Genomic DNA, 115,343 nt, shown 5'->3' on the forward strand with positions numbered 1-115,343 from the left:
CATGAGCGCCAGCTTGTGTGGAGGCGACGTTGGGATACCACCCTGATCGTATCGGAGTTCTAACCTACTACCGTGAAACCGGTAGAGGGACCGTGTCAGGCGGGCAGTTTGACTGGGGCGRTCGCCTCCTAAAATGTAACGGAGGCGCCCAAAGGTTCCCTCAGAATGGTTGGAAATCATTCGAAGAGTGCAAAGGCATAAGGGAGCTTGACTGCGAGACCTACAAGTCGAGCAGGGACGAAAGTCGGGCTTAGTGATCCGGTGGTACCGAATGGAAGGGCCATCGCTCAACGGATAAAAGCTACCCTGGGGATAACAGGCTTATCTCCCCCAAGAGTCCACATCGACGGGGAGGTTTGGCACCTCGATGTCGGCTCATCGCATCCTGGGGCTGAAGTAGGTCCCAAGGGTTGGGCTGTTCGCCCATTAAAGCGGTACGCGAGCTGGGTTCAGAACGTCGTGAGACAGTTCGGTCCCTATCTGTCGCGGGCGTAGGAAATTTGAGAGGAGCTGTCCTTAGTACGAGAGGACCGGGATGGACGTACCGCTGGTGTACCAGTTGTTCCGCCAGGAGCACCGCTGGGTAGCCAAGTACGGACGGGATAAGCGCTGAAAGCATCTAAGCGTGAAGCCCCCCTCAAGATGAGATTTCCCAGTATGTAAGACCCCTTGAAGACGACGAGGTTGATAGGTTCGGGGTGGAAGTGCAGTAATGTACGGAGCTGACGAATACTAATCGGTCGAGGGCTTATCCTAATACGCTTATATAGGTCATACAACTTGTAAGCAAACAGCTAAAGACATTCAAGCAAGATCTTTCGTATCCAGTTTTCAGGGCGCAAAACGCTTTGAAGCAGATGTTTGCCACGAGCAAATGTCACGTTTGGTGGCGATGGCGAAGGGGAACCACGCGTTCCCATATCGAACACGACCGTTAAGCCCTTCAGCGCCGATGGTACTTGGACCGCAGGGTCCTGGGAGAGTAGGACGTTGCCAAGCACGAATAAACTACCGCATCTAACTGCGGTAGTTTTTTTGTGCGTACAGAAATGTGCATGTTGGCTATGCCAATGCGCATTCCTATGGCAACGTTCTTCTCCCTACTGGGAGAGTATCTAACCCTTTTGATCGAAGTAACTCGGCGTAGCTGACTCGGTTTTTAGCGGAAGGTTTAGATGCCGACCGTGAAGTAGCTCGAGATGCTGGTTCATCCGGTGCGGAATGGCCGTTGCCAAGCACGAATAAACTACCGCATCTAACTGCGGTAGTTTTTTTGTGCGTGCAGAAATGTGCATGTTGGCTATGCCAATGCGCATTCCTACGGCAACGTTCTTCTCCCTACTGGGAGAGTATCTAACCCTTTTGATCGAAGTAACTCGGCATAACTGACCCGGTTTTTAGCGGAAGGTTTAGATGCCGACCGTGATGTAGCTCGAGATGCTAATTCATCCGGTGCGGAATGGACGTTGCCAAGCACGAATAAACTACCGCATCTAACTGCGGTAGTTTTTTGTGCGTACAGAAATGTGCATGTTGGCTATGCCAATGCGCATTCCTATGGCAACGTTCTTCTCCCTACTGGAAGAGTATCTAAACCTTTTAATCGAAGTAACTCGGCGTAGCTGACTCGGTTTTTAGCGGAAGGTTTAGATGCCGACCGTGATGTAGCTCGAGATGCTAATTCATCCGGTGCGGTATGGACGTTGCCAAGCACGAATAAACTACCTACAATTTACTCCATATTCTAATTTCTCATACAAAGTCTTCATTTAAAGCCCTCATTCTAAGCGTATATATACGTCTATTTTCTGCTTAAGGTCGAAATTTACTTCTATTAAGTGTAAAAATACGATTATTATTATGAAATTCCTCATTTTATCACTTTCTAAGCGTAAATATGCGTTTGTTCCGCTTAAATTCGGAACATTTAAGATTAGACTGAAGATTCATCTGGTGCTGAATAGAAGAAGTTATCATGCTCGAAGAACCTATCATACTCGAAAAACCTACCGCAATTGTTTGCGATAGGTTTTTTAATGTGAAGAAAGTGACTCAGATGAGGTCAGAAATGGGTATAAATTTGTTTATTTCGATAACACGACACGTTTCTCACGAAACAGCATTAAGAAAATCATAGACGCACTGACATACAATGCTCCCGTAATGCTGAATGTTATTGCATACCCCCAATAATAACCGTAAGTAGCTATAAGATAGGAATGAACGGGTCCCATCGTAGCCCATCCAAGCATAAAGGCTGTTTGCATACAGGAATTAGCTAAACTCCGTCTTTTGGCAGAAACGCGATCAATTAGTATCGCAGATTGTAATGGATTAGCTGCATTCATTAGTGCTTGTCTGAATAAAAAGCTAATCGAGGCTACGAGTAATAGATTCGTAAATCCTGTTAGTAGTAGGAAAGGAAGCGAGAGTGTTTGGAAAATAACGATTGCTCTCACTTGACCAACCCGATTTGCTAGCGTAGGACCAATCAGCATAGAGATGATCGTCATTACTTGTCCTAATGACAGCAAGAGACTCATAGCACTAAGTGATATAGTAAAACGGTTCGTGAAATATAAATTTAAATATGGAACGACTAGACCAGAACCTATACCAATCATGAGTTGAATAGCTGCAAATTTAGTAATGAAAGAGATATCTCCATTTGATCGATCCCTTTGTCCTGTTGTCGTGTCCTCGTTAACTTCGTTAGACTCTTCAATGGCCTGTTTTTCTGTACGTTTAGCTTCTCTTATCGACTGAATGGGTACAAAAGCTGCTATTGTCGCTAGACTGCCCAGTAGTAACACAATTTTAAAAGAGAGGAGCTTATCTACTCCTGCAGCTTGCAAAATGTCTGCAACAATTCCCCCGCCAAGGCTGCCGGCAACTTGAGAAGCAAGCACAAAGGCAGAATAGATACTGAATATGCGCAGACGGTCTTTTTTGGCTATATTTTCTGCAAGGAACGGAATGGCAAGCACTTGAAAGATAGCGGCGAATATACCGGTTAGAACGGCGAGAATAAGCAAACTGCCTTCTGTCTCGAATAATGAGCGGCCTGCTAATACGATACCACTGCATAAAGCCCCGACGACAAGCAGCCGCTTGCGGCTTGTACGATCTCCGAATATCCCAATAGGAATAAAACATAGCGCTGTTGCGAGTGATTGCATACTAACGATTTTTCCACTCATAGCATCGGCATAACCAAGTTCATGAATGTACAAGTTGTAAAGTACGGAAAACATCCCCGTGCCGATCTGGTAGAGCATATTTGCTAAAAAGAACAGACGAATATTTCGTGACCAGCCCTTCCACTCGGTAGTGGTAGATTGAATAATACTCATGTAGCATCCCCCTGTTGCTTCATCCAATCCACCTACCTTACTACTCGATGAGCAGTAAATCAATAGAGAATTGAGAGGTATAATTCCCTCCATCATCTAATCATGATATGCTTAACATAAGTAACCAATTAGGAGGGTAATAGTAATGCAAACGTTTGTTATTTTAGGTAGTGTTTTGATGGTTTTGGCGGTTGCTATCGGTGCATTCGGTGCACATGCGCTGAAAAGCAGAATAGCACCAGATAAGCTGAAAGTATATGAGGTCGGTGTTCAGTACCATATCGCACATGCTTTAGGTTTAATTTTGATCGGATTGCTTGCAAACGTATTTCCGGATGAAAAACTTATCCTAACAGCAGGCTGGTTTCTGGTAGCGGGGATTGTATTGTTCTCTGGCAGTCTATATGTGTTAAGTGTGGCGAAAGCTAGATTTCTTGGTCCCATTACACCACTAGGCGGACTTTCATTTATGATCGGTTGGGTGCTTGTTGCTGTTGCTGTTATGTAGATGCAATTACTAACATTTATAATGAAAAGAATTAAATGATAATAATTCGTTAACCCAGTTCACATATGAGCTGGGTTTTTCTATGTTTAAAGTAGAAAAAGTAATCTCTAGTGGAAACATTTCAGTCGACATATCCGTCTATATGTAAAATAATGGAGGTGACAATGTGCGATATTCGTATACTTCTCGATTAACGCTCTACATATCTATTGTTATTGTACTTGGGACGGCAAGTTTAATGGCAGCTTGTGCAAAGCAACCTGAGACTATCCAAACGCCGACAGAATCTTTAAATAATGAAGTGATCGAAAATACCGAAAAACCGAATACAAATTTCGGTTCCGGGGAGTTGCTTGCAACGCGACCTGTACGATTTCCTGTAAACTGGAGCTTCCGAAATAGTGGGACGTTGCCATTCACATATTTAGAGGCAGTTACTGAAGACGAACTGATCGTTAGAGGAGATGATGGGCGCTTAAGCGGTATGCATGATAATTCCAGCATATACATACTTGATAGACATACAGGCAAGACGAAATGGCAGATCGATGCGGGTCATGGCTGGGCATTTACTATTTTGGACGAAGCGAAAAAAAGTGTATCTGTGTATACCACTTATGATTCCGATGGCGATACCTATCGTAATGTTGTGAATCATATTCGGTTGTCGGATGGGAAGCTGATGTGGAGCTATCAAGTTCCAATAGAAGTAGAAGGGCATTGGACGATGGCTGGAGCCCGAGATGTCATTATTTTATATAGGGGTGATTTCGAAGAAGACAATCGAATCATTACGCTGGATGCAGAAACAGGAAAGGTTCTGTGGGAGAAGTCCTATAAGGAACAATTCAAAATAGTGAATGATAACGGGGTAGAACCATATATTTTGCTAAAACAGGAACAAACGTTGTTTGCATTACAACCTCAAACAGGTAATTTGCAATGGGAAGTAAGCTCCGATAAGTTCGTCTCTCATGCTCAGGAGGAGTCGTTTCATACAGGCGTGTATATTGAACTTCGCATGAACCCTTTTCAATCCCAGCAGCCTTATGAATGGGTGAGACTCGGCAAAGAACTCGTGTTAATTAACTTGGCATCGGGTAATGTTCAAGCGCGATATGAATTACAGTTGAAAGAAGTAGTTACTATTGTCGATGAGAAGTATTTACTTCTTCAAAGGGCTCTTGACGCGCGTGATTTTCTATATGGTAACACGTTCGAAACTACGCTTTATAATATAGCAGAAGAGAAGCCATTATGGACAATTGCCGGTCGGGGGTCAGGACCCATTATTGATGGTGACCGACTTTATCTTACACTAGATGGCGCACCAACCGCAGTAGATATAATAACAGGACATATGGTGTGGAAAACAGCTACAAAAGAACTTGGATATGTTGATTCACCATCACCGGCAAAAATAATGTCTAGTAAACCATTGTTATTTTGGATCGGCGAAGACTTATTACATATAGACAAAAATAATGGTAGTATCAAGGGCCAGCTTGAAGATGTAAAGCTAGGATTTCCAGAAGCAAGAGATACATACATCAGAAACGGACTAATAAACAGTGACGGTGAAGCTATTTACTTAGGTTCTGCGGATAGTTATTTTTCTAAGTTTGAAGTTGGTGATTTTCTCACCAACTTCAGCTCCTTTACGGCTAGTCCATAACAATCCCATACCGATCTAAAGCTTTAGTAGAAGATTCATGCATTCGATGTATGAGATAGCCGCCTTCGACGACCTTAACTCGTAAGCCAAGAAAACGTATCTTGGATAATAAAAAATCACTTTCGTCAGCAAGATAGGTAACTCGGATATGATAGATTTTCGACTCTTCGTTATAACTTACTGACTTCTCGAAACAAGAGAAAGCATACAATATTCGCGACAACTCAGGGTTATAGGTTGGGACAATTTCAATGACTGCTTGTTTTTTACGTTGTTCCTGCAATCTAGTGATACGTGCTTTGAGATCAGGAATACGCTTGGCGGGTAACAGAATCTCTTCATACGTTACGATACCTTGCAACTTCGTGGACATAAGTGAACGTGTATTCGTGTTGTACCAGAGTAAATACCACTCTCGCTTCACCATGGAATATTCCAGTTTATAAGGGAGACCGGATTGCCTCTCTTTTAACCCACCATTTTTGATATGAAACGAGAGGGTAATTCCTTTGTCCATCATAATCATTCGGCGGAGTGCTCGAAGAAGAGGGTGATAGATTTGTCGCTCGTTACTTTTAGCTTTTTGCGTAATGATGCTATTAATTTCAGTGGTCGCTTCGTCTTGCAACAAATTCTGAAGTTTGTGTAACGTTTCTGGAGCAAAAGCATCTGTCGCAGTCGGATGACCTAACATCGTTTTTACCCAAGATCGTTCTTGAGCGGTTAGTGCAATCGTTTTTGTATCGTCGAGACGTGAGATGATTTGATAGTTAAATATTTTCTCGAACGGGTTCATAGTAGCTATGGAGCTCCTTCCATTCAGCAATGAATTCTTTGCGAAGCCATTGTGGTTCTAACACCTCGCAACTTGATCCGAAGCTGCGTAGCCAAGGTTTGATTTCATAGATGCCATTCACTGTAATCTCATAAAGAAATGTTGAATCAGATTCCTCTACGATAACTCCCCATTGACCTTGTGCTTCGACACGATCTCTAACAAAGTTTGCTCCACCTCCACCAGGATTAAAAAATCGTGCAACGATTTTGGCTGGACGGTGCGTATCTGTAACCCAACTATTTTTAAGTGCTTCATTCGCTTGATCTCTAACTTCAATAAAGTGTTCTTCCGTAACAGATTCGCTTTCTTCGATTTGAGTGAGACCTTCCATACGAAACTTCATCAGCCCTTTACGGGATTGATGCCCGATTAAATACCAACGCCCATACTGATGATCATAAATAACTTGAAGTGGAATAATAGATTCCGTTACCCCATTCGTCTCCCGTTCAAATAGAGGATTCGTATTTTGAGAAGAATAGGTTTTGTCCTTCTTAGGAGAGAGGTATAGAAAGTTCAGCTTCCTTCGTTTTTCAATAGCGCCAAAAATAGTATGTAAATGCGCTTCATCTAAAATTCGCGAATGATAATGATATTTGTAACGATGGGTTTCTTCCACATCCCAATTGAATCCACGTTTGCTTAATGCTTTTTTAAGTGTGTCGCGAAGCAAATAGCCTTGAACAGACGGAACCTGCGTGTTGGACATCACATCAACGAAGTCATATAGATCAATTAGTTCATCATCCGTTAGCTGATCAATTAAATCATTAGCAGCCCTATATTTAAAAGGACGGTTGCCATCCACACGGTGGATAACGCCGATATCGCATAAATATTTAAGGTCGTTACGAATCGTTTTTTCATCGGGGGCTGGATAGTCAGCGGACATTTGTTCACTGCACATATCCATAACGTCTTTTGCGGTAAGCTCCTCAGATTGTAACGCATTTAATAGTAATGCTAAACGAACACTTTCTGATTCCTTTAGCGATTTCGCCCGGAAAAGGAAAAGTAGTAGCGGATCTGCCGACTCGTAATAATTATAATGTAATCCATCCGTTAGCTCGGCAGCTTGATAGGAAGGAAGATTTTGTTTTAGCGTGCTCAACATTTCTTTAAGATTACGTAATGTTTTGTCATAGGTATGTACAGAAATCCCGAGACGGGCGGCAAACTGCCCCCTGTTGTAAGCTCCACCAGCTAGCGTGAGCGTTCGAAGAAACTGAATTTCTTTATCAAAGCTTTCTCTAGCCACAAGGTTACCTCCAACTCGTATAATTAATGATCTAAACTCTATTGTAACGCCAACCATTTGTAAATTACATGGATATTTTTTCTCGTCGCCATACATTTACCATGTTCGGGTAGCCCTAAATAAGCGATGATAGAGGCATCAAGAAACAAACAGCAGAAGTAAGAAATGATTCGTTCAGATACATGGAAGAGTCACTTCCCCTCATAGGAGACGATAATAATGAACGATATAAATGAAACAATCAAACTCCAACTGAAATTAATAGAGGCAGAGGAGCAAGTATATATCCTCTACGCATGCGAATCTGGCAGCAGAGCATGGGGATTCCCTTCTAAGGATAGCGACTACGATGTACGTTTTATTTATATAAGAAAACCAGAATGGTATTTATCCATATTCGATAAGCGGGACGTTATCGAGCGACCGATTAATGACATGCTCGACATAAGTGGTTGGGATTTGAAGAAGACGCTAAATTTGTTCCGCAAATCTAATCCACCATTATTAGAGTGGCTACAATCGCCAATCCAATATGATGAGAAGTTTAGTGTAGCACAGAAAATTCGCGACATTTCACCGCTAACCTTTTCACCAGTATCGTGTATGTATCACTACTTGAATATGGCTCGTGGCAATTATCGGGATTATTTGCAGGGTGACCAAGTCAAGATTAAGAAGTATTTTTATGTGCTTAGGCCAATTCTCGCATGTGAATGGATCGAAAGATATAACGAAATGCCACCTATGGAATTTGATTTACTGGTAGAGAAGCTTTTACCTAATGGAAGTGAGCTTAAAACCTCGATAGGTGAATTATTAGTTAGGAAAAAAGCTGGAGATGAATTAGATTACGAACCGCGCATAAACCCGATTAATGAGTACTTAGACGATAAAATTCAATATTTTGAAAGAATAACAGCATCTTTAAAATCAAAAGCGACGAATAATGATTGGCAACTAGATCATTTGTTCAGATCAGCATTACGAGAAGTATGGGGATATTGAGCGGTTACTCCATTCATAAAATCAGGAGAGGAAGATTAGATTGGCAATTGTACAATTAAACTCAACAAATCCGAAGTTTTCTTTCCTTATTAAGAAAAACCCGGAGACAGGAATGCTGCTTAGAGCCGTTCGTCAAGGAATAGCGTATGGCTGGTATTCAGATGAGGTAACATTTAATGTTTATTTCAAAGATGCAGATAACGATGTTTCCTTTAAGCGGGATCAGAACGAAACTTTTGAATATTTGAACGTATCTCGTTATAACACGCCACTATTTCCGCTTAGTGCGATTAATGAATTTTTTTCTTCGCCATTAAAGGAGCAGGATGAAGAGGGATATAAACATACTTTCTTTATTAATTTGATTCATATCGAACGGGTGCGATATATCACATTTTTTCAAAAACATATGAAGGATTATACGATTACGATCGAACAGCAAGCAAATAAAAGTTATTCATTAACGGTATCGACAGAAAAGAGTCTGTATCATTTGCTGCATACGGTTAGTGTAATGTGTTTGTTCCTATCTGTAATGGGCAACGAATATATCGATATTTCCGAACCAGTGCTCGATAAATACATTCGTAGTATAAATGTGATCGATGCTCCATTTTTTATTAGAAGCCTGTTTGCAAGAAACCTCCTAACGACTCGGGAACGGTTCAAAAAGTATAAGGCATACATCGAACAAACGGCTAGATACGAGATGACGCTTGAATATGGCGGAACAGCGACGCAACGTAGAAGTTATATCTCTAGTGTGCTGGCATTCGACAAGCCGATCTTAGATTTAGGATGCGGTGAAGGGTTTTATGCTATTTCTTATGCAGGTAAAGTAGACGGCATGTATTATGCGGTAGACATTAATGAAGAGTTGCTTGAAGTTGTGAAGCGAAAAGCAGAGTCAAAAGGAATCGAAAACATCGTAACGTACAACTCGCTCGATCACTTTTTAGAATCATATAGTCATGACACGGTTGATGTTATTTTAACGGAAGTGATTGAACATATGAGTGAAGACGAGGCAGGGGCATTTATTCGCAAAATATTTGAGTCCGTAACGTTTGATCGTCTGATCATTACAACGCCAAATGCTGATTTTAACCGTTATTACGAGCTTGATGGATTCCGTCATGATGACCATAAGTGGGAAATGAGCAAACTAGCTTTCGAACAATGGATTATTAGGTTGCTTCAAGATTATCCCTGTCAATATTCCTTTGCAGCTATCGGAGATAGTGTAGAAGATATTCATACGACGCAGGGTATTATTATTTCAAAGAAGGAGGAGTAACACGTGGAAATTCGGACGAAAGTACATACCATATTTATGCTGATTGGTTCGACGGAGTGTGGCAAGACGACATTTGCAAAAGAAGTGCTTATTCCTCAATTGAGGCTCGAAGACGATTCCCGAAATGTGAGAACGAATGTGCAATATTTGTCCTCGGACAGTATTCGTCAAGATCTACTTGGCTACGATTATGATAAGTACGATCGAGTGATGCTGGAAGCAAGCTCGCATACGTTTCAGTTGTTGTTTGAGAGGCTGAAGCTAGTTACTTCATTTCCGATTAATGCTGAATTTGTTGTAGTCGACACGACTGGACTTGCGGAAGATTTCCGCAATAAAGTAAGAGATGTTGCTCGTGAAAGCAATTATAACTTAGAAGTTATTTTGTTCGATTATCGGAAAAGAGACCATTATTATGCATCTGAACGGTCGAAGAAGCTCATTACACAACATTTAACGAGATTGCGCAAAGATGTTCTGCCTGTATTGACAAGGGAAGGGTATGGGAAGGTGCATAAAGTTAGGGCAAAGGACTTTTACCTAGCTGATGAAAACCTGCCTAACCGTGCGTATAAAGTAATGGTTGAAGATTGGGAAACGTATTTGTCAACCGTCCTTCCTCAAGAGAACAACTATATTGTTGTTGGTGATGTACATGAATGTGTGCTTGATTTACAGGAGCTATTAAAAAGCCATGGTTATGTGATTGATGGTGGGAAGCTGATTCCTCGTGAAAAGGTGAAAGACACTAAAATCATTTTAGTTGGAGATTGGATCGATAAAGGAAAGGGAACACGAGACATTATCGAATTCTTATATGAAAATAGAGCGCACTTTCTACTCGTTCTCGGAAACCACGAAAATTTCGTATACAAATATTTGAGTGGCGACATTAAAGGTGTTGATTCCGAGCTGTTACATTCCTATTTTGACTCGACAGAAGTATTACGAGATGATGCAGCTTTACTTGAAAAATTTACTTATCTCGTAGAGATGTCGAAACCGTTTTATCGATTCGCTGGGAAGCAAGGCCCGTCTTATTATGTTACGCATGCGCCATGTCAGAAAAAATATATTGGCAAGCTCGATTCAAATTCGATGCGCCATCAGCGTAATTTCAGACTTGATCGTGAAGCACCAACTGAGGAGCAACTTAGTTTCCTTCGTGAAGAAGCGGTCAGTAATCATCCTTTTCATTTATTTGGTCATGTTGCAGCTAAACAAGCTTTTCGTATCAAAAATAAGCTTCATCTAGATACGGGTAGTGTTCATGGAAATGCGCTTACTTCGGTTCATATGACGTATAAACCGTTTTTTAAAAGCCAAAAAGCTTGCCAAGTTGTGTTAGATGAGCCGTTGCCTACTCTTTTCCAAGAAGATAAAAAGGTATCGCTCAAAGAGCTAGATTATGATGCTGTTCGCAGATTAAAATATTCTGTAAAACACGGAATTAACTTTATTTCTGGAACGATGTCGCCTGCAGATAAGGATGAGGAAACGGGTGAACTGGAGTCGCTGAAGCGAGGACTCGACTATTTCACTAGTCATGGTGTGACTGAGGTCGTATTACAGCCTAAATATATGGGATCAAGATGTAATGTTTACTTGCATCGTGATGTGGCAGATTGTTATGCAGTAAGTCGTAATGGCTATAAGGTGAGCGCTGTAGATATGGTACCAATCTATGAAAATCTTCTTAACAAATTCGGCGATTACATGATGATCAACAATATTGCTGTCCTTATTCTTGATGGGGAGTTACTACCGTGGAAGGCATTAGGTGATGGACTAATTCAAAAACAGTTTAAGCCGATCGAGAGAGCACTTGATACGGAGCTATCCTTTTTGCAAAAGCACGGTTTTGAAGATGCATTTGGTCGCTTAGTGAGTGAGTTTGAGTCGAGTGGCTTTGAGAAGGATCAGCATCATTTGTCAAAGAGTGCATTAAGCGATAAGTATGGATCACATGTCTACCAAACCTATAAGTATGTTCGTGAGATTAGGGAGGCTTATGTTCCACTTGCTGATCATAAAGAGGCTCATGATGTTTATAGACGTCAGTTAGATATATATGGTGCAGATGCGGCTACCCAATATAAGCCGTTTGCTATTTTGAAAGAAGTACTTGAAAATGGTGAGGAACAGTTGCCAGGAGGTCGTACATCGGATATGTACAGCATGTTGTCTGATGATGACTATCTTGTTTTAGATTTGAACGATTCTGATGCGTATGAGAAGGCGGCTTACTTTTTTGCCAAGCTTACTGTAGAGAACCATATGGAAGGTGTAGTCATTAAGCCTGAGTATGATGATTCACGTGTAGTTCCATTCTTAAAAGTGCGGAATCCAGATTATCTATCCATTATTTACGGATATGATTATAAGTTCCCTCACAAATATAAAAAGTTAATTAAAACGAAGAACGTTTCGAAAAAGTTACGAACTTCCGCTAAGGAACATCGTTTAGGTCAACGTTTGCTTTCAATTAAATTAAATGAAATTGCATCGACTAACGAAGCGTACATGGAAATCGCAGCAAATTTATTGTTTGAGGTAGCTAAAGAAAAAGAGATTGATCCAAGATTATAGAATAGTAGAAGTATAGGAGGGGTAACGAAATGGCTTACCAAACGATTAATGGCGTTCGGGTCTGGGGCAATCCAGATCCGGGTGCAATGCAACAAGCAGAAACATGTGCAAAGTATGGGAATGTCGTACAAACATTGCTTATGGCAGATCATCATAAAGGCTACAGTCAGCCGATTGGCGGGGTAGTCGCTTATGATGGGCAAATATCACCTTCGGGGGTAGGCTACGACATTGCATGCGGCAATAAAGCGGTTCGGACTACGATAATGGCTAAGGACATTAAACCTAAAATAGCAAAGGTGATGGATAGGATTGCTCGAAAGGTGTCCTTTGGGGTAGGGCGAGTGAACAAGGATAAAGTTGATCATGACTTGTTTGATGATTCAGATTGGAGCGTCTATGAGGCAATTGGACGTCAGGAGCATGACAAGTTGAAGACGTTAGCCCGCGATCAGCTAGGGACAGTAGGAAGCGGGAACCACTATGTGGATTTGTTCGAAGAGGTGACGACGGGCAGACTGTGGGTCGGGAACCATTTTGGAAGTCGTGGATTTGGTCACAAAACGGCTAGTGGTTTCTTGAATCTGGCAGCTGGGAGAGACTTTCTCGCAAATGCTCCCGGAGAGAGTATGGATCAACCGCCTGTATTGCTTGATTTGGATAGTGAACTAGGCGATATGTATTTCCGGGCGATGAAGATTGCAGGACGTTATGCTTATGCAGGTCGAGATTATGTGATGGATGAAGTGTTGTCTATCCTTGGTGCAGAAGCAGATTTCGAAGTGCATAACCATCATAACTACGCGTGGAAGGAAAAGCATAGCGGCAAAGATGCCATCGTCGTTCGTAAAGGTGCAACGCCGTCGGCTCCAGGTCAGCTGGGTTTCATAGGAGGTAGCATGTGCGACATATCCGTTATTGTGAAGGGTAAGGACTCTATCGAAAATAGGGATTCTTTCTACAGCACAGTACATGGAGCGGGACGCACGATGAGTCGTACACAAGCAGCGGGCAAGATGAACTGGAAAACGCGAAAACGTACGGGTGGACAAATTTCTGCCGAACAAATGATGACGGCTGTTCGCAACTTTGGCATTGAGCTTCGTGGAGCGGGAACAGACGAAAGTCCATTCGTGTATCGAAAGCTTCAAGAAGTATTGGATGCACATGCAGAAACGATAGATGTTCTACACGTTCTGAAACCAATCGGGGTGTGTATGGCGGGTGCAGATGAGTTTGATCCTTATAAGGATTGAGGGACAACCCAAATGCCTGCGTATAATAAACTCGTAAGGGATAAGATTCCTCACATTATCAAATCCAAAGGTAAAAGCTGTCGCACAACGATCCTAAATGAAGTTCAATATAAAGAAGAGCTTAATAAGAAACTAAGTGAAGAGATTAGCGAATATAATAACGCGGCTAACGCAACAGAAGCATTAGAGGAATTAGCTGATGTATTAGAAGTAATACAAGCTTTAGCGAAGGTACATGGTATGACTTGGGAACAGCTTGAATCATTACGTATGGACAAAGCGGAGCAACGAGGTGGGTTCCAGGAACGGGTGTATCTTATTGAAGTTGATGGCGGCTCTTGATGTAGTACTAGTTACCGAAAAAGATATTTAAAGGTTTATTGTTGGAATGAGTAAGCTAATTGCGGAACATGCCGATGAGTAAGTGGAAAGAGGTTAAATAGAGTATTATCGAATTTGAGAATGTATCTTTAGTCTTTAAATAGATCCTCCACAGTATCATGAGCAAGCGAACATATTATGCTAAGGATCGAAAAAGAATAGAAGCGGGGGATTTTCCCCCGCAACCATGAGTAAGTTATTGGTATTGTCTTGACTCTGTAAATTTGAAAAGAAACTCCCAGTAGGAGTCTGTAAATCCACTCTCAGCCCACAACTCACTATAGGCATTGATATGAGCCTGAATAATGTCATCTTTACTCCAGAAAGGTGCTTCCCACCATGGGATTTTTGAAGCCATTTTTTGTGTAATTTGATGGTGGTAGTAATATTTCGGAATGAAAATGGATAGCATTTTGGCTTCAGTTGAACCTAACTTACCCGCAAAGCGTTTTTCGAAAATATGATGTCTTTCCCATCCCAAATTCATATAATTAGCCGGTGCTGTCACATTTTGAAGGCTAGAATAGGAACGTATTCCTTTTGAAAGTGCAGGTTTGAGAACGTTAGGACTTTCTTGAATCATCCTTTTAACACCACTAACGGCAGGAATACCAGGGAAAACTACTGCAGCTGCATCCGCAACAACCCAGAAACCACTCCAGAACGAAGGATTTTGATTAAACTCATTGAGGGATAGAACAAAACTCCCTATATCGAAAATTGATTCAACCCACATAGGGCTGACATTATTACTCACTTGTTCTTGTGAATAACTAATATAGTATTTATCGCTCTTTGTTGAAATTCCTTGACTATTAGTATAGTTAAAAATAAGTGTATGTGTCGGAACGACACTATTGGTTATTCTTCGAAACTGCTCAAGTTCGAACTTCGTAATACGATTTAGTTGATAGGAAGCATTTGGATCGTTGCTATTTTTTACAAGTTGATCAAGGTACGCATTGATTGTTAGTTCGGAAAGTAACTTCTCGGTCTTGATCTCTGATGTAGCGGAATCGAATGATGAAAAATAAATCGCATTAATCGTATCTTGAGGGAGTGATGACTTAGCTGAAGTAGAAATTGGGGCTAGAGTGAGTACTAAAGCAATTGACATAATAATTGCTATAGCATTTTTGAAATGTTTCATAATCACTAGTACACCTCCAAAAAAGTTTCTTTGATCGTCATCAAAGTAATTCAAGATAGTGCACATATCTACGAAATTAATAATACCAAAAACATACTATTATGTAAATTTTTAAATAAATGGTATACTGTTTTTGTCACAATAATTAAGGAGTTGATCTTAATGAGGGCTGGTTATAGCATTTTGAGAGAGATACAAAAAAAGGGATTTACCCCCGAACCAAGCGACTACGGACTTAAAGAGTGGGAGTTTAAAAAAATGATTCAATTTCTACAAGATAAAGGATTTCTAGATAGGGTCCTTAGAGTAGGAGACCATTTTTCTTTGAAAAATTCACAGATAACTACAAAGGGAAGTCAACTATTAGAAGATAATCAACATTATGAACTTGATTATCCTGATAGAGCTGGCTTGAAGGAATGGGTTAAGGTGGAAAAAGAACAATATTCCAATAGTTCATATGAAGAGTGATTAAAAGGAGCAGGTATTGGTTACATATTTGAGAAAGAAGACAAAGAATCTTTTAGTGGAGCATGATAGACATTCAATGATGGTTTGATGGTTGTTCATCTCCAAGTAGTGTTTAAACAAGTAATTCTACCCTGTTATTCTCTGTAGTCCCTCTGAAGTTAAGGGCAGCCTTGTATCAAGGTACTTAATGCTATAGTAATATCATCATATCGCTACATTTTTTGATTGAATTGGAAAATTCGCTGATAATTAATATGCACGAATTAGATCAGAATCAGCTTTAGCAAAATGTAACATCACAAAGAGAAGTTGATGAGATAAAGTACCAAAATTTTCGTTTCGGCAGGGAAGGGGCGCCTCAAAGTGATAGTAATGAGGCATGCATATAGGAGACCATTCAAGCATACAGGAATCGTATGCTTGAATGGTCTTCTTTTTTTTTTTGTTAAAACTAGTCTACTCTAAAACACTAATCCTCAAATTAGGGAAACTTCCTTGATATTCAGCAACCCTATTCATTAATTGCTCTCTATCAAAGCTAGCTACAATAATTTCTTGATCTGGCTTAAAGGTAACACTAGTTCCTGTCTCTTTTGTAACTCCGATTACATGTAATTCAGATTGCGGGATGCCATGTTTGAAGTCTTGTCGGAACACTTTGCCCTCGCGTCTAACTTCCACGGACAAACGCTCTGAAAGTGCGTTCACTATAGGCATATTAATACCTTTAATTCCACCTGGAGCGACGATAGTTGCACTCTTATTAAAGCGTCCGATCTCAGTAAAGATGGATTGGAGAGGGGGGGGAGTAGAATTAGATAAAGCTTGAATTGGAATGCCTCGTCCATTATCGGCGACAGTCACGCTACGATCATTCTGAAGAATAATCGTTACTTCTGAACAGTAGCCAGCTTCATGCTCAAGTACACTATTTTCGAGTACAGCCCATAAAAGATGGTTCGGATCATAGTTTTCTGATGATTCTCCCAAATATGAGCTTGCCTGATTTCTTGCTTCAGAAAGCTCAATATAGTTACTTGTATCAACGAGATCAGAAATAGCAGAGAGTAATAATAGTAAAGGCAATGTTCGGTGAGGAGGGAGGGAATATCTACCGCCTCGTTCTTCTTGGACTAACAGGTCTGCTCCAAGTAGAGCTTTTGTGTGATGATATAGTTGCCCAGTAGTACCCATATTTAATTGCTCTACAATTTCTGTACCAGTGAGAGGCCCACGTAAAACGGTAGTTAATATATCTAATCGTTGCTTATTGCCGAGAGCAGCTAACACTTTTGCTCCCTTGTCACTATCGAGTTCAAGTAATTTACTAATGCGTCTTTGTTGAGGTTCCCATCTAAAACCGTTTGTTCCACGATGTTGACCGGAATAAAAGATTGCGCCTAGATCATCTATAGCATCCGGCAAGAAACTTTCTTTTCTGGATTCACTTAGCTGAGATGGCTTGTTTGCAGAACGAGCCCCAATAAATTGAAGTAACAGTTGTTTAAGCTCATTAACTTCCCCTGCAAGAGAATCTAATTCCACACCATAATCTCTAGTAGTAGCCAACTAACATCACCTCATTAAAATAAGATATACGTAGTTACGTAACTACGTATATCTTAACATGGTGGTATTGGATTGTAAATAACATCCAGTATTAGAATGGAAATGTTCTCATACTTGAGATGGAGGCAGGGCCACAAAGTGAGTACCTTTTATCCAAACATAGCGGCTTGTCGTTTGTAATGATCTTCCAACACTAAGCAGACCATTGCTTCAACGACGGGCACGATTCTAGGACAAATACAAGGATCGTGTCTACCTTCTGTCCGAATTTCTTGATCTTCACCGCTTATGTTTATCGTCTTCTGAGGAACAGATATGGACGAAGTGGGTTTCACACTTATACGGAAGACGATCTCCTGGCCAGTGCTAATTCCGCCGATGATTCCTCCAGAATGGTTGCTAAGGAAGCCATCGCTACTCATCTCATCATTATGCTCGCTGCCAAGCATAGAAGCTGCAGCAAAGCCTGCTCCAAATTCGATTCCTTTTACTGCGCCAATGGAAAGCATCGCTTTTGCCAGCTCAGCATCCAATTTATCGAAGACTGGTTCACCAAGACCCGGAACAACTCCGCGAATACGGCATTCAACGATTCCGCCGCAACTATCGCCTACCGAAGCTAAGTGCTCAATCTTTTTAATCATCTTTTCAGCTGCAACAGGATCACAGGCACGAACCGCATTTTGTTCAATAACGTTTTCGTCGAATGTTTCGCACTTAATTCCCCCGATTTCCTGAGAATATGCGACGACCTGCACACCACGGTTTTCGAGCAACTTTCGAGCGATTGCTCCTCCAGCTACTCGAGCAGCCGTTTCTCTTCCCGATGCACGTCCGCTTCCTCTATGGTCCCGTATTCCGTATTTTTGTAAATACGTAAAGTCAGCATGACCAGGGCGGAAAGAGTTTTGAATGTCACTGTAAGCCTCAGGTCTCATATCGTGGTTATGAAGCATGACGAAGAGTGGAGTACCTGTTGTTTTTCCTTCGAATACGCCCGACATGATGTGGATAATATCATATTCCTTGCGTGGTGAAGTTACGGACGATTGCCCGGGCTTTCTCCGATCCATCTGTTTTTGAATATAAGCTTCATCAATTTCGACACCAGGTGTCACGCCATCAACAATAACGCCTACCGCCGCTCCATGTGATTCTCCGAAGGTTGTTATTTTAAAAACGTCGCCGAATGTATTACCTGCCATAGTAGTATGTGCCTCCTCGTTTAGTAATCTATTTGTACCCCAAGTGTGGACAACTGTTCAAAGTAGCTTGGACATGTTTTCGATACACAGCCAGGGTCAGTTATACGGATATTTTCAACTTTTAGTCCGACCAACGAAAGCGCCATAGCCATACGATGATCGTCATGCGAATCTAATAAAGTCGCTACTGGCTGTCCAGGGTAGACGGTTAACCCATCATGATGCTCCTCGACTTGAATGCCTAGCTTGCTCAGCTCAGAGCATATAGCAGCGATACGATCGCATTCATGATGTCTAATATGAGCAGCATCTGTCAGTGTTACTGGGCCGTCTAAGAAAGGAGCCATAGCAGCTATTGTAAGTGTCTGATCAGACCACTTTTTCATACTAATCGTAAATCCGCCTTTTAATTGTTTTACGCCTTGTACTTCTACGAAGTTTTCACCTCGGACAACGGTACAACCCATTTGCTCTAATACGTCTAGAATCTCTATATCGGGCTGACTTGTATATCGAGCATCGATGCCTTCGATACGGACACGGCCTGCGGTTAGTGCAGCTAGCGCCCAGAAATAACAACAGGTTGAAACATCAGGTTCGAGCAGGAGAGACTGTCCTTGATACTTTTCTTTTGGTACGACGATCGACTGACCATCAACAGATACTTCTGCTGATACACCAAACGATCTCATCATCGAAAGAGTCATCTCGACATAGTCTCGTTGCACAACTTCACCGTCAATTCGCAAAGTAAGAGACTCTTTTGCATAGGGGGCAGCTATTAGCAAACCGCTTATAAATTGGCTTGATGTGGAGCCAGGAAGGGTTGCTTCACCACCCTGTAATCCTTTGGCATCCAGTTTAAACGGGAGACATCGATCAGCTTGTTCATACTCAAATTGTGTACCAAGCTTCGTTAAAGCGTCCAGTAGCGGAGCTAGTGGTCGCTCACTCATTCGTTTGCTTCCTCTAATCGTCCATTTGCCGCTTCCAGTCGCCAATGCTCCAGGCAAGAAACGGGCTACTGTACCTGCGGCCCCTACATAAAGTTCCCCAGACTGATTTGGCCAATTCCCGCCACAGCCATCGATATATGCGGTTTCACCTTCAGTAACTACCTTTACGCCGAGTTTAGTTAAAGCGTCGATACACCAATAAGAATCATCACTTCTTAATATGCCATCTAGTTGTGATTTACCGTTAGCTAAAGCCGCAATAATTAACGCGCGGTTTGTTAAGCTTTTACTTCCAGTGACTCGGATCGTTGCGTCAATTCGCTCCTTAGGGGGGTTAACGATTACTTCATGTCTATTATTATTTGATGACCATGGGGAACGAGCTTCCAAATCGGGCTGATTCATTACCATTTAGTCCACCTCATTCGAATGATTGATATATCTTTATTTTAATGAGATAGTTGGAATAAGTGAAATTTGAATATTATGAGTTTGTCATAGAGAGGATTTATGCCAAATGGTTCATTTAGAATGGTACCGGATTTTTTTGCATACAGCACGTCATCGAAATTTAACGAAAGCCGCACAAGAACTTCATATTACACAACCATCGGTGAGCTACGCTATTAAGGGGATGGAACAGTCGTTAGGGGTGAAATTATTTCATCGATTATCAAAAGGGGTAGAGTTAACGGAAGAAGGTAGGGCGCTGCTTGAGTATGTGGAGCAGTCGTTTTCCATGCTCGATTCAGCACAAAAGCATATACAAAACTTAAAACAATTAAACGCAGGTGAGATTCGAATCGGAGCGAGCGATTCGCTTATTAAACATCTTCTATTGCCTCATTTGAACACTTTCCACAAGCTTTATCCGGGAATAAGAATTAGACTTTCACATGGGAAAACGCCAGAAATTACACAGCGGCTTAAGGAAGGCGAAATTGACTGTGCTGTTCTGCATATGCCTATTAACGATCCACAATTACATATCGAGACTCTTGCAGTCCAGGAGGATTGTTTTGTAGTTGGCGAATCTTATAAAGAGCATGTGGCACGTTCCCTTACTGCGGAAGAACTTTCGGAACTACCATTAATTTTATTATCGCCGGGAAGCAGCACCAGAATTTTCGTCGAGCAATGGTTTGCTGCTAAGGGGCTGACGGTAAAGCCAGATATTGAATTAGGAAGTATCGATTTATTAGCAGAGTTTGCAAAGTTAGGTTACGGAGCAGCTTTTATAAGCCGATCTTTCGTACAGGAGGAACTGCAAAGTGGGAAGCTATTTGAACTGCAACTTGATGATCCCATCCCAACCCGTAATATAGGATTTGCTGTTCGGAAAGATATGAAATTGTCCGTTGCAGCTGATCGTTTCGTTCGTATATTGAATACGTTTTAAATACTCCACTGGTAGGAAAATATTTGAATATATTATAAAATATAAAAATACTATCGGAGACGGGGACATATTTATGAATGTTGATTGTTTAATTGTTGATGATGAGACGGTACTCGCAGAAACAACTAGTGAATATTTTAATATGTTTGATGTAAAATCTGCTTATGTTACTAGTGCGGAACAATGCTTGCAGTTTCTCGAGCACAATAAAACATCGCTGATTTTGCTAGATATTAATCTTGGTGATGCTTCGGGTTTTGACTTGTGTAAAAAACTCAGAAAAACAACAAATATCCCAATCCTCTTTATAAGCGCGCGTGCAAGTGACGATGACATCCTTATTGCGCTTAATATCGGTGGAGATGATTATATACATAAACCATATACCCTCAGTGTTTTACTGGCTAAAGTAAAAGCTGTTCTGAAGAGATACGGGAATAATAGTCCAACCGACATGATAGAGTTTGGTGAAGTTCAGATTGATAGCAAGCTTTGCCGCGTCCGTGTTAACGGAGCTTATGTGAAGCTCAAAACGATGGAATTTAAGCTACTAAATTATTTGGCTACACATAGAAACAGAGTCGTAACGAAAGAAGAGTTGTTCAGTAACGTATGGGGCGATTCCATAACAGGAGATGGGACACTTAACGTACATATTCGTCATCTTAGGGAAAAGATTGAAGTGAACCCGAATGATCCACAATATATCAAAACAGTTTGGGGAACGGGTTACGTTCTAGAAGATGTAAAACGATGAGGGTGAAGTTGATCCTCATAATGATCACAGTCGTCTTTATTTTGGGTGGGTTATCATCCTTTTTTGTTATACATACAAAACTTGACAGAGACGTGGACATGGTTGCATTGAATGAGCTAATGAAACATCTTGAAAGTAACTGGGCTACATTCGAAAAAGACGATTATAGCACGATTGAGCGATGGAATAACGAAGAGCTCAATCAGCCATTTATTATTATCGACAACAGTGGAGCTTTGCTCTTTCAATCGCAAGACACACAACTTTCTTCCGTACATGACGCTATTAAAAACAGACATACTGTAGTAGATATAATAGTCAACGGCACGCTGAAAGGTAAGTTAATGATACAAACGGACGATGCCAAAGTGATGGAACAAATCAAACAACGACTTATCCTCATAGTAAGTTCCACATTCGCAATGATTACTCTTCTATGTGTTTTCTACATCATCTATTTGAACAATACCGTATTTAAGCCATTTCGAAAGTTAGAAGTATTTGCTCATCATGTAGCAAAAGGTAACTTTGATATTCCTCTGATAATGGATGATAACAATCCGTTCGGCGCTTTTACTGAAAGCTTTGATTTGATGCGCGAAGAGTTAGCTGCCGCCCGTAAGCGAGAATATGAAGCTAATCGCAGCAAGAAAGAATTAGTAGCAACCTTAAGTCATGATATAAAAACACCAGTCGCTTCTATTAAGGCAGTGAGCGAACTTATGCTGGTAAAAGCAGAGGAAGACAAAATTATTAAGCAACTATCGACGATCTATACGAAGGCGGAACAAATCAATTTGCTTATGACAGATATGTTTCTTTCGACGTTGGAAGAATTAACGGAATTAAAAATTACGGTCACTGAGGAACTAAGCAGTGTCCTTCAAAGTATGATCGAGAATGTAAATTACGATGATCAAATAACTTGTCAGCCAATTCCTTCTTGTTTGCTCCTAACGGATGTAACACGTCTTCAACAAGTATTTGATAACATCTTAAGCAATGCGTACAAATATGGAGGTAATTCGGTTTCCATATCATCAGTGATAAACGAAACACATCTGGAGATCTACATCATGGATTATGGGAAGGGCATCCACCCAGACGAACTACCGCTCATCTTTAACAAATATTATAGAGGAAATAATATTGGCAATAAGAGTGGATCTGGTCTAGGGCTGTATATTTCCAAAACGTTAATGGTAAGTATGCAAGGTGATATTGACGGCTTCAATCGAGCGGACGGTTTTACCGTTAGGCTCAAGATTAAGCTGGCTTAAGCTTAAGTTCAAGCTCAAAAATAAGCTAAATTACACAATTAAGAATTGGCTAAGATTTGAATAAAGATTAACTAAGAATTGTTCATGTAAGATGGGACTGTAATCAACGTTACAGTCCCTTTTGTGATCTAGTACCGACTGCAACGTTTCAACTAAAAGCGGGTAGGAGTGCTCATCATGCAAAAGATAGTTTTGAAAACAGAAAAGTTGTGCAAAACGTTTTCCAGCGGCGGCGTTCAGCAGCATGTACTTAAAAATTTGGATTTGAATTTAAAGGAAGGTGATTTCACTGTCATTATGGGTAGTTCGGGTTCGGGGAAATCGACACTACTTTATGCATTGTCAGGAATGGATAAACCAACATTAGGGGAAATCTACTTCGAAGAAAAGAAAATCTCAAAGTTAGATAATGATGAGCTTGCTATATTTAGAAGAAATTATTGCGGATTCGTCTTTCAAAAGGTTTATTTGCTAGATAATATGAGTGTACTGGATAACGTGCTGGCTAGTGGTTTTCTAGTTAGTAAAAATAAAAAAGAAACGGTTGAGCAGGCAAAAAAACTTTTGAAGCAAGTTGGCTTGAACGAAATGTTATGGAGAAAGTTTCCTGAGCAACTCTCTGGCGGTGAAGCGCAACGTGCGGCAATCGTACGTGCTCTTATTAACAATCCGAAAATCGTATTTGCTGATGAACCGACGGGTGCGCTTAATTCTGCTTCAAGTGATAGTGTGCTGGATGTAATGAGTGAGGTAAACGCAAGCGGACAAAGTATTGTGATGGTTACACATGATACGAAGACGGCGCTTCGTGGCAATCGTGTACTCTATCTTCGTGATGGTGTTATATGTGGCGATTTACGACTAGATCGTTATCATGTCGATAAGCATCATGAGCGTAATGAACTGCTCAAAGAGTTTCTTATTGAGATGGGGTGGTAAGATGACCTCATGGAGCCTTGCTATTGCTAATATTAAGAAGGGGAAAAGCGCAGCATTTTCTCTATTCCTATTAATTTTTATTGCTGCTATTTTGCTAAATGTGGGTATAACAATTATTTTAAAAGGAACTACCTTTTATGGAGAAAAGGTGAAAGAACTTCATGGACAGCACGTTTCCATCGTAATCAACAGTTCTGACTATACGTCCGCCAAAGAAATTTTTTTCACTCAATATGATGGCGTGATAGAAGCTAAGAAGGAATCAATAATATTGCTCAGAGGGAGCAAGTTTCGGTTTGGCGAAAGTGAAATGTCTAGCGTTGCAGCCATTCATAATGCAGATGATGCTAACGGAGGGATAGCTCCACTTAAGTTGATCGAAAAAATCGGAGTTAGTTCGGATAAGGACATTTATTTGCCGTATACCTTTAAGCAAAGCGGTGGATACAAGCTTGCAGATTCGTTTACAATTATCGAACAGAATGCACAATATAAATATCGTATCGCAGGTTTTTTTGAAGCAACGATGCAGGCTACCACTGACATGGGATTAATGAAATTTTATATACATGGTGATGAATATAATTCTCTAGATGATCAATTTGGTACTGAAGCCGAAGGTATCCATCTATCTGCGATTTTACAAGACGATACTTTGGCTCCAAAGCTGTCAGCGGATTACGAAAAGAAGTTTCCACTAGTCAATGATAAGACGGCCGAATCATTTTTGTGGTCATCGGATGTTGAGACGGTCAAGAACCTCTTCGCTTTAAAAACGGGGTTCATCGCAATGATTTTAGTTGTATTTTCCATTATTATTGTTTGTATTTCACTTATTGTCATAAAGTTCCGAGTAACGAACAGCATTGAAGACGGAATCGTCAATATTGGCGTACTGAAAGCAATCGGATATACAAGCAAAGCCATTATAAATTCGATTATGTTGCAGTTTTTGATGATTACACTTGTGGCTGGAAGTGCGGCAGTTGCTGTTTATTATATGGTAATGCCTGTATTCGGGAAGATAATATCTTCAATGTCTGGACTGCTTTGGACTCAAAAGCTGGAGTTTACAATTAATGCCAGTAGCATAGTAATTGTTTTACTGTTGGTCTCGGTTGTTACACTATTTTCTTCTATGCGTATTAAGAAAATGCCTCCAATTGCTGCACTCAGAGGTGGTATCCAGACTCATAGTTTTAAAATAAATAGGTTTCCGCTTCAAAGCAGCAAAGGTGGATTAAGTTTTGTGCTCGCATGTAAGACACTCGTAGCTAATAGTAAATATAATATTATGATTGCACTTATCCTTGCAGCGGTAACATTTGCATCTGTCTTCTCAATCGTCCTTCATTATAATGTAGTGTCCGACAAAACAGCTTTTATTCATTTAACCGGATCAGAATCTTCTGACGTTATGATTCAATTTAAGCCTAGCCAAGACAATAGTGGGTTTGTTAATGAGATAGAAAAAATGGACGGAGTAGAAAAAGTTGCACTCCTAGACATCATAATGACAACTTCGGAAGGTCACGCTGTCATTACATATGTTTCAGATGATTACAGCAAGTTGAACAATCAAACCGTTTTTGAGGGAAGATACCCAAAGCATGATAATGAACTGGCTATATCGTGGCTGATGGCATCGTTTTTGAACAAAGAGATTGGAGATACGATTAAGTTAGAAGTTGGTAGTAGTAGTTATTCCTATCTTATTACAGGTTTTAGCCAAGGAATAGGAAATGGTAAATCTGTTTCACTCACAGTAGCGGGTATGAAGCATCTTGTGCCTAGTTATCAAGGTGAATTATATCATTTCTATTTGGATCATATCGCTAGTAATACCTTTATCGAAATCATAAAGAAGAAGTATTCAGGTCAGTTCGAGCAGGTATTTAATGTGGGTGAGACGATCCAAGGCCAAATGAGCATTTATAGTACTGCCATGCTTGCAGTAATGGTACTTGTGCTTTCGATTACAACATTAGTTACTGTCCTTATTCTCTATCTAGTTATTAAAACGATGATAATTAAGCGTAAGAAGGAATTCGGTATTATGAAAGCGATAGGATATACGACATTGCAAATTATGAATCAGATTATGTATAGTTTTGTTCCAATCGTAATAATTGGTGTAAGTGTTGGCGGGATTCTCGGCATTAAGTATACGAATTCGATGCTTACGTTATTACTATCAGGTGCAGGCATCCATAATGTTCAATTTGTTATTAAAGGTCCACTTATTATTATGCTTTGTATTGGACTTGTTATATTGTCCTATATTGTATCGATGATTGTAGCACGTAGAATTAAAGAGATATCGGCGTATGAATTAATTACGGAATAATGGAAGGAAGAGTACTAGCCCGCTATGTTTGGTGTGTGTGGGAAGTGCTCTTTTTTGTTACAGTTTTCGGCAAAAAAATAGAGGTAAAGTGCGTAATTTGTCGAATAATATCAAAATGCAGATAAAATCTAGGAGGATATTCTAGTGATTAACGTATTTAATTATGTGCGAAATAGTATAAAAAGAAGAATGATATCCATGATGATGGGGAGCTTGTTGCTCATCCTAATTGGCGCAATTATTATGCCGTGGAGCACCTTTCGGAATGTTCAGAAATACGATGAAGCTACCCGTCATATGAGTGAAAGTCAAATGCATATTACGAGTATCGTTAATCATACGAATGAAATTATTTTGCGAGTGAGAGGTTACTTCGCCTATTTAGACAACTATGAATATGAACAAATATTTGTAGCCAAAGAAGATTTGGACAAGTCATTAACAGCATTTAAAAGCACTGCTTTAACGCCGGATGAAAAAGAGCTGGTGATACGTATAGAAAATTACTTCGAAAACTATATCAATAATGTACTGCCAAAAGGAGCAGCGTTCGCAGAAAAAGGCGACTATGAATCGTTGCGAAAGCTGATTACGCTAGGTGCCAATAATCCTACAAACGAAATCATTGTTTATTCGCAGAAATCAGAAGAAATGATTCGTGAACAGATAGCTTTAGAAAATGACGAGCTGTTTAAATCGCTTCTGCTGCAAGGCGTTTATTTTATGATATATAGCGTAATTGTTCTTGTATTATCTCTGTTGATTACTCGCAGACTCGCTAAAGATATCGGAACTCCTTTAAGTGAGCTATCACATTATGCGCTTAATTATACGAGGGACGCTAGTATAGACGGAGTTATGCTAGAGCGTAGGGATGAAATTGGATTGTTATCAAGATCACTACATAACATGATTTATGAGATTAGGGAAAAGGAAGAGGAGCTGCTTGCACAGAACGAGGAACTTCAAGCTCAGCAGGAAGAACTTCAAGCACAACAAGATGAGTTGCAAGAAGCAGTTGGTAAGATGGAAGAAAATGAAGTGTATTTGAATAAACGAAATTTGTTAGCGCAGTCTTTGGCGAACACTCTCGACAAGAGGGAATTGTTAAGTAGCATTATTCGAAGCGTCGTCGAAATCTCACGGACAGAAAAGGGAATACTGGTACTTATGAATGTGTCGAGGGACTACGCTGCTCATGGTGTTTCTGAGGAGGAGGCACTGCAATTCCGCAATAGTCTTGGTGGTAGTGCTGTAATTCGCGCTATAGAAGCCAAAAAAATATATGTTCGTGAAAGAGCTGCAACTGATGGTGAGAGAGGTTACCTTACTAGCGAGCTAAGTGCGTATGATATTTTTATTCCGATTATGAAAGGGAACGGTGAAGCTACTGCATTCATGGTTCTAACACGTGTTGGCATGACGATCGGAGTTCGAGACAAACAAGAAATAACCGGTTTAGCTGGTCAAATCTCATTGTCACTTGAGAAACTTGAAATGTTTGAAGCTATTGAAGGTCAACGCCAAATGACCCAGGACATGCTGAATACGATCCAAGAAGGTGTTCAGTTAATGAATCTGGACGGACAATCTCTTCAAATTAATGAGAAGTTATATGAACTTATGGGTCTTTCTTATGATGATTCAGAGCTAAAAGGAATGTCCTTGAAAACATATAAGGAGTTATTACGTTCTAGAATCGAAGACGCTGAAACACTGTTCACATTTGTTGATCGTGCACTAAGTGGTGAAACGAATCAAGCTCAAAGCATGAGTTACGTACTTAAGGGAGAAACTTCAAGATATATTGGTATCTATTGGGAGCCAATTTACCGTAACAACATGCAGATCGGTATATTACTCGTTCATCGTGACATGACGAAGGAGCATGAAGTAGATAGGATGAAGTCAGAGTTCGTAAGTACTGTCAGCCATGAACTAAGAACACCTCTTGCGAGCATCCTTGGTTTCTCAGAATTATTGATTCATCGCGAATTAAAGCCAGAACGTCAGCGTAAATATATGGCTACTATTCATCAAGAAGCGCAACGATTAACGCAATTAGTTAATGATTTTCTTGATTTGCAACGTATGGAAACAGGCATGCAATATTATGATTTCGGGCCGGTTGAAATTATGCCTCTTATAGATGAAGTGAAGGAATTACAGCAAGCCAGTACTTCGCAGCATACGATCATTTGGAATTGTGCTCACGAGAGAGCAGTCGTACATGGAGATAGGGACAAGCTACTACAAGTGCTCGTGAACTTAGTAGGAAATGCGATTAAATATTCGCCACAAGGCGGAGATATACGAATTTCAACAAAACAAGTAGGAGATAAGCTTTGTATTGATGTGTCGGATGATGGATTAGGTATTCCTGAGCAGGCGATACCGAATCTGTTTACCAAGTTTTATCGTGTTGATAATTCGGACCGACGTGAAATAGGAGGAACGGGTTTAGGTCTTGCCATCGTTAAAGAGATCGTGACAAGGCATCAAGGTGACGTAAACGTGAAGACGGAACTCGGGAAAGGAAGTGCGTTTTCTATTATTCTTCCCATCCATCAGGCATCTGAGGCAAGAAGTAATGGCATCTCTCATACAGACCAACTGCGACTCTCCTCTACAACTGAAGTTATGATCGTCGAAAATGATGTTAGCCTGTCCGTTATGCTTCATGATGAACTAGTCGAAAAAGGTTATCACACCTCCTTATTTTCGGATGGTGATAGTGCGCTTCAAGCGATGAAGGTACGTCAGCCAAACGTTATCGTTTTGGATTTAAAGTTAGCACACGATATGAGTGGCTGGGAAGTTATTGAGCGAATGAAAGCATCCGATAAACTAAAAGACATTCACATTATTATTTCCAGTGCGTTTGAAGAGAAAGAAAGAGCAGCACAATTAGGTATTTCCCATTTTTTAATCAAGCCATATGTACCTTATAAATTAATTGAAGCGATTGAAGATATTATTTCAATCCATAAGGAGAAGGCCGTTGATAAATGATAAATATAAAGGACTAGTAGCAGAGCGGATGAAGAGTTCATTCGATGAGTGGGCGAGTAGACCTTTTGTAGAGGAACAAGAAATATATCGTTTTCTCCACAATCTTAAAGGTACAGCAGGGACGATTGGTTTGTTCGAAATTGAGCAGGAAGCGGATCATAAGCTACTCTTGTTTTCTGATGCGAGTACACGTCCGTTTACGTTTTCTGAATGGTCTGAGCTGTTAAAGTCTCTGCTCGTTTATATACCTGTACAACTAATGGAAACTACTCCTCTTCAGAGTAACGATGAAACGTATGAGTCGGCTGTTTTAAATGAAACATTTGGAAAACGAATATTAATTATCGATGATGATGTTGATTTAGCGGCTTACTTGAAGGCGATATTGGAGGAGCGGGGTTATCCAGTCCATATTGCATTAACAGCAGAACGTGGATTAAAGCTCTTTTATGATTGGAAACCAGATATGATATTGCTTGATATTCTGCTTCCGGATAAAAATGGGTTAGTTGTACTTAAACAAATTGTAGAGAAGTCCCATCAAGAACATTCACCAATTATCGTAATGAGTACAAAGGATACGATAGAGCAACGTATACATGTTTATCGTATCGGAGCAATGGACTTTTTCGCTAAACCGATCGATCAAGATCTCTTTTTAGCACTTATTGAAAATCGGTTCAAAATCAAACAACAATGGGAACGTTCTATTATTGTTGACGAGTTAACAGGGGCTTATAATCGTAAACATTTTAACCGCATGATAAAAGAACTTATCGCCTCCTTTGGACGGACGGGTCAACAGTTCACTGTTATTATTATGGACTTAGACCATTTTAAAGGGGTTAATGATACGTATGGTCATGTTATGGGGGATGAAGTTCTACGCGTATTTGCACAAACTGTACTTTCTACGAAACGAGAAGGCGATATTTTTTGTCGCTACGGCGGAGAGGAATTTGCACTACTCCTACCTAATACGGGTAAAGAACAAGTTTCTGATTTTGTTCAAAGAATCAGATATCATTTCTCTACACATACGTTCACAACAGGGGATCAAAGGTTTCAGGTTACTTTCACAGCAGGTGTAACGGAAAGTCATAGTAACAATGCACATGCAGAGAAGTTAGTTGAAGAAGCCGATCAAGCGCTCTATTGGGGCAAAGAGTCAGGTAGAAATAAGACAGTTCTTTATACACCGGGTATGAATAGCGAAGGAAAAGAACAAAAGCTGAATATCATTATAGTAGATGATGATCCTCTAATTCGTGAAATCGTTGTTTCACATTTGAAGCAATGGATGCCAAATCGTAATTTGCAAGTATTGGTGAGCAGCTATGAGGATGGTATTCAATTTTTGGAATCAGATTGGTATAGTGAGCAGCATAAATACGTGATATTACTTGATGGCGCTATGCCCACAATGGATGGTGTAGACGTACTGACGAAGGTACGAAATGAGTATCCAGAGCGGAACATTGTTGTTGCGATGTTAACAGCTAGAACGAATCAGACGGATATTATTTATGCATTGCAGCATGGTGCCGATGATTATATTATAAAACCTTTTCAAATGACGGAGTTATTATCAAGAGTGGAACGTTTAGTGCAGAAGCTATTTAAATAACGAAACGATAGTAATGGAGGATGTATGAAAAAAGTACTAATTGTTGATGACGACGAAATTCTTCGTATGCTTATTGCAGATACACTAGAAGATTTGGATGTGCAAATAGATACAGCGGAAGATGGCCGGATCGCTTTGGAGAAGTTAAGTACAACGAGTTATGACTTGATGTTGCTTGATTATATGATGCCAGAGCTTTCAGGTGTGGAAGTGATGATGCAATTGCCGAGCGAGCTCAAGGCTCGAATGCCAATCGTAATGTTAACGGCCAAAGCGCAAGAAGCAGATCGGAAAGGTGCGATGGAAGCGGGAGCACATAGTTTTATTCCTAAGCCGTTTAGTCCTATGCAGCTTTTGCAGGTAGTGGAGCAACTATTGGAGAATGAGTTTGTAAGATAGACATGTAGTATTCATAACAATGTGTATATGATAAAAAAAGCAGCCTAGTTGGCTGCTTTTTTATTTAGCGAATAGGATGCTACTACAAAGGAAAAGTATCCGTTCTTATAATAAATGCGAATTCTTGAACTTTGTCTTCCAAGTAGGCTAAAAGACGGAAACCTCTACTCACTGCGCCGGGTTCTTTAGTCGGAAATTGAGAGCTTAGGTAAGAAAATTCATTTGGTTCAAGTAGAAATGAGCCTCTGCCTTGGCTGAAGTTAATTCTGATTTTAGCTGCGTGTTTGCTAGTGTATTTAGGAGTACCGTCGTTTAGTAATATATAATCTTCTAATTCATAAGCGATGAGATTACTATCTCTAAAAGCTCACTGTATCGTTTCTCCAAGCTTAATATAAGGAGTTTTTTCCGATGAATCATTAATTATAGACTGAAAGATAGATGTATCCATAGCATTAATTTCAGTAATCATGTTGGATTTCACAGTAAGTGGGCTACTCTGACTTTTAGTTGTAATTGTAAACTCATGTGAGGGCGAATGATCAGTTGAGGCAACTTCGATCTCCGTCTTCTTTTTTACATTAGCAGAAAGTCCGAAAAGAATAAGTAGGGCTAGACAGAGTAATAATAGCTTCCTCATAGGCAGATATCCTTTCTTTATCTAATAGATACCTCTATTTATTTTATAAATTATTCCATGATGAGGTATTATAGTCAAACTCATAAACGTTATAGACAAATAAAACCCCCACCCTACTTTGTTTAAGTAGAGTGGGGGTTGTGAGTTATATACAAACAATTATTTCAATACTGTCTTGCTCCAAAGGCTCTTCGTGTATGGACCAGGAGACCAGTTAGGTGCATATGCAGTGTGTGAAGTTACACATTTATAAAATGTTCCAGCGTGGAAAACGATTTGGCCTGATTTGTACACGCCGTTAAGTTTCCAAGATTCAATAACTTCTAGGCTAACTTGTACGGAAGTGGAGAAATTATAACCTTCGATAGCAGCAGAGCTCCAAAGTGCTGGTGTTTGATCAGGTGTCCAGTTAGATACATGTACTTGATGTGCTTGAATCGCACGGTAGTATTTACCTTTATGTTCTACAACATCATTAACCTTGTAAGAAGCACCTAAAACCCATTTGCTCGCTGCGGTTTCTGGTCGCAATGTGATGTTTCTAAACGAAGCTGTTTTTGCGCCATTTAGAGCACTCTCAATTTTCAGGTTCAACGTTTCGCCAGAAACTAGATCAGTTTTTGTTGTACCTTTAAGTTTGTAGCGGTTGCCCGTTTGCTCAGTAACAACTGCACCTGCAACAGATTTGATCTGACCAGCGAAGTCAAACTCAAGTACCCAAGATTTAATCGTGCTTCCAGCAGTACCATAGTTGTTTTTAATTTGTAAATCAATTTGTGCAGTCTCATACTTTGTGCCGATGCCCCAAGCTTTACCTTTAGCAGATACTTGTAGTTTATCTACGGATTGTGCGCTTGCTGCGGGAACAATTAGTGCTGTTAATAGAAGAGCTGAAGTAAGAAGAGACGTCGTTGATTTGAATAGTTTACCGAACATGATTGTTTCCTCCTAAAATGGTTGAGATTTCAGGTGGGTTGCACTACTGACTCCATATAGCTTAAGTGCCCACATAGTAGCTATACTTCTTCGTCCCCTAAATATGGTAATAACGTACTAGTTGATTATATGTCCCCTATGTAGATTCTGTCAATTAAAAGCGGGACTATTTAACTATATATTTTAATGAAAGTATAGATCTAAAGTCATTTACTTGGACGATAAAGATAGGTATGTCCTGTTTATTTTATAAAGGAAATATATAGGTACCAAAAAAGGATGGTACTAGACGGTGATCTGTATTGCATTCATGATGTAGGAAACTATTCCTATTGTGAGGTGTGCAATGAATCCTGTATATATAACGAGCATGGGGACATTTTTGCCGGGATCACCGATTGGTAATGATGAAGTCGAGGACTACTTAGGTAAAGTCGGAGGGAAGGGTTCAAAGTCGAAACGACGTATCCTTGAGCAAAATAAAATACTTTATCGACATTACGCTATCGATAAGGAGCAAAATAGTCTCTATTCAAACGCGGAGATGGCTTCACTTGCTATTCATAATGCTATTGAACGCAACACTTCCGATTATGAAAATAAAATAGATTTTTTGGCTGCAGCGACAACACAAGGAGATCTGCTTGTGCCGGGATTTGCTAGTATGGTTCATGCAGAGACGAAGTTGCCTGTTATGGAAATTGCTACACATCATGGTGTATGTGCTAGCGGAATCCATGCTCTCAAAAATGCCTATTTGCACATACAGTCAGGTGAACATCAAACGGCGATTTCATGTGCTAGTGAGTTTTCAAGTCGTGCGTTTAAACATACTCGCTTTGAAGCCCAAGAAGCATATAGGGATCATGCAGTGCCATTCGATACTGACTTTCTTCGCTTTATGCTTTCGGATGGAGCAGGGGCAGCCCTTTTAAGAAACAAGCCTGCTACAAGAGGTCTTTCGCTTCGTATTGAATGGATCGATAACAAATCATACGCCAATCAGTATGATACATGCATGTATGCCGGATTCGATAAAGAGAGTGCGCAGCATACATCGTGGCTTGACTATCGTTCCGTACATGAGGCGGCAGATCAAGGCTCGATGAATTTGAAACAAGATATTCGATTAGTAAATGAAATGCCGAAGCTCGGAGTTAATCGTTTTTTTGAACTGGTGGAGGAAGAAAAAGTGAATCCGTCTGCTATTGATTGGATGGTTTGCCATTACTCCTCTCACTTTTTCCGAGAAGAAATTTTCCGGCTACTGAAGCTTGGCGGATTAACGATACCAGAAGAAAAATGGTTTACGAATTTGTACACGAAAGGTAATACGGGTTCGGCGTCTATTTACATTATGTTAGAAGAACTATTGTATTCGGGCCAGCTTAAACCAGGTGAGACAGTGCTTTGTATGGTACCTGAAAGTGGACGATTCCAAACGTCCTATATGCTGTTAACTGTTGTAGGTAATACTTCCACATCCGAAAATACTGGGGACGAATCAGCTTCATTTGAAGAACGTGAGCATGCTGCACCGCACCTCGATTACGACACGGATAATCGTGTTCAGGAAGCATTGGTTCGGCAGCTGGTACAAGTTTGGATCGATTTTGAACAGAAGCTTGCTCATGTTCCGATTATTCGTAAATTATATCGTGACACCTTCACGTTAGAAGATTATAAGAAGCTAATGGAAAATATTCGTCAGCAAGTGATTGACGGTTCACAATGGATTGCTCGTGCAGCATCCTATATTGCTATAGAACATATCGATCTGCGATCAACGTTTATTGCTCATGCACGAGATGAACATCGTGATTTTCAAATACTGGAAAAAAATTATGTAGCCGTTGGCGGGGATATTGCAATGATTCAATCCGGCGATAAAAATATCGGAAGCGAAGCTTTATCCGCATATTTGTTCCAACGTGCTAGTCGTGATAATCCTTATGATCTTATCGGAGCGATGTGGATTATTGAAGGGCTTGGCTGTAGAATGGCTCGTTATTGGGGAGAAATGATCCGAGATCAACTTTCGCTAACAGATGAACAAGTTTCGTTTCTACTCTACCATAGTGATTCAGATGAAAAACATTTTGAAAGATTGGAAACAGTCGTCCAGCATCCAATGCTTACAGCAGACATAGCGGCACGGATCGTCAAGACAGCTAAAACGACGGCGCGTTTATATCTACTGCAGTTAGAGGAGCTGGATAACGCATGAGTGAAGCTGATTTTTTTCTTCGCATGCAGCATGACAAAAACGACCCAAACCCGTTTTTAGCTATTTTCCTAGATCAAAGTATACCATTTGATGAGGAGGCTAAAGCTGTTTATTTAAAGGATTGTTCTAGCAAAACGAGGCAATTTCTATTGCCGTTGCTTAGACCGTTTGCACGATTATTAATTATTTTATTGCAATTGTACAAAAGTATAGTGCCGAACGCCTTCACTTCTTCCAAGGTGCTTCACCGCGTACTTTATTGGGGGATGAAAACATTCGTAAGCCCGAGTGCCAATTATATGATATTGAGACATTTCTATCTTGGTTCCGAAGTCCTTCAATTTATTAGGGACAACGTAGCAGGCGTAAATATTACGATGAACCCACTAAAGCCTACTGATCTGAAACCAGTGAAGGATGACTTATTTCTTATCCATGATCTAAATTTGTACAATTTTATTATTAATCTTAATCGCGAGCTGCGCGAAAAAAATCTTGAAGTCACGAAGCAAACGACACTTAACTTCGATGCTATTACAACAACTAGAATTCCAATTGAGCCAATGCCGAACCGTTGGACAAATTTTCTTGATTTGACGACAGCGATTGAATGTTTTACGCCCGTTTACCAGATGTTCCTCACTGACAATGACTTTTGGAGAGCAACAAATTCTTTGCAGCTTGACGAGACGGTAGGTATATTAGCATCCAAAATTATTGGAAGCAACGAACGGTTAGCTTTAATCAACAATAAACATCCGATGGTTCCTCTTACAACGCTTAAAGCGGGCTTTCGACTTGTTCTCCATGGACTAGCTACAGAGCAATTACATGCTTTGTTAATTGAGCTAAAGGGCAAAGCGATGGTCGATGCCAATTCTATTAATAAGTAGGCTTGTGTAATAACTTCAAATCATATGAAAAGAACCTTCTAACCACAAACAAATGTGTGGGCAGAAGGTCTTTTTTTTGATTACACATAGCTAACTAATGAACGATTAATACCATAATTTATTAACTGTGTTAAGTGTTCGTTCAGTACATTCTATTAAACTGAAGATGGAAATCTATAACAAGGTGTTTAGCGATTATCTTTCAATATAATGACAGAGAGGAATGACGAGATGAGAGAGTTTAACAAAAGTATTGCAATGTTATTGATTATTGTATTAGTAGTAGCATCCTTTCCTTTAACAGTTAGTGCAAACAACGTTCCAGTAATGAAAGAAGGATGGGGGGATTGGAAGCAAATTGGTTCGGTTACGGACAATGTATACGGTAACGTAATTGTTTCTGATCCAACTGAAAACATTGTTCGCATATTTAATAGTGATGAAACGGTGAGCCAGATTATTGGAGTACCGGGCACTTCAGGAAATAGTAATCATGAACTTAACGCTCCTAAAGCGCTAGCTATTCATCCCAATGGAAATTTATATGTAGGTGACTACAGAAACAACCGAATTCAAGTTTTCCAGAGAGATGAAGGAACAGGTTTATTCGGATACTTTGAAACACTAGACCTCGGATATATACCGATGTCGATTGTAATTGACTCCGATGGAAATCTCATTGTTGCGGACACTATCACTAACAACAAAATTGAAATTTATTATGTGGATGGTACAACACAATCCTTAGTTACAAATGGATCACTCACTGATCTATCGATAGATTCTAATGGGAATTTATACGGGGTAGATCTATATGGTTATGTAGTAGTGAAATTTGATAAATTAACCCCAACAGAATATAGTACGACAGAGGTTGTTGTAGCAGGGGTTAGAGGTACATCGGGAAGTGATGAGCTGCATTTTAATATGCCAAGTCAACTTACTATTGATAGTAATGACAATATATATGTTTTGGACACAGGGAATAAAAGAGTTCAAGTATTGAATAGTACGGGCGGGCTTACTGCGACATTAGATCTACAAAACATAGCACATTGGGAAACGGATATTTTTATATCAAAAGAAGGGATGTTTTGGTTAGGAAACAATTATCCTGCTCATGTTGGTGTATTTGCCTATAATCCAGCAGATAGTCTTAATTATGCTAAGAGACTAGGAGAAAAGGCTCTTGCTCCGCTATTAAGTGATGTAGCGGCTTCTCGCGGAGACACGGATTGGACGACACGGATTTCTGGTACTGCAGCAGAAGGAAATCATCTAGCTATTAAAGTATCGAATTCCAGTACAGCTACGCCTTATATTGGTGAATATGTACCTGAAGGTACAATTAATCCCTATTTGAGCACTGATATATCCGCGGACTCCAATTTTAATAAGTATGTAGCTGTATACGAACTTAATGAAAATAACAACATAATCAAATTTGCTCAAATCGAGCTGACTGATGATGATGTTAAGCAGCCAAAGCCTTTCGCAGATCCACTTTACTATCAATCGGTCAACAAAGGTAGCGAGCTATTTACAACACAAATTAGTTTGAATCCAGTTACAGATGTTGGAAATCGGATCGTTGCTGTCGTTTCAAATCAATTAATTGATACACCTTATATTGGCGATAGTGCTCCAAGTGGAGCAAATGTCATCGATCCATATGAGGGGACAGATATATCTGGTGTTGATCCTGTTACGAACAAGTTTATTGCCCTTTATGAAGTAGATACAAAAGGGAATGTTATTAAATTCGCATCAATCACATTAGACTACGACCATATTAAATCACCGTATCCGACTGACTTAGATTTTGAAGGACTCTCAGAATTTGTAGCTCCAGGAAAAGTTGTACCACCGTTTAAAGTGTTATTTGTAGATGATGATGACAATATTGAAACTAGTCGTAACTCTTTTGACGAAAAAGATATTGTAACTATTTCAGTTGATAGTGAAGATGAAGAGAACATTCCACTAACGTATACTTCTTCTCTCATTGTAAATGGTGTAGCTACGATTAGCGGATTAACTTTCCCAACAAACTGGAAAGGTGAAACAGACCTTGATTTTGAAGCAGGGTCTGGAATTCCAGATCGTACTTTACATGAAGATAAAAGGATAGTTGTAGGGGATATCTCATTAGGTGGTGATGGCAGTCCACTAGCGATAAACCTTTCTGATGAAGGAGATATAAGTGCTTATTTGTTGCAAGGCAATGGGTACGTGCGACAATATTATGGTCATGACGCGTGGGGTACTAATCTATTTCTTACGAATCAGTTAGGAGAAACTAAACGGTATACTTCTCCGTTTTATTCCAATGAATCTGAAGGAACTCTAGCTTTAGGCATAGGTAACATTACGAAGCAGAGTGACAATAGTATAGAAATAGTGTGGCTATTGGAAGACGGAAGTTTGCAATTAAAGCAGTCGATTACGTACAATTCAGGCGACTATTTCTACGAGAAGAAATGGTCGTTAGAAAATGTATCAGCAGACCATGCATACTCAAATGTAAAGATTATTCATGGTGGGGATTCTTACTTCTATGGGGAAGATAACGCCCGTGCTTATTGGAATGAACAATTAAACATGATCTTTTTACGCAATGAGTTTATGGATAAATCGGGTGTTATGAGCTTTTATGGCAGCAAATCCAGCCCTGCTGATCAGTACTATGGAGGGAAATTCGACGATGGTAATAAGGAAGCTTCTGAAGGTAACTTAACAAATCGTTTGAATCATAGCGGTGAAGGTGGAGAGGAAGAAGAGTTTGTAGATGCAGGCTATCAATTGCAATGGAATCGCAGCTCCCTTACATCTGGACAGAAGTGGGATGTTATTTCTTACGAACGCTGGACTGGAGCTGGATTAACTCAAATTTTAGCACCTGAGAATCAATCTGCTCCATTGAATAAAGAGGTTACTTATCGGTTTGCAGTATTGAATTTATTCAAGAATGACCAGACTGTAGACGGAACTAACTTCGACCTAACTGCGGTGTCTGAACATGGATGGCCAGTAGAAATTGTGGGTGGAAACAGTGTTGTAATTAAGTCAGGGAATACCACATTTGTAGATGTAAAAACGACTGTACCAGGGGATACGTTCCACAAATCAGATAAGCTTACATTTACAGCAAAGGCACAAATAGAGGGTAGCACAGCAGCTACGGAGCTTGTTACGACGAAAGTAACCAATCCGTTAGAACCGAAACCAGATCCAGAACCAACACCAGAGCCAACAACTCCAACGTCAACAATAGAAGAAATTACAGTTGAAATTGAGACAGGCGATGCAGGACTTGGCAATACGATATCCAAAACGAAGGTCGTTCGCGAAACTGCTGCAAATGGAACGCAAAAGGATAAGGTGACATTATCTAGAGAAGCTTCAGAAGAGGCGGTAAAAAAAGCAAATGAGCAAGGACTTGATACGGTACGTATCGTCATTCCAGATGCAAAAGATAACGTCGTTGAAGTGAAGGTTGATATCCCTCTTTCAGCGCTTAAATCACTGCAAACTGGACAACATCATTTGGAGCTGTTCACTGAAAATATGAGAATTTTAGTACCTGCTTCATCGTTAAGCAGCTTTGATAAGGACATGTATTTCCGTATCGTCCCAATAAAAGAGGAGCCTCAAAAGAAGGAAGTAGTAGAGCGTGCTAAACAGGAACAAATCGTAAAAGAAATGGCTCAAGGCATGAAGATCAACGTTCTCGGCCGACCAATGATCGTGGAGACGAATATGGAGAACCGTCCTGTCGTTCTTTATCTCCCGCTGAAAAATGTACTTCCTTCGGACGAGAAGGAGCGTCAAGAGATACTTGATAACCTCGTTATCTATATCGAGCATGATGATGGTACGAAGGAGCTTGTAACGGGCAAATTGGTCAATTACAGAAACGGAGAACAAGGAATCGAGTTCCACACAAATAAATTTAGTACGTTCACTATGCTGTATGTTGAAGGCTTGAAGGAACGCCAAAATAAACCGGAAGATGAGCATAAGGCATACATTAAAGGTTATGCGGGTCAATTATTTAAGCCAGAAAAACATATCGACCGCAGTGAAGTAGCAGCTATTTTAGATAGAGTAATGGATAAGGAAGCTACACAAACGGCAAAAACGTATACAGACCTGTCACCATCACATTGGGCAAAAGAAAACATTGATCAGGTTACAAAGATGGGGTTAATGAGCGGTTACCAAACAGAAACGTTCCAACCAGAAAAGGCCATTACACGTGGTGAAATGGCAACCATTGTGAGCCGGCTAATTGAGAAGCAAACTGGGGATAAAGGCGCAGAAGGAAGCGGAGCTGTACCTAAGCAAAATTTCTCGGATATAGATGGACACTGGGCAAAGGAAGCAATCGAAAAGGCTCATGGAGCGGGAATAATAACTGGTTATACTGATCATACGTTCCGTCCAGATCATCTGTTGACACGTGCAGAAGCAGTGACGATTATAAATAAGTTGCTTGGCAGAGGACCTCTGTCAGGTGGTAGCTTAAATCAGTGGAATGATGTGACTGAGTCTCATTGGGCACTTGGTCATATTCAAGAAGCTTCCATAGATCACAACTATGAAAAAAAGGTGAGCGGTGGCGAGCAATTGAAATGAAGAAATTGACTTAATATTTATAGGGATCATTCTATAAATGATTTAAAAAGAGAAACCCGGCCACAATGGCCGGGTTTTTTTATAAGTCTCACTGAATACGGTTACAAAGATAGTCCAACACTTAAACCGCTAGTTGGCTGTCCCATCCATATATAAATGAACATAAGGCCAAACAGTAAAACGCAGAAAAGTAGAAGAAGCAATGAATGGCGAAGAATTGGAAAGCGCTTTAATTTATGCAAAAATGGATGTTTGTCCCGTCCGCCAACTAAAAAAATGATAAGCAGCGTGTGAACGACTAAATGCCCGATAATCTCTGTCCAACCAAATAGGACAGTTGTAGTCAGAAATAGACCTGTTAGCAATAGCGCAGTAAATCGGTTTAATAGTCCTACAATAAATGCCCATGCTAAACCTAGTTCAATAAAAGCACTAATAAGAACAAATTCTTCTACTGTGAATCCCATTGGTGTGATGCTATATTCGTGCATGAGAGAACATGCAAGTTTGGCAAGCGTAAGCTTCTCCATAGCTAACCACGCTAGTGACAAACCTGTAAAGCTGTATAGGACAGCTAATGCGGTATGGTGAAAGCGAGTTGCGGCAACAAATAAATAATAGATTACTCCTAGGTAAAATATATAGTCGAGGGAATGGAATAGTCCGTACGTAATAGATGCTATCATAAAAAGTGTTAACAGTGCTGCACCACTTATGACTAATGTTCTTTTGTGATAAAGCCCAATAATGGCAATAATAAGAAGTACATAGACACCCCAGTGCTGGGTAACTAAATCAGGTGCAAGATATGTTCCTGTAATAAGCTGAAGCAATAACGCCAGCCCTAGGCCAACACGTAAAACTATAAATTGATAGGGTTCTAGTTTTTTTAGAAAACAATGTAATCGTTCTACAAATGGTATTCGCATAAAAGCGGTGTCAAATATAGATGCTAAAAGAATTATGACTAATGTAAAAGCGAACCAAAATAGAAAGGTGGGCGTGACAACAGTTGAAAACCCTTGCGGAGTCCAATCTGTATCACGAACAAACCATTTAACATGTAAGTAAGGTCCCATAACAATGTTCAGAAAAGTATACAATATATTTCCCTCCTTTAATGGCTCAATCTCAACACCAGTCCTATTAATAGTCATTAGTGATAGCAATTTCCGAACTTATGGCTAACGAACCTAGTAACTCTTATTTGACCAATTTCTTGAATATAAGCACAATGCGATTCGTTAGCTGGTCAGCATGCTAATCACAATATATTCCGATATATAATTTGGATTAGATATAAATAACAAATCTAATAAATGTATGCGAAATTTAATTAAATTAATGTAAATAACTATTTTACAAATGATATGCAGAAATACTATCAACTACAGACGGAGAAACACTAAATGTGATGACTCTGGATTTTTGACGACCTCTTATATAATGCTCGAAACTATACAAAAAATGACTGAAACGATCAAAAAATCAAATTTTCCCCCTTTTTACAGGATAATCTCCCTTACTTTAAAGCGTTAATCCATCTACTATATGAATGAGGTCCAATCATTGAAAAGTGTAAATTTTAATAGATTAGTGATAATGGACTAATAATTATTCCGTTCTTTGATAACTAAATAGTATGAATGAGCACCCTCTTTACCCGTTTTTATGACAAAATGCAAGGAAAGCAATCACCCCCTTAGTTGTTGACAGCTAGATTTGCACTCACATCAAGCTGTACCAGTCTTCCACCTACAAGATTCATACTCTCAAAGATTTAATCTCTCGCAATTATCTCTCACATACAGATTTTCAACTCTCTCAACTACTCAGATGACCCTAACTCACTAGAAATTATGAACATTAAAAGTGAATATATCTCTTTTAATATTCCAATTTATTGTAAATAGTTAACTATTAAAGAAGGAAGTGCTAATTTTTTATTAAGATTTATTTGATCCTAAAAAACCACTATTCCATAAGGAGCGTGTCATTATGTTCAGAGAAATCCACAAGTCCAAGATTCACCGTGCAGTTGTAACGGAAGCAAATTTAAATTATGTAGGTAGCATCACGATAGCTGAAGACATACTTGAGGCTTCGAATATTCTAGAGAACGAAAAAGTACAAGTTGTAAATATTAATAATGGAGCAAGGCTTGAAACGTATGCGATTACGGGCCCGAGAGGCTCTGGAGTCATTTGTTTGAATGGTGCGGCAGCAAGATTAGTACAACCTGGTGATCGAGTTATCATTATCTCCTATGCAATGATGGATGAGAATGAGGCTAAAGGTTATAAGCCGAATGTCGTAATTATGGATGAAAATAATCGTATCGTAACAGATACGTATCAAGAGCTGCACTCTACGACGGTTTAATTTAACGACGGAAAGTAGGGGAGCTATATGAATTCGATTCAAAATCTCTCAGGCGTATTATCCGCACGTTTGGCAAGTAAAGCCGGAATAACGTTCTGCGAAGCGGGCAAAGAACGGTTCATGTCGTATGGTCAATTGCTCCAAAAGGCACAAATGGTGCTGGGTCAATTTCAAAATAAAGGTTTGGGTATTGGGGATTATGCCATATTGCAGACAGAAGATAACGAACGGTTCTTAGTTCTATTCTGGGCATGTGTACTCGGCGGAATTATTCCGGTACCTTTAACAGCCGGTCGCACAGATGAAGGTAGGAAAAAGTTACTCCAAGTAAAGCGACAACTTGGGGATCCTTACTTGCTCTGTGAAGCGGAAATATTGGAATCAATCGTTGCTTATTGTGAGAAGAATGGCGAGCAAGCCGCGGCTAATGAGCTCACGCAAAGGTTGTTACCTATAAGTGAGCTGATGTTGGATGAAACGGAAAATGGCCACTTGGGTAGCATCTATGAAGCTGATGCTGATGATGTTGCATTTATCCAATTTACTTCCGGCTCTACTGGTGATCCAAAGGGCGTCGTATTAACTCATGGCAATTTGCTCTCGAATATGAAAGCGATTATTGCAGGGGCAGGTTCTACAGAAGCAGACTCATCATTAAGTTGGCTACCACTTACGCATGATATGGGTTTAATCGGATTTCACCTTACACCACTGTTAGGTGGATTAAACCAGTGGCAGATGCCGACTTCAATGTTTGTGCTCCACCCTATGAAGTGGATGGAGATAACGAATCGTCATCGCATCACATGTCTGTCTTCACCGAATTTTGGTTATGTTCACTTTCTCCAGCACTTTAAGGCTGAGGCAGCTTTGGATTGGGATTTATCATCTGTTCGTTTAATTTTCAACGGTGCTGAGCCGATATCTGCTTTACATTGTCGCGAATTTATCGAGCATATGAAGCCTTATGGGCTACGGGAACAATGTATTTTCCCGGTTTATGGACTTGCAGAAGCAAGTTTGGCTGTTACTTTCCCACATGTGGAGGAACGTCTACATTCATTGGTTTTGAACAGGAAAGGTATCCAAATCGGAGATTCGATACAAACGGTTTCAGTGGACCACTCGGATGGTGTAGAAATCGTAGAGCTTGGGTTTCCTGTAGCAGAATGTCAACTGCGTATTTGCAACGAATCGGGAGAAGAAGTAGCTGACGGTATCGTTGGTGTGCTTCACATTCGGGGTAGTAATGTGACACGTGGATATTTTAATCGTCCAGATGTGAATAGCGTATTGATATCTCCGGAAGGTTGGCTGAATACCGGTGATCTTGGATTTATACAAGAAGGTCGATTATATGTGACCGGCCGTATGAAGGACGTTATTTTCGCTAACGGACAGAACGTTTATCCGCATGATCTAGAATCATTAATTAGTGAAATAAAGGGCGCAGAAATTGGCAAAACGGCAGTCTGTGCTGTACAGGATGAAGTTACTAAGCAGGACGAAATAGCAGTGTTTGTACAATACCGTGGCAAATTGAACGGTTTTATGTCGATTAGAAACAATGTCCAAGGTCTACTTAATCGTAAAACGGGCCTTCATGTGAGTCTGATTGTACCCGTTCGGCGAATTCCTAAGACAACATCAGGCAAGATTCAACGTTATGCTCTTGTCGAAAGTATGCGAGAAGGCGAATTTACTTCGGTACTAGCCGAATTAGAGTTGTTGATTGCTTCTGAAGTGGTTCCGGTCGTGAATGACCGATTGGTCTCTATAGAATTGGGCACAGAAATTGAGCGTAAACTGTTATTGATTTGGCAAGAAGTGCTGAAGAGAGAGCAGATCGGAATAGATGACCATTTTTTAGAATTAGGTGGAAATTCGTTGCAAGCTGCGCATGTGGCTACTCGGCTCGAAGATTGTTTTGGGGTAGAGATTACGCTTAGTGAGTTGTTCCGTTATACGACGATTCGAACTCTCGCAGCTTTTATTGATCAAGTGTCTAAAGAGAATGGATCCAAGTTTACAGGAAGTGAATTAATCGACAAGTTGCCCTATATGGAGCACTACGCAGCATCTGCAGCCCAGAAGCGATTGTTTATTTTAGAAGAAATGAATCCAGGACTTTTAGGCTATCATCTGCCACACTCTATTGGGGTGCAAGGTTCGCTCGACAGGGTGAAATTTGAGAACGCTTGGCGGAATCTTGTTAAACGTCATGCTGCTCTAAGAACTTCCTTTGTTATGGGAGTGGATGGTGTTCAGCAAAGGATAGCAGAACAAGTAACTTTGCCTCTTTCCTACACTGACGGAACTGAGTGGTCAGAGGATGATTTAGGGAACCGAATGCGGAAGTTTCTGCAGCCGTTCCAAATGGAGAAAGCTCCACTCTTTCGAGTGGAGCTAGTTTCACTCGGGCGGGAGCGTCAGCTAATTTGGTTCGATATGCATCACCTAATAACCGATGGCACCTCGATGGGGCTACTCATTGGTGACTTTATAGCTCTATATGATGAACAAGAGCTACCAGCGATACCGCTACAATACGTTGATATTGTTGCTTGGGAACAAGGAGCTTTGCAAGCGGATCGATTGGGTCGACAACGTTCGTATTGGCGAGAGAAATTTCAAGATGGGGCTCCTATAGTGAACATGCCATCGAATTATTCCAGACCACTTAATGCTAGTTATAGAGGGGCGACGGAACGATTTACGTTGGACAATGAACTCGTTTCGGAGCTTAAGTTGGTAGCGGCACGCACAGGCGGCACGTTATACACTGTATTGTTAACGATCTATTATGCGTTAATTTCCAAGTATACAGGCAATGAAGATGTTGTAGTAGGTACTGCTGTTGCACGTAGAACACGTGCAGAGATGCAACATGTTGTCGGACTATTTGTCAATATGGTCCCGTTAAGACTTAAAGGAAATAATGAGTTGTCTTTGGCAGATTGGATGAGGGACTTTAGTAGTAGCATAATGGAGTCACTCAGCAATCAAGATGTTCCGTATGAAGAAATTGTAGAACTTGCTGGGGTGAAGCGGGAGCAAGGACGAAACCCTTTATTCGATACTGTTTTTACTTTGCAGAATATGGAGCTTCCTGATTTTAAAGCGTCGGATGTTACATTTCGCACCTCTATGATTGATACAGAGTCTGCAAAATTTGATATGACATGGGAATGCGTTGAATCCAAGGATGGCATCGTTATCTCTGTTGAATATGCTCTTGATTTATACAGTTCTTCGACAATACGTCAGCTTGCTCGTCATTATATGTCTTTAGCTAAAGGAGTCATTCGTCATTCTGATAAATCATTAGCTGAACTCGTCATGCTCGATAAAGCTGAACATGAATTACTCAAGGAGCTTGGTACTGCTTCTCGAACGGATTACCCAAGAGATTTAACACTTAGTGAACTATTCGAGCGACAAGTAACTCGCGTTCCACATTTGCCTGCTATCGTAATGGATGACAAAGTGATGACTTATATAGAGTTGAATCAAGAAGCGGATAGGCTTGCATATTTGCTTCTTCGTTGTGGTGTTCAACCTGGATCACGTGTCGCACTTGTACTACCACGTTCGATAGAAATTCCTGTCGCAATATTAGCAGTATTAAAGACCGGCTCTGCCTATGTACCCATTTCACCACAATATCCTGCTGAACGTATCCACTTTATGCTGCAAGATAGCGCTTGTACTGTCTTATTAGCATGTACTTCAACAGTAGAGATGTGCCATGAGCTTGTAGGCAGTATGTCACTATCGACCCAAGTGATTGATATTGATGCAAAGCCAGAGGAAGCAAACATATCGGATCGCCTTAGCGAACTACCGCAAGGATCGGCTACAGACCCCGCATATATCATGTATACATCCGGCTCCACAGGGCAGCCCAAAGGGATAGTGACGACACATCGCAATGTAACGAGGGTGACGGTTGATACCGACTATATCCGTCTTACCGAAGAGGATGCGCTACTTCAACTGTCCAACTATGCGTTCGATGGCTCAACTTTTGATCTGTTTGGTACGCTCTTGAATGGTGCGAAGTTAGTTATACCAGGCGAAGTTGACGTACTAGATGTAAACAGATTGATCGGGTTAATTGCAAAAGAAAATGTTACCGTTTTCTTCGTTACAACGGCACTGTTTAATACAATCGTTGACCATGGACTACAGGAATTATCCGCTGTCCGACATATCTTGTTTGGCGGTGAGCGCGCATCTGTTCCGCATGTACGAAGAGCATTTCAATCGTTTGGACCAGGTGTGCTGAAACATGTTTACGGTCCTACGGAAACAACCGTATTTGCGACCTGTTATACGATAATGGAGCTTGATCTTGATGCAGCCGTTATTCCAATCGGTAAGCCAATCGGACATTCCCAGGCTATCGTTCTGGATAATAACAACAGACTTCTCCCTGTACTAGTAGAGGGAGAGTTATGTATTGCAGGAGATGGGTTGGCTGCAGGCTACTTGAACTTACCAGAGATGACTGCGGATAAGTTCCTCCCACATCCCTTCTGGGAAGGGGAAACTATTTATAAGACAGGCGATCTAGTACGTTGGTTGCCTGACGGAAACTTAGAATTTCTTGATCGGAAAGATTCACAAGTGAAGTTACGAGGCTTCCGCATCGAACTCGGTGAGATCGAAAGTAAATTGCTCGAATGCGAGGGAGTTAGAGAAGCGGTTGTTGCTTTGAAGGTTCAGGATAATGATCCACTATTATGTGCATACATAGTGGCGGATGGTGAATTGTCAGCAGATAAGCTACGTGGGGAACTAAGTGGCAGACTGCCGTCATTTATGATTCCAGCAACAATTGTAAGGCTTGAGAAGTTGCCTCTTACATCAAATGGAAAGGTAGACAAAAAAGCTTTGCCAGAGCCGGATTTTGCTGCTTATGGTGCTTGGAGGACGGCATCTTATATTGCCCCTGCGTCTGTAACGGAGACCAAAGTGGCAACCATTTGGCAGGAAGTACTTAAGGCAGAAAAGGTTGGCGCTTGCGACAATTTCTTTGAACTCGGAGGACATTCGCTTAAAGCATCAACGCTTGTATCGGAAATATATAAGCAATGTGAAGTTAGAATTCCGATTAGAGAAATTTTTGAACGCCCTACAGTTAGGGAGCAAGCCGAATGGATAGATGGTGCATTAATCGAGGAATACGAGCCAATTTCATCGATTCCTCTAGCTGATTCTTATCCACTAAGCTCTGCTCAACAACGTATTTTCCTAATCGAACAATTTGGAGATGTCGGAATTACCTATCATGTTCCGCTTGCTCTGCAATTGACCAATTCTGTCAGTCGTGAAGATCTAGAGAGAGCTATCCAAACGATCATTAGTGTTCATGAGCCGCTTAGAACATCCTTTCACCTAATTGGTGGTGAAGCACGCCAAGTTGTGCACAATGAGGTTTTGTTTGAGCTAAGGGAAGATGATTGTGATAGTGAAGAGTTAGAAAATTGCTTTGAGCAGTTTGTTAAACCGCTTACACTTTCACAAGCGCCATTGCTCGATGCACGCCTTGTTAGAATTGAATCGAACACAAGTTATTTATTTCTAAACGTGCATCATATTGCAGCAGATGGCATATCAATGGGACTCATGATTGAGCAACTTGTCCATGTGTTGAATGGAGCACAGCTTGAACCAGCACTAATTCAATATAAGGACTATACAGCATGGTCTGCTTCGCAAGTAGGGAATGAGCTAACGCTTAAGAGCGATCAGTATTGGAGCCAGCAATTGTCAACACCAGCTCCGTTACTTGATATGCTCCTTGATTCACCACGCGGAGAACGCCAATCTTTTGTTGGAGAAACGATAACTTTCCCATTGTCGGAACAACTGGCGGTGCGTCTGCAAAAACAGTCGGATGAGATGGGCATTAGTTTGAACAGTTTATTGTTCTCGTCATATGCGCTGTTATTGCAGAAGTATACGAAACAAAACGACATGATCATTGGATCATTGACTGCTGGCAGAACACATCCTGATACAGCTAATATGGTCGGAATGTTCAACAGCTTCTTACCAATTCGTCTAATTTTGAAGGAAGATGCGAGCTTTGAATATTTTGCAAAGGACACTCATAGTAGGTTACTTGCTGCTTATGAACATCAGGACACATCCTTTGACAAAATGCTGGAAGCAGCTGAACTCCCGTTCGATCTCTCAAGAAATGCGCTTTTTGATACGATGCTCATTTTGCATAACCAGTTTGAAGATGACCTAGAAGAAAAGGGCCAAACACTGGGCATGTTGCCTATCCGAATTGGACGAAATAGAACAGCTAAGCTGGATTTCAAACTGGACATCTACATGGGCGGCAAAAAGGAACTCCGTTGTGAGCTTGAATACAATACAAGCCTCTTCCGCAAAACAACGATGGAGCAACTAACAGAACGATGGATATTTCTTTTGGAGCAAGTAGCTTCACAACCTGAGCTTGATTGTTTGTCAATGCAGTTGCTAACGGAGAAGGAGGAAGCGCTCATTCTGAACGAATGGAACGGGACAGAACATTCATATCCGAAGGATAGAACAGTCCACGGTTCGTTCGAGAGGCAAGCATTGAAGACACCGCATCATGTTGCAGTGCGATCAAGTGAAGGAACACTTACTTATGAGCAACTTAATGATCGTGCGAATCAAGTAGCACGACTGCTTCGATCAAAAGGAGTAGGTGCAGATACGATTGTACCTATAACCTCGCAGCGCTCGCTGTCAATGATGATTGGCATCATGGGCATTTTGAAGGCTGGAGGAGCATATTTACCTATCGACCCTGAGTTTCCAGAAGATAGAATTCGTTATATTTTGGACGATTGTGGAGCTAATCTGATATGTACTGAACGGAAATGGCTGGGGAAAATGCCTTTCGCGGGGGAAGTTATCGTCCTTGAAGATTTAGATGAGGGGACTTCTCACGAAACAGGATCAATGCTCGTTCCAATAGCTGGTCCGAACAATTTAGCTTATGTCATCTATACTTCTGGATCAACGGGCAAGCCCAAAGGAGTAATGATCGAGCATGAAGCGGTAATTAACCGTCTGAACTGGATGCAAACGGCATATCCGATCCATGAGCAGGATGTCATCTTGCAGAAGACGCCAATTACATTCGATGTTTCGGTGTGGGAACTGTTCTGGTGGAGCTTTGTTGGTGCAAGCGTATATTTGCTGGAGCCGCGTGGAGAGAAAGAACCGCAATTGATTCAAAAAGTGATGAAGGAGCAGGCGGTAACCGTTATGCACTTCGTTCCATCGATGCTTGGTGTATTCCTTCAATATGCTGCGGAAACAGGAAAAAGAGCGAATGGCGAGCTAGAAAAAGCAAGCATATTCGGCGCTATGCGCTACGTATTTACGAGCGGTGAAGCTCTTAAGCCTGCACATGTAGCTGGTTTTTACCGAATGATCGAAGATGGAGATGCGGATACCAAGCTTATTAATCTGTATGGACCAACCGAAGCAACTGTTGATGTTAGTAGTTATGACTGCGCGACCTATGAGCAAGGCTCTGTACCAATCGGCTCACCCATTCATAACATAAAACTTTATATTGTGGATGAGAAGCACAGACTTCAGCCAATCGGGATGGCAGGAGAGTTATGTATCGCAGGCGTTGGACTTGCGAGAGGGTATTTAAACCGCGATGATCTGACGAATGAAAAGTTTGTACTTGATCCGTTCGTACCAGGTGGACGCATGTATCTGACGGGGGATCGTGCAAGATGGCTGCCTGACGGAAACATCGAATATTTGGGCAGATTTGATCATCAAGTCAAGATCAGAGGATTAAGAATTGAATGTGGAGAGATCGAACACGCATTGTTGCAACTTGAGTCTATTTCCGATGCTGTAGTTGTAGCAGTAAAGGATCGGACTAACGAGGAAACATTGTGTGCGTATATCGCCTCCGAACATCGATTAGATGAACGAGATATAAAAGGTTCCCTAAAGCGCAAATTGCCGGATTATATGGTTCCATCGTTATATGTATTTATGGATGCTCTTCCGCTTAATGCAAGTGGAAAGATCGATCGAGGTAGATTGCCTCAGCCAAGCTTGGCCCAGTCTGCTGGTGGCAGAGAACCTAGTAGTAGGGTTGAACGAATCGTGGCTGAGCTATGGATTGGTGTGCTTGGTGTTTCGCAGATAAGTACAAGCGACCATTTCTTCCAGTTAGGCGGTCATTCTTTGCGAGCGGCACAGCTTGCTGGGCAAGTGGAGCAGCGACTTGGGGTCACTTTTTCTTTAAAAGATGTGTTCGCACATCCTGTATTGGAGGAGATGGCAGCCTTTATAGAAGGAGCCGCAAGTAAAGTGGCTGTTGTCATTCAAAGGGCAGAGAAACAAGCGAACTATCCATTGTCTCTCGCACAAAATAGATTGTTTGTTCTCCATCATATGAATCCTGAAGCAACAACGTATAATCTTCCACTCGCACTAAGAATTAGCGGAGATCTAGATATACTGCGTCTACAAGAGGCATTGCAAGGACTTGTTGACCGTCACGAGCCGCTTAGAACGAGCTTTGAATGGGCTCGTGGATTACCCGTTCAACATGTTCATGAACAAGTATCACTGAAAGCGAGTGTTAGACGAACGGATCGAATCGATGGTGCGGAAGTGCTCGAAGGTTTTGTTATTCCGTTTGATCTAGGGCAGGCACCATTAATACGTGCCTCGCTGATGACCGATGGCATTCAAGATCATATGCTGCTGCTTGATATGCATCATATCGTTTCAGATGGGATATCTATGTCTGTATTGGCAAGCGATTTCATGGCGTTATACCAAGGTGAAGAGTTACGAGAGCTAACGATCCAATATAGAGATGTAGCTGTATGGCAGCAAGAATGGATGATGAGTGAAAGTCGGACTCAGGAAGAGCTGTTCTGGCGAGATATGCTGGGCGGCACATTGCCACTTCTTAACTTACCAACGGACAGACCAAGGCCAGCAGAACAAAGCTTCGAGGGAAATACGCTGACAAAAGTGTTATCTCCTTCATTGCTTAAACGAGTAGAAGCACTTGCGGCTGAGACAGGCATGACGACATATCACATTTTGCTTGCATGCTATAAAGTGTTGCTCTATAAGCTGACTGGTCAAGACGATGTAATCGTGGGCACGCCAATTGGAGGAAGATTTCATCCAGAAACTGAGCCTCTAGTGGGGATGTTCGTTAACACTGTCGCTATTCGGAGCGAGTTGTCAGGCGAGCTAACGTTCCGTCAATTTGCAGAAGAATTGAAGGGGAAAGTGCTCGGAGCTTTGCAGAGTGGAATGCTCCCATTCGAGCATATTGTCACTGTTCTTGACGTAACGCGTGACCTCAGCAGAAACCCGCTCTTTGACACGATGTTTGTTTTGCAAAATATGGAGCTGCCGAAGACAACGATGGATCAGCTTCATTTCGAGACAATGGCGATGGTAAATGCTGTTTCCAAACTAGATTTAACGTTCGAACTCGTTCAACGTGCAGAAGGCATGACGATATCAGTTGAGTATGCCACTGCCCTGTTTGACCAGAGCAGTATTGAGCGCATCGTAAGCGGATATCTTCATATCGTTGAGACAGTAACTAACGAAGCGGATTTGTTACTTAGGGAAGTTAGTCTGCTGACACTTGCCGAGGAAAGAAACCAAGTTGCTACATTCAATGATACGACAGTTGCTTACCCAAGCCAAATGACGATCGAACGTTATTTGGAAGCTCAAGCCGAGTGGATTCCTCATTCTGTTGCGGTTCTACATGAGTCGGGCCAGATGACGTATAGCGAATTGAATGAGAAAAGCAATCGCTTAGCTAGAGTGCTTCGGAAGCGTGGGGCAGGCTGTGAAGCTATTGTCGCGATTATGATGGAACGTTCAGTCGAGATGATTATTGCGATCTATGGTGTGTTGAAAGCAGGAGCGGCATACATGCCAATCTCTCCACAGCTACCGAAGGACCGTATTCGCTATATGATCGAGGATTCAGAAGCATCGATCGTATTGACCAATCATCCAGAACAGTTCTTGTTAGGGTCTAATGTTGAATGGCTCGATGTATCTGAAGCAGTAGCTGGTGAACAAGATGGCACAGAAGTGGACAAGATTCATAACTCACGCAACTTGGCTTATGTGCTGTATACATCTGGATCAACAGGACAACCGAAAGGTGTCATGATTGAGCATCATTCCGTTGTAAATAGATTGATTTGGATGCAAAACAGTTATGCGTTAGATATGAATGATGTCATTTTGCAAAAGACACCATTTACGTTCGATGTATCAGTCTGGGAGCTGTTTTGGTGGAGCTTTGTTGGTGCTAAGGTTAGCTTGCTTCCATTTGGCGGAGAGAAGGACCCGAGTGTTATTACAACTACAATTGCCGAACATTCCGTTACTACGATGCATTTTGTTCCATCGATGTTACATTTGTTCCTCGAACATCCAGGTTTATCAGAGGCTAAGCTGGATAGTTTACGTACCGTATTTACGAGTGGAGAAGCGTTAACTGTAGATCAAGGGAAACGTTTCAAGAGGAAGCTTGGCGAGCCGCTCGGAACTAAGCTGGTCAACTTGTACGGCCCTACTGAAGCAACGGTTGATGTGTCGTACTACCATTGCGATGAACTGGATGCAATGACTAGTGTACCTATTGGCAAACCGATCGACAACATTTCGTTATACATCGTTAACGATGCGATGCGTATACAGCCTGTTGGCGTTGCTGGTGAGTTATGTATCGCTGGTGTTGGCTTAGCAAGAGGATACTTAAAGCGGCCTGATCTGACGGCTGATCGTTTCGTAGCTAATCCGTTTGAAGTCAATAGCCTCATGTACCGTACGGGTGATTTAGCGAGATGGTTGCCTGATGGAAATATCGAATATTTAGGTCGTATCGATCATCAGGTGAAGATCAGAGGTTTCCGCATCGAATGTGGTGAAATCGAGCATGCACTTATTACTCATGAAAGTGTAAAAGAAGCGGTTGTTATAAAGGTCGAAGGAACGATCGCGGAATCTGCGTTTCTATGTGCATATATCGTAGCTACTGAAGCTGTCAACGTCGCACAATTACGTGCACATCTGGCACAATCACTGCCTGAATACATGATTCCTGCTGTCTTTGTGGAACTATCCGAAATGCCGCTATCACCTAATGGGAAGGTAGATCGGAAGGCACTACCTGCACCAAACGATACGCTTGACTCAGGTGTGCAGTATGTAGAAGCTACTGGTGAAACGGAGCGGGCTATCGCCGTTATATGGAAACAGTTGCTAAATAGATCAGAGATCGGCGTTCATCATAACTTTTTCGATGTTGGGGGAGAGTCTTTACTGCTAATTCGTGCTCATCAGCAACTTGAAGAGTTGTACCCAGGAGTATTGAAGGTAACAGATCTATTCAACTACCCTACGATAGCGAAACTAGCGGAATTTATAGATGCAAAGTCAGATTCATCTAAAACGTGGCTGTGGGGCGGCATACCAGCACCTAGTAGTTATTTCCAGAAAGAGTTCAGCTTGCAAAGAACGTGTTCATTCCAGCTTACGTTCGACCGGGATTTGGCAGAAGGCTTAATAGAAATGGCAGCTGCGGAGTCCGTATCAGTCGATACAGTCGCATTGGCATTGTATACCTTATCTTGGAAGCAACAATCTAGTCTATCCCTTATTCAGTTACCGGTCCTGTTGTCTAACGGTAAGGTTTCTCCGCTTGAAGTAGACTTTGGCGTAGTGAAAAACTTTAGTGATTTGCTACATGCTGCGAGGTCGATGTCAGAAGGTAATGACGGCTTGTACGAATGGCAACAAGTAAGGTTAGAACTTGAAGCACAAACAGTGGCTCCGCTCATTGTGGATAGTTCGGGATACAACATGCCTGCTTCCAGTGACCTTTTACAAGTGTTTGATATCGTCCTGACGCTTTCATTGGGGAAAGGAAATGGAGCAAAACAAGATTTTGGTGGATTTGTTGAATTTAATCTTCGTCGATTAGATAGGGAGAAAGTAAAGGAATGGGCACAAAGTTATATTAAGCTGCTTCGGATGGCCGTTCATCAATTTCAAGAAGCGGCAAAGTCTGGTGCAAGCAGTAAATAGGAGGAAAGGTACACATGCAAAAGAGTAGCACCGTAAAAAAAATTATATTTATGTTTGGAAATATCGCAATCTATCTAGGTGTCTTTTATGCCTTTCTTTATTTACTTCGCTCAACCTATAATTACGAGTTTACAGCAGACTTTGCCAAGTTTCTTGATATTAATCCGGCTATGTTCATGGCAGTACTCTTCACGGCTATCTTGTTAGTTTACATGGTAGTGTTCCGAGTGAAGAGAATGTTGTGGCCAGAGCAGAAGCAGACGTTGTTTCAAGCGAGCGGTTTTAGACGGATTGAATTAAGGGATGCTTCACTGATGCTCGCGATGGGCCTTGCAGGTTGTTTATTCAGTATTTGTCTTATCGAGATTAATGTTATCGCAAGGCACTTTCCTTCCATACCGTATCTGGTTGATGATCTCATTCGCGGCGATTCGATCCTTTACGTTATTCTCGGAGCGGGGCTTATTGCCCCGATCTTCGAGGAGATTTTGTTCCGTGGGTTAATTTACGGTCAATTGCGTTCTGTTATGCCGGTGTTCGGAGCGCTTCTTTTACAGACGCTGCTTTATGCGTATTTTCAACCTAGTTTAAGCTTGTCCTTTATTGGCTTTGGTTCGGGCTTGATCTACGCTATTTTGTATATTCGCATTGGAACCATTTGGGCACCTATTATTGTCCAGACGACGGCAATGAGTCTTATTTTTATTTTGAAAGACGCTGGGTTCTATGAAGTTATGGACGGACTCGGAGAGCCAGTACTCTACATCTTAGCTGTACTTAGCTTGTTCTTCCTATTAGGAGCAACGTTTGTTGTATGGCGTAGAGGCACGCCAGAAATAGGTCATGATATTCAACGTAAGCCTAATGCAGAATTGAAGGGGATATAAGATGAAACGTTGGGGTATGGCACTAGGTCGGGTTGCGCTCATTATCGGGATTTACTTCGCATGGTTTTTCACGGTAACAACTTTGTTTTTTGATTATGTGTATCCATTAAGTCCGTGGTTTGAACAAAATACAGTGTTCGTTATTATTTTGAACGATATTGTTGGGCTACCGCTAATGTACATTGCGTTTAAGTTGATCTATAAACAAAGTATTTTCAAAGAAGCTCGATTTCGCAAAATAAACAAAAAAGCGGTATCGTATGCATTCCTCATTGGACTTGGTGCAGGATTGTTTACAGTTGCATTCTCGCAACTGCCAATCATTCTAACCGATCAATACAAGTTTAGAGAACTGTTTGACTATCTAAACAGAGCAGAATGGTACGTATTTTTCACTTTCTTAATCCTAGGAAATATCTACAAAGAAACGTTGTTCAGAGGGCTTTTGCTTAACGAGTTTAGAAAGGTCGTTCCGCTTACAGTAGCAATTATCGTACAAGGTATTTTGTATGGAGCACTTTTCTTTTTCGGGGATATACCGCTTTCTCTATACGGCTTTCTAGGAGCAGTTATCTTCGCATTATTATACGTTTGGTTTGATTCTATCTGGGCACCAATTACCGCACAAATTGCATGTCAAGGTCTTCAATACATCCTTTGGCATCATGGTCCAAAAATAACGAATGTCGATTATTTATACATTATTATGGCAGTGTCAGCTCTCATCATTACAATCGGTATTTACTTGGCAAATCGCCATCGCCGTAGTCCAGCGATCCGTGAGGGAGGCGTTCATGCATGAAAACGGTAGGTGTGATAGCTAAAGCTCTCCTTTATTTAGTTATTTATGCCGGTATTGTACTACTAACAAATCGAGCTCTTTATGTGTGGATTCCGAATAAAGAGCTACACGATTGGCTTGCCGATAACCCGGCAAGCTTACTTGTTGTAGCAAATACCATTGTGCTAGCCGTATATATTCTTTTACTTCGTCTTCAAAAGATTTCATTTGTCGATTTAGGTTTCAAAAGGCCCAATTCATTAACGGTTTCAGTAGGGGCAGGTATATGGCTAGGTCTGTTCATTGCTGTATTTACACAGCTACCTTGGATGAAAGAAGGATATCCGGAAATTTCAGGACTAGTGAGCTTCGTAACAGGAGGAGAAAGTTTCCTTGTATTTGTATTAGGTAGTCTTTTGCTAGGCTCATTACTAGAAGAGTGGTTATTCCGAGGTATGTTACTTCATGTATTTCGGACACGCTTCAATGTGTATTGGTCAGTACTATTTCAAGCGATATTATTTGGTGCTGTGTTAATGAACGTTTCAGTTGGTATTTTCGCAGCTCTTGGGGCCATTATTTATGGCATTATTCGTATAACATCTGATTCGTTATGGTCGTCTTTACTCGCACATATTTTCAGTACTGCGACCTTATATGTCGTTTCGATATATATCAAAAATTGGCCTTCAGATATGCTGCTCATCGTAACGATTATTAGTGGAGCTGCACTATTAGCACATTTATACGCCATGTTAAGAGGTTCGTATACAAAGTCAGTAGCAGTAGGGTATAGTCCAGAGCGTAATTTGAATTAAACAATCATTATTGAACCCGTCAAACGATCAAAAGCGACTGTAAACAGAGCTAAGGAGGAGTGTGCGGCATGTTTCAATTGGATTTGTTGGAAGCTAAAAATGAGGAACGTGAGCCCGCGAAGGTTAGCGACGGAGTATTGGAAACTGACAATCAAGAAATTGCGATCGTCGGCATTTCCGCCAAGCTACCAAAGTCAGAGACACATGAACAATTTTGGAAAGTGCTGCAAGATGGCATGGACTGTGTAGATGTATTTCCTGAAGCTCGGAAGAGGGAGCTCGAGCCTTATTTACGTAGAATTAAGTCGATGTATGAATCGATTTCAATCTTTGATGGTGCTTATTTAGAGGATATTTCCTCTTTTGATTATTCCTTTTTTCGATTATCACCAAAAGAAGCTTCGTTAATGAGTCCGAACCAACGATTGTTTTTGCAATCAGCATGGCATGCTCTAGAGGATGGAGGGTATGGCGGCGATGCTCTCCATGGCTCTAGAACAGGGGTTTTTATTGGACATAATGCCGACGTTATACATGATTACAAAAGAATGATTGAAACCGTTAATCCTGAGGCGCTAGCTCTGGCTGCGCCAGGTAATTTGAGCTCGATGATTGCAAGTCGTATTTCGTATTTACTTAACTTACGAGGTCCGGCGATTAGTGTAGATACAGCCTGCTCGTCATCGCTTGTTGCTGTTCATCTAGCATGCCAATCAATCCGTAGTGGTGAATGTGATACTGCGATTGCTGGAAGTGTGAAGCTTAACTTGCTTCCGTTAGACATTGGTATAAGGCTAGGTATTGAATCAAGCGATAATAGGGCCAAACCATTCGATGACTCCTCAGATGGTACGGGTATTGGTGATGGGGTTGTTGCTCTTTTGCTTAAACCGCTTGCGAAGGCGATGCAGGATAGGGATCATGTATATGCCGTTATTAAGGGGAGCGCGATGAATCAAGATGGCAGCTCTATCGGCATTACTGCTCCGAATGCACTCGCACAGGAGGATGTTATTATACGTGCTTGGCAGGATGCTGGAATTAATCCTGAAAGTATTACGTATATGGAAGCGCATGGAACAGGAACCTCCTTGGGAGATCCTATTGAAATAGACGGTATTACAAGGGCTTTCAGCCGTTATACGGACAAAAAACAATTTTGTGCCATTGGTTCTGTTAAGAGCAATATTGGTCATTTGGATCATGCGGCAGGTATCGTTGGCCTACTTAAAGGTGTTTTATCACTTGTAAATAAGCAACTCCCACCAACATTGCATTACCATAATCCGAATCGGAAAATTTCATTTATAGATTCACCTGTGTATGTTAACAACACGCTTGCGCCATGGAGTGATGAAAGCGGCAAGAGAAGATGTGGTGTAAGTGCATTCGGTATGAGCGGAACGAATTGCCATGTCATTTTGGAAGAAGCGCCCGAAGTTGAAGTTGTTGGTGAAGTCGAAGATGAGGTTGAAGCGTCCCGCAAAGTGGCGGTCTTTAGTCTGTCTGCCCAGACCAAATCTGCGCTCCAGCGTGCAATCGTTGCTTACCAAAAATGGATGGTAGAACATGCTGACAATAGATGGGATTTAAGAGATTTATGTTTTACAGCAAGCACAGGTCGTGGCCACTATAGCTATCGTATGGCTGCAGTTGTAACGACTCGCAATGAGCTACAGCAACTAATTAATAGTCTTCATGTAGATCAGTTGTCTGAGTCAACTGATCCGAATTTATTTTTTGGAGAAAATGTTGGAGTAGCTCTAGATAAAGAAATGGATAGACAAGTACTAGAGTCCTTCGCTAGAACTACAAAGAATGGTGAAGGACAATATGATGCGGCTATTCAGTTAGCGATTCAATATACATCTGGCGCCAAAGTAGATTGGAAACAACTGTTTCATGAAGAAAAGCGGAGAAGAATTTCACTTCCCGTATATATGTTTGATCAACATCCATGTTGGGTAGATGAGTCAGCTCCAAAACACCAAACACCCCTTTCGTCGATTGAAGAAATGTTACAACATGGCAGTATAGATGATGAGTTGCGTGAAGAGATGTTAGCAACCATTGAGGGCTGGAGAAGGAAGTTGCAGCTTTCACCTCAATCAAGTTCTCTTGGCAACACTGTTTTGCTCTTGGATGGATGTACATCAGTAGTTGAACAAAGCGTTGCAAATGCATGGGGCGATCTGCTTGGCTACAAAGAGCTTCATAGTTCATCCAATTACTACGAACTTGGTGGCGACTCTATCCTTGCTCTACGAATCGTTAATCGATTAAGTGATAGCTGGGAAGTTCGTTTGGAAGTGATGGATTTGCTCGGACAATCGACACTACGATCCTTTGCTAAACTTTTAGAAAATCGGTGTAAAGAAGGATTGGATCAAGAACAAACGCAACGTGTATCCATTACAGCAATTGCAGTGCAGGAACATTACGCTATTTCATCCCCGCAGCGGCGCATGTATTTACAGCAACAAGCATTTCCAGAGGATAGAAGCTACAATTTACCTGAATTGTTGCATATAGAGGGGGAAATTAGCGGGGATCGTTTAGAGGAAGTTATCCGTGCTTTAGTAGAAAGGCATGAGATGCTCCGAACATCATTCACTGTAGTAGAGGGTGAAATACGACAATTTATACGTGATGAAGTCAATTTTAAACTTACAAGGTTGAACGTTTCTGAGGATGAAGTAGATGAGACTTTGCAACGTTTATACATCCCGTTTGATCTACAGGTAGCTCCTTTATTGCGGGCAGCGCTTCTTACAATAAATGAAACAAAACATGTCCTCTTTTTGGACATGCATCATATCGTTTCTGACGGATTTTCGGCAGGTATTCTTCTCTCAGAGTTAATAACGTTATACCGAGGTGTAACACTCGAGCCTCTTAAGCTGAACTATCGAGATTTTGCTGCATGGCAGGCGGAACAACTGCAAACAGAACGGATGGAGAAACAAAAGCAATATTGGCATGATAAGTGCCGCGGGGAATGGCCAGTGCTGGAGCTACCTACTGACTTTCCTCGTCCACCAATTAAAAGTAATCATGGCGAGACGTTTGATCTCTATATAGATGCTGAATTAAGTGAACACATTCGCAACCTTGCGAAAGGGAATGAAGCGACTCTCTTTATGGTACTACTTGCAGCCTATTACACACTTCTAGCTAAATATACTGGTGGTGAAGATATTGCTGTCGGTACGCCGATAGCTGGTCGTGTCAGCCATGAAGTAGAGTCTATCGTTGGGATGTTTGTAGGAACGCTTGTACTTCGAGGATATCCAGAAGCTAATAAGCCATTTCTTCAATTTCTGGAGGAAGTAAAAGAGACATCTGTTAAAGCATATGAAAATGCGGAATATCCATTTGAGGAGCTTGCGCTGCATATGGATCGACGTGATATTAGTCGTAATCCCCTTTTCGATACGATGTTTATTATGCAAAATTTGCACATTCCAAACTTTTCTGGAGAGACATTAACGTATAAACATGAGCGATTTGTTCATGGAACAGCTAAATACGATTTGATGATTCAAGCGGTTGAGCAATCTGATGGTGAAATTCGACTTGTCGTTGAATATTGTACCGATTTGTTCCGCTCAGAGACGGTACAAAAGATTATGCAACATTATGTTTCGCTGCTGAGGAATGTCGTGGGCAATCCTGAGCAAACACTTGGCGAATGTGAAATGTATTCGCCTGAAGATTACAAGCTATTACTGCATGACTTTGGAAGCAGACCCGCTTCGTTCCCGCAGCCTAAAAGTATTCATACCTGTTTCGAGGAACAAGCCCAGCGTGTTCCAGATGCGATAGCTGTAAGTTGTAGAGGTCAGGAGCTTACTTATCGTGAGCTTAATGAAAAGGTAAATGTCCTTGCTCGAAAGCTGCAACAAAATGGGGTTGTGCATCATTCGATAATAGGTGTAATGGCAGAGCGATCCATCCCAATGTTGACAGGGATGCTTGCCATTATGAAAGCTGGCGGGGCATATATGCCAATCGATCCGAATTACCCGCTTGAGCGCATTACGTACATGTTAACGAACAGCGGGACAACATTATTGCTTACGGATCAGATCCATACAGATTTAGAAACAGCCCTGCCCATCAATCAACTGTTATTAACGAGCGAAGAGAAATCTCAGATGGATAGCGACGTTAGTAATCTTGTATCTGTTAGTTCCGTAGACGATCTGATGTATGTGATCTACACATCGGGTTCGACAGGAGAGCCTAAAGGGGTTATGGTACCGCATCGGAGCTTCTTCAATTTTGGTTACTCTCTTCGGGAGTTCTATGGCGGAGAGTTTGATGAGCGAGATCGGTGTTTGAGCTTGACTAACATTTCTTTCGATGTAAGTGTGAGCGAGTTGTTTATGCCATTAATGTTTGGGGCAAGCGTTGTACTCTACCCTGAGCCACAACTGCTTGATGCAAGGCAGCTTGCATCCGTTATCGTGGAAGAGGGAGTGACATCGGCATATCTTCCGCCAATGCTGCTGAAGGAAGTGGCGGAAGCGTTAAGGAAATCAACTGGACAACTGCGTCTGAACAAGATGTTAGTGGGTGTTGAACCGATACGAGACGAAACATTAGAAATGTTTGTCCACTTGAATCCAATGATTAAGATCATTAATGGATACGGCCCAACCGAAGCAACGGTCTGCTCGAATATGTATGTGTATCAGCCCGGGAAAACACGCGGTGTAAATGTACCGATTGGTGGACCGATGCATGGCGTTGATATTCATATTTTAGGTTATGGAGATAAACCAGCTCCACTGGGCGCACCTGGTGAACTATGTATTGCCGGTAACGGACTCGCACTAGGGTATGTAAATAAACCAGAATTGACTGCTAGTAAATTTGTTGCTCATCCGCTTCAACCAGGGCGCATGATGTACCGGACTGGCGATCTTGCAAAGTGGCTGCCTGACGGTAACGCAATGTATTTGGGCCGAATGGATCACCAAGTGAAGATTAGGGGAATACGAATTGAACTTGGAGAAATAGGGACGCAGTTGCAGAAGCATGAAGCTATCGATGCAGTTGTCGTCATTGCTCATGAAAATGAAGACGGTGATAAGCGAATTTGCGCTTATATCGTTACGAATCGTGCGACCCAGCGACATGAATTAAAAAGTTTTCTAAAGAGCAAGTTGCCTGATTATATGATTCCGTCCTTCTTTATTCCAATAGAAGAGATTCCGCTAACGCCAAATGGCAAGGTGGATCGCAAAGCGTTGCCAGAACCTCTCGAAGGGATGCAAGTGAATATAGATGCGATAGCTCCGCGAACGGAGTTGGAGCTTAAAGTTGCAGAAGTTATGCAAAGTGTTCTTGGAATCAATCAAATTGGAGTATTTGATGATTTCTTCGAACTAGGTGGTCATTCGTTAAAGGCAGCAGTATTTGCGGGCAGAATCGAAGAGAAGTTTGGTATAGCAATGCCGCTCAAAACAGTGTTCGATTGCCCAACTGTAGCACAACTAGCTCAAAAAATTAGTAATGAAGGTAAGGGAATTCAAAGTGAGGGGGATCAACTCTCTTCACAAAGAGGTTATCACCCAATTGAGCGACAAGAGGAGCGAGAACATTATCCGATGTCTCGCGCTCAGAGACGGCAATATGTACTGCAGATGCTTTCTGAAGAAGCAACGATGTATCATGTTCCATTCGCTCTACAAATTACGGGAGAACTAGATGCTATTAGACTCGAGAAGGCATTCCATAAACTGATCGATCGGCATGAGAGCTTGCGAACGACGTTCCATTATAAGAATGAGGGATTCCAGCAAATCATTCATGAGCATGGTCAATTTGATCTTGAGAGATGTTCCCTTGATCAAGCCACTTCAGCGAAGTGGGTCACTAGTTCTAACGCAGGAACGGTTCACGGTTTAGTAGAGGTGTTGATGAGTCGTTTCATTCGCCCATTCGAACTGGGAAGTTTGCCATTGCTGCGTGCAGGACTAATGGAGCTAGAAGAGGGACGACAGTTACTGTTGTTGGATATGCACCATATTGTTACGGATGGTGTATCGATGGGCTTGCTGGTTCGGGAGCTTATCGAGCTATACAGTGGTGCTGAACTGCCTGAACTGCGGGTGCAATTTAAAGATTACGCGGTATGGCAAGAGAATCGTTTAAGTGGACAATCTTTAGCTGCGCATGGAAGTTATTGGATGGACTTATATGAAGGGGAGCTGCCAGTACTTGAACTGCCTATAGACAAACCTCGTCCATTGGTACAGAACTACGAAGGAAAAAGATTCACTTTTACAGTAGACAAAGAGCTAAAAGAGCGTGCGCATCGGTTGGCTAAGGAGCAAGGAACGACACTTTATTCCGTTCTACTAGGTGCATATGCTGTAATGCTTAGCAAATATAGCGGACAAGAAGATGTCATTATAGGAACACCGGTCGCTGGCCGGACTCATGCTGATCTAGAAGGACTTATAGGCATGTTCGTGAATACAGTCTCTATTCGGAGTCGTCCACTAAAAACGCTTGCCATTGGTCAATATGTGAAAGGATTACACGATGATGTATTGCGAGCTCTTGAGCACCAAGAGTATCCGCTTGAAGAGCTAGTGGAGCAATTAGGACTTACGCAAGACCAGAGTCGCAATCCACTATTCGATACGATGTTTATTTTGCAAAATATGGAGCGAGCTGCTCTTGTGGCAGGTGAACTAACGTTTGAACCACAACGATTTGATGCTGGAGTGAGCAAGTTTGATTTGACCCTTGAAGCAGTTGAAAACGAGTGGGGCATTTCATTTAGCTTGGAGTATGCGACAAGTCTGTTCCATGAAGAGACTATTGAACGGATGGCACAACATTATTGCGCCATTGTGATGGAGATGACTGCTGATCAAGGGGCAGAACGTTCGATTGGTGGAATTGAACTGTTAGATGAGACTGAACGTCAGTTGCTGCTCTCAGTATCAGCATCGACTGGGGAACCGCAACCACAATGGAAGAGCATTGTGGAAGAAATCGAGCAGCAAGCAGCTAGAACTCCTGATGCAGCGGCTTTGGTATTCGGGTTTGAAACGCTCAGCTATCGTGAACTAAATGAACGGGCGAACGCACTTGCTCATACGCTTCAAAGACGAGGAGTAGGACCGGAACGTATTGTAGCTTTATTAGCAGATCGTTCACCGCTGCTTATTATCGGTATACTGGGCATTTTGAAAGCAGGCGGGGCGTATGTTGCTATTGATCCATCTTACCCTGAAGAGCGAATCCGATGGATGCTGGAAGATTGTGGCGAGCAATTGCTGCTGACGGAACGGAAATATGCGGGCAAAGTGGTTACTGCTGTACAGGAATGGTATTTGGATGATGCGGATTTATATCATGTTGATCGTTCCAATCCAGAATTGATCAATGGGCCATCCCATCTTGCTTATGTGCTATATACGTCTGGGTCGACGGGACGACCAAAGGGTGCGTTAATCGAGCATCGCGGATTAGCGAGCTTCGTGAAGGGGTTCTCTGAACGGATACCGTTTTTTGAAGGTCAAAGCATACTTGCAATGGCAACCGTATCATTCGACATCTTCATCGTAGAGAGCTTGCTTCCATTATCGAAAGGTATGCGGATCGTTTTTGCTAACGAAGAAGAACGTAACGATGCTTATTTACTGCAAGGTTTAATGGAGCGTCATAAAGTAGATGTTCTTCAAATAACTCCGTCACGATTCAAGTGGTGGATAGCGCAAATCGGACAATTGGATGTATGGCAATCACTTAGCGTACTGATGATCGGAGCAGAGCCTCTTACGGGACAATTACTAGAGCGGTTAAGAGCACAAACAAATGCACGGATCTTTAACTTATACGGACCAACAGAGACGACAGTATGGACATCTATCTTCGAAGTAACAAGCGGTGAGAACATCTCTATAGGTACGCCAATTGATGGCGCGGTGATGATCGTCCTGAATGACGAGCTTCAATTGCAGCCAGTTGGCATCGTAGGTGAAATTTGTATCGGCGGAGCTGGCGTTGGAAGAGGTTATCTTGGACATCCAGAATGGAACAAAGGAGTGTTTGTTCCGAATCCATTCCAAGAAGGTGAACGCTTATATCGTACTGGCGATCTAGGCCGCAGATTGGTAACGGGTGAGTTCCAGTATGTTGGCCGCCGCGATCATCAAGTGAAAATACGCGGTCATCGGATCGAAATTGGTGAGGTGGAGCAGCAACTATTACGGCATGAGCATATAAAAGAGGCGGTTGTTGTTGCAATAAAAGAAACCGACGGCGAATATGCATTATGTGCTTACGTGGTGGTAGATTCCGATATAGCTTTACTAGCATCGGAGCTGCGTCGCTATTTAGCTGCTAGTCTACCAGAATACATGATCCCAGCGTACACGATGACTATTGACGAGATACCGCTAACGCCAACAGGGAAAGTAGATCGGAAAGCGTTGCCGAAGCCGCAACCTGCCGAAAGGGATCAGCGTGAGCACATTGCTCCAAGAAATGAGACGGAGCGACTCATTGCCTCACTTTGGGAAGAGTTGTTGCAGGTAGACAATTTAGGAGTCAGCGATAACTTCTTCGAGCTAGGCGGACATTCCTTGAAGGCTGCTGCTTTAGTAAGCAAGTTGCAGGAAAAATTCGGCGTACATGTGCCGCTTAGACAATTGTTCCTTTATCCAACAGTAGAGTCTATCGCTAATCTTATAAGCTCTGAGCAAGTAGAGAAACATCAGCCGATTGTTAGGCAAGCAGCAGCACCATTTTATCCGATGTCCCGTGCTCAGAGAAGGCAATATATGCTTGGGATGATTGCTGGCAATACAACGATGTACCATGTGCCATTTGCATTGCAAATTCGCGGTAAGTTGGATATTAAACAACTGGAGAAAGCATTTAAGTCGCTTATCGCTAGGCATGAGAGCTTGCGAACGACGTTCCATTTTGCGGAAGGTGAGTTTAGACAGATTGTACATGGAGATGTAGCGTTTGTACTTGAAAAGATCACAGTGGATGACGGTTCATCCTTTGATCCAAAGCGGTTTATGAAACCATTCGACTTGGAAAAGGCTCCGCTACTGCGGGCTGGAATTTATTCCATTGATCACGAGTGCCATCTGTTGATGCTTGATATGCATCATATTGTGACAGACGGTATGTCTACTCAAGTTTTAGTAAATGAATTGTCTCAACTATATAGCGGTAATGTGCTCACAGAGCTTCGCGTACAGTATCGGGATTATGCCATTTGGCAGGACGGTCAGTTAAGTGGAGAGTCGTATGAGGCTAATGAAAAACATTGGATGACTACTTTTGCTGGAGAGTTACCGGTACTGGATTTGCCAACAGATTATACAAGGCCAGCTACGCAAAGTTACGAGGGAAAACGAATCGCATTTACATTGGGTGCTGAGTTAACGGATAATGCTAATTCTTTTGCGCGTGAGAAGGGTGTAACCCTTTATACAGTGCTACTCGCTGCTTACTATGTACTGCTTGCCAAATATAGCGGACAAGAGGATATCGTTGTCGGTACACCAGTTGCCGGTCGAAGTCATGCCGATGTAGAAGGATTGATCGGCATGTTTGTTAATACGGTAGCGATTCGGAGTAAGCCGCTTGCTGAGCAAGAGGTCGGAAAATATATCGCGAAGGTGCATGACGAAGTGTTGAAGGCGCTGGAGCATCAGGAATATCCGTTTGAGGATTTGGTAGAGAAGCTGGACGTTCCGCAAGATCAAAGTCGCAATCCATTGTTCGATACGATGTTTATTTTGCAAAATATGGAGCAGTCAGTGCTTAAAGCAGGGGAGCTAATCTTTGAACCGCAGCCGTTCGAGCCTGGTGTCAGCAAGTTTGACCTCACGCTGGAAGCGGTTGAGCATGCGGGGCAACTGGAACTCAGCTTAGAGTATGCCACTGCTCTGTTCGAAGAAGAAACTGTGCTGAAGATGGCACAGCATTACTGTACGGTTGTACGAGAGCTTACAACTTCAGGCCATGCAGAGAAAACGATTGGGCAACTGGATATGCTGGACGATCATGAACGATTAGAACTGCTCGCTTCGTTCAGTAGTGATAGCTATTCCGAAGATAGAACTAACTGGACAAGTTTACTTGCGGAGATAGAAGAGCAAGTAGTCAAAAGGCCAGATGCAATCGCTATTACGTTTGGTGAGAAGAAAGTAACGTACAGCGAATTAAACGAACGTGCCAACCGTTTAGCTCATACGTTGATTCATCGCGGAGTAGGATCGGAATGTATCGTTGCACTTATGGCTGACCGCTCCACGGATCTATTCGTTGGGATCCTTGGCATTATGAAAGCTGGCGGAGCCTATGTCGCGATTGATCCATCGTATCCAGTGGAAAGAATCAATTGGATGCTCGAAGACTGTGGTGAGCAATTGCTTCTGACTGAGCGTAAATATGCTGGACGAGTGCCTACAGCCATTAAGGAATGGTATTTGGATGATCCCGACATGTATGAGGGGCTCAGCACAAATCCTAATCAGCCGCTAAAACAAGAGCAATTAGCTTATGTGCTCTACACATCTGGTTCAACGGGCAGACCAAAAGGTGCAATGATCGAGCATCGTGGACTAGCGAGCTTCGTTAAAGGATTCCGTGAGCGAATACCTTTTACAGAAGGCAAAGGCATTTTGGCTATGGCGACCGTTTCGTTCGACATTTTTATTGTAGAGAGTTTGCTTCCACTATCGACTGGTATGCGAATTGTACTTGCAGATGAGGAAGAGCGAAATGACGCCTTCTCGTTGCAAGACTTGATCGTACGCCATGAGGTAGATGTTCTCCAAATTACACCTTCACGCTTCAAGTGGTGGATGGCACAGGTGGGACGGACGGATGCTCTAAAGGCGCTCGGCGTATTGATGATTGGAGCTGAGCCGCTAACTGCACAGCTTCTTGATCGCTTGCGCGACGCTACTAATGCACGAATCTTTAACCTTTACGGTCCAACGGAAACGACAGTGTGGACTTCAATTTGTGAAGTGACAAACGGAGAACATATTACGATTGGAACACCAATAGCAGGTGCGGGAATGGTGGTATTAGGCAATAATCTGCAATTGCAGCCAGGCGGAGTTGTTGGGGAATTATGTATCGGCGGTGCTGGTGTTGGACGTGGATATCTCGGTCATCCTGAGTGGAACGAAGGAGCATTCGTGCCTAATCCATTCCGGCAAGGCGAGCGCATGTACCGGACGGGAGATCTGGGCTTGCGACTTGCAAGTGGCGAGTTCCGATACGTTGGGCGCCGTGATCATCAAGTGAAAATACGAGGACATCGTATTGAAATAGGTGAAATCGAGCAACAATTGCTACGCCACGAAAGCGTGAAGGAAACGGTTGTAGTTTCACTAAAGGAAGACGATGGCGAATATGCACTTTGTGCCTATATCGTTACGGATTCTGAGCCGACCACGCTACCGTCCGAGCTACGCAACTATTTAAGTGCAAGTATGCCTGCGTACATGATACCGGCATATGTGTTATTGATTGACGCTATACCTCTTACACCAACTGGTAAAGTAGATCGCAAGTCTTTACCTAAACCTGAACAAGCGGAGCGAGACGTTAGATCCTATATCGCACCAACAACGGATACCGAGCGCAAGTTAGCCCCTCTATGGGAAGATCTGTTGAAAAGAGTTGATATTGGAGCAGAGGACAATTTCTTCGAGCTTGGCGGTCACTCGCTGAAGGCGGCTTTACTTGTTAGCCGAGTACAGGAGCACTTTGGGTTACAAGTTGCATTGAGAGACATATTCCAAAACCCGACACTTTCATCGCTTGCAGGGATCATTGATGGAGATAAAGTTCAGATATATCAGCCGATTCCGCGTCAAGCTGATAGAGAACATTATCCGATGTCGCGTGCTCAAAGAAGGCAATATGTAATGGGATTAATAACGGAACAAACGACGATTTACAACGTTCCATTTGCTTTGGAAATGAGGGGTGAACTCGACGTAGTCCTGTTAGAAAGAGCGTTCAATTCATTAATTGCTAGGCATGAAAGTTTACGAACTACGTTCCATCTCATAGGGGATGATTTCCGTCAGCGCATACATGCGAAGGTAGCTTTCAAATTGGAAACCATCGATTGTACTAGCAGCTCCGATGAAATGCCAATCGATACCCTTATCGGTAACGTCATGCAAACGTTCGTGAGACCATTTGATCTTGGAAACTTGCATTTACTGAGGGCTACATGTATTGCGATAGCGGATAAACATCATCTGCTCTTGTTAGATATGCACCATATTGTAACGGATGGTGTATCTGTAACTGTTTTAGTAAGGGAGTTATCACAATTATACAGAGGTAATGAGTTGCCTATGCTTGCGATACAGTATCGTGACTATGCAGCTTGGCAAGCGGAGCAATTGGTGAGCGAAGTTAATGTTATTAATGAACGCCACTGGTTAGAAACATTCGATGGCGAGCTGCCAGTGCTTTCACTGCCGACAGATAAACCACGTCCAGCGATTTTAAATTACGAAGGAAGAAAGTACAGCTTTATGCTCGATGCTGAACTTTCTAATGGGGTAAGGAAACTAGCTAGAGAACAAGGAACTACACTGTACACCATTTTGTTAGGTGCGTACGTTGCTCTGCTAGGCAAATATACCGGACAAGAAGACATCGTAGTAGGAACGCCAGTTGCTGGGCGAACTCATCATGATGTAGAAGGTTTAATCGGTATGTTTGTTAATACAGTAGCCATTCGTAGTCGTCCTCTCTCAGCAATGCGCGTAGGCAAATTTATAGCAGGACTGCATAGCGATGTGGTGAAGGCAATTGAACATCAAGACTATCCATTCGAGGATTTAATAGAGAAGCTGGATATCCAGCAAGATCAAAGCCGCAATCCTTTGTTCGATACGATGTTCATTTTGCAAAATATGGAGCGTACGACGTTAGAAGCTCACGATCTTACATTCGAGCTTAAGTCTTTCGAACAAGGCGTCAGCAAGTTCGACCTAACTCTCGAAGCGGTAGAAAATGGAGAGCATATCGAAATGAGTCTAGAATATGCGACATCTCTTTTTGAAGACGCAACAGTTGCTCGAATGGCTGTTCATTACGCTGCCTTAATGCGGAGTATGACGGAAGCGGGAAGTATGGAGCGTACACTTGGGAAACTAGAATTGCTGAATGAGTTAGAGCAGGGAGAGTTACTTGCTTCCTTTGACCAGCCTAGCAAACATGCCCACTGGGAGAACCTGCTTCAAGAAATGGAGCGCCAAGCAGCTAACAATCCAACTGCAATAGCGATTCAGTTCGAATCAGAAACGGTGACTTACGGTGAATTGAATGAACGTGCTAACCGATTAGCTCATACGCTACGTGACCTTGGAGTTAGAGAAGAGTGCATTGTTGCCTTGATGGCAGATCGTTCACCTGATCTATTCGTAGGTATCCTTGGTATATTGAAAGCAGGCGGGGCATATGTCGCTATCGATCCATCTTATCCAGAAGAGCGAATCGGATGGATGCTCGAAGATTGCGGTGAGCAGTTGCTTCTGACGGAGCGGAAATATGCCGGGCGAGTTCGTACAGCGCTTAAAGAATGGTACTTGGATGATTCAGATATGTACGATGAGCGATTCACTAATCTTGATTTGTTTATCGAGCAAGAACAGCTTGCCTATGTGCTTTATACATCTGGTTCAACGGGAAGACCGAAGGGAGCGATGATCGAGCACCGAGGACTCGCTAACTTCGTAAGAGGCTTCCGTGATCGGATTCCATTTGCAGAAGGGCAAAGCATTCTTGCAATGGCGACTGTTTCGTTTGACATCTTCATTGTGGAGAGTTTGCTTCCACTATCCATGGGAATGAGGATTGTGCTTGCAGGCGACGAAGAGCGCAATGACGCTTTTCTGCTGGAAGGTCTAATTAACCGACATAACGTTGACGTTCTGCAAATTACTCCATCTCGCTTCAAATGGTGGATGGCGCAAGTTGGCAGGACAGATACTCTGAAGTCACTTCGTATAGTAATGATCGGTGCTGAACCGTTAACGGTTCAACTACTTGATCGATTACGTCAGACGACCGACGCTCGAATCTTTAATCTATATGGTCCAACAGAGACGACCGTTTGGACATCGATACGCGAAGTGACGTTTGGTAACACGATTACAATTGGTTCTCCAATAGCAGGTGCTGGCATGGTTGTGCTCGACCACAATCTTGAATTCGTGGCGCAAGGCGTAATCGGAGAAATATGTATCGGCGGAGCAGGAGTAGGTCGCGGCTACCTCGGTCATCCCGAGTGGAATGAAGGAGCGTTTGTTTCGAATCCATTCCGGAATGGTGAGCGGATGTACCGAACAGGCGACCTTGGTCGCAGGCTTAATAGTGGAGAATTCCAATATGTAGGTCGCCGTGACCATCAAGTGAAAATACGTGGACACCGTATTGAGATCGGTGAAGTGGAACAACAGCTTTTGCGGCATGAAAAAGTGAAGGAAACAGTCGTTGTAGCTCTACAGGAAGCCGATGGTGAATATGCGTTATGCGCATATGTAGTTGTTCGTTCAGTGACGTTAGCTACTGAATTGCAACTCTACTTAGGAGGCTTGCTGCCAGCTTATATGATTCCAACTTATGTGATGACGGTTGATTCAATTCCGCTCACGCCAACGGGCAAGATTGATCGCAAAGCGTTGCCTAAACCGCAGCCTGCGGAACGTAGCGAACATCTCTATGTAGCACCAAGAAGCGAGACGGAGCGAAAGCTTGCAAAACTATGGGAGGAACTTCTCCATGTAAGTGAGGTTGGGGCTACAGATCATTTCTTCGAACTTGGCGGCCATTCGTTAAAAGCAGCGGCACTTGTTAGTCGAATACAGGAGCAGTTCGGTGTGCAGTTGCCGCTAAGGGAGCTATTCCAACATGCGAGACTTGAAGAGCTTAGTCTTGTTATTGACAGTAGTCATAAATATGTATACGAACCGATTCCAAAGCTAGAGGATCACGATCATTATCCGATGTCTCGCTCGCAGAGAAGGCAATATGTACTAGGAATGATCTCTGGCGATGCAACGATGTATCATGTTCCATTTGCGGTTTCACTGCAAGGGAAGCTGGACGTGGATCGATTAGAGAAGGCATTTACTAGTTTAATTGCTAGACATGAAACACTTCGCACGACATTCCACTACGAGGGGGATGAGTTCAGACAACGTATTCGAGATCCTTATCCATTCAAGCTGGACGGGAATGTTTGGGCGAAGATGACTGCGAAGAGGTTACTGTCTGAGAAGGGGCTGGATGAGACGGTTACAAAGCTAATGGCTCGCTTCATTAGACCGTTTGATTTGGCGACAGGTCCAATGATAAGAGCGCAGCTACTGCCACTCGAAGAGGAGCGCCACTTATTACTTCTGGACATGCATCATATTGTAACGGATGGAATGTCTGTCAGTGTTCTTCTTCATGAATTGACTCAGCTTTACAGCGATAATGAGCTGCCTGAGCTTAGAGTGCAATACCGCGATTATGCGGCTTGGCTAGAGGAGAAAATGAGCGGAGAACTGTACGAGAAGCATCAGCACTATTGGGGCAATATTTTCTCAGGGGAACTTCCTGTTCTTGATCTGCCATCACTCAAGGATAGACCTGCAATACCTTCTTATGATGGGCGTAAGTACAGGTTCGTTCTGAACAAGGAGTTGTCATCTTCAGCTAATAAGTTGGCAAGGGAGCGCGGGACTACACTATATACCGTCCTTCTTGGAGCGTATGCCGTACTGCTTGGCAAATATAGCGGACAAGAGGATATCATCATCGGAACGCCAGTAGCAGGACGGGGACATGTCGATGCTGAAGGGTTGATCGGTATGTTCATTAATACAGTTGCCATTCGGATTCGCCCGCAGGCAGAACGATTAATTGGTGAATATGTAACAGAACTGCAAGGAAATATTGTTCAAGCATTGGAACATCAGGATTATCCATTTGAAGATTTGGTGGATCAATTGGCTATAACACCGAATCAAGGACGAAACCCGCTGTTTGACACAATGTTTATTTTGCAAAATATGGAGCGTTCTGCCCTGCAAGCTGGTGATCTGATCTTTGATCCTCTGCCGTTTGAGCAAGGGGTTAGTAAATTTGATATGACGCTAGAGGCGGTAGAACACGAAGGTCAGATTATAGTCAATTGGGAGTATGCAACGGATCTTTTCCATGACGAAACAATAATAGATATGGCTCGCCATTATGGTGAAATCATTGAAGAAATGACTACAGGCAAGGGCAATGAAAAAAACGTCGGTGACATTGTTTTAACGAACAGGAACAAGTAAAAGGAATAGGTTTCATTCAGCGGGATGATACGGATGTATGCAAGTGATCCTCATCCTGCTGAATGAAGTGATGTGGAAGACCACTTTGAGGAGGATGATTTCCGATGAAAATGACGCTGGAAAGAAAGCCGTTTAACGAGTTTTGGATGAACTGTATGCTCAATCAGGCATTTTCAATTGCTGCTTCCGCTCACCCAAGCTATCATAATGCGGCCTATTTGAATATTTATCGCTACTATCCGTGGGTTGCGGCGACAGATCAAGACTTTCGTTATCCAACAATCGATACGTTATATTATCTTGATGACTGGACCAAATTCCCGTTAACAGGCGTTATTCGTTTGATCGAACCTGGACATTTCCGCAATAAAGAAACGTTTACCGAAGAGATTAAGGAAATATTGAGCGGTGGACGCAATTTAAGTGTAAATGTTGATTTATACTACTGGCTTCCCGGCAGCATGGCATGGCGGAAGTTTCATTGGTATCACTATTCTTTATTTAACGGCTATAACGAAGAGAATTCAACCTTCTATGTTATAGACGATACACTTGAAGGTTATAGCGAACATGAAGTTCCGGAAGAAAGACTTCGGAGGGCATTTTTGAACGCAGAATATAATATCAATGAAAATTATACAGGGCCAGCCTATTACATCTACAATCTTCATTCGACGATTGAGCCTTATGAATTGAAACTAGCGGAAGTAGTTGAAAATGCACTAAGACTAGAACGTGAACTTGGAAAGTTTTCAATTGAAGGCATGTGGAACGTCGATTCGAGTCCAGACAAATATCAGTCTCATATTACTTATGCACTGATCGGTATTAACATTATAAGTAATAGACATACAGCAAACATTGGGTTGATACGCACTCTTCGCGAGCAGAAGTTACTTAAGGATACTGTTTGTGACTCACTGATGGAGCAAATTCAAGAAATAAAAGATGGTTGGGAAGAGATTAAACAAGCATTCGTCACACATAAATTTGACCGTGATCGTGAGATAGGGCTAGCAAAAGAGCTGTTTGCCAAAGAAAGAGTGTTCTGGGGCAATGTAGCAAGCAGCGAATAAATATATCCCACTCGACAAACGAAAGGGGCAGGCCATGAATCAGATACCGTTGCTATTTTTGCCGTATGCGGGAGGTTCCGCTCAAGTGTACAAAAAATGGGCGAAGGCTCTAGATCCGTCCATTGTGCTTACCCCGCTCGAAATGGCGGGCAGAGGAGGCAGAATGGGAGAGTCTTGCTGTGAGGATGTACCGTCAGCAGTGAAAGATTTGCTACGCTTCACTCGCAAGTATACTACGGGACCTTATGCGATCTTCGGTCATAGTATGGGAAGTTTGCTAGCTTATGAGCTGATGCGCAGTTTGCGCGATGAGGGATTAAGACTGCCGATAGCTGCTTTTCTATCGGGTAGAGATGCGCCGCATTCGGTCGAGAGCAATCGAACAACGTATTTGCTGCCTGATGAAGCGTTTATTGAAGAAATAAAAAGTTTGGGCGGTACTTCTAATGAGTTATTCCAACATAAGGAATTATTAAACTTATTTATGCCTATCATGCGTGCAGATTTTAAGCTTGTTGGGACGTACCACTATGAGCCGGGAGAGCCATTACCCGTTCATATGATTGTAATGAATGGCAATCAAGATACGAGCTTATGTGGTGAATCTATTGAATGGAAATCTCATACAAGTCATACATGTGACATCGTTCAGTTTGAAGGTGGTCACTTCTTCATTCAGGAACATGAAAAGAAAGTAATCTCACTTATTAACGACAGAATGTTAGGGATTTTAACTAGCAGTGTAATGACACAAAGATAGCAAGGGGGTTCGGGATCAATGGGTATGGTTCGTATTTTTGCCGAGGAGGCGGGACAGGACGTACAAAGCTTGTGGAATGAAGCGAGCGGATTTCCATCCGATTTGACAATCAGGAGGGAAGGATTCCGTTCTGCTCATTATGAAATCGTATTTACCGAATCTATTGTTAGTCAGTTGGCAGGAAGCAATGAGATCTCTTATGAGCATTTGTTTAATAAGTTGCTTGCTATGGTTAGTACGCTGCTTCATAAGTATACAGGCGATGAATCTATTGTTTTAGCATTTCCAACACTAGAAGATGATGCGGCGAGCCACTATCGTTGGTCCCCACTACGTGTTTCCATAAGGGAAACAGAGACATTGGTTTCTCTTCTTGAGCAGACTGAGAACAAAGTAAAGAATGCAGCAGTGGCGAATGTGAACGACGTATCTGTAATGTCCCATGAAACGGATGCTGTAGCAGTTGCGATTGAGAACATACATGAAATATCATCTCCCACAAGTTTCAGTATGTTGTTTTTGTTTCACTTAGGGGAGCTGGCTGGGGAAAGTGACCGGCTTACATTAATCTACAATGAAGCGACATATAGTCATCGAATGGTAGAGAGACTAGGAGAACAGATTGAACGAATTGCTAACAACTTCAGAGATAACGAACCTTTCAATATTAATAGCTTTGAGCTTTTGAGCAAAAATGAAATAAGTGAGCTTCTCCGTTCATTTTGCAGTGATCAAACGGAAGAAACGAAGGAAACAGGGAGATTTTTACCGACAAATACGCCTCAATCGAATTGGACGATGAACTTCCTTTTTGAGGAGCAAGTGAAATTACGTCCCTCTGAGGTAGCAGTCATTTGCGAATCGAAGTCAGTATCATATGCCGAGCTGAATAAGCGGGCTGATCTACTAGCAGTAAGGCTAAGAAGACAGGGAGTACGCGCTGGTATTCTTGTCGGTTTATTGTCCGAAAGATCAATAGATCTTGTTGTTGGCATCTTTGCTGTTTGGAAGGCAGGGGGTGCATACGTACCGATCGATCTTGAATATCCATCAGCTCGTGTTGCCTTTATGCTCGAAAATACAGGTGCGCCTGTTATGCTCACACAGCGCCATTTGTTAGAGCAATTATCTACATTTACAGGTGATATTTTATGTATAGACGATGAAGCGGCGGAGTCCACGACCGAGCATACCGACAGCATGTCTTTACAATCAGGGATATGGGAAACAGGTTCCCCAAAAGATCTAGCTTATGTCATTTATACATCGGGCTCTACAGGCAACCCAAAGGGTGTCATGATTTCACATGAAAATGCTATTCGGTTTATGGAGGGTATGGCTGCGGAAGTAGCGTTTACTCCAGCCAAAACGATGGTTGCACTAGCAAGTGTGGCGTTTGATGTTTCGATTCATGATTTGATTATGCCGCTGCTGTATGGGATGAAGGTAGTTTTAGCAACCCAATTAGAGCGCAGAGACCCCGAGCTATTAAAGTCTCTTATCGTTAAACATGACATTTCGATGCTAGTGGCAACGCCAATGAGACTCCAATTGATGTTGAACAGTCGTACAGAAAGCAACTGGCTCCATCATTTGACGGATGTAATGATTGGCGGGGAGCCGTTTATACCAGACATTTGGGATCAACTAAAAGAGTATAAACAATTAAAAGTGTTTAATGTGTATGGCCCTACTGAAACGACCGTTTGGTCTACTTCACAGCGGATATGTAATCATTATCCTGGAGTTGGTAGGCCACTCGTCGGGGTCAGAATATATGTTGTAGATGAGAATGGACGAATGTTGCCTCCTGGAGTTGCAGGTGAACTTTGTATTGCTGGAAATCGGCTCGCTACTGGGTATTGGGGTAATGCAGAGCTTACGGCAGATCGGTTCGTACCTGATCCTTTCTACCCTGGTGAGCTTATGTACAAGTCAGGTGACCTAGCGCGCTATATGGCCGACGGCACAATCGATTTTCTTGGAAGAAGAGATTTTCAAGTAAAAATTCGCGGACATCGTGTTGAGCTGGAAGAAGTTCAGTCAGTACTATCTTGTTACGAACTTGTTACGGAATGTGCTGCATTGCTGGAAGAGGATGATAAGGGTAGTCAGTGGTTATGCGCTTATTATGCTGCTAAGGCTCAGTTGCCTGAAATGGAACTGCGAAACTTTATGGCTAGTCGTGTTCCTGAATATATGGTTCCTCAGCGATATGTTTGGATGGCTAATATGCCGCTTACTCCAAATGGGAAAATTGACCGTAAAGCATTGATTACACTAAGCGCTTCTAACATGCACTTAGGAGGACTAAATGAAATAGATGTTATTCCCGAACTAGAAACAGACATGCAGCGCAATGTAGCGAAAATGTGGCAGCAGGTGCTTCATCGGGGCGGTTTCCGAGCGGATGATCATTTTTTTGAAGTAGGAGGAAACTCTATTTTGCTTGTAGCCCTGCATCGATATATTGAAGACAAATATCCTGATCGTGTGTCGGTAGCCGATTTGTTTAGTGACGCTTCGCTTCGTGGAATGGCATTACTACTTGACGCTCCAACTGGCGAAGAAGGCGATATGAGTGATTTGTCGAAGCTTAAGGGCATTATTTTTCATAATAAAAAAGCTCAGACCGAAGACGATGGAGAGTTTGGTGCGAGTTACCTGACGAGACAATTGCCAGACGGACCGCTGAACAAACTAGACTTGGTTACTGTACAGCTAGGTGTAGAGAATATCGATATTTTGTTAGTCGTTTATTTGTACGTGCTATCAGATATTGCGATAGCAGACGAAGTGACCACCTTCATAAAAGGTGGGACAAACGATCGGATGGTTTCATTATCAGTGAACTTGACTCACTATGCTGAATTTGGTCAATTGATCTCGGAAGTTAGGCGCCAAAGACTTGGAGGTATCTATTATACCTTTTCGACACTTGCAACTGCAGCGAGATTCCGAAGTTCGCAGAGCGGAATTGTTCCTTGGTTCTCCGCTGTAGATCTCAGTGGAGCGGAAAGTTATATAGCTATGCTGGGTCTCGTATTTCAGCTGGAAGATACGGGTAATGGAATTGCGATCTGTTGTATGTATGATGCTGCTTTATGGGATAAAGCTGGAATAGTTGGGTTGCTGGACCTATATGAGCAGTCTTTCGATATGATCATAAATGAACTTTGTGAAGGACGTGAAGGCTAATGGAGAAGCATGCATTACTATTTCCGGGCCAAGGATCTCAATATGTAGGTATGGGTAAGGAGCTGTGTGCTGCCTATCCGATCGCCAGGGAGACGATAGAAGAAGCAAGCGAAGTTCTTCATATTAATCTGACAAAACTTATGTTCGAAGGCAGCATGAAAGAGCTAACAAGGACTGAGTACGCTCAGCCAGCCATATTGACACTTGGGATGGCTATGTTCCGAATTTATAGGGATGTAACTGGGCGAGTTCCCTACTATTTGGCGGGACATAGTTTAGGGGAAATTACTGCGTTAGCATGTTCTGGTGGTATTCCGTTTGCGAGTGCAGTTAGTATTGTACATCGACGCGGCGAGTTAATGCGTGATGCGGCAGCGCTTGGGGGAGGAGCAATGGCTGCAGTAACGGGTTTGATGGCAGATGATGTTCATCATATTTGTACAATTGTTAGCGGCTCTTACAATGGAGGCTCGGAAACGGTAGTTGTATCTAATATTAACTCAGAAGAGCAGGTCGTTATTTCTGGTCATAAGGGTGCGCTAAACGAGGCTGCCGAACGGCTTACAGAGTTAGGAGGTGTTGTTATTCCTCTTCAAGTAAGTGCACCTTTCCATAGTCCACTCATGGCACCTGCAGCAGAGCAATTTGCTGAAGAGCTCAGTAAGCACACGTTTGCTCCATTCCAATATCCAGTCTTATCAAGCGTAACAGGAGTTCCATATGGTAGTACAAACGATATAGCAAAAATATTGACCCAGCAGCTAACGGCTCCTGTCAGATGGACGACAGTCATACGCTACTTACTAGAAAACGGAGTGTCAGAAGCCATAGAACTTGGACCTCAGTCTGTTCTTAAGAAGTTAGCTCAAGGCGTCACAACTTTGAAGGTGTATTCCTTTGATCATGCTCCTGATATGGAGCTATTGATCAGGGGGAATAAAAGTCGCGAAGGGGAATTTTCACTTGATTTTATTATTCAATGTATGACAATCGCAACCTCTACACGTAATCGGAATTGGGATACGGAAGCTTATACTCAGGGTGCAGTTACGCCGTACAGAAAGTTGCAAAAGACTTTATTCGAGCTGCAACAAAGTGGACAAAACGCATCGTGGGAACAGATGGAGCAAGCTTATTTTATGTTAGTTTCAGTACTCGAAACAAAATTGGTTCCTAAGGAGGAGAGAAATAACCGACTAAAGCGACTTTTGGAGGAGAACGGTGTGAAACAATTATTTGCTAATTCGACAATTGAAGGTGCAACGATGATCTAAAAGTAAGCGTTATATGAAAGAGGAAGGGTCTGGTGAACCAATTGAGTACTCCTAATCCAATATACGAATCTCCTGTAACCATATTACAAGAGTTGATTCGTTTTAATACGACGAATCCTCCAGGGGATGAGGCAGCTTGCATAGCGTATATTGAAAAACTACTTGTTCAGGCTGGCATTGAAACTACTATTGTTGCTAAAGAAGCAGGCAGACCTAATCTGATCGCAAAAATCAAAGGGAATGGAACAGCACCTCCCCTTCTTTTATACGGGCATATAGATGTAGTTGGAGTAGACAAGCAGGTATGGAGTCATGATCCATTCGGCGGAGAAATCCATGACGGCTACGTATGGGGGCGTGGTAGCCTCGATATGAAGGGTGGAGTCGCAATGATGCTGTCGGCTTTTCTACGTGCATATACGGAGAGAGCAGATTTGCAAGGCGACGTCATATTAGCGATTGTAAGTGATGAGGAAGCGGGCGGCGATTACGGAGCATCTTTCCTTGTAGACAACTTTCCTCATTTCTTCGAAGGAGTTCAATATGCAATTGGGGAATTCGGAGGTTTTTCTTTCCAAGTAAGCGGAAGAAAATTTTATCCAATCATGGTTGCAGAGAAACAAATTTGTTTCCTCAGAGCTACAATTCGTAGCGAAGGAGGACACGGCTCAATCCGCCTTGAGGATGGCTGTATGAAGCAATTGGGTGATCTGCTACAGTCGCTCAGTCGCGTAAAGCTTCCCGTACATCATACACCAGCCGCTGCTTCTATGATTCATGCAATGGCAGATTCATTGCCAGCCGTTTCAGGTTTCATATTAAAGGGATTACTTCATCCAGGTCGGACGAATGTCATCTTGAAGATGCTTGGTGACAAGGGTCAACTATTCGAGCCGCTTCTTCGTCATTCGGTTAATGCTACCGTTGTTCGAGGTGGGGAGAAAATTAATGTTCATCCAAGTGAAATCATTGTTGAGCTCGATGGGAGAGTGCTGCCCGGCTTCACATCGGAACAATTCATAGATGAACTGCGGAAACATATGATTAATCAGAAAGTTGAACTTAAAGTATTGCGATATGATCCTTCACCGCCGCAGCCCGATATGGGGCTGTTTAAGCTGTTATCTGATGTTTTAACAGATGCAGATGCTGAAGCGATACCCGTCCCAATGCTTCTGCCAGGAGCAACGGATGCTAGACATTTTGCCAGACTAGGCATACAAACGTATGGATTTCTGCCGATGCCACTACCAGAAGATATGAAGTTTAGCGCATTCATTCATGCTACTGATGAACGTGTGCCTGTACATGCAATTGAATTTGGAGCGCAGGCTATATTTTGTGTACTGACTAGGTATGGAGGAATCGCCACATAGCAATGTGGTAGAAACAAGAATTAAATTGGAGGTGTAGGGCGAAGTGAGCGCCGAAATTGTTGTTATAGAAGTGCCATCCATTATTAATATAAATGAGTATAATATGTTGTTGAGTCTTGTATCTAAGGAGAAACGGTCTCAGATCAATCGATTCCGTCTCGTTAAAGATGCCTATCGTACATTGTTAGGGGAAGCATTAATTCGTACAGCTATAATGAGTAGATTAGGTGTCCCTAATGAAAACATCGCATTTAGTTACAATGAATATGGGAAACCTACTTTAATAGGCTGTGAAGGTTTACACTTTAACGTGTCCCATTCTGGAGATTGGGTAGTTGCATTCGTCAGTACTGCTGCAGTAGGTATTGATGTGGAGGAAGTGCGACCGATAGATATGAATATAGCAAGCTCCTATTTCGCCAAAGAGGAATATAGAGAGTTGTTAGCTAAAAGTGAAGGGGAACGAACGGCTTTTTTCTACGAGCTATGGACGCTTAAAGAAAGTTATATCAAGGCTAAAGGTGAAGGGCTTTCTATTCCATTGCATTCATTCTCTGTTGCTATTCAATCTGATCGGACTATTACATTGAAGCCAGAGGGTGAAAATGTTTATTTCAAGCAATATCAGCTAGCACCGCATTACAAAATGGCTGCTTGCTCATTCAAGAATAAGTTTCCTTTAACGGTAAGCCATTGGAGCATTGAAGAATTGCTCGTGCAATTATCATTCGATTGGTCTCTCCGCAAAATACAGCCCTAATTTCCGGATCTTACATAGCTAACCTATTTCTCTTTACTACCCCATATAGTCTGATAGTATTAATGAAGAATAATTCATTAATAGACGCTGGGGTGAAGTTTGATGCATGTTCAGAGAATAATAAGTACGGTACTGCTTGCTTGGATGATATGGATTGTTTATAGCCTTAACATCACATTCGAGTACCCATTCTTACTTATTATTGCAGGATTTGCGGCAACGTATTTTCTATTGACGAAACGAGTGCCAAGAAACGGAGAAAAAAAGTTTTTCATCCATTGGCCAACAACGTTATGGTCAATTATTGGATTTATTGTGTTTATATTTGTTTTTGGACTAGTGCTCATTAATTTTGAAACTAGTTATACATTTTATATGTCTTTCGCCGAAGATAAACTGGTGGAAGCAAGTACAGAATCAAAGGGTTACTTTATACTAATGATGATTTTCTCTATAGTCGTCACAGCTGTATCCCTCTTTTCGTTTTTGTTTATAGTAGGTTTTCTACTAGCCATGTCTGAAGTAGCTACTAATAAAACGATTAGGTTCTGGCAAGTTCCGTTTGCTAGCTATTACATAATGAAAAAACGGGCAGTAGGCTATTTAGCTAAAGGGAGTTTCGCGATTCTCTTTATTTGGCCAACTCTACTTATTGATCTTTATAATAAGGAGGAAGCTACACAATACATATGCTTTACTTTTCTTTTATTCATAATGTTCAGTGTAATAAATAGTCGTACCGTTTCAGAACCACTTGTTAAGAGGAGAAAAAACTCACCTTTTAGATGGATAGTTCTAGGGGCAGTGATATATATAACTTTCTTTGTTTCTATGATATCTTTCATTTTTCTGTATGGTGCATTATCTGGTTTAGTTATTTATTTCCTATGTTATGCAATCGTCAAAATGAGATTATTTATTGCTTTGAAATGGCTTTTAATATTTGTATGTTATATAGGCTTTTTCGTTTGGATCTTTCAAATGTGGACTTCGATGAAGGAAGTCGGATTAGAAACGATTCAATAACTAACTACTCATACAGGAAAGCTTGTCCACATCGGGCAAGTTTTTTTTCGTTCTATTTAAGGAGACTAATTATTTATATGAAAAGAATAGATCGCTATTGTACGGAACAGAATTTAAAATTATGATTAGAAAATTATAGTCATGCTGAGGTGGAGTCCGGTGAAGCTTTGGAGAGATAAATATATCATTGGGATGATTGCAATAACCTTTATATGGATATTCATTGTCTGGCAACAGGCGAAAGATGATAGGGAAGCACCTGTCATTAAGGGAGGAGTATTAGATTTAAGCGGCTGGAATTGGGATGAAAATCGTATATTTCCGCTAGATGGAGAATGGTCCTTTTACCCGGATGTATTGCTCACTCCTAAAGAAACACGTGCCCTACAACCTACTGGGCTGTTTATTAAAGTGCCTGGCAATTGGAACGGGTTGAAGAAGGCGAACGGCAGCGAAATGAAAGGGCATGGTTCTGGGACATATCGTCTTATTATTAAAAATGCACCGACGGATCGTATGCTTGGAATTGCCAAACAATATGTTCGATTTGCGGACAGTCTATATGTGGATGGCTTATTGTTAGGCAAATCAGGAAATCCTAGTATTACCCCAGGCGATTATAAGCCTCGAAATGTACCGTATAGCAGCTATTTCCGTGCAACGGGTAATGAGCTCGAAATCGTTTTGCATGCGTCAAATTACGAATATATTAATGGCGGTATTTTCAATTCTATTGATTTTGGAATAGGACAAGACATTGCAAAGAGGGGACAAATTCGTGCAACAGTCGAACTAACGATTGCTGTCGTCCTTACGTTATTTATGTTGCTGTTTATATGTCTATACTTTTTATTTCATAGAAATCCATTGCTGCTTTTATTTGCGATATCTTCATTAGGATTTGCTATTAGTGTTATTACGAATGGGGAACGGCTCTTTTTGCAATTGTTCCCGCACATTCCATTCGAAATAGCGTTCAAGATTAAGTATATTTCAGTTTATTTGATGCCTGGACTTCTATTTTTTATCGCATGGAAGCTCATTGGGCGGTCTTGGATTAAAGGATGGCTATTAACGTTTTTCTCTTCTTTATCCATTTATTGTATTGCAATTACGATACTTCCTTTTAGGGTGTATTCGCTTTTTCAGGACTTGTTCTATATAAGTATCGCGATAATGAGTGTCATGTTAGCTTTGGTGTTAGGCTATCAATATGTTAAGCGCAATTTCTCGCAAATGGCCGAGCGACATTTTCAGCTACTTTTGACTTCTACATGGCTTCAAGTACTTACAACGCTAGTCGTTGCTTTGAGTTCTGGGAACCGAATTTCGTTAGTATTAACAAACATATCAGGCGTTTTATTTATATTGTCAGTAGGGTTGTTGCTTATTTATCAATACATAGTAGCTTATGATGCTATGAGAAGGTTAACTCGTCAGTTGCAAATTGCGGACCAAATGAAAGATGAGTTTCTTCTTATTACATCGCATGAATTGAATACACCACTACATGGTGTTATTAATGTGTCTCAATCTCTTCTAACGCAACCGCTAAGAAAAATAGAAGAAAGTGATCTGCGGGATAAGCTTCAACTAATCCGTAATACGGCTTATCGAATGTCTAATATGGTTAAAGATATTATTGATGCGGCCCGTATGAAAGATGGACGTCTAGAGGTTCGAGCGTCAACCGTGGATCTAGTACCTTGTGTAACCGTCGTAATGGAAGTGTTTGGATTTTTGGCAAAAGGGAAAAACGTACAGCTTCGACATGGAATATCGCTGGATGCTAGATTTGTTCGAGCTGATGAAAATCGTCTTCTGCAAGTGATGTATAACGTCATTCATCTTATATTAAGACATCGGCATGATACTGTCGTTTGGATTGAAAGCCGTAAGCACAACGATAATGTGCAAATCGATATTCGATTGGATAAAGTGAAGTCAAGTGAGTTGCGTACAGGAGCAACTATTGATGAAGAACCAGAGAGAGACGATGGATTTGCAAGAAGCATGTCCATCGCAAGAGAGTTAGTAGAACGAATGGGCGGCTCATTCTCTGTCAGCGAAAATTCGGGAGCTGTAACCTTTTGGCTTGCTTGCGAAAGCCCACTAGAGACAGTTGAGTCAGATGTATATGATCTTGTTGCAGCAAGCTCTCTCTATGATGAAGGTGAGGAACTAACGGAAAGTGGAGCGGGGAAAGATAACGGGATGGGTACTATCGTAGTCGCTTCCGCTGATCCAGTAGACGTAGAGCATTTGTACAGTATGTTGACGATGGAAGGCTATAGCGTACAATGCGTCGGAACAGATGAAGAGGCATATGATCGTATTATAGGAGGAAAACGTCCAGATCTCATAATCGTTGACGTCATGCTACCAGAAGGCAATGGTTATGAGTTATGTAGAAAAGTACGCAGGCATTTCAATCATGCGGAACTGCCAGTACTCTTAATTAGTGCTCGAAGTACACCTGCTGACATTGAAGCAGGAATTGCAGCAGGAGCCAGCGATTTTATAACTAGGCCCTTTGATGCGGGTGAAGTTCGTGTTCGTATTCATACACTGTTTTCTATGAATCGATTAGTGAAGGAAGCTGCTTTAAACGAAATGGCCTTTTTAAGATCACAAATCAAACCCCATTTTTTATATAATGCACTCGGTACAATAATGTCTTTATGTTATACAAATGGTGAACGAGCAGGGGAGTTACTCGGAAGTTTAAGTCGTTACTTGCGTTATATCTTTCATCTCGACAATACAGAAGAAACCGTTACGATTGGCAAAGAGATGGAGCTTATCCAAGCATATGTCGATATTGAACGAGAGCGATTCGGTGCAAGATTATGGGTAGAGCTCGATGTAGATGAGCAAGTTCAATATTATCGAATAATGCCATTAACGATTGAGCCACTTGTAGAAAATGCGATTCGTCATGGCGTCTCTAAACAAGTTAAAGGTGGTACCGTTCGGCTGACAATTCGTAAAATAGATGATTTGATTATGGTCGTTGTTGAAGATGACGGAGTCGGAATGACTAAGGAACAGGTGGCTGCAATTCTAGGCCCAGGAACATCGGATCAAGGTGTCGGATTCCGCAATATTATGAGACGTCTACTGCATGTCACTGGCAAGCCGCCAGTTATCGAAAGTGAATCTGGACACGGGACTAAAGTGACCATTTGGTTGCCTATTCAGCAATTATGATGAGATCAACTAAGAGGGGAAAATATACTCGTTTCAGTTAATGTTAAGAACGATCTGTTAATATAGAACGCATCGGAAAGGTGGAGACGAGATGATTTCAGCATTTCTGGTTGATGACGAAGAACATGCGTTAAACCTATTAGAGATGTTTCTACATAAAACAGGTGAAATACAAACAATCGGCAGATTTAGTAACGGATATGACGCACTTCTAACCATCGAAGTTGCTAAACCAGACGTTTGGTTTCTCGATATCGAGATGCCAGGATTAAATGGCATGGATCTTGCAGAACGGATTCGAAGCCAAGATCCAGAAGCTGCAATCGTATATGTGACGGCATACGATCAGTATGCAATTAAAGCATTTGAGCTTGCTGCGATGGACTACCTTCTAAAGCCAATTGATCCAGATAGGCTCAAGGGAACGATTGCACGATTGAAAAAAGGTTTTGAAGGACGAATCGCTCCGGATAGTCCAGACAATTCGAATGAGAAATTCGATACGCTTAGTGTCCGCTTACTGGGTGCTTTCTATGCATCTACAGAACAGGGCGGAGCGTATAAGTGGCGAACTGCAAAAGAAAAGGAATTGCTTATTTACCTTTCCTTGCAAAACGGAGTTCCCGTCCATAGAGATCGGATAATTGAAGATTTATGGTCGGAAGAGCCATATCCAAAAGCAAAAGTGTATCTTCACACGTGCATAAGTTTGATTCGAAAGCATTTGAAACAAGTAGGGCTAGATCGATTTGTTCTATTTGAGAAAGAAAGGTACGTACTTGATGCTAATCGGCTACAGGTTGATGCGCTTCTTTTCAAGGAGCGGGTTTCAGAGCTGAGAAATAGTAACGGAGTATCTTTGGAAGATGCTGAGAACGCGATGAAAATTTATAAAGGAAATTTGTTGCAGGATGAGGATTATCTATGGGCTTCCCAAGAAAGTGAACTTCTTGTATCTGCAGCATCTGAGCGGCTACTGAGCATTGCGGAAGCTTATCTTGCCGGGGAAAAATATAGGCAAGCGATAGAGGCTGCTGAACGAGTCAGCTATTTATCACCATGTGATGAACCTGCATATTGTATTTTGATGTATGCTTATAAAAAACTTGGCCATAATGAACATGTACTACGTACATATCGTCAATTGGTAGATCGGCTCGGAGAACTCCATCTCAAACCATCAACCTCTACACAGGAGCTATTTGAAGGAATGGTTTCGTCTGATTTCGGACTAAAACGTTGAACTTTCAAAAAAACTTTTGGTAATTAACGGAGTTTTGATGTTTGAAATTGCGATTGTCCTGATGATGTGTTATAGTTAGTAAATCGTATATGAGACTTTAGGTCGCATATTGGAATTGGTTGCGATGCTGCCTTTTCGATATGTGACTTTTTTAATGTCCATGTAACATTCAGTATTAGGGGGAAATAACAATGCAACAAGGTACAGTTAAATGGTTTAACGCAGAAAAAGGATTCGGATTCATCGAGGTAGAGGGCGGAGACGATGTATTCGTACATTTCTCAGCAATCCAAGGCGACGGCTTCAAATCACTTGACGAAGGTCAACGCGTAGAATTCAACGTAGTTCAAGGCCAACGCGGTCAACAAGCTGAAAACGTTGTAAAACTGTAGTATTTGCAACAGCCACTACCCTGCCTCAGCGTAGGGTAGTTTTTTTTCTAGGGAAAAAAGAAGGAGGGACATGTCAATGTATTACTCCCGTAAGAGACCAATGGCAGAATTGCCTAATGAAATGACATCCATTTGGTCATGTACAAAGGACGACTGCAACGGATGGGTTAGAGAAAACTATTCATTCGAAGACGTTCCAACTTGTTCCCAATGTCTGTCTCCAATGATCCGCACGATGAAAAGTCTTCCGATTCTTATGGGCTCGAATTATGGATCGAAGGCAGAGGTCAAGAAACAGGAAACGAAAGATCTAAGCCCATCCTAATGGATATGAGCTTATACAACTAAGATTCTGAAATCCACAATCGAGTGCGGCGTGGATTTTTTTTATTCACAAACTAATGTTATTAGTTTTTTTGCAACCAACATAACTAGTGAATATGAAGGGGATGCGCGAGTGGAATGATCAACTCTTAAGCAGCCCCTTATGTTTGTTATTAAAACAACATCGTGTGTTAGGTCTTTAAATCAGTTGTCTGCACGACATTGGTCTTCGGCTTGCCATTCCATGACCAGTACGTCCAAATCCGGAGCAACCACTCAACAGGACCGATCTTAAACCGCTTCAAATAGAGGACACTGGCGAATAGTTGAACCAAATAAACGAGCAATGCAACACCTATGCCTCCAGCAATACCAAGCTTTCCAAATAGCCCTAAGCCATAACCATAAAATAATGATGTACAAATAATGGACTGCAATAAATAGTTTGTCAGCGACAATTTGCCTACAGCAGCAAACCGCGAAGCCATTGGAATAGCTTTAATATGAGAAAGCAGCCACGCAGCTGCAAGCAAATAACCTAACGCGAGAATACACCCAAAACTTACTACATAACTAAGTGTGAAAAATGATGTTGCAGTATTTAGTTCGTAACTGCTTTTTATAAAATCGGGCCAAATAAAAGGTACTGATTTACCAACATAACCTGCTAGAAGAAAGAAGAGTGCTCCTTTTAAATAACTTTTCCGCTTCTGTTCAGGGGATAAAAACCAGTTTTTCTTTGCGGCATAGATCCCGAATAGGAACATAGGCAATGTTAGGAATAAAGTTAATAGTAATATGAGTACCTGTCCGAGTTCGTCGTCGTCCTCCAAACCAGAACCACTATTGCGATAATCCTTTATTTCTAAGTATGTGCCTTCAGAATAGATTGGAATAGAATGTGTAATGGTCTGCTCTGTCTTAGCTGGATCGGTCTTTATAGTGGCAAGATCACTTCCACTAAATATAATCCCTAGCAAAACACACAGAGATAGAATGACAATGCCCCATGTTAACACTGTTTTCTCCTTACGTTTCAAAAATAACATTAGGAAAAATCCCATCACTCCATAAAATAAAAGTATATCACCTTCCCATACAAATATTGAGTGAAGCAGGCCAAGACCAATTAACATGATAAATCGACGGGTAAGTACTCGCCTAGGTTTAAGCCTTTTTACTTCTAGTCCATCAAACATCTTGAATAAACCATAGCCAAACAGAAACGTAAAGATAGGCATAAAACTTCCTTCAACAGCAATCTTCATAAAGATGAGCATCCCATCATCAAAAGAGGATGCGCCAAACAGATCAAGCCTTTCTTTTCCCAATATCCCGTATTGGAAAATGAGCATGTTCGATAATAAAATACCGAGTAAACTAAAGCCACGAATTGAATCTACAATGGATTGCCTTGTTGTATTTCCTGTCATTTTTTATCACCTCAGTATTTAGTTTACAGACCTCTATTTACCAATATGTTATCAACAGTTTAAATATAGATAAATTTAGACGGAGGAATTAAACAGAAATTAAGTATTTTAGCGTATCTATAAACAACACAAAGGACCACACTGTCGTAGATTTTTCTACAAGAGTGCAGTCCATTGTTTATGCATAGAAAATGGAAGTTTTATTAAGCATTTATTTCTACTGGCTGAAGAGCATTTGTCTTAGGCTTTCCACGCCATGACCAGTACGTCCAAGAACGAAGCAGCCACTCGATGGGACCGATCTTGAATCGTTTCAAATACAATACACTGCAGATAAGTTGAACCGTGTAAACAAGAAGTGCAATACCAATGCCGCCTGCTATTCCAATTTTACCGAATAGTCCGAGGCCGTATCCGTAGAAAATAGCTGTACAGATAACCGATTGCATTAAGTAGTTAGTAAGTGACAACTTACCAACAGCGGCAAAGCGAGAGGCAGTCCTAGAAGCTTTTACATGAGACAGTACCCATGCAGCGCCTAGCAAATATCCAAGTGCTAGAATGGAACCACCAATAAGTTCGCCTACTCCGCTCAAAATGAAGTCTGGCCAAATGAATTTTAATGACTTAAGCGCGTAACCTAGGATGAGCCATAAAATAGCTCCTTTTAAATACCTTTTTCTTTTCTCTTCAGGATTAAGGAACCAATTTTTCTTCGCTGCATAAATACCGAATAGAAACATAGGTGCCATCATAATCGGGGCGAGTAACAACATGAATGTCGTGACAATAGGGCCCATGTCATCCATTGGAGAAGGACCGCTGCGATGCTTCATAATTTCAGCGTATGTGCCTTCTGAGTATACAGGTATGGAATCTTTAATAAACTGTTCTAACTTAGCAGGATCGCCGCCAACTGCACTTTCTTCTGGATCAGTACCTGCAAGTCCTAGTAGTCCAAATAAAGAAATGAGAACGATACCCCAGATTAGTACCGTTTTTGCTTTACGTTTCAAGAATAACAATAGGAAGAAGCCTATCATTCCGTAAAAGAAAAGAATATCACCATCCCAGACAAAAGTGGAGTGAAGCAGACCAAGTCCGAGCAACATCAGGAATCGGCGGACGAGCACCCGCTTTGGTTTTAGTCCTTTCGTTTCGAGCCCTTCCATCATCTTGAATAAGCCATAGCCAAACAGAAACGTAAAGATCGGCATAAAGCTTCCTTCAATGACGATTTTTACAAATGTGTGCATCCCATGATCGAACGAGGATGCCTTAAATAGTTCGAGTTCATCTTTTCCCCACATGCCATATTGAAAAATCAGCATATTGGCTAATAATATTCCTAGTAAACTAAAGCCGCGAATCGCGTCTACAATCCCTTGTCGATTCGTATTTGCTATCATGTACGATCACCTCATAGCTTATTATAAATCCTCTTTTTTACCGTAATGTTATGAGCAGCTTATTTCTAGTTAAATTAATCATTTGGAGTTAAACGGAAATTAAGGTTTATGTAGTAAACTAAGAGGCGGGAGGGGATTCGAATTGGATTACTCAAATGCTAAAATCATTATGATTGATGACGAACGTTCCATTACAAAAATGATAGAGATGGTTCTCCGCAAGGAGGGTTTTCACAATTTATATACAGCTCACACAGCGGCGGAAGCGTTAAGACTTATAGAGAAACATGGTGCAGATATCGCATTGCTTGATGTTATGCTGCCGGATCAGTCAGGGTTCGATCTATGTCCGAAAATTAGAGCGATTTCTAACGCCCACATCATATATTTAACAGCTCGCACCTCCGATCTTGATGTATTAACTGGATTTGCAACTGGTGGTGACGATTATGTTACGAAACCATTTAACCCGCTTGAAATTGCAGCGAGAGTAAAGGCAAGGCTGCGAAGAGGCAATTTACCGGCACAAGCTGTTGCCCAGGATAACCGACAACAATATGACTTCGGAAGATTTGTGCTGGATGAAGCAGCTGGGGAGCTAAGAGTATGTGACGTTCCTGTTAGCTGTCCTGCGATGGTGTATCAGCTTCTCCATTTTCTATGCAAAAATCCGAACCTTGTATTTTCCAAATCGCAGCTATATGAAGCAGTTTGGGGAATGGAAGGTTATGGGGACGACAATACAGTAATGGTACATATTCGTAAGATAAGGGAGAAAATCGAGGCGAATCCCAGCGATCCACGTCTCCTTCTGACAGTTAGAGGACTTGGATACAAGCTCGTTAAGGAAAAACTGCCATGAGAAACGTTAGACGCAGATTAGCGCTTCATTTCACTTATCAGACGTTCTTATTGTTTGTTTTTGTTTTACTTTTAACTTTTGCGATCTTTTTGTTCGTGCTGCAGCTTGTAGTAAATAATGAATTAAAAAGAACTTATCCGAATGGTGCTTTGGATGGCATTGTTTTGGAGACGATAGTGAGTGAAAATAAAGCAATCGTATCGAAACGTTGGGTTAAGCAGTTAGCTGATCATCACTACTGGCTTCAAATTGTAAATCATAAGGGTAATGTTATTTACTCGACAAATACGCCGAAAGACTTGCCGCTCACTTATGAGCTTGGCGAGTTAATGAGAATTGAAGATACTGGCAGGTTTCGTTCGTATGACGTAATGATGGCTACAGATGATTCAGTAGAAAACTCAGCACTCTATATGATGGGATACAGAGATGATGGAGCAAACGCAACACTTTCGCTTTTTGAAACATATGAAACGGAAGGTCTGATCGCAGAAGCAGACATTGCAACGGTGGATAACGTACTTCAAGAGACAAAACGTACATTGCACATTGTGGATAATGAAGGAACGATCGTACAATCAGCTGGTATTGCTAATGACATTAAACGTTATAAGCCGCTAGAATTAATTTTAATGAAGAGGATGCAAGGTAATTATCCTACAGATATTTCCATTTTTATTGATACTGATTCTGAATATATGTGGTTGCTGCATGAGGAGAAAAAGGGTGAATACGTAAAAGAACCGTTTATGAAAGACGTTATTGTGTTTGTTAGTGTATTCGGAATAATTGTACTACTATCTACAGTGGTTATTTCTATCTATCTTGGTTATCGGTATGGCAGGCCGCTGTTACTGTTTATCGGATGGTTCGACAGGCTCGGAAGAGGTAAATTAGAAGCTTTATCCGATAAGGAACGCAAGAAGCTATATCGCAAAAGCGGCAAACTGCGTAGCAGTTATAAGTTATATCAGGAGATGATCGATGGTTTCTACGATATGACGGAGAAGCTAAACGCTATTGAGCAGGATCGGATTAGATTGGACAAGACCAGAGAGGAATGGATGACAGGCATCTCTCATGATTTGCGAACACCGCTGAGTTCTATCCAAGGATATGGACATTTACTCGAAAGTGGACAGTTCCAGTGGACTGATGAGGAATTAAAGGATATGGGAGCTACGATTAGGGAGAAAAGCGATTTTTTAATCGATTTGATACAAGATTTTTCCCTCGCATTCCAATTAAAGAACAAGCAACTGCCATTTGTCGTTAACAAAATTGAGGTAGGCGAGTTTGTTAGACGAATTGTACTAACATTTGTGAATGATAAGACGATGGGACAAATTAATTTCCTATATCAAGGTGGTACAAGCCCTATTTATGTTGAGGCTAATGATAAGTGGTTTACACGCATGCTGAATAACATTATTGTAAATGCTGTTAAACATAATCCAGCGGGCACGACAGTTACCATTATAACTAGGCAGGAACAAGGAAATGCGAAACTTATCATAAGCGATAATGGCGTTGGAATGGATGAAGAGACGTTATCCAATTTGTTTGAACGTTATTATAGAGGCACCAATACGGACGAGAGTAGCGAAGGAGTCGGACTTGGGATGAGTATAGCAAAATCAATTGCACTTGCACATAAAGGTAATATCAATGCGGAATCAACGATTGGCAAAGGTTCGAAAGTAACGTTGGTTTTCCCAATTATGGATAATCGAAACTCGTTGGAGCAATGATAGATAGTAGAGGACCCTCATTTGAGGGTCCTTTTTTTGCGTATTTCTAGAATCGGGCTGAAGTAGAGTTTTGGTCTATGGGTTGACATCATAAATCTTAGTGTTTATTATAATACCCATAGGGGTATATGTATTGTTGGGAAGGTGGCTCACAAGAATGTGGATATAAGCTGGTTACTGACGTTGTTTGCGATTGGGTTTATAGGATCTTTTATATCTGGGATGGTTGGCATTGGTGGTTCAATTATTAAGTACCCTATGCTGCTCTATATACCGCCTGCATTAGGATTTATTGCCTTTACTGCACAAGAAGTTTCAGCCATTAGTGCTGTTCAAGTATTTTTTGCTTCATTATCCGGGATATTCGCTTATCTTGGAGGAGGACTCATTCATAAAAAGCTTGTCTTCTATATGGGCGTGCCTATTCTTATTGGAAGTTTTATTGGTGGGCTAGGCTCACGCTTTTTATCGGATGGGGCTATCAATATGACCTACGCAGTGCTTGCCACAATTGCGGCAGTGATGATGTTTCTTCCAAAGCATGAGCAAGAAGAAAGAGATTATCGGAATGTAACATTTCATAGAGGATTAGCGTCAGGTTCAGCCGTTTTGATCGGTCTATTATCCGGTATTGTAGGAGCGGCAGGGGCATTTATTACGATCCCCATTATGCTTGTTCTATTAAAAATTCCGACTAGAGTTGCTATCGCATCGTCACTGGCGATTACTTTTCTTTCATCGATTGGTTCGGCGGGCGGTAAAATTATGGGAGGACATATGCTTCCCATTCCATCCTTTGTAATGATTGTTGCAAGTGTTATAGCAGCACCTATTGGTGCAAAGCTAGGTCAGCGAATGAATGTAAAGGTGCTACAGTGGGTGTTAGCGGGGTTAATCTTCGCAACCGTTATTAAAATTTGGTTTGATATAGCATAAAAATTTTTAAAATAAATATACCCCATAGGGTATAAAGGGAGAGCTAAATTGACAACTTCAAACCAATTAAATGGAGATGTAACGATTGATTGCAGAGGGCTTGCATGCCCAATGCCAATAGTGAGAACGAAAAAAGCGATAGAAGGTATGTCGTCTGGTCAAGTTATTGAGGTTCAAGCTACAGATAAAGGTTCACTTGCTGATTTGCAAGCTTGGTCTCGAAAAAGTGGGCATGACTACCTCGGTACAGTAACTGAAGGTGAACTAATGAGACATTTCGTTAGAAAATCGCACCCAAATGAACTGAAGCAGTCGATGGCTTATCCTCATACTGTTACTAATGATGAATTAACTGGTCTAGTAGAAAAGCAGCAAGAGATTCTCATTTTGGACGTTAGGGAAGCGGCAGAATTTGCATTCCAGCATGTGCCTGGTGCCGTGTCTATTCCTCTGGGACAGCTGGAGGAGAGAGTGTCTGAGCTAAGTAAAGAGCAAGACATTTATGTAATCTGTAGAACTGGTATTCGAAGTGATCTAGCATGTCAATTATTGATGGGACATGGCTTCTTAAAGGTAAAAAATGTACTGCCAGGGATGTCGGGGTGGAGCGGACGTACAGTTGCATCCATCTAATAAAGCGAAAGGAGATTTAACATGACAACAGTTAAAGCAACAGGGATGGAAGCTAAGAAGCTTGCACAATATGTTATTGATGGCAAGGAGCTTTTTATTTTGGATGTGCGGAATGAAAGCGACTATGAAAACTGGAAAGTTGAAGGCTCAAATATCTTTTCCATTAATAAGCCGTACTTTGAATTGTTAGACGGTGTTGATGCTGTGCTGGAGCTGATTCCTCATGATAAAGAGGTGCTTGTCGTATGTGCAAAGGAAGGTTCCTCTGTTTTCATTGCGGAGCAACTGTTAGAAGCGGGTTTGTCTGGTGAACAAGTGTACTATTTGAAGGGCGGTATGAAGGCTTGGAGTGAGCATATGGAGCCTGTGAAGATTGGTGAGCTGAAGGGTGGCGGAGCTATTTATCAGTTCGTTCGTCTGGGTAAAGGCTGCTTGTCCTATATGGTCGTGTCTGGCGGGGAAGCTGCGGTTATTGACGGGATGAGGATGACAGACGTCTATGAGACGTTTGCAGATAGGTTAGGTGTAGTTATTAAGCATACGATGGATACGCATCTGCATGCGGATCATATTTCAGGTGGCAGGAAGCTTGCGGAAAAAGGTGGAGCAATTTATTGGTTGCCGCCTAAGGATGCGGTCGACGTTACCTTTCATTATGAAAAGCTGGAAGATGGACATAACATGACGATCGGTCACACGCAAATTGGGATGAAGGCACTTTATTCACCTGGGCATACGATTGGAAGCACATCGTTCATAGTTGACGAGCAGTATTTGCTAACTGGTGATATTTTGTTTGTCGAATCAATTGGGCGTCCTGATCTTGCGGGTCAAGCTGAGGATTGGGCTGGCGATTTACGACAAACGTTATATGAACGCTATCAACAATTGCCCCAAGAGCTCATTGTATTGCCTGCACACTTCAGCGGTATTGCTGAGCTCGGTGAAGGAGGACGAGTTTCTGCGACGTTAGGTCAGTTGTTTGAACGGAACGATGGTTTGCAAATAGACGATGAGACGACTTTCAGACGAGAAGTGACGGAACATTTGCCACAGCATCCTCATGCATATGAACAAATAAGACAGATCAACATGGGTCAATTGAATGCTGCTGATGAGGAACAGCGCGAAATGGAAATAGGTCCGAATCGTTGTGCGATACGATCTAGTTGATCTTCTCCTTTGAACGATATATATTACCTGTAGGGGTATAAGGAAATGTATCGGATTAAGAGGAAGTGAGGGATCGACATGAATAAGTATGATGAAAGTGTTATGCGCAGGTTAAAGCGGATGGAAGGTCAAGTTCGCGGCGTCATGAGAATGATGGAGGAGAACAAAGATTGCAAAGATGTCGTCGCCCAACTATCCGCCGTACGCAGCGCCGCTGATAAAGCAATGGCATACATTGTAGCCCAAAACTTGGAGCAATGTATTATGGAGGAGAAAGAAAGAGGCGGGGATACAAGCAAATTGGTGAAGGAAGCGGTCGAATTACTCGTAAAGAGCAGATAACCGTATCGACACCGTTTCCCAAGTCTCAATTATCATAGGTGCAAACAACTTGTAGTCATGTACTGGCTGAGCATGTTTGCACCTTTCTTGTACATTCAAGTATTAAACATCGGCATGTTATCTTAAGGAAAATAGTAATGGGATTTTGTATGATTATTCTATACTCATAGGAGTATAGGTATAAATGAAAAGCGAATTAATACTTCACATATATAAGGGAGTGCCATATAGATTGGAACAGGAAAAAACGACGATTGTTTTGTTTAGTGGTGATTTAGATAAAGCGATAGCTGCTTTTATTATTGCGAATGGTGCTGCTGCCTACGATCACGAGGTAACCATTTTCTTTACCTTCTGGGGGCTAAATACAATGCGCCGAGATGAAGTCGTAAAGACAGACAAGAGCTTGCTTGAGCGAATGTTCGGGTGGATGATGCCACGTGGAGCGAAGCGGCTAGGTTTATCAAAGATGAATATGGGTGGTATGGGGCCAAGCATGATTAAGCATGTGATGAAAAAGCACAATGCACTTTCATTGCCGCAATTAATTGAACTTGCACAAGAACAAAGAGTAAAGTTAGTTGCTTGTACAATGACGATGGATCTTCTTGGACTTAAGCAAGAGGAATTAATCGATGGTTTGGAATATGCTGGGGTTTCCGCATATTTAGGGGATGCAACAGAAGCTAAAGTAAACCTATTTATTTAAAGTGGTAGTAGCGTTCCACTGTATAAGCCGCTGTAACGGTCGATGTGACCGTCGCAGCGGCTTTTTACATATGGCAATACTAATGTTATTCAGCTTGCTCAAATAAATACTTTTCAGTGAGCGTCGAAAGCATCTGTATGCCGACTTGATTATGTCCGCCTTCAGGAATAATAATATGCGCGTGTTTTTTGGATGGCTCGATAAAAGCTTCGTGCATCGGTTTAACAGCGTTTAAGTATTGATCGTGAATGGAATGTATTGTTCTGCCGCGTTCTTCGATATCTCGTAATACTCTGCGAAGAATACGAACGTCAGGATCAGTATCGACGAATACTTTAATATCAAGCATTTCACGTAAATTCTCGTCCGAAAGCACATGAAGACCTTCAAGAATGACGATATGGTTAGGTTGCATTTCAATCGTCTCTGTTTTGGAGCGGGCATGTACGGTAAAGTCATATACAGGCGTAATTACTGCTAGTCCCTCTTTAAGAGACATTAAATCTTTGATGAGCAGCTCGTTTTCGAAAGCATGCGGGTGATCGTAGTTTACCTTTTCACGTTCACTCATCGTAAGGTGGGAATGGTCCTTATAATAGTTGTCTTGAGAAATAAACGTTACTTTATCCCATCCTAGATGGTCAATAACGGAGCGTGCTACAGTTGTTTTGCCTGAACCTGTACCTCCGGCGATACCTATAATAAGCATGGTTTTTCCATAGCCTCCTGAGAATTAATTACCGATACAACTAAAGTATTGTAGCATAGCATGCGTTAATTTTCATCCTAACGTTGCAGTTGGAAAAATTAACTATAGGAAAGCAGCTATTTTTATTAGCTGTGATTCGTGACATAGCTATCTTTCATTCGACAATCGGTGACAGAAATATGGTAGAATAATAGAGACATACCTCTATTACTAAGCTTAATATTTTAATGTAAAAGAAGGTGATTCCTATGAAGATTATGAAGGTATTCATTACTATTATCTTATTTATGCTGTTATATCCATCGGCATCAACAATAGCGAACGCAGGCGTTATAGAACGAATTAAAGGGATTTATGACGCCCCCGAAGAGCTTCAGAAGCTCCAAGATCAATACGATGAAACAACATCACTCCTACAAAGTCAGCTGGAATCACAACGTGAGCAGCTTGAGCTCGCCAAACAGCAAAATGAAAAGTTGTTGGCAGACAATCAGAAACTGATGGAAAAGATGGAGAAGATGGAAGAGAACCGTCAGTCGCTATTTAGCAAAATTGCTTATGCAGTTGGCACATTAATAGCATTAGTGGCCGTATATGCTATTTCCGTTCGGATATGGCGATACATTGTATGGCGCAAACAAGGCAGAGACCAGCAAAGTGCGATGTTGCCATGAAAATAATATCTCCTTCGCCGGTTGGTCATGTTCGAATTGATTTGGATGGACAGGATGCTTTACATATACTGAATCCTAAATCGATTGTGGCATATCAGGGATCCGCTCGCAGCCGCGAGGATCGGTTTATGAATTTGGGCGGTGCGTTCAAAAAGAAGAAATGGATTCGTTCAAAACTGCAAGGGCCATCTCAATTACTGCTCGGATTACCTGTTGGCTATACACTTGAAGCTATGGATATACCAGGTGATAGCAATCTATTGTTCGATTTCCGACATGTTGTTATGTTTACTGAAGGCATGACGTTTAAGAGCAAAGTGTTAAAATGGAAGACAGCGTGGATTACGAAAGAAATCGTTAGAATCAAATTTTCTGGGCCAGGAACACTTGGTGTATTAACTGCTGGAGACTTGGCTACTATGCAGTTAGATCCTGATCGATCGTTATTTGTCGACAAAAATGCACTTGTTGCTTATCCAGAAGATGCATCGATTCAGTTGTCCGTTTACGGTAATTCACTTGCAAGTCAACATATGAACGTTCAGTGGGAAATTAGGGGGCGAGGTCCCGTTCTCATTCAGACGGGTTCGAAGGATAAAGATTTACAGGATAAGATGATGGATGACGGCTGGTTTAAACGTATATTGCGTGAAGTGCTTCCTTTTGGGAGTGTGTATATAAAATAATTGTGGACGCTAAGCATCATGGGTGAAGGTACTTCCTAATGCAATATGATCTGCTTTTATTAGCTGATAAATAGAGAAAGGCCACTAAAACCGCAACGGTTTAGTGGCCTTTCTGCATGTTAGAAAGTAAAGGGATTACCTAATTTGTCCGCGGATTTCTCCGTTCGGGAATTGACGGGTACGCACATTTACATAGGCATTACCGCGCTCGATCTCCCGCACCAATCGACGGATGCTGCTGCCAGCAAGTGGACCGATGAGATCGCCGTCTCTAAGTGTACCTGTAATGACTCCGCGTCTGAAGGATACGCCTTGATTGTTTGGTCCGAATAGGAAAGCCACAAGAGGGCCATTCTCACCGGGACGGCCGAGATGAACTTCAGCTGATGTTACTCGCCTAATATTGTTAAGCACGAGTCTGAATCTGAGACGAAGATTACGTCTGCGATTATTCCCTTGGTTATCGATATCTTCATCGTCACCGTTGTTGTTAAAGAATGGGCCAAATCCTCTTCCAACTTCACGAAATGTGGCAGAGCCAAATGCATTCGTGCGTACGGGAGGTACCTCATTTCTTCCCCTTAGTCTTGCTCTAAATGTTGCGATAAGACATCACTCCTTTTCATGTGGTGTGATAGCTTATTCTAGAATTAAGAAGCAAGCTTGTTCTCTTGTCCATGGCTGAGGTGGATTTCCATAGAAACGGGCGTTACAGGACGTTATAATGATTAAGGGACGAAGTACAATAATGAAGGAGTGTTACTTATGAAATATAGACGTTTAGGCAGTACAGGACTTCGTGTCTCGACTGTTGGAATAGGTACATGGCAGTTCGGCGGAGAATGGGGAAGAGAATATACTCAGGATGAAGCGGATGCTATCTTGGACAAGGGGCATGAGCTAGGCATCAACTTGATCGATACAGCAGAATGTTATGGAGATCATTTATCGGAACGATTTATTGGTGATTACATTAGTCGCCGCAATCGTGAGGATTGGATTATTGCGACGAAGTTTGGACATCACTTTCACAATTTGTTTACTCGTACAGATTCCTTTGATGCGGAAGGTGTCGTAGCACAGCTGGATGCGTCGCTTAAAGCTCTAAAGATTGAATATATTGACCTTTACCAATTCCACTCTGGGCCAGATTCCTCCTTCGATAATGAGTTGTTGTGGACGACTTTGGACAAGCAGATTGCTGCAGGGAAAATTCGTTACTTAGGTACGTCTATTCAAAGCAATGACAATTTGCATCAAACTGCTGCTTCTCAGCAAGTAGGCTCACGTACGATTCAGGTTGTTTACAATAGACTAGACCGTACACCAGAGGAGCGCGTCTTCCCATCTTGCCAGCAACAAGACCTTGGGGTACTTGCACGTGTACCGCTTGCAAGCGGCTACTTAAGCGGTAAATACAAGCCCGGTACAGTATTTGGAGATACGGATGTACGTCATCGTCATGATGCAGATGCAACTCGTTTGAAGCTTGAAGAAGTGGAGCGAATCGGTCGTGAGGAAGTGCCGGCAGGCGTTGATATGGCTAGTTGGGCGTTAGCTTGGTGCTTGAAGCATCCTGCTGTAACAACAGTTATTCCGGGCTGCAAAGATGCTGCACAAGTCGAATCAAATGCAAGAGCAGCGGAACTCGTTACGGAGTCTCATCCGCAAGATGTACTTTAGTTAACGAGATAAATGACTACACTTAACTTTTTAAGGAGCGCCTATTCAGGTGCTCCTTTTTAGTGGGAGAGTCGATACATAAATCATTGCTGTGGACGCTTTCGACAGCCTGTAGATATTCGCTTATAATCGAACCAATGGGTATAAATAGGAGGAATAGAATGGGAGCGAAATTACTTTACATAGAGGACGATAAGGAAATCGGACATTTTGTCTCAGAACATTTAGACGCGAAAGGTTATGAAGTAAAGTGGCTCAAAAGCGGTGAAGGTGCAACTGAATTATTTCATGATTGCGATCTGGCGATACTCGATGTGATGTTGCCTGGTTTGGACGGATTTACAATTGGTCAACGGTTAAAAGCGATAGCGCCGTCAACACCTATACTTATGCTTTCTGCGAGAGCATCAATAGATGACAAGTTGCAAGGATTGCAATTTGCAGATGATTATTTAACGAAACCGTTCCATCCAGATGAGCTTACAGCACGAATTGAAGTGTTGTTACGTAGAAACGGTGCCTATGCAGTTGAAGCAAGAACGGTGAAGCATCTAAACGTGTATGAACATGATAATCGAATAGTAAATGGAGATAGCGGTGAAGAGATTAACTTAAGCGGCAAACAGTTTCATATTTTCATGTATTTGCTTGGACGAATGGGAAGGGTTATGACGAAGGAACAAATTTATGAGGCGGTATGGGGAGAGCCATATATGGATGGAGATAAGACGTTAATGGTACATATTCGTTATCTTCGTGAAAAGATAGAGAAGGACCCGGCTAATCCCCAAATTGTTGAGACTGTGCGCGGCATTGGCTATAGAGTAAGATCATGAATAGTTTTCAGCGTAAGATAACGTGGCTGTCGAGGTTTAGGAGTCATTCTTTGATGAGTCGTTATATGTTCATCATTTTATTGTCATTTTTATTTCTGCCCATTGTTATTCCGATTGCGGCAGTTATTTTCTTTGGTACAGAAACGTTTTTTAACGAGAAACCATGGGAGAAATTGAAATATGGTAGCTCCCTTGACGTAGTGACAGTTTGGCAAGCAGAAGCTGCTACACTTGGTGGATCTTCCGCTAAAGAAGTAGAGAAGAAGCTTATCGAATTGAAGCAAAAGTATGTAGAGGCGACCGTATTCTGGGTAAACGCCGACGGCAAGCTAGGTATGCAAATTCCCGTGCAAGAGAGCCTGCCGAAGCAATGGTCACATGCGGATGCGATTCGGTTTATGAAAAAACATATCGATAGTGACCCGTTTACCGTTGTGTCATTTTTAGGCCAAAACAACGGTGGAGATGGGTTTATGGTGCTGCAAATACCAAGGTCTATCGTACAGCCACCATCGGGAGTAGGATCAGGCACACCCTTTTTCGTTATTTTTATTTTTATGTTATTTGCTCTTTTAGCACTTATGTCGCTCGTATTTTTCCAAAGGATTAGAAAAAGGCTTCTGAGACTTCAAGAGGCAATGACTATTCACGATGAACAAAACATCCCAATTTCCGTTTCTATAAAACGAATGGATGAAATAGGCGCTTTGGAAGAAGCTTTTAACGGCATGATCGAGCAATTGAAAGCAAGCAGAGCGCTGCAGCTTGAAGAGGAGGAGCTCAGAAAACAATTGATCGCAAGTCTGTCGCATGATCTCCGCACACCGCTAACGGTAATGGGAGGGCATATTTACGCTTTACGTGAGGAACCACTAAGCGGACGTGGCTTTCGCTCTCTTGAAATGTTAGAGGAGAAAACAACGGGATTAAGTGAGTTAATCGACAACCTTCTTACCTATACACTGATGACGAGCGGTCGTTATAAACTTAAACCAGAACAACAAGATATTTTGCGACTCACTCGTGAAAGTGCAGCGGCATGGTTTCCCATTTGGGAGAAGGAAGAGATTGAAGTAAACATACAACTGCCGGATGAGGAAAAAGTGATATGGTTTGTGGACAAGGAAGCATTTCATCGTATATTAGACAATTTGTTTCAAAATATTTTGCGGCATGCCTCGGATGGGCGTTATATCGGTATCCTTCTAGATCATAAAGAAGGCAAGCAAATGTTAGTTATTGAGGATCGGGGAAATGGGTTCGGGGCTCGTAAAGAGTCTACAATGTTCCTAAATAAAAAGGAATCCTTTACTGGAGCAATTTCTCCCTCAGGTAAGGGAGCTGGTATAGGACTTGCAATCGTTGATTACCTTGTAGCGGAGATGGGACTAGCTTGGAAAGTGGATTGTTCAGTGAAAGGTACTCGAATTTATATATATCCAAATGGAGAATAAGCAGATATTTTTTTAAACTAAATTTAAACTTGGGCGACTATTCATTTAACCTTGGGGCGATAAGCTAGTTTCTGAGGTGATGAGAAGTGAAAGAATGGATTATTGAAACTGGGATGTTGGGTAAAAGGTACAAAGGGCGCTACGCTGTATCTAACTTAAATTTGAAAATTGCAAAAGGCGAAATATATGGTTTTCTCGGTCCAAATGGAGCGGGCAAAACAACGACAATTCGGATGCTGCTCGGATTAATTAAACCGTCTCATGGGAGCATCAACATTTTCGGACAATCGCTTGCAAAAAATCGGATGTCCATCTTAAGAAAAGTGGGGTCGCTTGTTGAGTACCCTTCTTATTACGGGCATCTTACCGCTGTAGATAACTTAGAAACGATAAGGCGGATTATCGATGCGCCGAAGTCTCGAATAGATGAAGTTCTTCATATCGTTGGACTTACGAAGGAATCTAAACGAGCAGTGAAAGGTTATTCTCTTGGGATGAAGCAACGACTTGGTATTGCGAGTGCCTTGCTCGGAAGTCCAGAACTGCTTGTTTTGGATGAACCGACGAACGGGCTTGATCCTTCGGGCATTCTTGAGATAAGAGAATTGATTAAGGCGATGCCGAAAGAGCACGGCATAACCGTACTAATATCTAGCCATCTACTGTCTGAAGTTGAGCAAATGGCGAGTACGGTGGGCATCATTCGTCAGGGCGAGCTAGTGTTCCAGGACACGATCGATAACTTGCGTCAGCAAGCCCAAGGTTCAATGTCGCTACGGGTGTCAAATGCAAGGCAAGTACTTGAGCTGCTACGCTATAGAGGGATCGATGCAGTTCAGCATGAATCGATGTTATTGTTCAACAGTACCGATGATAAAGTTGTATCAAGGGTTGTTCAAGAAATTGTCCAAGGTGGTCATTCTGTTTACCGAGTAGAAGAGAAACGGAAATCTCTTGAAGAGCTATTCCTCCGCATTATGGAGGAGGGTGTGCGACAATGATTGGTAGAGTGATACGTTCAGATCTTCTCAAGCTTAGAGGAAAAGGAATTTGGTTTCTGATCATGTTAGGTCCAGTAGGACTAGTTGCGATGCAAGGACTTAATTTTGGTCTTCGTTATGAGTATTTGAAGGGTGTTTATAAAGAGGATCTTTGGGGAGGACTACTAGAAAACATATCTATGTTTGTCCCTATAGCGTTAGGACTAGGTGCAACGATTTTGTGCTCACTACTAGCTAATATTGAACATCAGAGAAGTTCGTGGAAGCAGCTTCTGGCACTGCCAATTTCGCGGAGTACAGTTCTCTGTTCTAAGTTTGTTATTACAGTGCTCCTTCTGGCGGTATCGTGTGTACTGTTGTTTATTGGCATTATTATACTTGGTCTAGGGTTGAAATTTGGCGGTGATATTCCGCTTGGAGATATTGCTCAGCTTAGCTTTTTTCCTTTTGCAGCAGCGATGCCTGTTATGGCTTTACTGTTGTGGCTTTGTATGGTTATGAAAAATCATACTCTTCCAATCACACTAGGCGTTTTGATGTCGATTTTTTCGATGTTTCCGTTACCTGATTGGATGCCATTGAAGTGGCCGTCACTTGCTTACTACGGAACTGAGCAACTGTTATATATAGGGGCAGGTATTGGATGCGGGTTAGTTGTGTTGCTACTTGGCAACCTTCATTTCAATCGAAAGGATGTTGGCTGAGATGAAAGCATTCATGAGACTACTCGCTTCAGAACGGTTAAAACTAAGCCGTGCATACATTTGGCTCTTAATACCGATAAGCCCTTTGCTATCGTTATTAATTGGATCGCTATATAACTTGGATGAATATCCAAGTAATCTACATTACGAGGTTCTTCATTCGGCTACAACAACGTTGCATGCTCTACTGATGCTACCTATATTAACAGGTATTTTCTCGGCATTCGTGTGCAGATATGAACATAGTGGAGGCGGGTGGAAGCAACTATTGTCTTTGCCAGTATCACGAACGGGACTATTTATTGCAAAATTTGTACTTGTTGCTGTGATGTTAGGTGTAACACAATTGTTGTTTGCAGCTTCGATGGTCATAGCAGTAAACTTTCAAGGGGTTGAAGGTGGAGTAGAATGGGCTGGACTTTTGCGGAATGTAGTTAGCGGCTTTGTTGCTTGTCTTCCGCTTGCAGCCCTGCAACTATGGGCATCCATTGGCTGGAGCAGCTTCGCAGCACCACTCGCAATTAACGTCGCGATGACGATACCGAACATGCTTATCGTTAATTCTGAAACATATGGACCGTACTATCCTTGGGCACAGCCAGCGCTTGCAATGATTCATAGTGGGACGATGGACTTTGGTGCGTTCACGCTTCCGATGGAGAGTATGATGATCACGATTGCGGGTAGCTTCATGTTGTTTTTTGCTGGGGGATTAATTTATTTAAAGCGGAAAGAAATATAATCTTTTAATAAATTAGATAAAAATAATTAGAATACGTATAAATAAGAATTTAATGACAATTGAAGAATTTGCATGTTACAATAATTTGAAGTTTAAGGCGCTGTTATCCTATGGATAACGGCGTTCAATTTTATTCATAGAGAAAAGTATATCTCTAGTAGAGTATATACCCGATTGCCTGACATTCAAATTCTATCTACATCCTAGAATAGAGGCTATTTTATCAAGAGCTTATAGGTGAAGTAGGAGGAGTAGATCATGTTTTTAAGGTTAATCTGTATTTTTGTTAGTGTCGTAATTTTAGCAGGTTGTGCATCCAATGTAACCGAACCTTCGTCGGATGTTACGAGTACCCCCTTACCTAGTGCGGTAGAGGAGCTATCTTCTAAAGTTATCGAGCCTTCGCCTAGCACTGACGTCGAGCCTTCTACAGAAGTCATCGAACCCATATCAAGCACAATAGAGCCTACCCCAGTTCTTGTTGCTTCTGAAGAGGCAACAGTTGAAAATCTTGTAGGCGCTTGGCAAGACGCAATGGGTGTTGGTTCGTCGTATACCAATTTGTATCAATTTCGTGAGGATATGACTTTTGATTTTATCGCTGACGCGATGGATTGTGCTAATAGAGAGCGCGCTTTTAGCGGTACTTGGACGTTCGAGGATGGTAAAATCATTCTTACTAAAACGCAGGATTTAACGTTAGAAGGTGGTACACTTGAGCCTTCTACTGCGTCGTGTGGTTCAGATCAGGAGCTAGTTGGTGCTAAATTGGTTGTAAATACATATGAGGATAGTGAACCAATTATTTTCGAAGTTAAACCAGCAATGGGTGAGGCGGATAGTCCATATTCAATGACCCAATACTTCGATGGAATTCAGTACTGGGTGTTAGGGGGAGGACCAGATCAAGTCGATCTTGATGAGGTTATAGCCTATTATGAGGAGAAACAGAAAGAATAAGCAATCTCCTCAGGTAAATATTTCCGAAAAAATGGTTGACGATCCTCGTAATATCCGATAGGATTACTTGTATTAATAGTTACTAATACATAAGGGGTGTAGTCACAATGAACAACAAGAAGAAGCTGCAAGCTGTTTTTGTGTTGATGCTTGCTATAGTAATTGTCGTTACAGGTTGCGGAGGCAATGGGGGTAAGAAGGACGAAGCTACGAAAGAGGTAGAAAATCTTCCTGCCGCGCTCAAAGAGAAAGGCGATATTAACATTAAAGTAATCCGCAAAATCGGCGGAGATGACCATACTGCACAGTTTCTAGCAGGAGCAAAACAAGAGGGTGAAGCGCTAGGCTTTAATGTGGACACGTTCTCTGCGAACGGTGACACAGCGAAGTTTCTAGATGCAATCGAGCAGGCGGCAGGCAGCAATGCTGACGCAGTAATTCTTTCTCATGGCGATGATCCTGCAACTGTTGATGCCGTTAAGAAGTTAAGAGACAAAGGTATTGAAGTTGTTGCATTTGATTCCTTGCCTGCAGTCGGTGAAGTTAGCGGTGTAACACTAACTTCGCAAAAAGATGAGGCGCTTGCGCAATACGCACTCGATCAATTGGTGAAAGAAAAAGGTGAAGAAGCAAAAATCGTTTATCTTTGGGTAGATGGTTTCCCGCCAATGGTACGTAGAAACAATGTTTATCAAGAAACATTAACGAAGTACGCAGGTATTAAAGAAGTTGGACGTTTCGGAGTTGCTTCTGATAATACAGCAGTAGAAACACAAAACGCTGTTGCAGCATTGCTTACGAAACATCCGAAAGGCGAGATTGATGCAATCTTTGCAACATGGGATGCATTCGCAATAGGCGCTACTCGTGCTCTAGTTGAAGCTGGACGGACAGAAATTAAAATTTATGGAATCGACGTTTCCAATGCTGACTTGCAACTTATGCAAGAAGACAATAGCCCTTGGGTAGCTACAGCTGCTGTTGACGCTAAGATGGTTGGTGCAGTTAACGTAAGAATAGCTGCTAAGAAGCTTGCGGGTGAAGAGACACCAGCTACGTTCGATCTTGATGCAGCACTTATTACACAAGAAGACTTGAAAAAATCCGATAAAGCAGTAAATGTATCGACACTTGCTGATATTATCCCGGGATGGGGAACAACTGATGCATTTGAGACGGATTGGATAAAAGCTTTGAAAGAAGCTAACGCAAAATAAGGTACTTTAGTGCTATAATAGGTTAAATTATACAGCGCCCTTATCCTAACGGATGGGGGCGCTCTATCCTGTTTGGAGAGGAAGGTGCGCCTCTTGGCGAATGTCAATACAATCAGGCTTGAGATGAGGGGCATCTCCATTGCCTTTCCTGGCGTTCAAGCGTTAGCCGATGTTAATTTTTATACGGATACTGGAAAGTCCCATGCATTAATAGGTGCTAATGGAGCAGGAAAGTCAACGCTTATGAAGGTACTTGCGGGAGCGTATAGCCACTACACCGGGGAAATTTGGATTGATGGAAAGCAGGTCCATATACGTAGCCCGAGAGATGCTAAATTACTTGGTATTCAAGTCGTTTATCAAGAAGTAGATACAGTACTTATCCCTAATCTTTCTGTCGGAGAAAATATTATGTTGGAACATACTGTGCATGGCATGAAGGGAAAACATGTTATGCATTGGAAGACGCTTCATCAGTCAGCACAAGAGATTCTTGACCGATTGAATGTAAAGGTTTCAACGAAGAAGCTAGCTCAAGACTTGACGCTTGCAGAGAAACAAATGGTACTCATTGCTCGTTCTGTATCGATGGAATGTCGTTTTCTGATATTGGACGAACCTACAGCTCCGCTGAGTCATAGTGAGACTGAACAACTATTTCATCTCATTTCATTGCTTAAATCTGAAGGCGTTGGCGTTATTTTTATTTCCCATCGACTTCCGGAGTTATATGAAATATGTGATGACATTACGATTATGCGTGACGGAAAATTTGTCATTAGAGACGAACTTGCAAAGATAGAACAAGATCAGGTCGTTGAATATATGTTGGGTTCCAAGTTAGAAGGACAGTTTCCGAAGCGAAAAAGTAACATTGGTGATGTTTGTTTTGAAGCGAAACATATAGATGATATCGGTAAAGTTAATGATGTAACGCTTAAAGTACATAAAGGTGAAATTGTTGGCCTTGCTGGGCTAGTAGGGGCAGGCAAGACGGAGTTATGTAGAGCGCTGTTCGGAGCATCAACGACTGCAACAGGGGAGACATTTCTTAATGGGGTGAAGCTTCGTATTTATAGCCCTTTTGACGCCGTTCAAAGCGGGATAGCATTAGTTCCCGAGGAGCGCCGCCGTGAAGGCGTGTTTGTTCATGAGTCGGTTGACGTCAATTTGACTGCTTCCAGTTTATCTCGATTTACAGGTAAAGGGGCTTGGCTGAAAAAGTCAAAAGAGAGATCGGAAGCATCAACGATTATTCGTGATCTCGGCATCAAGACGCCTAATGGGGATGTGCTGGTGGGGAACTTGTCGGGGGGCAATCAACAAAAGGTAGCGATTGGAAAGTGGCTATTGGTTGATGCTGATGTATACATATTCGATGAACCGACTAAAGGGGTTGACGTAGGTGCTAAGCGGGATATTTATAATGTAGTCGCTGAACTTGCTGCACGTGGCAAAAGTATATTATATGCTTCTAGCGAGATGTCCGAGATGATGGGCATTACTGACAGGATGTATGTCATGTACGACGGCGCTATAATGAAGGAGCTTGTTACTGCACGAACAAACGAGGAAGAAATTATGTTATACAGCACGGGAGGTTTACGTAAATGAATGCCGTTACATCCACTCAGTCGAAAAAAAGGTTTGGAGCATTTGAGTTTTTTTATAAATATGGAACGTTAATTACTATTTTATTATTAGTTATCTTTTTTGGAACGATGAATGAAAACTTCCTAAGCTATACGAACATTATTAATATTTTACGTTCGATATCTATCGTGACTATTATTGCAATTGGACTAACGGTTTCGTTAGCGGTTGGCGGATTCGATCTTTCGGTAGGATCTACAGCGTCACTAGCGAATGCACTAGTTATTTCGATGTTTGTCTGGCATGGGCAAAGTGTAGGCCTTGGTATTGCCATTACGATATTGTTTTGTCTTGTTGTTGGACTCGTAAATGCCTTTTTGGTTATCAATTTTAAAATACAAGATATGCTTATGACACTCGCAACAATGTTTATTTTCCAAGGCGTAGCATTAACGTATACAAGAGGAGCAACAGTATCGCAAAATATGATTATGCCAAACGGTGATTTTGCAACTGGTGAAATTCCAAAGCTGTTCGGCCAGCTTGGTAAAGTACCATGGATCATTATTATTATGTTTGTTGTTGTTTTGCTTGTACATTTGTTTCTGAACTATACGAAGCATGGCCGTTATATGTATATGATCGGTGGAAATGCTGAGGCTGCTAAACTATCTGGCATAGCTGTTAGAAAATATAGATTGTTTGCTTATTTAATCTCTGCGTTGTTTGCTGGAGTAGGCGGTATTATTCTTGGAGCACGAGTAATGAGTGCCGAAGTGAATGCAGGTGGCCCCTACTTAATGGATGCTGTTGCAGCAGCATTTATTGGCTATTCAGTGCTTGGATCAGGCAAACCTAATGCATTTGGAACGTTTGTTGGTGCTGTATTAATTGGTATTTTGTCTAATGGACTTATTATGCTTTCTGTACCTTATTACGCGATGGATATCGTGAAAGGTTCTGTACTCGCATTAGCTCTTGCCATTACATACTACAAGCGTAGACACTAAAGGAAACATCAACTTGATCTTGAAAGGACGAGTAGGTAACTATGAATCAAATGCCCAATGAGCAATTTCATCAATACACACCCTATGTGAGTGGTAATGAGATGAGTCCACAGCCTCCATCGGCTAAATATGTTGAAGGAATAATGGAGCTTTATGGATCTTCACTATTTTTCAAAAGATGGGGTGCAACCATTGTAGATTCCGTCTTTTTAGGTGGATTGAGTGCGACTTTATTTTTGTTAAATGAATCTTACCTAATAATTGGAATTGTAGTACTCGCTGTCGTATTTTTGTCCTATTATTTTTTGCTAGAAAGTTTGACGGGATATACAGTAGGTAAATATTTGTTCAGGATCAGAGCAGTTAATGAAGAAGGATATGCGCCAGGCATGGGAAAAGGATTCCTCCGTGCTTTATTGCGGATAGTGGATACCAACCCATTATTGTTTGGCTCGCTGCCAGCGGGCATCTGTGTTCTTGCAACAAAAAAGAAACAACGACTTGGTGATATGGCCACTAACACATTTGTAGCTAGCACTAAAGATCTACAATCAAAGAGTAGCCGCTTTTCTGGTCTTTGGCTTAGCGTAGTCATTATCGCTTTGTTTACATCGATTGTATTAATTGTAGTAGCGATCGTAAGTATTGCAACAGGTAAAGGTGGAATATTCGGGTCTGATGAGCCAGAGGTATTCCAAAGTTTCAATAGTGAGTTCCAAGTGACGGCTAACGAGAGCTGGTCAAAAATGGACGATTTGCATGATGAGGCTGATATTACAATTGGAAATATATTTAGTGAAAAATATTTGATTGTTTTTAATGAGAGTAAATTAGATTTCGATCCCTACTTTACACTAGAAGATTATACTCAATTAGTTGATGATAGCTTCAGGGGTGCATATGCAGATGCCCAAGTAACGGATTACAAAGCGGTTACTATTGGCGGATCACCAGGTTATCAACTGGAATTTGAAGATGTAGCGGATGGAACTGAAATTACGTATATAGTGACAAGTGTAGAAACCGGAGATCATTTCCATCAGATCATTGCTTGGTCGTTATCCTCCAAAATTGATTTAAGAAGAGAAGAGTTACTGGAAGTAGTCTCAACCTTCCAGCCAGTTCAGTAGCAAGGAAAAACCTCCATAGTCGCTAATAGCGGCTGTGGAGGTTTTTGGTTTTTAAGATTCGAGCTCAATAAAATCTTTCCGGTGTCGATCATAGTTAGCTAAGCTACATTCCAACTTCATGCGTGTGCCTTCTTCTTCGTAACTTGTCGAGATGACATTTGCATGTTCATTGAAATAGGAAACAAGGCGGCCTTGATCATAAGGAATCATGATCTCGCGAGTGACATAATCGTTAAAGATTTTATTTCTAACGAGCTCAACAAGCTCATTTATGCCGCTTTTTTCTTTTACAGACATATAGACGCTGTTTTCAGATGTTTGTGGATAAGGATGATCGGTCATATCACATTTGTTGTAGACGTAGATCGTAGGAATGCCGTCTGCTCCAAGTTCCTTAAGTGTCTCAGTCGTTACTGCTATCAATTGCGAATAATCTTCGTGCGCATAATCTACGATATGCAGCAATAGATCAGCCTCAGTAACTTCCTCAAGAGTTGAACGGAACGCTTTAATTAAGTGATGGGGCAGTTTACTTACAAAGCCGACAGTATCAGTCAGCAAGAAAGACTTATTGTCAGGCATATCGATGCTTCGAACAGACGTTTCAAGTGTAGCGAACAACATATCTTTTGCGAATACTTGTTTCGTCGTTTCTGGATCGAACGTCTCAAGAAGGGCATTCATTAAGCTGGACTTGCCTGTATTTGTGTAACCGACTAAACAGACAACAGGCATTTCATTTTTTTGTCGTTGTTTACGTTGATTTTGGCGATTGGCAACAAGCTTCTCTAATTCCGCTTGTAGAGCAGTAATTCTTTCTTCAATGCGTCTACGATCCAGCTCAAGCTTCGTCTCACCCGCACCTTTGTTACTAAGTCCAGTACCGCCACCACCGCCTTGGCGACCTAACGAAGCACGAAGTCCAACAAGTCGCGGTAGCGTATATTGTAGTCGAGCAACTTCAACTTGAAGCTGAGCTTCTCTAGTCTTCGCACGTTCTGCGAATATATCGAGTATTAGAATAGTGCGATCTTTGACGACGCACTGTAGTTCCTTCTCCAAATTACGAATTTGTGAAGGGGAGAGCTCGTTATTAAAAATAACGGTTTCTGTTTCGTGTGCATCAAGTAAGGCACGAAGCTCAACAATTTTTCCCGTACCAATATAATGAGTCGGGTTAATTCGATCTGATTTTTGGCTCAATTCGTCAACGACTTCGACATTACAGGCTGCTGCAAGATTGCGTAACTCAAGCATGGAATATTCAAAGTCGGTATCCTTTTGAAGCTGTACGCCGACGATAATAGCTTTTTGATGGTTTAGTTCTGTCATATTTATCATCCTCCATAGGGTGGGTAATCGAATAAATCAAAAAAACACAGGCAACATGGCCTGTGTTTAAAAATCGCAAGAGGATATCAGTATACCTCACAGGAAATAAATTCATTCTCCTGCAAGTTATTGGTCTGCTATAGCATAGTGATAGCACGTATTTACGTTAATGATGCTGTGATACGTATTTAAGATACGTTTATAACAACAGCAACACTTACAACGGTACTATTCTGTTGGATGGCTATAGACGGTTACAGATGGTTGTAGAGAGACCAATCCTGAGTCCTCTGCGCACAGGCAGAGCTTCGGCGCTATTCAATTTAGCTGCGCAACGATCTAACTCGGATAAAATCAATCACATCGTAACCCTCCATTCCTTGGAATGACAACAGTGTAGCACAAATTGGTTAGCGGTGGCAACTTGATCGATAGTAAAAAATTAACATAATCATTTAGTACTTATTGACGAAACTAATGGAAGCAGATTGGCGTCTACTCATACAGAACAAAAGATTTAGAGCAAAGGGGAGTGCTTGGATGAGCTGGATTCCTGAAGCGAGAAGTGTAAAGTGGTGGATCATTGCTGGTGTTTCATCCGTATTATTAATTTTGGCCATATGGTTTATTCGCTTTGAGCTACTTGGTCAAACATGGACAAATGTACATGCATTCCGCTTTGCGTTGTTTGCCATCATGTGGTCTGTATTGTTAAGCCTCGCAGGATGGTCTGGAGGCAGGTGGTTATGGCTGTGCTCAAATATAGGTATTCTGGTCGGACTTATCTTCATGGGTCTTTACTCAGGGAATGCGACGGGTTGGGAAGACTTAGTTAGTCTATTATCTTTTATGATCATGATCATATCTGGTCTTGCAGTTGGCATCGTCGTTGAGTTGATTTTAATGACTGTTCGTTTCGTTCGGAAGTAACTTTTTGCCAATTAAAATGATTTCAATTTCGTTGAAGCTTTTTTAATGACGCCTTGGATAACTAGCTCATAGCCATGAATGTTTATCTTTTGTATGAGGATTTCATTTTGATACAGCACCAAACGCATAAGACTACTTAGAGCAGCTGTTGCATCTCCTTTTTTGACTGCATTAGTTAGCACCTTTGTTTCAGTCGTTACACGTTTGTTTGTACTGCTAATGGTACTTTTGGATGCTTTGATTTTAGTAGACGTTGCATCATTGGTGCCGAGTATATCTCGAATTTGCTTCATCTTCGCAGTTGCCGCTGCTTTAGTTTCTTTTAGTTTAGCTTCCTTCGCCCTAATAGTATCTTTAGCGCTCTGTACAGCAATTTTTGTTACTTCAACCTGGGCGTTAAAAAAGGAAGTTAAACTTTTGTTTTTTGCAGCTTTCGCTAAACGTAATTGCGACTTCTGAGTTTCGTATAGCTCAAACAAGGATTCATATTTTTTCTTAGTCGTGTTTACTTCATTAGTAGCTGTTGTGATACGTACAGAGTCAATTCCAGGGATCTTTTTACGAAGGGCTTCTTCCTCTGCATCATTGTCGTAATGAATGGTACTAATTTTCAAATCCCAGTCAATCGCTTGTTGCTGAAGCTTTTGAAATTCAGCATAACGGGACGTTAATGCGTAAGAAGTAGTAGAATCAACGGCTTTAATCATCTTTTCGAAGGCGGTTTTTGCTGTAATCGTGAACTCGAATGGTGCAGCCAGTGCGGAACTTGCTATTGCTAGCAATAATAAAATGGTCATACAAATGATGAAGAAGCAGCGGTTAATAAACATGAATAAACCTC

At 41.7% G+C, this 115,343-nt stretch carries 76 protein-coding genes, 2 rRNA genes and 1 riboswitch; of the genes, 59 read left to right on the forward strand and 19 right to left on the reverse strand.

Annotated features, from left to right (window positions below; all coding sequences use genetic code 11):
* Together I6N90_RS12165 and rrf are read left to right on the forward strand one after the other, a co-directional pair.
* A 23S ribosomal RNA gene (locus tag I6N90_RS12165) occupies positions 1 to 756 on the forward strand; the annotation flags it as partial.
* Between the two features lie 126 nt (positions 757 to 882).
* Positions 883 to 999 (forward strand): 5S ribosomal RNA (rrf, locus tag I6N90_RS12170).
* 81 nt (positions 1,000 to 1,080) lie between these two features.
* Here the strand turns inward: rrf and I6N90_RS12175 are convergent.
* From I6N90_RS12175 to I6N90_RS12190, 4 genes are all read right to left on the reverse strand, one after another.
* Complete coding sequence (locus I6N90_RS12175) at positions 1,081 to 1,239, reverse strand: hypothetical protein (protein ID WP_197935896.1); 159 nt, start codon at positions 1,237 to 1,239, stop codon at positions 1,081 to 1,083.
* Between the two features lie 79 nt (positions 1,240 to 1,318).
* Positions 1,319 to 1,477, reverse strand: coding sequence for a hypothetical protein (locus I6N90_RS12180; protein WP_197935897.1), 159 nt, complete (start codon positions 1,475 to 1,477; stop codon positions 1,319 to 1,321).
* Positions 1,478 to 1,555: 78 nt separating this feature from the next.
* Positions 1,556 to 1,714, reverse strand: a complete 159-nt coding sequence (locus tag I6N90_RS12185; protein ID WP_197935898.1) for a hypothetical protein — start codon at positions 1,712 to 1,714, stop codon at positions 1,556 to 1,558.
* 370 nt (positions 1,715 to 2,084) lie between these two features.
* Positions 2,085 to 3,353: an MFS transporter gene (locus tag I6N90_RS12190; protein ID WP_197935899.1), complete on the reverse strand. Its 1,269-nt coding sequence runs from the start codon at positions 3,351 to 3,353 to the stop codon at positions 2,085 to 2,087.
* Positions 3,354 to 3,498: 145 nt separating this feature from the next.
* On the opposite strand from I6N90_RS12190, the gene I6N90_RS12195 reads away from it, so the two are divergent.
* On the forward strand, positions 3,499 to 3,861 hold the full coding sequence (locus I6N90_RS12195) for a DUF423 domain-containing protein (RefSeq protein WP_197935900.1): 363 nt from the start codon (positions 3,499 to 3,501) through the stop codon (positions 3,859 to 3,861).
* 166 nt (positions 3,862 to 4,027) lie between these two features.
* Positions 4,028 to 5,536, forward strand: coding sequence for an outer membrane protein assembly factor BamB family protein (locus I6N90_RS25260; protein WP_197935901.1), 1,509 nt, complete (start codon positions 4,028 to 4,030; stop codon positions 5,534 to 5,536).
* On the opposite strand, the gene I6N90_RS12205 is transcribed toward I6N90_RS25260, so the two are convergent.
* Together I6N90_RS12205 and I6N90_RS12210 are read right to left on the reverse strand one after the other, a co-directional pair.
* Positions 5,526 to 6,332, reverse strand: a complete 807-nt coding sequence (locus tag I6N90_RS12205) for a WYL domain-containing protein (protein ID WP_197935902.1) — start codon at positions 6,330 to 6,332, stop codon at positions 5,526 to 5,528. The two genes, I6N90_RS25260 and I6N90_RS12205, sit on opposite strands and share 11 nt — an antisense overlap.
* Positions 6,307 to 7,632: a helix-turn-helix transcriptional regulator gene (locus I6N90_RS12210; RefSeq protein ID WP_197935903.1), complete on the reverse strand. Its 1,326-nt coding sequence runs from the start codon at positions 7,630 to 7,632 to the stop codon at positions 6,307 to 6,309. Before I6N90_RS12210 ends, I6N90_RS12205 begins: the two co-directional genes overlap by 26 nt.
* A gap of 219 nt (positions 7,633 to 7,851) precedes the next feature.
* On the opposite strand from I6N90_RS12210, the gene I6N90_RS12215 reads away from it, so the two are divergent.
* The 5 genes from I6N90_RS12215 to I6N90_RS12235 are packed head-to-tail and all read left to right on the forward strand — an operon-like array spanning position 7,852 to position 14,121.
* On the forward strand, positions 7,852 to 8,637 hold the full coding sequence (locus I6N90_RS12215; protein WP_197935904.1) for a nucleotidyltransferase domain-containing protein: 786 nt from the start codon (positions 7,852 to 7,854) through the stop codon (positions 8,635 to 8,637).
* A 40-nt stretch (positions 8,638 to 8,677) separates the two neighbouring features.
* Positions 8,678 to 9,934 carry a class I SAM-dependent methyltransferase gene (locus I6N90_RS12220; RefSeq protein WP_197935905.1) on the forward strand — a complete coding sequence of 419 codons (1,257 nt, stop codon included), beginning with the start codon at positions 8,678 to 8,680 and terminating at the stop codon, positions 9,932 to 9,934.
* Between the two features lie 3 nt (positions 9,935 to 9,937).
* Positions 9,938 to 12,523, forward strand: coding sequence for a metallophosphoesterase (locus tag I6N90_RS12225; RefSeq protein ID WP_197935906.1), 2,586 nt, complete (start codon positions 9,938 to 9,940; stop codon positions 12,521 to 12,523).
* A gap of 29 nt (positions 12,524 to 12,552) precedes the next feature.
* A complete protein-coding gene (locus I6N90_RS12230) occupies positions 12,553 to 13,779 on the forward strand; it encodes an RtcB family protein (protein ID WP_197935907.1) in 1,227 nt (408 codons plus the stop codon).
* A gap of 12 nt (positions 13,780 to 13,791) precedes the next feature.
* Entirely contained in the window at positions 13,792 to 14,121 is a 330-nt protein-coding gene (locus I6N90_RS12235) for a nucleoside triphosphate pyrophosphohydrolase (protein WP_197935908.1), read from the forward strand.
* A 235-nt stretch (positions 14,122 to 14,356) separates the two neighbouring features.
* On the opposite strand, the gene I6N90_RS12240 is transcribed toward I6N90_RS12235, so the two are convergent.
* On the reverse strand, positions 14,357 to 15,316 hold the full coding sequence (locus I6N90_RS12240) for a hypothetical protein (protein ID WP_197935909.1): 960 nt from the start codon (positions 15,314 to 15,316) through the stop codon (positions 14,357 to 14,359).
* A gap of 156 nt (positions 15,317 to 15,472) precedes the next feature.
* Between I6N90_RS12240 and I6N90_RS12245 the strand changes: the two genes are divergently transcribed.
* Positions 15,473 to 15,781: a hypothetical protein gene (locus I6N90_RS12245; protein ID WP_197935910.1), complete on the forward strand. Its 309-nt coding sequence runs from the start codon at positions 15,473 to 15,475 to the stop codon at positions 15,779 to 15,781.
* A 456-nt stretch (positions 15,782 to 16,237) separates the two neighbouring features.
* On the opposite strand, the gene I6N90_RS12250 is transcribed toward I6N90_RS12245, so the two are convergent.
* The 3 genes from I6N90_RS12250 to aroA all read right to left on the reverse strand — a co-directional run bounded on the left by I6N90_RS12250 (position 16,238) and on the right by aroA (position 19,922).
* The gene (locus I6N90_RS12250; protein ID WP_197935911.1) at positions 16,238 to 17,350 is read right to left on the reverse strand and encodes an ATP-binding protein; all 1,113 of its coding nucleotides are present in this window, start codon (positions 17,348 to 17,350) and stop codon (positions 16,238 to 16,240) included.
* Between the two features lie 149 nt (positions 17,351 to 17,499).
* Positions 17,500 to 18,555 carry a chorismate synthase gene (gene aroC, locus I6N90_RS12255; RefSeq protein WP_197935912.1) on the reverse strand — a complete coding sequence of 352 codons (1,056 nt, stop codon included), beginning with the start codon at positions 18,553 to 18,555 and terminating at the stop codon, positions 17,500 to 17,502.
* Positions 18,556 to 18,575: 20 nt separating this feature from the next.
* A complete protein-coding gene (gene aroA / locus I6N90_RS12260; protein ID WP_197935913.1) occupies positions 18,576 to 19,922 on the reverse strand; it encodes a 3-phosphoshikimate 1-carboxyvinyltransferase in 1,347 nt (448 codons plus the stop codon).
* Positions 19,923 to 20,028: 106 nt separating this feature from the next.
* Between aroA and I6N90_RS12265 the strand changes: the two genes are divergently transcribed.
* The 8 genes from I6N90_RS12265 to I6N90_RS12300 all read left to right on the forward strand — a co-directional run bounded on the left by I6N90_RS12265 (position 20,029) and on the right by I6N90_RS12300 (position 31,271).
* Complete coding sequence (locus tag I6N90_RS12265; RefSeq protein ID WP_197935914.1) at positions 20,029 to 20,910, forward strand: LysR family transcriptional regulator; 882 nt, start codon at positions 20,029 to 20,031, stop codon at positions 20,908 to 20,910.
* 73 nt (positions 20,911 to 20,983) lie between these two features.
* Positions 20,984 to 21,667 carry a response regulator transcription factor gene (locus I6N90_RS12270; RefSeq protein ID WP_197935915.1) on the forward strand — a complete coding sequence of 228 codons (684 nt, stop codon included), beginning with the start codon at positions 20,984 to 20,986 and terminating at the stop codon, positions 21,665 to 21,667.
* A 20-nt stretch (positions 21,668 to 21,687) separates the two neighbouring features.
* Positions 21,688 to 22,947, forward strand: a complete 1,260-nt coding sequence (locus tag I6N90_RS12275) for a HAMP domain-containing sensor histidine kinase (protein WP_232242958.1) — start codon at positions 21,688 to 21,690, stop codon at positions 22,945 to 22,947.
* A gap of 177 nt (positions 22,948 to 23,124) precedes the next feature.
* Positions 23,125 to 23,886, forward strand: coding sequence for an ABC transporter ATP-binding protein (locus tag I6N90_RS12280; protein WP_197935917.1), 762 nt, complete (start codon positions 23,125 to 23,127; stop codon positions 23,884 to 23,886).
* A gap of 1 nt (position 23,887) precedes the next feature.
* Complete coding sequence (locus I6N90_RS12285) at positions 23,888 to 26,233, forward strand: ABC transporter permease (protein ID WP_197935918.1); 2,346 nt, start codon at positions 23,888 to 23,890, stop codon at positions 26,231 to 26,233.
* A gap of 144 nt (positions 26,234 to 26,377) precedes the next feature.
* Positions 26,378 to 29,245 (forward strand): ATP-binding protein, encoded by a 2,868-nt coding sequence (locus I6N90_RS25265; RefSeq protein WP_197935919.1) that lies wholly within the window; start codon positions 26,378 to 26,380, stop codon positions 29,243 to 29,245.
* The gene (locus I6N90_RS12295) at positions 29,235 to 30,872 is read left to right on the forward strand and encodes a diguanylate cyclase (RefSeq protein ID WP_197935920.1); all 1,638 of its coding nucleotides are present in this window, start codon (positions 29,235 to 29,237) and stop codon (positions 30,870 to 30,872) included. Before I6N90_RS25265 ends, I6N90_RS12295 begins: the two co-directional genes overlap by 11 nt.
* A gap of 24 nt (positions 30,873 to 30,896) precedes the next feature.
* Positions 30,897 to 31,271: a response regulator transcription factor gene (locus tag I6N90_RS12300; RefSeq protein ID WP_197935921.1), complete on the forward strand. Its 375-nt coding sequence runs from the start codon at positions 30,897 to 30,899 to the stop codon at positions 31,269 to 31,271.
* A gap of 367 nt (positions 31,272 to 31,638) precedes the next feature.
* Here the strand turns inward: I6N90_RS12300 and I6N90_RS12305 are convergent, their stop codons facing one another.
* Positions 31,639 to 31,911: a hypothetical protein gene (locus tag I6N90_RS12305; protein WP_197935922.1), complete on the reverse strand. Its 273-nt coding sequence runs from the start codon at positions 31,909 to 31,911 to the stop codon at positions 31,639 to 31,641.
* Positions 31,912 to 32,070: 159 nt separating this feature from the next.
* Positions 32,071 to 32,847, reverse strand: coding sequence for a carbohydrate-binding protein (locus I6N90_RS12310; protein WP_197935923.1), 777 nt, complete (start codon positions 32,845 to 32,847; stop codon positions 32,071 to 32,073).
* A gap of 23 nt (positions 32,848 to 32,870) precedes the next feature.
* Positions 32,871 to 32,953: riboswitch (cyclic di-GMP riboswitch) on the reverse strand.
* Positions 32,954 to 33,193: 240 nt separating this feature from the next.
* Between I6N90_RS12310 and I6N90_RS12315 the strand changes: the two genes are divergently transcribed.
* From I6N90_RS12315 to I6N90_RS12325, 3 genes are all read left to right on the forward strand, one after another.
* Positions 33,194 to 35,074, forward strand: a complete 1,881-nt coding sequence (locus tag I6N90_RS12315) for a 3-oxoacyl-[acyl-carrier-protein] synthase III C-terminal domain-containing protein (RefSeq protein ID WP_197935924.1) — start codon at positions 33,194 to 33,196, stop codon at positions 35,072 to 35,074.
* Positions 35,071 to 35,967 (forward strand): DUF6999 family protein, encoded by an 897-nt coding sequence (locus I6N90_RS12320; protein WP_197935925.1) that lies wholly within the window; start codon positions 35,071 to 35,073, stop codon positions 35,965 to 35,967. Before I6N90_RS12315 ends, I6N90_RS12320 begins: the two co-directional genes overlap by 4 nt.
* A gap of 231 nt (positions 35,968 to 36,198) precedes the next feature.
* The gene (locus I6N90_RS12325) at positions 36,199 to 40,605 is read left to right on the forward strand and encodes an S-layer homology domain-containing protein (RefSeq protein ID WP_197935926.1); all 4,407 of its coding nucleotides are present in this window, start codon (positions 36,199 to 36,201) and stop codon (positions 40,603 to 40,605) included.
* 101 nt (positions 40,606 to 40,706) lie between these two features.
* Here the strand turns inward: I6N90_RS12325 and I6N90_RS12330 are convergent, their stop codons facing one another.
* A complete protein-coding gene (locus tag I6N90_RS12330; protein ID WP_232242959.1) occupies positions 40,707 to 41,762 on the reverse strand; it encodes a hypothetical protein in 1,056 nt (351 codons plus the stop codon).
* 841 nt (positions 41,763 to 42,603) lie between these two features.
* On the opposite strand from I6N90_RS12330, the gene panD reads away from it, so the two are divergent.
* The 17 genes from panD (at position 42,604) to I6N90_RS12415 (ending at position 88,594) form a co-directional block, all read left to right on the forward strand.
* Positions 42,604 to 42,987: an aspartate 1-decarboxylase gene (gene panD, locus I6N90_RS12335; protein ID WP_197935927.1), complete on the forward strand. Its 384-nt coding sequence runs from the start codon at positions 42,604 to 42,606 to the stop codon at positions 42,985 to 42,987.
* A 27-nt stretch (positions 42,988 to 43,014) separates the two neighbouring features.
* Positions 43,015 to 55,116, forward strand: coding sequence for a non-ribosomal peptide synthetase (locus tag I6N90_RS12340; RefSeq protein WP_197935928.1), 12,102 nt, complete (start codon positions 43,015 to 43,017; stop codon positions 55,114 to 55,116).
* Between the two features lie 14 nt (positions 55,117 to 55,130).
* Positions 55,131 to 56,003: a CPBP family intramembrane glutamic endopeptidase gene (locus tag I6N90_RS12345; protein WP_197935929.1), complete on the forward strand. Its 873-nt coding sequence runs from the start codon at positions 55,131 to 55,133 to the stop codon at positions 56,001 to 56,003.
* A 1-nt stretch (position 56,004) separates the two neighbouring features.
* Positions 56,005 to 56,805: a CPBP family intramembrane glutamic endopeptidase gene (locus tag I6N90_RS12350; RefSeq protein ID WP_197935930.1), complete on the forward strand. Its 801-nt coding sequence runs from the start codon at positions 56,005 to 56,007 to the stop codon at positions 56,803 to 56,805.
* Complete coding sequence (locus I6N90_RS12355) at positions 56,802 to 57,602, forward strand: CPBP family intramembrane glutamic endopeptidase (RefSeq protein ID WP_197935931.1); 801 nt, start codon at positions 56,802 to 56,804, stop codon at positions 57,600 to 57,602. Before I6N90_RS12350 ends, I6N90_RS12355 begins: the two co-directional genes overlap by 4 nt.
* 68 nt (positions 57,603 to 57,670) lie before the next feature.
* On the forward strand, positions 57,671 to 73,954 hold the full coding sequence (locus tag I6N90_RS12360) for a non-ribosomal peptide synthetase (protein WP_197935932.1): 16,284 nt from the start codon (positions 57,671 to 57,673) through the stop codon (positions 73,952 to 73,954).
* Positions 73,955 to 74,058: 104 nt separating this feature from the next.
* Positions 74,059 to 75,030 (forward strand): hypothetical protein, encoded by a 972-nt coding sequence (locus I6N90_RS12365; protein ID WP_197935933.1) that lies wholly within the window; start codon positions 74,059 to 74,061, stop codon positions 75,028 to 75,030.
* A gap of 34 nt (positions 75,031 to 75,064) precedes the next feature.
* Positions 75,065 to 75,790 carry a thioesterase II family protein gene (locus tag I6N90_RS12370; protein ID WP_197935934.1) on the forward strand — a complete coding sequence of 242 codons (726 nt, stop codon included), beginning with the start codon at positions 75,065 to 75,067 and terminating at the stop codon, positions 75,788 to 75,790.
* A gap of 18 nt (positions 75,791 to 75,808) precedes the next feature.
* A complete protein-coding gene (locus I6N90_RS12375) occupies positions 75,809 to 78,988 on the forward strand; it encodes a non-ribosomal peptide synthetase (RefSeq protein ID WP_197935935.1) in 3,180 nt (1,059 codons plus the stop codon).
* Positions 78,988 to 80,262, forward strand: coding sequence for an ACP S-malonyltransferase (gene fabD / locus I6N90_RS12380; RefSeq protein WP_197935936.1), 1,275 nt, complete (start codon positions 78,988 to 78,990; stop codon positions 80,260 to 80,262). The genes I6N90_RS12375 and fabD overlap by 1 nt, the downstream gene beginning before the upstream one ends.
* A 32-nt stretch (positions 80,263 to 80,294) precedes the next feature.
* Positions 80,295 to 81,638, forward strand: a complete 1,344-nt coding sequence (locus tag I6N90_RS12385; RefSeq protein ID WP_332262451.1) for a M20/M25/M40 family metallo-hydrolase — start codon at positions 80,295 to 80,297, stop codon at positions 81,636 to 81,638.
* Positions 81,639 to 81,681: 43 nt separating this feature from the next.
* The gene (locus I6N90_RS24750) at positions 81,682 to 82,398 is read left to right on the forward strand and encodes a 4'-phosphopantetheinyl transferase family protein (protein WP_197935937.1); all 717 of its coding nucleotides are present in this window, start codon (positions 81,682 to 81,684) and stop codon (positions 82,396 to 82,398) included.
* 102 nt (positions 82,399 to 82,500) lie between these two features.
* Complete coding sequence (locus tag I6N90_RS12395) at positions 82,501 to 83,424, forward strand: hypothetical protein (protein ID WP_197935938.1); 924 nt, start codon at positions 82,501 to 82,503, stop codon at positions 83,422 to 83,424.
* 159 nt (positions 83,425 to 83,583) lie between these two features.
* Positions 83,584 to 86,634: a hybrid sensor histidine kinase/response regulator gene (locus I6N90_RS25270; RefSeq protein ID WP_197935939.1), complete on the forward strand. Its 3,051-nt coding sequence runs from the start codon at positions 83,584 to 83,586 to the stop codon at positions 86,632 to 86,634.
* Positions 86,635 to 86,725: 91 nt separating this feature from the next.
* The gene (locus I6N90_RS12405) at positions 86,726 to 87,877 is read left to right on the forward strand and encodes a response regulator (protein ID WP_197935940.1); all 1,152 of its coding nucleotides are present in this window, start codon (positions 86,726 to 86,728) and stop codon (positions 87,875 to 87,877) included.
* 191 nt (positions 87,878 to 88,068) lie between these two features.
* A complete protein-coding gene (locus I6N90_RS12410; RefSeq protein WP_197935941.1) occupies positions 88,069 to 88,269 on the forward strand; it encodes a cold-shock protein in 201 nt (66 codons plus the stop codon).
* 76 nt (positions 88,270 to 88,345) lie between these two features.
* The gene (locus I6N90_RS12415; protein WP_197935942.1) at positions 88,346 to 88,594 is read left to right on the forward strand and encodes a cold-shock protein; all 249 of its coding nucleotides are present in this window, start codon (positions 88,346 to 88,348) and stop codon (positions 88,592 to 88,594) included.
* 190 nt (positions 88,595 to 88,784) lie between these two features.
* On the opposite strand, the gene I6N90_RS12420 is transcribed toward I6N90_RS12415, so the two are convergent.
* Together I6N90_RS12420 and I6N90_RS12425 are read right to left on the reverse strand one after the other, a co-directional pair.
* Complete coding sequence (locus I6N90_RS12420) at positions 88,785 to 90,026, reverse strand: DUF418 domain-containing protein (RefSeq protein ID WP_197935943.1); 1,242 nt, start codon at positions 90,024 to 90,026, stop codon at positions 88,785 to 88,787.
* A gap of 203 nt (positions 90,027 to 90,229) precedes the next feature.
* Positions 90,230 to 91,435 carry a DUF418 domain-containing protein gene (locus I6N90_RS12425; RefSeq protein ID WP_197935944.1) on the reverse strand — a complete coding sequence of 402 codons (1,206 nt, stop codon included), beginning with the start codon at positions 91,433 to 91,435 and terminating at the stop codon, positions 90,230 to 90,232.
* Between the two features lie 169 nt (positions 91,436 to 91,604).
* Between I6N90_RS12425 and I6N90_RS12430 the strand changes: the two genes are divergently transcribed.
* From I6N90_RS12430 to I6N90_RS12460, 7 genes are all read left to right on the forward strand, one after another.
* Entirely contained in the window at positions 91,605 to 92,297 is a 693-nt protein-coding gene (locus I6N90_RS12430; protein WP_197936573.1) for a response regulator transcription factor, read from the forward strand.
* Positions 92,294 to 94,048, forward strand: a complete 1,755-nt coding sequence (locus I6N90_RS12435; protein ID WP_197935945.1) for a sensor histidine kinase — start codon at positions 92,294 to 92,296, stop codon at positions 94,046 to 94,048. The genes I6N90_RS12430 and I6N90_RS12435 overlap by 4 nt, the downstream gene beginning before the upstream one ends.
* Before the next feature lie 159 nt (positions 94,049 to 94,207).
* Complete coding sequence (locus I6N90_RS12440; RefSeq protein ID WP_197935946.1) at positions 94,208 to 94,984, forward strand: sulfite exporter TauE/SafE family protein; 777 nt, start codon at positions 94,208 to 94,210, stop codon at positions 94,982 to 94,984.
* A gap of 48 nt (positions 94,985 to 95,032) precedes the next feature.
* On the forward strand, positions 95,033 to 95,617 hold the full coding sequence (locus I6N90_RS12445) for a sulfurtransferase TusA family protein (RefSeq protein ID WP_269669498.1): 585 nt from the start codon (positions 95,033 to 95,035) through the stop codon (positions 95,615 to 95,617).
* A 21-nt stretch (positions 95,618 to 95,638) separates the two neighbouring features.
* On the forward strand, positions 95,639 to 96,790 hold the full coding sequence (locus tag I6N90_RS12450; RefSeq protein ID WP_197935947.1) for an MBL fold metallo-hydrolase: 1,152 nt from the start codon (positions 95,639 to 95,641) through the stop codon (positions 96,788 to 96,790).
* 78 nt (positions 96,791 to 96,868) lie between these two features.
* Positions 96,869 to 97,132 (forward strand): metal-sensitive transcriptional regulator, encoded by a 264-nt coding sequence (locus I6N90_RS12455; protein ID WP_197935948.1) that lies wholly within the window; start codon positions 96,869 to 96,871, stop codon positions 97,130 to 97,132.
* A 184-nt stretch (positions 97,133 to 97,316) separates the two neighbouring features.
* Complete coding sequence (locus I6N90_RS12460) at positions 97,317 to 97,841, forward strand: DsrE/DsrF/DrsH-like family protein (protein WP_197935949.1); 525 nt, start codon at positions 97,317 to 97,319, stop codon at positions 97,839 to 97,841.
* Between the two features lie 85 nt (positions 97,842 to 97,926).
* Here the strand turns inward: I6N90_RS12460 and udk are convergent, their stop codons facing one another.
* Complete coding sequence (udk, locus tag I6N90_RS12465) at positions 97,927 to 98,550, reverse strand: uridine kinase (protein ID WP_197935950.1); 624 nt, start codon at positions 98,548 to 98,550, stop codon at positions 97,927 to 97,929.
* A 248-nt stretch (positions 98,551 to 98,798) separates the two neighbouring features.
* On the opposite strand from udk, the gene I6N90_RS12470 reads away from it, so the two are divergent.
* Both I6N90_RS12470 and I6N90_RS12475 read left to right on the forward strand, forming a co-directional pair.
* Entirely contained in the window at positions 98,799 to 99,224 is a 426-nt protein-coding gene (locus I6N90_RS12470; protein ID WP_197935951.1) for a hypothetical protein, read from the forward strand.
* Positions 99,221 to 99,910, forward strand: coding sequence for an AIM24 family protein (locus I6N90_RS12475; protein WP_197935952.1), 690 nt, complete (start codon positions 99,221 to 99,223; stop codon positions 99,908 to 99,910). The genes I6N90_RS12470 and I6N90_RS12475 overlap by 4 nt, the downstream gene beginning before the upstream one ends.
* Positions 99,911 to 100,045: 135 nt before the next feature.
* Here the strand turns inward: I6N90_RS12475 and I6N90_RS12480 are convergent, their stop codons facing one another.
* Positions 100,046 to 100,516, reverse strand: a complete 471-nt coding sequence (locus tag I6N90_RS12480; protein ID WP_197936575.1) for a CHRD domain-containing protein — start codon at positions 100,514 to 100,516, stop codon at positions 100,046 to 100,048.
* Between the two features lie 159 nt (positions 100,517 to 100,675).
* Between I6N90_RS12480 and I6N90_RS12485 the strand changes: the two genes are divergently transcribed.
* The 11 genes from I6N90_RS12485 (at position 100,676) to I6N90_RS12535 (ending at position 112,240) form a co-directional block, all read left to right on the forward strand.
* Positions 100,676 to 101,593: an aldo/keto reductase gene (locus I6N90_RS12485; protein WP_197935953.1), complete on the forward strand. Its 918-nt coding sequence runs from the start codon at positions 100,676 to 100,678 to the stop codon at positions 101,591 to 101,593.
* Positions 101,594 to 101,754: 161 nt separating this feature from the next.
* On the forward strand, positions 101,755 to 102,429 hold the full coding sequence (locus tag I6N90_RS12490; RefSeq protein WP_197935954.1) for a response regulator transcription factor: 675 nt from the start codon (positions 101,755 to 101,757) through the stop codon (positions 102,427 to 102,429).
* 53 nt (positions 102,430 to 102,482) lie between these two features.
* Positions 102,483 to 103,883, forward strand: coding sequence for a HAMP domain-containing sensor histidine kinase (locus tag I6N90_RS12495; RefSeq protein WP_232242960.1), 1,401 nt, complete (start codon positions 102,483 to 102,485; stop codon positions 103,881 to 103,883).
* A gap of 86 nt (positions 103,884 to 103,969) precedes the next feature.
* Positions 103,970 to 104,884, forward strand: a complete 915-nt coding sequence (locus I6N90_RS12500) for an ABC transporter ATP-binding protein (RefSeq protein ID WP_197935956.1) — start codon at positions 103,970 to 103,972, stop codon at positions 104,882 to 104,884.
* Positions 104,881 to 105,588, forward strand: coding sequence for an ABC transporter permease (locus I6N90_RS12505; RefSeq protein WP_197935957.1), 708 nt, complete (start codon positions 104,881 to 104,883; stop codon positions 105,586 to 105,588). Before I6N90_RS12500 ends, I6N90_RS12505 begins: the two co-directional genes overlap by 4 nt.
* Position 105,589: 1 nt before the next feature.
* On the forward strand, positions 105,590 to 106,330 hold the full coding sequence (locus I6N90_RS12510; RefSeq protein WP_197935958.1) for an ABC transporter permease: 741 nt from the start codon (positions 105,590 to 105,592) through the stop codon (positions 106,328 to 106,330).
* 258 nt (positions 106,331 to 106,588) lie between these two features.
* A complete protein-coding gene (locus tag I6N90_RS12515; RefSeq protein ID WP_197935959.1) occupies positions 106,589 to 107,290 on the forward strand; it encodes a hypothetical protein in 702 nt (233 codons plus the stop codon).
* 107 nt (positions 107,291 to 107,397) lie between these two features.
* Positions 107,398 to 108,507: a sugar ABC transporter substrate-binding protein gene (locus I6N90_RS12520; protein WP_197935960.1), complete on the forward strand. Its 1,110-nt coding sequence runs from the start codon at positions 107,398 to 107,400 to the stop codon at positions 108,505 to 108,507.
* Positions 108,508 to 108,630: 123 nt separating this feature from the next.
* Entirely contained in the window at positions 108,631 to 110,121 is a 1,491-nt protein-coding gene (locus I6N90_RS12525; RefSeq protein ID WP_197936576.1) for a sugar ABC transporter ATP-binding protein, read from the forward strand.
* Positions 110,118 to 111,110: an ABC transporter permease gene (locus I6N90_RS12530; RefSeq protein WP_197935961.1), complete on the forward strand. Its 993-nt coding sequence runs from the start codon at positions 110,118 to 110,120 to the stop codon at positions 111,108 to 111,110. The genes I6N90_RS12525 and I6N90_RS12530 overlap by 4 nt, the downstream gene beginning before the upstream one ends.
* Positions 111,111 to 111,151: 41 nt before the next feature.
* Positions 111,152 to 112,240: an RDD family protein gene (locus I6N90_RS12535; RefSeq protein WP_197935962.1), complete on the forward strand. Its 1,089-nt coding sequence runs from the start codon at positions 111,152 to 111,154 to the stop codon at positions 112,238 to 112,240.
* A gap of 51 nt (positions 112,241 to 112,291) precedes the next feature.
* Here I6N90_RS12535 and hflX read toward each other — a convergent pair whose 3' ends face one another.
* Positions 112,292 to 113,572 (reverse strand): GTPase HflX, encoded by a 1,281-nt coding sequence (gene hflX / locus I6N90_RS12540; RefSeq protein ID WP_197935963.1) that lies wholly within the window; start codon positions 113,570 to 113,572, stop codon positions 112,292 to 112,294.
* Positions 113,573 to 114,049: 477 nt separating this feature from the next.
* On the opposite strand from hflX, the gene I6N90_RS12545 reads away from it, so the two are divergent.
* Complete coding sequence (locus I6N90_RS12545) at positions 114,050 to 114,502, forward strand: hypothetical protein (protein WP_232242961.1); 453 nt, start codon at positions 114,050 to 114,052, stop codon at positions 114,500 to 114,502.
* A gap of 11 nt (positions 114,503 to 114,513) precedes the next feature.
* Here the strand turns inward: I6N90_RS12545 and I6N90_RS12550 are convergent, their stop codons facing one another.
* The gene (locus tag I6N90_RS12550) at positions 114,514 to 115,332 is read right to left on the reverse strand and encodes a hypothetical protein (RefSeq protein WP_197935965.1); all 819 of its coding nucleotides are present in this window, start codon (positions 115,330 to 115,332) and stop codon (positions 114,514 to 114,516) included.
* Positions 115,333 to 115,343: the final 11 nt, after the last annotated feature.

Source organism: Paenibacillus sp. GSMTC-2017 (genome assembly GCF_016019935.1).
Lineage (GTDB): Bacteria > Bacillota > Bacilli > Paenibacillales > Paenibacillaceae > Pristimantibacillus.

Excerpts from the sequence above, each read along its gene's own strand:
- panD (WP_197935927.1), top strand. The coding sequence starts at position 42,604 with ATGTTCAGAGAAATCCACAAGTCCAAGATTCACCGTGCAGTTGTAACG.
- I6N90_RS12270 (WP_197935915.1), top strand. The coding sequence starts at position 20,984 with ATGAATGTTGATTGTTTAATTGTTGATGATGAGACGGTACTCGCAGAA.
- I6N90_RS12535 (WP_197935962.1), top strand. The coding sequence starts at position 111,152 with ATGAATCAAATGCCCAATGAGCAATTTCATCAATACACACCCTATGTG.
- I6N90_RS12510 (WP_197935958.1), top strand. The coding sequence starts at position 105,590 with ATGAAAGCATTCATGAGACTACTCGCTTCAGAACGGTTAAAACTAAGC.
- I6N90_RS12505 (WP_197935957.1), top strand. The coding sequence starts at position 104,881 with ATGATTGGTAGAGTGATACGTTCAGATCTTCTCAAGCTTAGAGGAAAA.
- I6N90_RS12460 (WP_197935949.1), top strand. The coding sequence starts at position 97,317 with ATGAAAAGCGAATTAATACTTCACATATATAAGGGAGTGCCATATAGA.
- I6N90_RS12320 (WP_197935925.1), top strand. The coding sequence starts at position 35,071 with ATGAGTGAAGCTGATTTTTTTCTTCGCATGCAGCATGACAAAAACGAC.
- I6N90_RS12415 (WP_197935942.1), top strand. The coding sequence starts at position 88,346 with ATGTATTACTCCCGTAAGAGACCAATGGCAGAATTGCCTAATGAAATG.
- I6N90_RS12235 (WP_197935908.1), top strand. The coding sequence starts at position 13,792 with ATGCCTGCGTATAATAAACTCGTAAGGGATAAGATTCCTCACATTATC.
- I6N90_RS12350 (WP_197935930.1), top strand. The coding sequence starts at position 56,005 with ATGAAACGTTGGGGTATGGCACTAGGTCGGGTTGCGCTCATTATCGGG.
- I6N90_RS12430 (WP_197936573.1), top strand. The coding sequence starts at position 91,605 with ATGATTGATGACGAACGTTCCATTACAAAAATGATAGAGATGGTTCTC.
- aroA (WP_197935913.1), bottom strand. The coding sequence starts at position 19,922 with ATGGTAATGAATCAGCCCGATTTGGAAGCTCGTTCCCCATGGTCATCA.
- I6N90_RS12215 (WP_197935904.1), top strand. The coding sequence starts at position 7,852 with ATGAACGATATAAATGAAACAATCAAACTCCAACTGAAATTAATAGAG.
- I6N90_RS12455 (WP_197935948.1), top strand. The coding sequence starts at position 96,869 with ATGAATAAGTATGATGAAAGTGTTATGCGCAGGTTAAAGCGGATGGAA.
- hflX (WP_197935963.1), bottom strand. The coding sequence starts at position 113,572 with ATGACAGAACTAAACCATCAAAAAGCTATTATCGTCGGCGTACAGCTT.
- I6N90_RS12395 (WP_197935938.1), top strand. The coding sequence starts at position 82,501 with ATGCATGTTCAGAGAATAATAAGTACGGTACTGCTTGCTTGGATGATA.
- I6N90_RS12495 (WP_232242960.1), top strand. The coding sequence starts at position 102,483 with ATGAGTCGTTATATGTTCATCATTTTATTGTCATTTTTATTTCTGCCC.
- aroC (WP_197935912.1), bottom strand. The coding sequence starts at position 18,555 with ATGGCAGGTAATACATTCGGCGACGTTTTTAAAATAACAACCTTCGGA.
- I6N90_RS12230 (WP_197935907.1), top strand. The coding sequence starts at position 12,553 with ATGGCTTACCAAACGATTAATGGCGTTCGGGTCTGGGGCAATCCAGAT.
- I6N90_RS12470 (WP_197935951.1), top strand. The coding sequence starts at position 98,799 with ATGAAGATTATGAAGGTATTCATTACTATTATCTTATTTATGCTGTTA.
- I6N90_RS12300 (WP_197935921.1), top strand. The coding sequence starts at position 30,897 with ATGAAAAAAGTACTAATTGTTGATGACGACGAAATTCTTCGTATGCTT.
- I6N90_RS12485 (WP_197935953.1), top strand. The coding sequence starts at position 100,676 with ATGAAATATAGACGTTTAGGCAGTACAGGACTTCGTGTCTCGACTGTT.
- I6N90_RS12450 (WP_197935947.1), top strand. The coding sequence starts at position 95,639 with ATGACAACAGTTAAAGCAACAGGGATGGAAGCTAAGAAGCTTGCACAA.
- I6N90_RS12370 (WP_197935934.1), top strand. The coding sequence starts at position 75,065 with ATGAATCAGATACCGTTGCTATTTTTGCCGTATGCGGGAGGTTCCGCT.
- I6N90_RS12375 (WP_197935935.1), top strand. The coding sequence starts at position 75,809 with ATGGGTATGGTTCGTATTTTTGCCGAGGAGGCGGGACAGGACGTACAA.
- I6N90_RS12525 (WP_197936576.1), top strand. The coding sequence starts at position 108,631 with ATGAGGGGCATCTCCATTGCCTTTCCTGGCGTTCAAGCGTTAGCCGAT.
- I6N90_RS12360 (WP_197935932.1), top strand. The coding sequence starts at position 57,671 with ATGTTTCAATTGGATTTGTTGGAAGCTAAAAATGAGGAACGTGAGCCC.
- I6N90_RS12330 (WP_232242959.1), bottom strand. The coding sequence starts at position 41,762 with ATGACTATTAATAGGACTGGTGTTGAGATTGAGCCATTAAAGGAGGGA.
- I6N90_RS12520 (WP_197935960.1), top strand. The coding sequence starts at position 107,398 with ATGAACAACAAGAAGAAGCTGCAAGCTGTTTTTGTGTTGATGCTTGCT.
- I6N90_RS12410 (WP_197935941.1), top strand. The coding sequence starts at position 88,069 with ATGCAACAAGGTACAGTTAAATGGTTTAACGCAGAAAAAGGATTCGGA.
- I6N90_RS12315 (WP_197935924.1), top strand. The coding sequence starts at position 33,194 with ATGAATCCTGTATATATAACGAGCATGGGGACATTTTTGCCGGGATCA.
- I6N90_RS12190 (WP_197935899.1), bottom strand. The coding sequence starts at position 3,353 with ATGAGTATTATTCAATCTACCACTACCGAGTGGAAGGGCTGGTCACGA.
- I6N90_RS12280 (WP_197935917.1), top strand. The coding sequence starts at position 23,125 with ATGCAAAAGATAGTTTTGAAAACAGAAAAGTTGTGCAAAACGTTTTCC.
- I6N90_RS12490 (WP_197935954.1), top strand. The coding sequence starts at position 101,755 with ATGGGAGCGAAATTACTTTACATAGAGGACGATAAGGAAATCGGACAT.
- I6N90_RS12550 (WP_197935965.1), bottom strand. The coding sequence starts at position 115,332 with ATGTTTATTAACCGCTGCTTCTTCATCATTTGTATGACCATTTTATTA.
- I6N90_RS12275 (WP_232242958.1), top strand. The coding sequence starts at position 21,688 with ATGATCACAGTCGTCTTTATTTTGGGTGGGTTATCATCCTTTTTTGTT.
- I6N90_RS12265 (WP_197935914.1), top strand. The coding sequence starts at position 20,029 with ATGGTTCATTTAGAATGGTACCGGATTTTTTTGCATACAGCACGTCAT.
- I6N90_RS12345 (WP_197935929.1), top strand. The coding sequence starts at position 55,131 with ATGCAAAAGAGTAGCACCGTAAAAAAAATTATATTTATGTTTGGAAAT.
- I6N90_RS12325 (WP_197935926.1), top strand. The coding sequence starts at position 36,199 with ATGAGAGAGTTTAACAAAAGTATTGCAATGTTATTGATTATTGTATTA.
- I6N90_RS12365 (WP_197935933.1), top strand. The coding sequence starts at position 74,059 with ATGAAAATGACGCTGGAAAGAAAGCCGTTTAACGAGTTTTGGATGAAC.
- I6N90_RS12340 (WP_197935928.1), top strand. The coding sequence starts at position 43,015 with ATGAATTCGATTCAAAATCTCTCAGGCGTATTATCCGCACGTTTGGCA.
- I6N90_RS12475 (WP_197935952.1), top strand. The coding sequence starts at position 99,221 with ATGAAAATAATATCTCCTTCGCCGGTTGGTCATGTTCGAATTGATTTG.
- I6N90_RS12435 (WP_197935945.1), top strand. The coding sequence starts at position 92,294 with ATGAGAAACGTTAGACGCAGATTAGCGCTTCATTTCACTTATCAGACG.
- I6N90_RS12405 (WP_197935940.1), top strand. The coding sequence starts at position 86,726 with ATGATTTCAGCATTTCTGGTTGATGACGAAGAACATGCGTTAAACCTA.
- I6N90_RS12425 (WP_197935944.1), bottom strand. The coding sequence starts at position 91,435 with ATGATAGCAAATACGAATCGACAAGGGATTGTAGACGCGATTCGCGGC.
- I6N90_RS12545 (WP_232242961.1), top strand. The coding sequence starts at position 114,050 with ATGGAAGCAGATTGGCGTCTACTCATACAGAACAAAAGATTTAGAGCA.
- I6N90_RS12205 (WP_197935902.1), bottom strand. The coding sequence starts at position 6,332 with ATGAACCCGTTCGAGAAAATATTTAACTATCAAATCATCTCACGTCTC.
- udk (WP_197935950.1), bottom strand. The coding sequence starts at position 98,550 with ATGCTTATTATAGGTATCGCCGGAGGTACAGGTTCAGGCAAAACAACT.
- I6N90_RS12420 (WP_197935943.1), bottom strand. The coding sequence starts at position 90,026 with ATGACAGGAAATACAACAAGGCAATCCATTGTAGATTCAATTCGTGGC.
- I6N90_RS12530 (WP_197935961.1), top strand. The coding sequence starts at position 110,118 with ATGAATGCCGTTACATCCACTCAGTCGAAAAAAAGGTTTGGAGCATTT.
- I6N90_RS12310 (WP_197935923.1), bottom strand. The coding sequence starts at position 32,847 with ATGTTCGGTAAACTATTCAAATCAACGACGTCTCTTCTTACTTCAGCT.
- I6N90_RS12515 (WP_197935959.1), top strand. The coding sequence starts at position 106,589 with ATGTTTTTAAGGTTAATCTGTATTTTTGTTAGTGTCGTAATTTTAGCA.
- I6N90_RS12245 (WP_197935910.1), top strand. The coding sequence starts at position 15,473 with ATGAGGGCTGGTTATAGCATTTTGAGAGAGATACAAAAAAAGGGATTT.
- I6N90_RS12305 (WP_197935922.1), bottom strand. The coding sequence starts at position 31,911 with ATGAGGAAGCTATTATTACTCTGTCTAGCCCTACTTATTCTTTTCGGA.
- I6N90_RS12355 (WP_197935931.1), top strand. The coding sequence starts at position 56,802 with ATGAAAACGGTAGGTGTGATAGCTAAAGCTCTCCTTTATTTAGTTATT.
- fabD (WP_197935936.1), top strand. The coding sequence starts at position 78,988 with ATGGAGAAGCATGCATTACTATTTCCGGGCCAAGGATCTCAATATGTA.
- I6N90_RS12285 (WP_197935918.1), top strand. The coding sequence starts at position 23,888 with ATGACCTCATGGAGCCTTGCTATTGCTAATATTAAGAAGGGGAAAAGC.
- I6N90_RS12195 (WP_197935900.1), top strand. The coding sequence starts at position 3,499 with ATGCAAACGTTTGTTATTTTAGGTAGTGTTTTGATGGTTTTGGCGGTT.